Annotated in this window: 101 protein-coding genes, 1 tRNA gene and 5 pseudogenes (1 of these 107 running past the window's edge); 25 read left to right on the top strand and 82 right to left on the bottom strand. The window is 40.8% G+C overall.

From position 1 onward, the window contains the following. The 23 genes from ACVR1G_RS04870 to ACVR1G_RS04760 form a co-directional block, all read right to left on the bottom strand. A protein-coding gene (locus ACVR1G_RS04870) for a DUF4931 domain-containing protein (RefSeq protein WP_447452073.1) crosses the window boundary here: on the bottom strand, positions 1–371 show its 5' portion. The gene continues 388 nt to the left of window position 1, outside the view; only the first 371 of its 759 coding nucleotides appear in the window; its start codon is at positions 369–371; its stop codon lies off the left edge, out of view. Then, positions 368–952, bottom strand: a complete 585-nt coding sequence (locus ACVR1G_RS04865) for a uracil-DNA glycosylase family protein (protein ID WP_447452072.1) — start codon at positions 950–952, stop codon at positions 368–370. The genes ACVR1G_RS04870 and ACVR1G_RS04865 overlap by 4 nt, the downstream gene beginning before the upstream one ends. Before the next feature lie 183 nt (positions 953–1,135). After that, positions 1,136–2,545: a dipeptidase PepV gene (gene pepV / locus ACVR1G_RS04860; RefSeq protein ID WP_447452071.1), complete on the bottom strand. Its 1,410-nt coding sequence runs from the start codon at positions 2,543–2,545 to the stop codon at positions 1,136–1,138. Positions 2,546–2,784: 239 nt separating this feature from the next. Next, complete coding sequence (locus tag ACVR1G_RS04855; RefSeq protein ID WP_447452070.1) at positions 2,785–3,765, bottom strand: YihY/virulence factor BrkB family protein; 981 nt, start codon at positions 3,763–3,765, stop codon at positions 2,785–2,787. A 3-nt stretch (positions 3,766–3,768) separates the two neighbouring features. Further along, positions 3,769–4,629: a methionyl aminopeptidase gene (locus ACVR1G_RS04850; protein WP_447452069.1), complete on the bottom strand. Its 861-nt coding sequence runs from the start codon at positions 4,627–4,629 to the stop codon at positions 3,769–3,771. A 129-nt stretch (positions 4,630–4,758) separates the two neighbouring features. After that, positions 4,759–6,039 carry a CBS-HotDog domain-containing transcription factor SpxR gene (spxR, locus tag ACVR1G_RS04845; protein WP_447452068.1) on the bottom strand — a complete coding sequence of 427 codons (1,281 nt, stop codon included), beginning with the start codon at positions 6,037–6,039 and terminating at the stop codon, positions 4,759–4,761. A 1-nt stretch (position 6,040) separates the two neighbouring features. Next, entirely contained in the window at positions 6,041–6,586 is a 546-nt protein-coding gene (locus ACVR1G_RS04840; RefSeq protein WP_447452067.1) for a GNAT family N-acetyltransferase, read from the bottom strand. Positions 6,587–7,015: 429 nt separating this feature from the next. Beyond that, entirely contained in the window at positions 7,016–9,226 is a 2,211-nt protein-coding gene (gene recJ / locus ACVR1G_RS04835; protein WP_447452066.1) for a single-stranded-DNA-specific exonuclease RecJ, read from the bottom strand. Then, the gene (locus ACVR1G_RS04830) at positions 9,223–9,990 is read right to left on the bottom strand and encodes an SDR family NAD(P)-dependent oxidoreductase (RefSeq protein ID WP_447452065.1); all 768 of its coding nucleotides are present in this window, start codon (positions 9,988–9,990) and stop codon (positions 9,223–9,225) included. Before ACVR1G_RS04830 ends, recJ begins: the two co-directional genes overlap by 4 nt. Positions 9,991–9,992: 2 nt before the next feature. Continuing rightward, complete coding sequence (gene rnz / locus ACVR1G_RS04825; RefSeq protein ID WP_447452064.1) at positions 9,993–10,922, bottom strand: ribonuclease Z; 930 nt, start codon at positions 10,920–10,922, stop codon at positions 9,993–9,995. Between the two features lie 62 nt (positions 10,923–10,984). After that, entirely contained in the window at positions 10,985–11,644 is a 660-nt protein-coding gene (locus tag ACVR1G_RS04820) for a cystathionine beta-lyase (protein ID WP_447452063.1), read from the bottom strand. After that, positions 11,637–12,875 carry a GTPase HflX gene (gene hflX, locus ACVR1G_RS04815; protein WP_447452062.1) on the bottom strand — a complete coding sequence of 413 codons (1,239 nt, stop codon included), beginning with the start codon at positions 12,873–12,875 and terminating at the stop codon, positions 11,637–11,639. The genes ACVR1G_RS04820 and hflX overlap by 8 nt, the downstream gene beginning before the upstream one ends. A 233-nt stretch (positions 12,876–13,108) precedes the next feature. After that, positions 13,109–14,833 carry a septation ring formation regulator EzrA gene (gene ezrA / locus ACVR1G_RS04810; RefSeq protein WP_447452061.1) on the bottom strand — a complete coding sequence of 575 codons (1,725 nt, stop codon included), beginning with the start codon at positions 14,831–14,833 and terminating at the stop codon, positions 13,109–13,111. Positions 14,834–15,148: 315 nt separating this feature from the next. Beyond that, positions 15,149–17,101, bottom strand: coding sequence for a DNA topoisomerase (ATP-hydrolyzing) subunit B (gyrB, locus tag ACVR1G_RS04805; RefSeq protein WP_447452060.1), 1,953 nt, complete (start codon positions 17,099–17,101; stop codon positions 15,149–15,151). Between the two features lies 1 nt (position 17,102). Further along, positions 17,103–17,663, bottom strand: a complete 561-nt coding sequence (locus tag ACVR1G_RS04800) for an HAD-IA family hydrolase (RefSeq protein ID WP_447452059.1) — start codon at positions 17,661–17,663, stop codon at positions 17,103–17,105. A 449-nt stretch (positions 17,664–18,112) separates the two neighbouring features. Beyond that, on the bottom strand, positions 18,113–19,345 hold the full coding sequence (locus ACVR1G_RS04795) for an FtsW/RodA/SpoVE family cell cycle protein (protein ID WP_447452058.1): 1,233 nt from the start codon (positions 19,343–19,345) through the stop codon (positions 18,113–18,115). Between the two features lie 63 nt (positions 19,346–19,408). Beyond that, on the bottom strand, positions 19,409–20,395 hold the full coding sequence (locus ACVR1G_RS04790) for a YeiH family protein (protein WP_447452057.1): 987 nt from the start codon (positions 20,393–20,395) through the stop codon (positions 19,409–19,411). A gap of 114 nt (positions 20,396–20,509) precedes the next feature. Beyond that, positions 20,510–22,204: a dihydroxy-acid dehydratase gene (gene ilvD / locus ACVR1G_RS04785; protein ID WP_447452056.1), complete on the bottom strand. Its 1,695-nt coding sequence runs from the start codon at positions 22,202–22,204 to the stop codon at positions 20,510–20,512. A 26-nt stretch (positions 22,205–22,230) separates the two neighbouring features. Continuing rightward, positions 22,231–22,572 carry a metal-sulfur cluster assembly factor gene (locus ACVR1G_RS04780; RefSeq protein ID WP_447452055.1) on the bottom strand — a complete coding sequence of 114 codons (342 nt, stop codon included), beginning with the start codon at positions 22,570–22,572 and terminating at the stop codon, positions 22,231–22,233. 222 nt (positions 22,573–22,794) lie between these two features. Beyond that, complete coding sequence (gene nrdI / locus ACVR1G_RS04775) at positions 22,795–23,250, bottom strand: class Ib ribonucleoside-diphosphate reductase assembly flavoprotein NrdI (RefSeq protein ID WP_447452054.1); 456 nt, start codon at positions 23,248–23,250, stop codon at positions 22,795–22,797. Between the two features lie 360 nt (positions 23,251–23,610). Next, positions 23,611–23,682, bottom strand: a tRNA-Arg gene (locus tag ACVR1G_RS04770). An 80-nt stretch (positions 23,683–23,762) separates the two neighbouring features. Further along, positions 23,763–24,422: an NAD(P)-dependent oxidoreductase gene (locus ACVR1G_RS04765; protein WP_447452053.1), complete on the bottom strand. Its 660-nt coding sequence runs from the start codon at positions 24,420–24,422 to the stop codon at positions 23,763–23,765. 1 nt (position 24,423) lies between these two features. Continuing rightward, positions 24,424–25,602, bottom strand: a complete 1,179-nt coding sequence (locus ACVR1G_RS04760) for an MFS transporter (protein WP_447452118.1) — start codon at positions 25,600–25,602, stop codon at positions 24,424–24,426. A 160-nt stretch (positions 25,603–25,762) separates the two neighbouring features. Here ACVR1G_RS04760 and ACVR1G_RS04755 point away from each other — a divergent pair, with 160 nt between their 5' ends. Beyond that, positions 25,763–26,113 (top strand): MerR family transcriptional regulator, encoded by a 351-nt coding sequence (locus ACVR1G_RS04755; protein WP_447452052.1) that lies wholly within the window; start codon positions 25,763–25,765, stop codon positions 26,111–26,113. 187 nt (positions 26,114–26,300) lie between these two features. On the opposite strand, the gene rplS is transcribed toward ACVR1G_RS04755, so the two are convergent. From rplS to ACVR1G_RS04715, 8 genes are all read right to left on the bottom strand, one after another. After that, the gene (gene rplS / locus ACVR1G_RS04750; protein WP_447452051.1) at positions 26,301–26,648 is read right to left on the bottom strand and encodes a 50S ribosomal protein L19; all 348 of its coding nucleotides are present in this window, start codon (positions 26,646–26,648) and stop codon (positions 26,301–26,303) included. Between the two features lie 99 nt (positions 26,649–26,747). Next, the gene (locus tag ACVR1G_RS04745; protein WP_447452050.1) at positions 26,748–27,935 is read right to left on the bottom strand and encodes a chloride channel protein; all 1,188 of its coding nucleotides are present in this window, start codon (positions 27,933–27,935) and stop codon (positions 26,748–26,750) included. A gap of 126 nt (positions 27,936–28,061) precedes the next feature. Continuing rightward, entirely contained in the window at positions 28,062–28,346 is a 285-nt protein-coding gene (locus tag ACVR1G_RS04740; RefSeq protein WP_447452049.1) for a chorismate mutase, read from the bottom strand. Between the two features lie 52 nt (positions 28,347–28,398). Further along, positions 28,399–29,085, bottom strand: a complete 687-nt coding sequence (locus ACVR1G_RS04735) for a TVP38/TMEM64 family protein (protein WP_447452048.1) — start codon at positions 29,083–29,085, stop codon at positions 28,399–28,401. 46 nt (positions 29,086–29,131) lie between these two features. Further along, complete coding sequence (gene sufB, locus ACVR1G_RS04730) at positions 29,132–30,517, bottom strand: Fe-S cluster assembly protein SufB (RefSeq protein ID WP_447452047.1); 1,386 nt, start codon at positions 30,515–30,517, stop codon at positions 29,132–29,134. A gap of 407 nt (positions 30,518–30,924) precedes the next feature. Further along, on the bottom strand, positions 30,925–31,368 hold the full coding sequence (locus ACVR1G_RS04725) for a flavodoxin (protein ID WP_447452046.1): 444 nt from the start codon (positions 31,366–31,368) through the stop codon (positions 30,925–30,927). Between the two features lie 64 nt (positions 31,369–31,432). Next, on the bottom strand, positions 31,433–32,452 hold the full coding sequence (gene add / locus ACVR1G_RS04720) for an adenosine deaminase (RefSeq protein WP_447452045.1): 1,020 nt from the start codon (positions 32,450–32,452) through the stop codon (positions 31,433–31,435). Positions 32,453–32,610: 158 nt separating this feature from the next. Then, positions 32,611–32,994: a VOC family protein gene (locus ACVR1G_RS04715; RefSeq protein WP_447452117.1), complete on the bottom strand. Its 384-nt coding sequence runs from the start codon at positions 32,992–32,994 to the stop codon at positions 32,611–32,613. Between the two features lie 312 nt (positions 32,995–33,306). Here ACVR1G_RS04715 and yghU point away from each other — a divergent pair, with 312 nt between their 5' ends. The 3 genes from yghU (at position 33,307) to ACVR1G_RS04700 (ending at position 35,640) form a co-directional block, all read left to right on the top strand. Then, the gene (gene yghU, locus ACVR1G_RS04710; protein WP_447452044.1) at positions 33,307–34,098 is read left to right on the top strand and encodes a glutathione-dependent disulfide-bond oxidoreductase; all 792 of its coding nucleotides are present in this window, start codon (positions 33,307–33,309) and stop codon (positions 34,096–34,098) included. Between the two features lie 428 nt (positions 34,099–34,526). After that, positions 34,527–34,958: a MarR family winged helix-turn-helix transcriptional regulator gene (locus ACVR1G_RS04705; RefSeq protein ID WP_447452043.1), complete on the top strand. Its 432-nt coding sequence runs from the start codon at positions 34,527–34,529 to the stop codon at positions 34,956–34,958. 46 nt (positions 34,959–35,004) lie between these two features. Further along, a complete protein-coding gene (locus ACVR1G_RS04700; RefSeq protein WP_447452042.1) occupies positions 35,005–35,640 on the top strand; it encodes a GNAT family N-acetyltransferase in 636 nt (211 codons plus the stop codon). Between the two features lie 485 nt (positions 35,641–36,125). Here ACVR1G_RS04700 and ACVR1G_RS04695 read toward each other — a convergent pair whose 3' ends face one another. The 7 genes from ACVR1G_RS04695 to ACVR1G_RS04665 all read right to left on the bottom strand — a co-directional run bounded on the left by ACVR1G_RS04695 (position 36,126) and on the right by ACVR1G_RS04665 (position 44,131). After that, the gene (locus tag ACVR1G_RS04695) at positions 36,126–37,646 is read right to left on the bottom strand and encodes a sensor histidine kinase (RefSeq protein WP_447452041.1); all 1,521 of its coding nucleotides are present in this window, start codon (positions 37,644–37,646) and stop codon (positions 36,126–36,128) included. A gap of 100 nt (positions 37,647–37,746) precedes the next feature. Beyond that, positions 37,747–38,451 (bottom strand): response regulator transcription factor, encoded by a 705-nt coding sequence (locus ACVR1G_RS04690; protein ID WP_447452040.1) that lies wholly within the window; start codon positions 38,449–38,451, stop codon positions 37,747–37,749. A 326-nt stretch (positions 38,452–38,777) separates the two neighbouring features. Beyond that, positions 38,778–39,554, bottom strand: coding sequence for a CPBP family intramembrane glutamic endopeptidase (locus ACVR1G_RS04685; RefSeq protein WP_447452039.1), 777 nt, complete (start codon positions 39,552–39,554; stop codon positions 38,778–38,780). 22 nt (positions 39,555–39,576) lie between these two features. Then, positions 39,577–41,370, bottom strand: a complete 1,794-nt coding sequence (locus ACVR1G_RS04680; protein ID WP_447452038.1) for a serine hydrolase domain-containing protein — start codon at positions 41,368–41,370, stop codon at positions 39,577–39,579. A 21-nt stretch (positions 41,371–41,391) separates the two neighbouring features. Further along, positions 41,392–43,188, bottom strand: a complete 1,797-nt coding sequence (locus ACVR1G_RS04675; protein ID WP_447452037.1) for a serine hydrolase — start codon at positions 43,186–43,188, stop codon at positions 41,392–41,394. 12 nt (positions 43,189–43,200) lie between these two features. Further along, positions 43,201–43,386: a hypothetical protein gene (locus ACVR1G_RS04670; RefSeq protein ID WP_447452036.1), complete on the bottom strand. Its 186-nt coding sequence runs from the start codon at positions 43,384–43,386 to the stop codon at positions 43,201–43,203. Continuing rightward, a complete protein-coding gene (locus ACVR1G_RS04665; RefSeq protein WP_447452035.1) occupies positions 43,370–44,131 on the bottom strand; it encodes a CPBP family intramembrane glutamic endopeptidase in 762 nt (253 codons plus the stop codon). The genes ACVR1G_RS04670 and ACVR1G_RS04665 overlap by 17 nt, the downstream gene beginning before the upstream one ends. A gap of 153 nt (positions 44,132–44,284) precedes the next feature. Here ACVR1G_RS04665 and ACVR1G_RS04660 point away from each other — a divergent pair, with 153 nt between their 5' ends. The 5 genes from ACVR1G_RS04660 (at position 44,285) to ACVR1G_RS04640 (ending at position 48,426) form a co-directional block, all read left to right on the top strand. Further along, on the top strand, positions 44,285–45,229 hold the full coding sequence (locus ACVR1G_RS04660) for a DHH family phosphoesterase (protein ID WP_447452034.1): 945 nt from the start codon (positions 44,285–44,287) through the stop codon (positions 45,227–45,229). Further along, positions 45,216–46,148 carry an FAD:protein FMN transferase gene (locus tag ACVR1G_RS04655; RefSeq protein WP_447452033.1) on the top strand — a complete coding sequence of 311 codons (933 nt, stop codon included), beginning with the start codon at positions 45,216–45,218 and terminating at the stop codon, positions 46,146–46,148. Before ACVR1G_RS04660 ends, ACVR1G_RS04655 begins: the two co-directional genes overlap by 14 nt. 69 nt (positions 46,149–46,217) lie before the next feature. Further along, positions 46,218–46,820 (top strand): NADPH-dependent FMN reductase, encoded by a 603-nt coding sequence (locus ACVR1G_RS04650; RefSeq protein WP_447452032.1) that lies wholly within the window; start codon positions 46,218–46,220, stop codon positions 46,818–46,820. 9 nt (positions 46,821–46,829) lie between these two features. Further along, entirely contained in the window at positions 46,830–48,071 is a 1,242-nt protein-coding gene (locus ACVR1G_RS04645; protein WP_447452116.1) for an NAD(P)H-dependent oxidoreductase, read from the top strand. Between the two features lie 112 nt (positions 48,072–48,183). After that, positions 48,184–48,426 carry a type B 50S ribosomal protein L31 gene (locus tag ACVR1G_RS04640; RefSeq protein ID WP_447452031.1) on the top strand — a complete coding sequence of 81 codons (243 nt, stop codon included), beginning with the start codon at positions 48,184–48,186 and terminating at the stop codon, positions 48,424–48,426. A 97-nt stretch (positions 48,427–48,523) separates the two neighbouring features. On the opposite strand, the gene ACVR1G_RS04635 is transcribed toward ACVR1G_RS04640, so the two are convergent. The 9 genes and pseudogenes from ACVR1G_RS04635 to ACVR1G_RS04595 all read right to left on the bottom strand — a co-directional run bounded on the left by ACVR1G_RS04635 (position 48,524) and on the right by ACVR1G_RS04595 (position 59,141). Continuing rightward, positions 48,524–50,050 carry a zinc ABC transporter substrate-binding protein AdcA gene (locus ACVR1G_RS04635; protein WP_447452030.1) on the bottom strand — a complete coding sequence of 509 codons (1,527 nt, stop codon included), beginning with the start codon at positions 50,048–50,050 and terminating at the stop codon, positions 48,524–48,526. 218 nt (positions 50,051–50,268) lie between these two features. After that, positions 50,269–51,180 carry a DNA-binding protein WhiA gene (whiA, locus tag ACVR1G_RS04630; RefSeq protein WP_447452029.1) on the bottom strand — a complete coding sequence of 304 codons (912 nt, stop codon included), beginning with the start codon at positions 51,178–51,180 and terminating at the stop codon, positions 50,269–50,271. Then, positions 51,177–52,154: a YvcK family protein gene (locus tag ACVR1G_RS04625; protein ID WP_447452028.1), complete on the bottom strand. Its 978-nt coding sequence runs from the start codon at positions 52,152–52,154 to the stop codon at positions 51,177–51,179. The genes whiA and ACVR1G_RS04625 overlap by 4 nt, the downstream gene beginning before the upstream one ends. Beyond that, a complete protein-coding gene (gene rapZ / locus ACVR1G_RS04620; RefSeq protein ID WP_447452115.1) occupies positions 52,151–53,038 on the bottom strand; it encodes an RNase adapter RapZ in 888 nt (295 codons plus the stop codon). Before rapZ ends, ACVR1G_RS04625 begins: the two co-directional genes overlap by 4 nt. Continuing rightward, positions 53,022–53,792 carry a DUF1003 domain-containing protein gene (locus ACVR1G_RS04615; protein ID WP_447452027.1) on the bottom strand — a complete coding sequence of 257 codons (771 nt, stop codon included), beginning with the start codon at positions 53,790–53,792 and terminating at the stop codon, positions 53,022–53,024. The genes rapZ and ACVR1G_RS04615 overlap by 17 nt, the downstream gene beginning before the upstream one ends. A 359-nt stretch (positions 53,793–54,151) precedes the next feature. Then, positions 54,152–54,529 carry a RidA family protein gene (locus ACVR1G_RS04610; protein ID WP_447452026.1) on the bottom strand — a complete coding sequence of 126 codons (378 nt, stop codon included), beginning with the start codon at positions 54,527–54,529 and terminating at the stop codon, positions 54,152–54,154. 131 nt (positions 54,530–54,660) lie between these two features. Beyond that, on the bottom strand, positions 54,661–55,761 hold the full coding sequence (locus ACVR1G_RS04605) for an iron-containing alcohol dehydrogenase family protein (RefSeq protein WP_447452025.1): 1,101 nt from the start codon (positions 55,759–55,761) through the stop codon (positions 54,661–54,663). Between the two features lie 248 nt (positions 55,762–56,009). After that, positions 56,010–57,142, bottom strand: a pseudogene (locus ACVR1G_RS04600) (ISAs1 family transposase). A 232-nt stretch (positions 57,143–57,374) separates the two neighbouring features. Beyond that, complete coding sequence (locus tag ACVR1G_RS04595; RefSeq protein WP_447452024.1) at positions 57,375–59,141, bottom strand: DHA2 family efflux MFS transporter permease subunit; 1,767 nt, start codon at positions 59,139–59,141, stop codon at positions 57,375–57,377. A gap of 177 nt (positions 59,142–59,318) precedes the next feature. Between ACVR1G_RS04595 and ACVR1G_RS04590 the strand changes: the two genes are divergently transcribed. Beyond that, a complete protein-coding gene (locus tag ACVR1G_RS04590) occupies positions 59,319–59,858 on the top strand; it encodes a TetR/AcrR family transcriptional regulator (RefSeq protein WP_447452023.1) in 540 nt (179 codons plus the stop codon). A 611-nt stretch (positions 59,859–60,469) separates the two neighbouring features. Here ACVR1G_RS04590 and ACVR1G_RS04585 read toward each other — a convergent pair. Next, the gene (locus tag ACVR1G_RS04585) at positions 60,470–61,012 is read right to left on the bottom strand and encodes a TetR/AcrR family transcriptional regulator (RefSeq protein WP_447452022.1); all 543 of its coding nucleotides are present in this window, start codon (positions 61,010–61,012) and stop codon (positions 60,470–60,472) included. 130 nt (positions 61,013–61,142) lie between these two features. Here ACVR1G_RS04585 and ACVR1G_RS04580 point away from each other — a divergent pair, with 130 nt between their 5' ends. Then, positions 61,143–61,643: an HXXEE domain-containing protein gene (locus tag ACVR1G_RS04580; RefSeq protein ID WP_447452021.1), complete on the top strand. Its 501-nt coding sequence runs from the start codon at positions 61,143–61,145 to the stop codon at positions 61,641–61,643. Positions 61,644–62,464: 821 nt separating this feature from the next. On the opposite strand, the gene ACVR1G_RS04575 is transcribed toward ACVR1G_RS04580, so the two are convergent. Continuing rightward, positions 62,465–63,097 carry a 4'-phosphopantetheinyl transferase family protein gene (locus ACVR1G_RS04575; RefSeq protein WP_447452020.1) on the bottom strand — a complete coding sequence of 211 codons (633 nt, stop codon included), beginning with the start codon at positions 63,095–63,097 and terminating at the stop codon, positions 62,465–62,467. 10 nt (positions 63,098–63,107) lie between these two features. After that, on the bottom strand, positions 63,108–65,828 hold the full coding sequence (locus ACVR1G_RS04570) for a thioesterase domain-containing protein (RefSeq protein WP_447452019.1): 2,721 nt from the start codon (positions 65,826–65,828) through the stop codon (positions 63,108–63,110). Positions 65,829–66,108: 280 nt separating this feature from the next. Between ACVR1G_RS04570 and ACVR1G_RS04565 the strand changes: the two are divergent. Continuing rightward, positions 66,109–67,296 (top strand): annotated as a pseudogene (locus ACVR1G_RS04565) (IS110 family RNA-guided transposase). A 90-nt stretch (positions 67,297–67,386) separates the two neighbouring features. On the opposite strand, the gene ACVR1G_RS04560 reads toward ACVR1G_RS04565, so the two are convergent. The 10 genes from ACVR1G_RS04560 to ACVR1G_RS04515 all read right to left on the bottom strand — a co-directional run bounded on the left by ACVR1G_RS04560 (position 67,387) and on the right by ACVR1G_RS04515 (position 80,568). Beyond that, positions 67,387–70,455 (bottom strand): amino acid adenylation domain-containing protein, encoded by a 3,069-nt coding sequence (locus ACVR1G_RS04560; RefSeq protein WP_447452018.1) that lies wholly within the window; start codon positions 70,453–70,455, stop codon positions 67,387–67,389. A gap of 2 nt (positions 70,456–70,457) precedes the next feature. Beyond that, positions 70,458–70,904 carry a Zn-ribbon domain-containing OB-fold protein gene (locus ACVR1G_RS04555; RefSeq protein WP_447452017.1) on the bottom strand — a complete coding sequence of 149 codons (447 nt, stop codon included), beginning with the start codon at positions 70,902–70,904 and terminating at the stop codon, positions 70,458–70,460. Next, complete coding sequence (locus tag ACVR1G_RS04550) at positions 70,905–72,116, bottom strand: thiolase family protein (protein WP_447452016.1); 1,212 nt, start codon at positions 72,114–72,116, stop codon at positions 70,905–70,907. It abuts the gene before it with no gap. 14 nt (positions 72,117–72,130) lie between these two features. Further along, positions 72,131–73,210: a 3-oxoacyl-ACP synthase gene (locus ACVR1G_RS04545; protein ID WP_447452015.1), complete on the bottom strand. Its 1,080-nt coding sequence runs from the start codon at positions 73,208–73,210 to the stop codon at positions 72,131–72,133. A gap of 511 nt (positions 73,211–73,721) precedes the next feature. Further along, positions 73,722–75,068: an asparagine--tRNA ligase gene (gene asnS / locus ACVR1G_RS04540; RefSeq protein WP_447452014.1), complete on the bottom strand. Its 1,347-nt coding sequence runs from the start codon at positions 75,066–75,068 to the stop codon at positions 73,722–73,724. A gap of 170 nt (positions 75,069–75,238) precedes the next feature. Continuing rightward, on the bottom strand, positions 75,239–76,420 hold the full coding sequence (locus ACVR1G_RS04535) for a pyridoxal phosphate-dependent aminotransferase (protein ID WP_447452013.1): 1,182 nt from the start codon (positions 76,418–76,420) through the stop codon (positions 75,239–75,241). Then, positions 76,417–76,896, bottom strand: coding sequence for a cell wall elongation regulator TseB-like domain-containing protein (locus ACVR1G_RS04530; protein WP_447452114.1), 480 nt, complete (start codon positions 76,894–76,896; stop codon positions 76,417–76,419). The genes ACVR1G_RS04535 and ACVR1G_RS04530 overlap by 4 nt, the downstream gene beginning before the upstream one ends. Positions 76,897–76,934: 38 nt before the next feature. Beyond that, positions 76,935–79,406 (bottom strand): bifunctional DnaQ family exonuclease/ATP-dependent helicase, encoded by a 2,472-nt coding sequence (locus ACVR1G_RS04525; RefSeq protein WP_447452012.1) that lies wholly within the window; start codon positions 79,404–79,406, stop codon positions 76,935–76,937. Between the two features lie 196 nt (positions 79,407–79,602). Further along, entirely contained in the window at positions 79,603–79,725 is a 123-nt protein-coding gene (locus ACVR1G_RS04520) for a rhodanese-like domain-containing protein (RefSeq protein ID WP_447452011.1), read from the bottom strand. A gap of 78 nt (positions 79,726–79,803) precedes the next feature. After that, positions 79,804–80,568 carry a (S)-acetoin forming diacetyl reductase gene (locus ACVR1G_RS04515; protein WP_447452010.1) on the bottom strand — a complete coding sequence of 255 codons (765 nt, stop codon included), beginning with the start codon at positions 80,566–80,568 and terminating at the stop codon, positions 79,804–79,806. 178 nt (positions 80,569–80,746) lie between these two features. Here ACVR1G_RS04515 and ACVR1G_RS04510 point away from each other — a divergent pair, with 178 nt between their 5' ends. Next, positions 80,747–81,577: an alpha/beta hydrolase gene (locus ACVR1G_RS04510; protein WP_447452009.1), complete on the top strand. Its 831-nt coding sequence runs from the start codon at positions 80,747–80,749 to the stop codon at positions 81,575–81,577. 131 nt (positions 81,578–81,708) lie between these two features. On the opposite strand, the gene ACVR1G_RS04505 is transcribed toward ACVR1G_RS04510, so the two are convergent. Further along, entirely contained in the window at positions 81,709–82,461 is a 753-nt protein-coding gene (locus ACVR1G_RS04505) for an esterase family protein (RefSeq protein WP_447452008.1), read from the bottom strand. A 213-nt stretch (positions 82,462–82,674) separates the two neighbouring features. Further along, positions 82,675–83,856 carry an ATP-grasp domain-containing protein gene (locus ACVR1G_RS04500; protein ID WP_447452007.1) on the bottom strand — a complete coding sequence of 394 codons (1,182 nt, stop codon included), beginning with the start codon at positions 83,854–83,856 and terminating at the stop codon, positions 82,675–82,677. 409 nt (positions 83,857–84,265) lie between these two features. Between ACVR1G_RS04500 and ACVR1G_RS04495 the strand changes: the two genes are divergently transcribed. Further along, positions 84,266–84,904: an MBL fold metallo-hydrolase gene (locus ACVR1G_RS04495; protein ID WP_447452006.1), complete on the top strand. Its 639-nt coding sequence runs from the start codon at positions 84,266–84,268 to the stop codon at positions 84,902–84,904. A gap of 142 nt (positions 84,905–85,046) precedes the next feature. On the opposite strand, the gene ACVR1G_RS04490 is transcribed toward ACVR1G_RS04495, so the two are convergent. From ACVR1G_RS04490 to ACVR1G_RS04450, 9 genes and pseudogenes are all read right to left on the bottom strand, one after another. Next, entirely contained in the window at positions 85,047–85,175 is a 129-nt protein-coding gene (locus ACVR1G_RS04490; protein ID WP_447452005.1) for a hypothetical protein, read from the bottom strand. Between the two features lie 248 nt (positions 85,176–85,423). Beyond that, positions 85,424–88,108, bottom strand: coding sequence for a cation-translocating P-type ATPase (locus ACVR1G_RS04485; protein WP_447452004.1), 2,685 nt, complete (start codon positions 88,106–88,108; stop codon positions 85,424–85,426). Between the two features lie 200 nt (positions 88,109–88,308). Beyond that, entirely contained in the window at positions 88,309–89,481 is a 1,173-nt protein-coding gene (locus ACVR1G_RS04480; protein ID WP_447452003.1) for a sialidase family protein, read from the bottom strand. A gap of 16 nt (positions 89,482–89,497) precedes the next feature. Further along, entirely contained in the window at positions 89,498–89,953 is a 456-nt protein-coding gene (locus ACVR1G_RS04475; RefSeq protein ID WP_447452002.1) for a NanQ anomerase/TabA/YiaL family protein, read from the bottom strand. Between the two features lie 15 nt (positions 89,954–89,968). After that, entirely contained in the window at positions 89,969–90,997 is a 1,029-nt protein-coding gene (pdxA, locus tag ACVR1G_RS04470; protein WP_447452001.1) for a 4-hydroxythreonine-4-phosphate dehydrogenase PdxA, read from the bottom strand. A gap of 279 nt (positions 90,998–91,276) precedes the next feature. Beyond that, positions 91,277–91,597 (bottom strand): annotated as a pseudogene (locus tag ACVR1G_RS04465) (dihydrodipicolinate synthase family protein); the annotation flags it as partial. After that, positions 91,582–92,388, bottom strand: a pseudogene (locus ACVR1G_RS04460) (SLC13 family permease); the annotation flags it as partial. The pseudogenes ACVR1G_RS04465 and ACVR1G_RS04460, both read right to left, overlap by 16 nt. Positions 92,389–92,718: 330 nt before the next feature. Further along, entirely contained in the window at positions 92,719–93,003 is a 285-nt protein-coding gene (locus ACVR1G_RS04455; RefSeq protein WP_447452000.1) for a PTS transporter subunit EIIB, read from the bottom strand. Between the two features lie 100 nt (positions 93,004–93,103). Then, positions 93,104–93,499: a YwiB family protein gene (locus ACVR1G_RS04450; RefSeq protein WP_447451999.1), complete on the bottom strand. Its 396-nt coding sequence runs from the start codon at positions 93,497–93,499 to the stop codon at positions 93,104–93,106. 78 nt (positions 93,500–93,577) lie between these two features. Here ACVR1G_RS04450 and ACVR1G_RS04445 point away from each other — a divergent pair, with 78 nt between their 5' ends. The 4 genes from ACVR1G_RS04445 (at position 93,578) to ACVR1G_RS04430 (ending at position 98,399) form a co-directional block, all read left to right on the top strand. Further along, entirely contained in the window at positions 93,578–94,870 is a 1,293-nt protein-coding gene (locus ACVR1G_RS04445) for an HD domain-containing protein (RefSeq protein ID WP_447451998.1), read from the top strand. Positions 94,871–95,146: 276 nt separating this feature from the next. Next, positions 95,147–95,956: a sugar-phosphatase gene (yidA, locus tag ACVR1G_RS04440; RefSeq protein WP_447451997.1), complete on the top strand. Its 810-nt coding sequence runs from the start codon at positions 95,147–95,149 to the stop codon at positions 95,954–95,956. Further along, on the top strand, positions 95,956–97,167 hold the full coding sequence (locus tag ACVR1G_RS04435) for an aminoacyltransferase (RefSeq protein WP_447451996.1): 1,212 nt from the start codon (positions 95,956–95,958) through the stop codon (positions 97,165–97,167). The genes yidA and ACVR1G_RS04435 overlap by 1 nt, the downstream gene beginning before the upstream one ends. Further along, on the top strand, positions 97,167–98,399 hold the full coding sequence (locus ACVR1G_RS04430) for an aminoacyltransferase (protein WP_447451995.1): 1,233 nt from the start codon (positions 97,167–97,169) through the stop codon (positions 98,397–98,399). Before ACVR1G_RS04435 ends, ACVR1G_RS04430 begins: the two co-directional genes overlap by 1 nt. A 70-nt stretch (positions 98,400–98,469) precedes the next feature. Here ACVR1G_RS04430 and tpiA read toward each other — a convergent pair whose 3' ends face one another. Continuing rightward, positions 98,470–99,228, bottom strand: coding sequence for a triose-phosphate isomerase (gene tpiA, locus ACVR1G_RS04425; protein ID WP_447451994.1), 759 nt, complete (start codon positions 99,226–99,228; stop codon positions 98,470–98,472). A 111-nt stretch (positions 99,229–99,339) separates the two neighbouring features. Beyond that, a complete protein-coding gene (locus tag ACVR1G_RS04420; RefSeq protein WP_447451993.1) occupies positions 99,340–100,074 on the bottom strand; it encodes a PHP domain-containing protein in 735 nt (244 codons plus the stop codon). 361 nt (positions 100,075–100,435) lie between these two features. Between ACVR1G_RS04420 and ACVR1G_RS04415 the strand changes: the two genes are divergently transcribed. Further along, positions 100,436–101,188 carry a glucosaminidase domain-containing protein gene (locus tag ACVR1G_RS04415; RefSeq protein ID WP_447451992.1) on the top strand — a complete coding sequence of 251 codons (753 nt, stop codon included), beginning with the start codon at positions 100,436–100,438 and terminating at the stop codon, positions 101,186–101,188. A 268-nt stretch (positions 101,189–101,456) separates the two neighbouring features. Here the strand turns inward: ACVR1G_RS04415 and ACVR1G_RS04410 are convergent, their stop codons facing one another. The 5 genes from ACVR1G_RS04410 to icd form a co-directional block, all read right to left on the bottom strand. Further along, complete coding sequence (locus tag ACVR1G_RS04410; RefSeq protein WP_447451991.1) at positions 101,457–102,887, bottom strand: NADP-dependent glyceraldehyde-3-phosphate dehydrogenase; 1,431 nt, start codon at positions 102,885–102,887, stop codon at positions 101,457–101,459. A 434-nt stretch (positions 102,888–103,321) separates the two neighbouring features. Further along, a complete protein-coding gene (gene tnpA / locus ACVR1G_RS04405) occupies positions 103,322–103,786 on the bottom strand; it encodes an IS200/IS605 family transposase (protein ID WP_447451990.1) in 465 nt (154 codons plus the stop codon). Between the two features lie 199 nt (positions 103,787–103,985). Next, complete coding sequence (gene ptsP, locus ACVR1G_RS04400) at positions 103,986–105,719, bottom strand: phosphoenolpyruvate--protein phosphotransferase (RefSeq protein ID WP_447451989.1); 1,734 nt, start codon at positions 105,717–105,719, stop codon at positions 103,986–103,988. Between the two features lie 4 nt (positions 105,720–105,723). Continuing rightward, entirely contained in the window at positions 105,724–105,987 is a 264-nt protein-coding gene (locus ACVR1G_RS04395; protein WP_447451988.1) for a phosphocarrier protein HPr, read from the bottom strand. 173 nt (positions 105,988–106,160) lie between these two features. Continuing rightward, entirely contained in the window at positions 106,161–107,345 is a 1,185-nt protein-coding gene (gene icd / locus ACVR1G_RS04390; protein WP_447451987.1) for an NADP-dependent isocitrate dehydrogenase, read from the bottom strand. Positions 107,346–108,049: 704 nt separating this feature from the next. Between icd and ACVR1G_RS04385 the strand changes: the two genes are divergently transcribed. The 5 genes from ACVR1G_RS04385 to ACVR1G_RS04365 all read left to right on the top strand — a co-directional run bounded on the left by ACVR1G_RS04385 (position 108,050) and on the right by ACVR1G_RS04365 (position 112,452). Beyond that, entirely contained in the window at positions 108,050–108,274 is a 225-nt protein-coding gene (locus tag ACVR1G_RS04385; protein WP_447451986.1) for a redoxin NrdH, read from the top strand. A gap of 102 nt (positions 108,275–108,376) precedes the next feature. Next, positions 108,377–110,536 (top strand): class 1b ribonucleoside-diphosphate reductase subunit alpha, encoded by a 2,160-nt coding sequence (gene nrdE / locus ACVR1G_RS04380; protein WP_447451985.1) that lies wholly within the window; start codon positions 108,377–108,379, stop codon positions 110,534–110,536. A gap of 114 nt (positions 110,537–110,650) precedes the next feature. Further along, a complete protein-coding gene (gene nrdF, locus ACVR1G_RS04375) occupies positions 110,651–111,610 on the top strand; it encodes a class 1b ribonucleoside-diphosphate reductase subunit beta (RefSeq protein ID WP_447451984.1) in 960 nt (319 codons plus the stop codon). 456 nt (positions 111,611–112,066) lie between these two features. Further along, entirely contained in the window at positions 112,067–112,258 is a 192-nt protein-coding gene (locus ACVR1G_RS04370; RefSeq protein WP_447451983.1) for a Blp family class II bacteriocin, read from the top strand. Positions 112,259–112,269: 11 nt separating this feature from the next. Then, the gene (locus tag ACVR1G_RS04365; protein WP_447451982.1) at positions 112,270–112,452 is read left to right on the top strand and encodes a bacteriocin class II family protein; all 183 of its coding nucleotides are present in this window, start codon (positions 112,270–112,272) and stop codon (positions 112,450–112,452) included. A 128-nt stretch (positions 112,453–112,580) separates the two neighbouring features. On the opposite strand, the pseudogene argD reads toward ACVR1G_RS04365, so the two are convergent. Continuing rightward, positions 112,581–112,715 (bottom strand): annotated as a pseudogene (gene argD, locus ACVR1G_RS04360) (acetylornithine transaminase); the annotation flags it as partial. A 199-nt stretch (positions 112,716–112,914) separates the two neighbouring features. On the opposite strand from argD, the gene ACVR1G_RS04355 reads away from it, so the two are divergent. Beyond that, entirely contained in the window at positions 112,915–113,079 is a 165-nt protein-coding gene (locus ACVR1G_RS04355) for a bacteriocin class II family protein (RefSeq protein WP_447451981.1), read from the top strand. 108 nt (positions 113,080–113,187) lie between these two features. On the opposite strand, the gene ACVR1G_RS04350 is transcribed toward ACVR1G_RS04355, so the two are convergent. From ACVR1G_RS04350 to ACVR1G_RS04340, 3 genes are all read right to left on the bottom strand, one after another. Continuing rightward, positions 113,188–114,327 carry an acetylornithine transaminase gene (locus ACVR1G_RS04350; RefSeq protein ID WP_447451980.1) on the bottom strand — a complete coding sequence of 380 codons (1,140 nt, stop codon included), beginning with the start codon at positions 114,325–114,327 and terminating at the stop codon, positions 113,188–113,190. 1 nt (position 114,328) lies between these two features. Continuing rightward, a complete protein-coding gene (argB, locus tag ACVR1G_RS04345) occupies positions 114,329–115,066 on the bottom strand; it encodes an acetylglutamate kinase (RefSeq protein WP_447451979.1) in 738 nt (245 codons plus the stop codon). Positions 115,067–115,090: 24 nt separating this feature from the next. Then, positions 115,091–115,343 (bottom strand): bifunctional ornithine acetyltransferase/N-acetylglutamate synthase (locus ACVR1G_RS04340; protein WP_447451978.1); only part of this gene is annotated, 253 nt, incomplete at its 5' end.

The following is a 115,343-nucleotide window of genomic DNA, read 5'->3' as shown; positions in this document are numbered from 1 at the left end:
TCAAAACCAATCACCTGCATGTGCGGATGACGCAGGGAACCTCCTGATAGGGGACCAAAATTCTTAAAAAGTGCCACCGTCTTGAAACGCTGGCTGTCTTCCAACTGCTGCCAAGCTTGTAGGGCAAAGGCAAAAAGCTTACGGTTATGCTCCTTGCTGTAAGTCGCAATATCGCCTAAATGCTGGCTAGATTCGATAATTAGGGTTTGGTAGGTGTTCTCCAAGACCGGATACTTATTGTCCAGCCAGATCATATCATCTTCTTGAGCTATAATCTTTTCTAAGCTGTCGATTGCACAAAAGGGACAGCGATCCTGATTGCTGGGTTTGTGTTTAGCAATCCGGGGGTTAAAAATAAGCGGTTGATTCATGAGTCTAAAATTTCTTTCACATGTTTTCGCAAATCTGGCAGGACGTCCTTCTTGAACCAAGGATTTTTAGCCTGCCAGAGATTGTTGCGCGGTGATGGATGGACCAGCGGGAAAAAGTCTGGCAGGAAGTCCTTATAGTTGCGAACATTATCAGTCAGTTTAACGGACGCTTGCTGCTTGAGATAATAATGCTGGGCGTAGTTTCCGATCAAAAGTGTCAGAGAAATATCAGGCAATTCCTGCAAAATCAAGGGATGCCACTTTTGTGCAAATCCTTTTCGCGGCGGCAGATCACCAGACCTTCCCTTGCCAGGATAGTAGAAATCCATTGGGATAACAGCAATCTTATCGGAATTATAAAAGGTATCGCGGTCAATCCCCAGCCAGTCGCGCAGGTTATCACCTGATGGATCGTTCCAGTAGAGGCGGGTATCTTGGGCCCGAATACCCGGAGCTTGGCCCACAATATTGATACGGGCTGTTTTAGGCGCAGTAAAAAGCGGCTCAATTCCTGCCTTGGTATAGGCTGCATTTTGCGGATCAGCCATAATGGCCTCAACAAGTTGTGACATCCTTGACATGTTTCTCATCTCCATTCATTAAGAAACTTGGTTTTATGAGAAAACCAAGCTTTTAAAGTTTTCCATTTTGTAATCCATTATAGGGACTTGGTAAAAAGGCCAGTTAGCCTGATTTTAGCTAAAGGATCTGAAAATATTTGGGCTTTTCCCACTCCCTTAAATCTCAAGGATTATTACTTTCCCCTATTTGATCAGTTCATAGATAGCTTGCGCATAAATTGCGCAGGCGCGGTAGAGATCTTCAACGTCTGCGAATTCATTTGCCTGATGCATGGTATTTTCATAATTTGGGAACATAGCCCCAAAAGCCACACCGCGCTCTAAGAGACGGCCAAAAGTCCCGCCGCCAATAATCTGTTCGTAACCAGTGAGTCCTGTTTGTTCTTCGTAGACATCCAAAAGCGTCTTAACTAAGGGATCTTCCATGGGAACATAATGAGGTGTATGTTCGTGTTCAGAAAGTGTGACTTTATTAGGACCATCTAGCTTTTCCAGCCCTGCTTGAATCCTTTTTGCGTCGGTGCCTTGCGGGTAACGGAAATTGAGTGCGATAATATTATCATCAGAAGCTGCATCGAATGTAAAGACACCTGCATTCATTGATAAGGAGCCCATTTTTTCATCTGTATGGGCTAGACCCAATTTTTCACCCTTAAAGTCCTCGTGAAGAACAGTGGCGCTCACAGCAATAAAGGACTGAGCGGCTCCAGCAAAATCAAATTGATTGAGGAAAATTGCCAGATAAGTAGCTCCATTGAGACCTTCCTCAGGTGTAGAACCGTGAGCAGCCTTGCCAGTAACCTGAATGCGAAATTGATCTCCTTGTGCTTCAACCGAAGCTGAAATCTGCGGATGGTTCTTCAAGAAGGATGCCAGCTTTTCTTGCAAATCAGCTAGACTGATCTGACCTGAAATCAGAGCTGTAGCTGATTCTGGTACCATATTTTCACGAAGGCCGCCTGCAAACTGGTGCAAGATAAAGTCTCCATTATTTTGGCCCGAAAAGTGGAGATATTCCGTGATATTACCCTTTTCACCATTGATAATAGGAAATTCAGCATCTGGCGCAAAACCAAAATCTGGTTTCTCAACCTCCGGATGGGCAAAATAATAAGCCATATCGCCCCAGCCTGATTCTTCATCTGTTCCCAAGACAAAGCGGACTTTTTTAGAGACTGGGAGTCCCAGCTCTTTGATAATCTTAAGAGCATAATAGGCAGCCATAGTTGGTCCCTTGTCATCAGAGGATCCGCGTGCATAGAGTTTACCATCCTTGATAAAGGGCTTATAAGGATCGCCATCCCAGCCCGATCCTGCTGGTACGACATCCAAATGGGCGAAGATTCCCAGAGTTTCCTCCCCTTGGCCGAACTCGAAATCACCGACATAGTTATCAATATTGCGTGTCTTAAAGCCATCACCTTCAGCCATAGCTAGAAAATGCTTGAGAGCTTTCACAGGTCCCGGTCCAAATGGATGTTGCTTGTCAGCCTGACTGTCATCGCGCTCGGAATTAATTTCTAAGAGACTGAACAAATCCGTCATCATATCGTCGCGTCGCTTATCTACTTCTGCTTTAAAATCTACAGTCATATCTTTCTCCTTTGTTTCCCATAGTGCCCCCATTATAGCACAAATGCGATGGCGACTAAAGAGAGTAAAATTCGCAAAGCAAAACGAGGCTGAAAGAGCATTCAACCTCGTTATAACAGCTTAAAACGGCAGCCGTAGTCATCAAAATTCATGACCACAGCTAGGCACATGATGGAAAAAGAGCTGGCAAGTCCCTCTTTCCAATCATCATAACAAATGTACTTTGTCCCATTTATGTCTTATTCTTCATCATCAAATGGATTGGCTGACTTGTCTTCTTTGTACGAACTTCTATCACTATCTTCTTCATGATCGCCAAAGGATTGTAAAAAGGTAAGAACGTCGCCGCGGCGACCCTCCATTTCACCCTGCAGAAGCTCCTGAGCTGTCGCATTGAGGACAGCACCTGTGATTAGAATACGCGCTAAGATCACAAACCAAAACATGATAATAAAGATAATGATGGAACCAAACACCTTGATATCGATCAGATTGTTAAAAGTTCGGGTTACATAGTCTCCTACCAAACCGGTCATGAAGATCATGACAATGGAGCTTAAAATCGTTCCCGGCAAAGTATAACGCAGTTTTTTAATACGGACATTAGGCAGGATAAAATAAAGAGTTATCAGGCCAATAACAATGACGAAAATCATCAAGGGACGGTTAGCGTGCAAAAGCAGGCGCACAATCCCCGCTGGCAAGTCATATTTTTGCCGCAATGACTGATAAACCCCATCTGACAGAGCTGACAGCAAGAGGGCAAAGGTCAAGAGAAAGAAGATAAAGAAGCTAGCAATGATGCCAATCATATGACCAATGACGAAATCTCTGTGTTGACTGACATCGTAAGCCTTATTAAAGGCCTTCTGCAAGGAGGTCAAACTGCGCGACATCGTCCAAAAACCTGTTAAAGTAGCTATTCCAAGGACACTGCTGGAAGGATAGGCAAAGAGATTGCGAATGATTCCCGCAGTAGAACTGTAGATTTCAGCTGGAAGATTCTGGCGCAGGAAGACTAGAAAGTCTGTCAAGTCAATGTCAAAATAAGGGAAAATATTGGCTGCAATCACTACCAAGGGAAAGAGGGTCAGCAGCAGGTAATAGGCCACAGCGATACTGGATAAGTCTATCTCAGCGCTGCGGTAATGCTTGAGATAGACTTGTAGGGGAGGATAGTTGAGCTTATCCACCAGCCTATCCAAGAATTTTTTCTTCATGTCTTAATAGGTTCCTTCTTCTCCCTGACTGGTCAAGATAACAGGACCGTCTTTGGTGATAACAAATTGGTGCTCATATTGACAAGACAGACCACCATCAAGCGTTTTGTGAGCCCAACCGGTCTCTAAATCCGTATCAATTTCCCAAGTACCTGTATTGATCATGGGTTCAATGGTAAGCACCATTCCCTCTTTAAGGCGCAGGCCGCGACCTGCCTTGCCATAATGAGGAACATTAGGTTCTTCATGCATGGTCGGACCAACACCGTGGCCGACCAGATCACGAACAACACCATATCCGCGGCTTTCTGCGTATTCCTGAATAGCAGCACCGATGTCGCCAATACGATTGCCAACAACGGCCTTTTCAATTCCCAAATACATAGCTTCCTTGGTCACTTCCATCAAATCCTTGACCTCCTGTGATACATCACCCACAGCGTAGGCCCAGCAAGAATCAGCTAAACCGCCAGTATAGGGGGCTGTATATTCTTTCATCTCAGCAGTGTTGTCAAAGTCCAATTTAGAAACATCAAGAATTGATTGATCCAAGGGTTCACTCAGTACCATATCCACCTTAAGCAGATCACCTTTTTTTAAGATGTAGTGACGCGGGAAGGCGTGGGCAACTTCATCATTAAGACCGCAGCAGGTCGCATAAGGATAGTCCATTAGTTGTCCGTCCACTCCAATTTGTAAGGGGAGAACATTGGCTTCTTTACAGCGGCGGCGAACATATTCTTCAACCTCCCACATATCTAAGCCTGGTTTAATCAGGTCACGCAGACCAATATGGATGCTGGCAAGAAAGTCACCTGCGCGGTCCATGGCTTCAATTTCACGTGCTGATTTGAGTGTTATCATTTATGTTTTTCTCCTTTTACTAAATATAAAGCTGTTAAACACTCCAAAAGAATTTAGAAAATGGAGTGACGATCCATTAAGAATCGAGCGACATTTATCTAACTCCGCAGGAATGTAGGTGTGTTCGATTTAAGTTACCCTGCTTGAGATAACCGCTTTACAGATAACCTGATCCATGCAACGTACTTCTACATCGACAGTCGCACTGCGACGATTTTTAGCAACGATTCGCGGTTTCAGGTGCAATTGGTCATCGATTTGAACGGCCTGTAAAAAGTATATCATCATTTGCTCAATAAAGATATTTTTTTTGCGATTGAGAGATAAGAGGCGCATGGCTGACTCTTTCAAAATTTCTGTCAGAATACCATTGGTTAGATTGCCGGCATTATCAATCATAGCTGGCTCCACTTTAAAACTGAAGTAACCATTTTCCTGTTTGAGGCTAGCCGTAATCTGATCGCTAAGCGTATGCAGGCCATCATGATTTAGTTCTTCCAAATTTTCCATGACCAGCTTTCGGGTGATGACGCCAAGCAATAGGTTGGCATCATCAACAACCGGCAACATAGCAAAATCTTCCATAATCATCCTCTGGGCAACCGTCGCCAGACTTGTCTCAGGTTTGGTGGTTACCGGCTTGGTCATAACAGAAGAAAGGTTAGCTATAGACTCTTGATTAGCAACATCGCGCATACTAACAACACCCACTACCTGACCAAGATTATTGATAATGGGGTAGCGAACGTGGTTACTCTTTTTGACCAAGCGATGATAATCATTCACAGTGTTGTCAGGATTGAGATAACCATAGTTGGACTTGAGAGTATAAACCTGCGCTACCGTTTTGATATCAGTTTTGATACGAACATTGGATAGGGCACGGTTAATCATGGTCGCTACTGTAAAGGTATCATAAGCTGTTACCATAACGGGGATCCCCTGTTCTTGGGACATGGATAAAACCTTATCCGATACGGCAAAGCCCCCTGTTACCAAAATAGCATTGTGATTTTCTAGAGCCAGCAGTTGAATCTCCTCGCGGTCTCCAACAATCAGAAGTCCCCCTTTAACCAGATAGCGACCAGCATTCTCTCGTGTCATAGCACCGATAGAAAAGCGGCTAAACTCATGCTTAAGGCCTGCATGCCCTGCAACGACTTCTGATTCGGATATTGTTGCAATTTCAGCATAGGTCAGCTTTTCTAAGCGAACTTTAACTTTTTGCTCCACTCGAACAGTGCCGCTGCGGGGACGGGTTTCAACTAAGCCGCGGTTTTCTGCTTCCTTAATAGCACGATAGGCTGTTCCTTCGCTAACTGATAAATAATTGGAAATACTGCGTACACTGACATGTCTGCCAATCGGCAAAGCCTCTAAGTATTCTAAAATTTCTTGGTGCTTGGTCATACTAATTCTCACCTGCCCTTAGCTGAAATTCTAAGTAATCTCGCATCTTGTGACTGTAGCGATCGCTCCCCTTAAAACGCCTAACTAATCTAAACCCGGCCTTCTGCGCTACCCTTTGACTGGCTAGATTTTCCTGATGGGTAATGATGGATAAACTGCGCAATTGACACTCCTGAAAGGCCAAAAAAACAATACTTTGTAAGCTTTCGGTAGCCAATCCCTGTCCCCAGAAATCCTGATTGATAAAATAGCCAATTTCAGCGTGGTGCTTGGTTAGGTTGAGTTTCTCTAAGCGGATGGCTCCAATCATTCTCTTACTGGCCTTATCCTCAATCGCCCAAATGCCCAGCGGCTCCTTCATAAAATAATGGACTAAGATATAATCACTTTCAGCTTGACTAGCTTGCAAGGGAAAGATGAAGGCTAGATTGTCGGGATTATGGGCAATCGTAAAAAAATCTTCGCGGTCTTCAAATCGAAAGGGACGCAGCCAGAGTCGCCTTGTTTCCAACTGAGCATACTGTCCAAGTACTGTCCAAATATCCATGCTATTATAGTACAGTTTTTCTAGAGGCAAGTCAATGGAGGACTAGAAACCTGCTAATAAAGCTGTTTTCGGAGCCAGAAAAATCGGAAGCGAACTCCTGCTACTATTTTTATCGGTGTTCAAAGCTAGTGAATAGGTTACACTAAACTAGACAGAAATGATAAAGCGCTATAATTCTAGTGGGGTTTATCCACTACAGTTGACAAAGAGCCTATAAAAAGGCCCTTCATTTTCCTGATTATTCAGAAAGCGAGGACCTTTTTGGTATTCCAATACTGTTTTAAAAGTTCTATGATTCAAACAGCAATAAGAAGACGTTATACCTCAAAGCTGATCATTTTTCAAAGCAAAACCATAGACAAAGAACATTTAAATGCTATTGGGACTAATACTGGGGCATCAAGAGATATAGCTTCTTAACTGATTCCTTTACCTACTGCTGTCAGACATCAGCCAGTCATAGATTTCCTGCGGTGTTCCCAGCGCCATCAGTTCCTGGTATTTGACCAGAGCTACTAGATCTTGATAGATTTGACTATCAGCAATATCACGTTTTGGGGCGTTTTTATTGACTGTCATAATCCCATCATCAATCGTGACAAAATTTAGCTCATCAAAGATTTGAATCATCTTGACCAATAAAATATCAGGGATTTTCAAGTACCCTGCTAAGTCAGCTAATTTATGGCGGACATCAAATTCCGGAAACTGGTAGATGGTCTTGTAAAGTTTGGCAAACTGTTCTCGAGTTCCATAACCAGTTAGATAGTAAGCACGCTTAATGTGGTTTTTGAAATAAATCGCCTGAAAGGCCTTGCCACTGAAAAGTGCCCTTAGCTGGTGCGGATCTTCTGGCAGGTCAACCACTGCTACAACATCACTGTTACTATTCTCCGTTAGAACCGGCACCTGATCGGGCAGACTGGCTGATTTTGAGCGCACATCAATCAGCTGGATTCCTTCAACTCGGGCATCTACTAGTATAAGCTGAAGGCTGGTATTACCGTTCCAAGTGTTGACCGATAAGGTAACAGCTAGTTCAAGACGGCTGGCCTGGGCAAATTCTTGAGCTCGGTCACCCTGTGAAAAAGCAACAAGGTCAAATTCTGCACCGTCTTGGGCTAATTTAAGTTTAAGATGAGCACCTTGCTGTCCCATAGTTCGACTTTGCAGCACCTTGAAATTCCTTAGCCAAAAAACAGGTTTCTTATTATCCATACCAAAAGGAGCCAGTTGTTCTAAACTTTTAATAGTATCAAAATCTAAGTTGGATAAGTGCAGCTCTTCATCGATTGTCAAATTATTTTTGCTAGACATGTCAATCTGATGGTCAGCGATATAGTCACAGAGGATATGGCTAAGCTTTTCCAAATTTTCTGCTGACAGAGTCATGCCTGCTGCACCTGCATGTCCGCCAAAAGCCTCAAAAATATCTCGGTGATCCGTCAATGCTGCAAAAATATTAACAGCATCAATTGAGCGAGCCGACCCCTTGGCTTTGCCAGCTTCAATGTTAAGAACGATAACCGGTTGGTTGAGGCTCTCCAAGATACGCCCCGCGACAATACCTAAAACACCAGGATGCCAGCCTTCCTTGGCTAAAACTTGAACTGGTTTATCGGGGTCAATCATTGTCATTGCCTCATCGTAAATGGTTTGAACCAAAGCCTTGCGCTCTTCATTTTTCTCCTTAATCATGAGGGCGGTATCATGAGCTTCCTCATCGTCAAAACCGGTCAAAAGCTCAATTGCGGGATTAGGATCATCCAAACGTCCGAGAGCATTGAGCATGGGAGCAATCTTAAAACCAACAGTCTCCTCATTAAGGCTGCTAGAATCAATATCAGCCACATGCATTAATTCCTGTAAACCAATGCGGTCGGTCTGAGCCAAGACTTGCAAGCCATATTTTACTAAAGCCCGATTCTCATCAGTCAGACTAACCATATCAGCAATCGTTCCGATTGCCACTAAATCAAGAAGTTCATTGGGAATACCTTCTAAGAGAGCTGTGGCTAACTTAAAAGCTACACCACAGCCAGCTAAGTCTTTAAAAGGATAATTCCCTTTCGGATGTTCAGGGTGGACAATAGCATAGGCCTCCGGCAATTCATCTGGCAGCGAGTGGTGGTCAGTCACGATGACATCTACCCCCTGATCTTGGGCATAGCCAATAGCCTCGTGTCCAGCCACACCATTATCAACAGTCACGATCAACGAAATTCCTTGCTGTTCAATGAAATATTTGTAGACACTGAGGTTGGGCCCATATCCATCTGTAAAACGATTGGGCAGATAAACCAGATTTTCAGCCCCTATCATCTCCAAGGTTTCCTTCACGATAGAAGCCGATGTCATTCCATCAGCATCATAATCACCATAGACTAGGATGGCTTCATTATCTTCGATAGCTCGGCGAATCCGAGATACAGCTTTTTCCATATCATGGAGCAAATAGGGATCATGTAAATGGGATAGATCAGGGGCTAAAAAGTCATCAAGCTTATCTTGAGTATGGATGCCTCGCTCAAAAAGAATTTTGGCAGCTGTGTCATCTAAACCTTTTTTATGTGCCTGTTCTAAAAAGGACTCGCTGGGAGCCTGTTCGATTATAGTCCAGTCATATTTTGACGAAATCATTTGTAATTGAAAACCTTTCTCGAAAGAAAATCAGCCATTTTAGGAAATAAAGCGTAAAATTTAGCAGAAAGAACCATTGCAAAGGGCATATTGAGTTCGCGCCTATTTTTACCCAGACTTTTGATAATCTTCTTTGCCACTTGTTGAGGCGTCAGGCTGAAGCGCTCTACTGCTTGGAGATAGCCGCCTGATGGATCAGCCCTGTCGAAAAATTTAGTCGATATAGGACCGGGGTTAACCGTTGTTACATAGACATTGTTATCGGCTAATTCCAGACGCAAGGCATTGGAGTAGCCGATAACAGCAAACTTGGTTGCCGCGTAGACACTAGCCTTGATAGTGGCCAGCTTCCCTGCCATACTGGCAATATTGATGATGTGACCGCTCCTTTGCTGAGCCATTTTAGCACCGACCAGACGGGAAAAGTTAATAGTAGCCAGCGTATTGACATCAAAAGTCTCTCGAATGGTCTCAGAGTCAAATTGATCAAAGCTTTTGAACTCTCCGAAGCCTGCATTATTGATAAAAATATCAATACGGCCATATTCCAGATAGAGTTGGTCAACTAGGGCAGCCACCTGACTGTCTGAACGGATATCCAAACCAAAAGTACGAACCTGTGGCTTGCCAGCATAGAGCTGGTCCAGTCTTCCTTTATTGCGTCCTATGGCAATAACGCTATCATCAGAAGGTAAAAGATTGATGATAGCCTCTGCTAGTCCCCCAGAAGCTCCTGTCACAGCGATAATACGACTCTTTCCCATGGTTAGATTTCTACCTCTTCTAAATCCCAAACTACCTTACAATTTTCAAAGATGGTTCGAGCATCTGCTTCTAATTGACGAACATCGCGAGCTAGGAAGCGAGCGCTGATGTGGTTCATTAAAAGACGTTTGGCTGATGCTTCCTTAGCAATATGAGCAGCCTGCATATTAGTAGAGTGTCCGTGATTTCTAGCCAAGCGCTCATCTCCCTTGCCATAGGTCGCTTCATGAACCAAGATATCAGCTCCCAAGCCCAAACGCACACTAGCATGACACTTTCTGGTGTCACCTAAAATGGTTACCACTTTACCCTTACGTGGCGGGGATACGTAGTCCTTGGCGGTGATTGTTCTGCCATCTTCTAATACAATATCTTGACCACTCTTAATTCGGCCAAACAAGGGACCAAAAGGAACACCTACAGCCTTTAAACCGTCTGCATCCAGACTCCCTTCCAGATCTTTTTGGACTACACGATACCCTACACAAAAAATAGTATGATCCAACTTCTCCGCATAGACTGTAAATTTATCCGTTTCTAAAATTTGTCCCAACGACTTGCCATCAAATTCGTGAAAATGAATGCGGTAGGGGAGCCGCGTTCCCGTCGCCTTTATACTAGACAGAACCAAACTCCGAATCCCCACTGGACCGTAAATATCAAGATCAGTCTGTTCTTCACTAGCCTGAAAAGATCGGCTGGCTAAAAAGCCAGGCAATCCGAGAACATGATCTCCATGCAAGTGTGTAATAAAAATCTTTCTAATCTTACGCGGCTTAATATTGGTCTCTAAAATTTGGCGCTGGGTTCCTTCACCGCAATCAAACATCCAGACTTCATCGATTTCATTAAGGAGCTTTAGCACTAGACTTGAGACATTCCTCGCTTTAGCGGGTTGACCTGCACCTGTTCCTAAAAATTGTAGTTCCATACTAAATCCCAATAACCATACTATCGGCTAGCTAAAGCCCCATAGTTCTGGCTCTTTCTAATCTATTCTTGTATATAAATCGTGCATTCTCTTTGCTGAAAGCCGTAGTAAAGCATAGCTTTATCTATCCCTGAAACTAAGTTATCAGCGACATCTAAAACTTCTTGCGCATTGTAACCCGAAACCTTGATAATTCCTCCTTTGAGGCGGAAGGCACTTGTTAAAAGAGCATCCGATGCTAACAAATCCAACTCTTTCTTACCTTCCTCATCAAAGATAAGCGGCCGCATTTTTATTTCATCGCCTTCTCGATAAACCTTATAGTGGGGAAAAATCTGTGCTAATTCCATCAAAAGACCACCAGTTGCACTGATTGGTTGTTCAGAAAATACCTGAGCAGTCTCATTATCTGTTTCATAAACAAAACCGAAAGACTGACCAGACAGATTCAAGCGCACAAAAGGGTGCTGCTCATGTGTAAATGAAGGCTGAGAGGTCAACCAGCCAAAAGCCTTAGCAAGTTCAAAATAGTAATTTGTAGCAGCCTTTGGTCCCTGCTTTTGGTAGAGTTCAGAAAAATAGGCATTGACGACGCTAGGCGGCGGTGTCACTAGCAATTGCTGTTTTTCCGGAGTCAGCTGGGATAAAATTGTTGTCAGGTAAACCTTATCTAAACTCGTAAAACCACCATATTTAAGAGCTAAATCGATCACATCAGTCATAAAATTCTTCCAGCTTCCATTTGTTTTCTTCAGCGATAAAACCTGTAATTGTAGTAGTTTCACCTTCAAACTCATAAGGGTCAAGCAGAGCAACCCTGCTTAATTCATATAGCTTATAAAGTTTGTTCTGACCTATTTTAAGTGAGAATGGCACAAAAAGCTGCTCAACCTCGTCCAAAATTTGTCGACGTAGTATTTGTCGACTATTTTTCTCCTTGAGGGAGAGACGGATATTTGGAAAAGCTGTTGCCACTAGCTGGTCAGTTTGATCCATTTTATTGTAAACAGCCAGCCTTGGAATATCCTGCATCCCCAAATCCTCCAAAATTGATAGAACAACAGCCTCTTGTTCGGCATGATTGGGGTCACTAGCATCAATGACATGCAAGAGCAAATCAGCATGGCGACTCTCCTCCAAGGTTGATTTAAAGGCCGCCACTAACTCTGTTGGTAAATCTTGAATAAAGCCCACAGTATCGGTCAGAGTCACCTGAAAACGGTCCTTAAGATAAATCTGTTTCGTCGTTGCATCCAAAGTCGCAAATAATTCATCGGCTTCATATTGACGATTATCCGTTAGCCTGTTCATCAAGGTGGACTTACCAGCATTAGTATAGCCAATCAAGCCAATCTTGAAAGCCGAAGAATCCAGACGCTTTTCTCGTACGGTTGAGCGAGTTTTTTCCGCCACTTGCAACTGGCGCTCAATGTCAGCAATTTGATGACGGATAGAGCGTCGGTTGAGTTCCAACTGGCTCTCACCCGGACCACGACTGCCAATACCACCAGCCTGTCGACTAAGCATAACACCCTGACCAGTCAAGCGCGGCAGCATATATTTGAGCTGAGCCAAATGGACCTGCAACTTGCCTTCATGACTGCGAGCACGCAAGGCAAAAATATCTAGGATTAACTGCATACGATCGATGACTTTAACACCGAAAGCTGCTTCCAAATTTGAATTTTGTCTAGGGGTTAGACGGTTGTTGACAATGACAGTATTAATCTCGTCAGCCGCAATCATGGCCGCAATTTCAGCCAATTTCCCTGAACCTATAAACAACTTGCTGTCATAACGCTCCCGTTTTTGACAATAAACAGTAATAACCTGAGCACCTGCTGTTTCAGCCAAGCTAGCCAACTCCTGCATGGACATGTCGAAATTTTTTGTTTCATGCAATTCAACACCAAGTAAAATCACACGTTCAGGCCTGTCTGCTGTCTCGAACATAGGTGCTCCTTTCAATTAATTTTCCCTCATTCACGGAATTTTATTATATCACAAAACAGGGTGTTTTTTGCTTAATAGCTCTTAAATTTCATCGCACTTTTTGGGGTTCTTTACCTTGTAAACAACACCTATCAGTACCTATGAAAATAGGGATAATAGGCGGAGAGGACTTTTCTTTCATAGTTGCAAAACAGAGCCGAACACAATGGCTCGACTCTGTTTAACTATCTACTTTAAAAGCGAATAATTTCGCGTGTTCTCTCATAAGATGATACAAAGCGATCGGTTACGCCTGGTTCAACCATTTCCAAGGCATATGAGATTTCTTCAAAAGATGATTTGTAGTCATACTCTTTTTCAAATAGACGCAGAGCAATTTCAAAACTATCTTGGACAGCTGGCTCAAAACTCCGATAACGGTTGGAGTATTGGAGGAGCTGTTCTGTCAAAGTAGCATTTTGCACCACACGGTAGGTTGTTTCAAGCAGGAGATCCATAGAAGAGCCTGCAGATTCGGTCAAACGTGCTACCAAGTTAATATTGATGCGATGTTTATTCAGTTCATCTAAAAGGGTTTCCAAATGCTCACTCGTTGTGAAGAAGATACTGAGGAAATCCTGCGGAATACCTGGTAAATTGCGTTTTTCCATAAAACGCTTAATAACATGAAGCTGGTTGATGTAATCATCAGCTTTGATTCGAGATTCATTTTCGATACGTTCAATACTCTTGAGCTCTCCGCCGAGTTCAATTTGGCCTTCTTCCACTGTCGACAAGGTTTTAAGCGCATCATCAAAGATAACCTTGAGCTCTGAATATGGTTTTTCTTGTGTATCAAAGTTCTCAATCGCTGGAATCGTATCTTGCTCGATGGTCTCTAATTCCTTAGCAAAGTTTTTAACGCTGAGGGTCTCATTATCCTCAATGATATAGAGATGGTTGAGACGCGCCATTTCTTTTTCAAGCTGATCGTTATTGTGCTTAGCATGTTCCAGATATTTAGGCAGAACTTTGCTGTCTTTCATAACCTGTTTGTTGGCATCGATCTCGCGCTCGAAAATAGCGTAGAGACTGTCAATCTTTTCTTGAATTTCGGCATTTTCATCATTAGCTCGATCCAGATCTAAGGTAACTAGGCCATCAGCATTGCTGCTGATTGACTCACGAATATCCTGAAAGCGCCGTTCGATATTGCGTTCTGGGAAATGGTAATGTGCCTCTAACAGCTTGCTGTATCCAGACTCCAAATCGTCCAGCTGATCTGGAAAATCATCTTCTAATTTGGCGACAATCGCTGGAATTTTTTCAGAAATCTGACCGAGAGCAATGGTATGTTCTTCTGCCTTGTCCAAGATTTCAGCTGCCTCGACAGGGTCACCGGTTGAATTGAGTGTAACAAACTGTGAAAATTCTGCTTCGATATTTTTGAGCTGTTTTTCGATCTCGTTCTTGGTGGTCCCGAAATTATCGGCATTATCTTCGATGCTGCTTTTTAGATCTTCGTAAAGATCCAAGGCATGCTTAACACGTGCACTATTTTTATCCTCTTGATCCTGTAGGATTTCTAGCGCTTCCTGAACCGCTGCGATATCTTCTTCAGCTAGATCCAACTGACTTTCGATAGTTCCAATCGAATTTCTGACCTTCAAGAAACGGAAGGAATCATTCTGATTTTCAGCCTCAGTTAGGTTGGCTTCAATATTTTTGACAGTATTAGAGGTAAGATCCGTCCACTTTTGGTTCCATTCACGAAAAGTCGTCTGACTTTGACCAATCAAGTTGAGTTTCTTGACCTTTTCCAACTCTTGAGCTATCGGCTGGTCAAATAACTTTTGCTTACGCTCCTCTAATTGAACCAGTCGCAGGTCGTTTCGTTTTCTTAGAATAACACCGATAAGGTAGCCGACGATGACCACAAGGACAACAGCTACAATCAGTACTACAATTCCGCTCGACATGTTTTCTCCTTTTAGTGTCAAAGGCACAGAGTACCTTCACATTATCACATAGTACGCCCCATTATATCATAGTTCCAAGGACATATCAAAAAAAGTTCTAACTTAATTGAGGGCGGTGCCATCATGTCCGTCTATGCCACTTTCCAGAAATATTCTAGTGGAATTTATCAGTTTGGAAATACCTTACTCTATTTATCTAGATCTGGCATTAGGAAACAGTAGATATGAGCAAACAAGCGACTACAGTCGTGAGAAAGTGATCTGTTATAAAAATCAGGTTCTTTCCCACACTTTTTCACTTGGAATCCCAGATTTTTAAATATCCAAGGTACTATAAACGGCATTTTCTTCGATAAATTCACGGCGAGGCTCAACACGATCTCCCATCAACATATCAAAAATTTTATCTGCTTCTGCTGCATCATCGACTGAGACACGAGCCATCAGGCGGTTATCAGGATCCATGGTTGTCTCCCAAAGCTGGTGGTCATCCATTTCTCCTAGTCCTTTATACCGTTGGACACTTGGTTTAGAGCGCCCCTGTGTGTAACGTTCTAGGGCCTCCTGTAATTTTGTTTCCTGATCAGAACCCGGCTGAATATATTCTTTAACCTCACTTCCGACCTTAACACCGTAGATAGGTGGCTGAGCAATGTAAACATAGCCCGCTTCTAGTACTGGACGCATAAAGCGATAGATTAAGGTTAAGAGCAAGGTCCGGATATGGGCTCCGTCAACATCAGCATCGGTCATGATGACCAGCTTATGATAACGCGACTTGCTGACATCGAACTCAGCACCAAAGCCAGTTCCCATGGCAGTAAAGAGGCTGCGGATTTCATCATTAGCTAAGATTTTGTCCATGCTGGCTTTCTCAACATTAAGAATTTTACCGCGAATAGGCAGAATCGCTTGAAATTCGCGATTGCGACCCGACTTAGCAGAACCACCGGCTGAGTCCCCCTCAACAATAAAGAGCTCATTTTGGCTAGCATTATTAGATGAGCAATCCGCCAGCTTACCTGGCAGGTTAGAAATTTCCAGACCAGACTTCTTGCGTGTCACTTCGCGGGCACGTTTAGCAGCAATCCTAGCTTTGGAAGCTAATATCCCCTTCTCCACGATTTTCTTAGCTACCTGAGGATTTTCTAAGAGGAAACGGGAGAAAGCGTCACTAAAAAGACGATTGGTAATCTTTACTACTTCTGAGTTTCCTAACTTGGTCTTGGTCTGCCCCTCAAACTGAGGGTTAGGATGCTTGACAGAAACGATAGCAGTCAGCCCTTCTCGAACATCCTCACCAGAGAGATTATCATCCTTTTCCTTGAGCAGTTTATTCTGCCTAGCGTAATCATTGATGACACGTGTTAAAGCTGTTCTAAAGCCTTGTTCATGAGTACCGCCTTCATGGGTATGGATATTATTGGCAAAACTAAGAACATTTTCATGATAAGTTCCCGTATACTGCATGGCTACTTCAACGGCTATGCCATTCAGCTCACCATCTGTATAGATAGGATTTTCAAAAAGCACATCCTTATTTTCATTGAGATAGTCAACATAACTGACAATCCCACCTTCATAATGGTAATCCTCTTGCTGTTCTTGACCACTGCGCTTGTCCGTGATTGAAATCTTTAGCCCCTTATTGAGAAAGGCCAGCTCCTGAATTCGCTTAGCTAATTTGTCAAAATCAAACTCGATTGTTTCGGTGAAAATGTCTGGATCCGGTGCAAAGTGGACTGTTGTACCTGTGCGTTCAGTATCACCAATAATCTTCAAATCATCAACAACAACTCCTCGTCTGTACTCTTGGAAGTGAATGTGACCATTCTTATGGACGCGCACTTCCAGAAATGTGGACAGAGCATTAACAACGGAAGAGCCGACACCATGTAGACCACCAGAAACCTTGTAACCGCCGCCGCCAAACTTACCGCCAGCGTGAAGAACCGTAAAGACAGTTTCTACTGCAGGACGACCCGTTTTTTCTTGAATATCAACAGGAATACCACGGCCGTCATCAGTAACAGTGATGGAGTTATCTGCTTCAATAAAGACTTCAATATGGCTGGCAAAACCAGCCAAGGCTTCATCAATTGAGTTGTCAACAATTTCCCAAACCAGATGATGGAGGCCTTCCTTGGAGGTGGATCCAATATACATACCCGGGCGCATTCTTACAGCCTCTAAGCCTTCCAAAACTTGGATTTGGCTAGCATCGTATTCCTGCGCTAATGCATCTTTGTTTTTATTCTCTTCTGTCATTCTACACTACCGTTTCTAATAATGGTTTTGTGCCATCAAATAGCAGGGCGTCAATCCCTGCTGCTTGTGCTGCTTGCCGATCAATCTCCCGATCCCCGATGGCAAGGGCGTTTGTCATATTATATTTTTCTTTGAGATAAAGCATGGATTCCGGATCAGGCTTTCGAGCAAAGCCGCTCTCACTGGTCACCACCTCAGTAAAATACTGGGCAATAGCTGCCTTATCCAAAATATCTAGGACCAGGTGATTTCGATGCGAAATCAAAAAATTTCGACCGCCATCCGCAACAATTTGCGCCAGCAACTCCTCAGCTCCTGCAAATAAAATAGGAGCTGCTAATGCTTTAGCTTCGCGATCCTTGTAACGAGCCAAAAAAGTAGGGTGATTGGGAATAAAGTGAGCGACAGCAGCTTCTGTTGAAACCTTAAGCCTCGCATAGACTTGGTCGTGATCAGCTTCAACACCAAATTCTTTAAGTGTTTGGCAGAAAGCCTGCGTTGAGATTTCATAGTTATCAAGCAGAGTGCCCCCTAAATCCCAAATATAATCATGAAATTTCATAATCTTAATTATAGCATATTTCTCTCGTTTTTGCACCTGATTTGTAGGTATTAAACCCTTGTTTCAAGGGACTTCCCAGCCCATTTTGCTGTCCATGACGACACATTGTTTTGAACCAAAATAAGCCCGCATTTTCTTAGTATTACTTTACCGTGTTTTCTATATATAAGTTACTGAGCCGTTAAATGACTTAAAGAAAATTAGCCTGTAAGGTCTGGGAAAGCTGTTGCAGTTGGAAATTAAATCAACAACAGCTGGTCACAAATATAGGTGCTGGGTTCTTGGCACATAGGATGTTTCTTCTTTTTCCCAGAGAAATTAGACCCTTGTTCAATTGCCAGAAAAGCGGCACACACTTCTACAGATCTTCTATTGGCTGACATCAAGGCTATAAGACAGACTTGTTCACATAAAAACGAACTGGCACTTCCTTGTACCAGTTCGTTTACCTAAATCCAGTATTTATTCCAATTACTACGACTCATGCGTTCATCAATGCGCCTTTCCTTAGTCAATGAATTTTGATAAGACATGGATAGGATCAGACCAACACCGATCAGGTTGGACATGAGTGAGGACCCCCCCTTAGAAATAAAAGGAAGAGGGATACCTGTCAGCGGAAGAACTCCAATAGCTGCACCGACATTCTCAAAAATATGGAAAAGAATCATCATAATAAAACCTGTTGAAATGTAGGTGTAAAATACATTATTTGATTCAATCGTGATACGAATCATCCGGAAAATCAAAATTAAATAGAGCAAGATAACAACAATGCTGCCTATAAATCCGTAATCTTCTGCAATCACCGTAAAAATCATATCCGATTCTCTGACTGGCACAGATAAATCCGCAACATTAAAACCTTTACCAAAGATTCCACCGCTACCGATGGAAATCAGACCCTGTACCTGCTGGTAGGCAATGCCTGATTCGTAAGCAAAGGGATCCAACCAAGCAGCGACACGGTTGATTTTATAGGTATCCATTCCCATATGATAAAGCCACTCTTTTCCCCAGTTACTAGTAAAGACTAAAAGGAAGAGGCCAAAACCTATTGTCGCGACTAAAATTGCCGGTAAGATGATGCGCCAAGAAATACCCGATAAGACAATCAGACCTGCTAAGATGGCTAAGAAGACCATTGCTGTTCCCATGTCCTTTTGCAGTACCAACAGCAGCAAGACCGGTACAGTGACTCCTAAATAAAGGAGTAGGAGCCGACCGTCTTTTTTAAGTGATGGTTCTTCTTCCTTATTTTCATCTTTAAACCAGACAGCCATGCGTGCCAGCATCAAGATATAGGCTATTTTCATAAATTCTGATGGCTGAAACAGACTGACCGAACCAATGCTAACCCAGTTTTTAGCCCCTGTAGAAGCTACTAAGGTAGGACTATAAATAAATAGTGGTAAAACCATTAGAACAAGTCCCACACCGTAAAGATAAGGGGTTAATTTCCATAACCGTTCAACATCAAAAAACATGACAACAAATGCAACGATACAGCCCACTACAACACCAATAACTTGTTGGATCATGACTGATAAAATCGTCTTGGGGTAGTCATGGTAGGTAGCAGTATAGATAGCTACCATTCCGATTAAAATTAAAAGAAATACTGGTAAGATTACCGTGTAGTCAATCCGACTATCCAGCGGCCTTTTTCTTTTTCTTGGCATACACCACACTCCTTAACACAATTAAAAAATATTATAACATGATTTTGTAACGAGGTCATAACTTTAAAAAACAAAATATTGCAGAAAGAGACTGGACAGAGCTACTGCAGCCCATGTTACAGCACCAGTAATCAGGGGTCTAAATCCCGCCTGCTTAAATTGCCGAAAAGAGACCTTGCAGCCGATACCCGCCAGTGCCATAGCCATTAAAAATTGTGACAGAAGTTTGGCCCAAGGAAGAAAATTCTTTGAGATAACTCCAAGGGAAGTCAGCAAGGAAGCCACAAGAAACCATAGGATAAACCATGGGAAAACCTTCGCGAATGAAAAATTTTGCTGATTCTTTTTTGAATGATAGAATTGGACTCCAGCTAAAATTAAGCAGGCAGGGACAATCATCAGTGCCCGTGCTAATTTAACAATCGTTGCAAAATCTCCAGCTTTTTGACTGTAACTATAGCCGGCAGCCACTACTGATGATGTGTCATTAACAGCTGTTCCTGCCCAGAGACCGAAAGCGGTGTCTGTCATCTGCATGAGGTGCCCTAAAATGGGAAAAAGAAAGACAGCTGCAATATTGAAAAGAAAAATTGTCGACATGGATAGAGCAATCTCATCATCCTCAGCTTCCAAAATAGGAGAAGCTGCTGCAATAGCGGAACCGCCACAAATAGCTGTCCCAAACCCTATTAAAACCTCTAAATTGCGCGGCAATCTGAGCCAACGACCGATTAAGTAGGATACTACAAATGAAATTACAATAGTTGTCACCGAAATCCTCAAGGATGAAAAACCTGTCTGAGATACCTCTTGAATGGGCATACTTGCCCCTAAGATAATAATGGCATATTGTAAAATCTTCTTGCCACTATAGGCTACTCCTGCTTGGGCAGACGCTGGAATCCCTATTGTATTGCTGACAATAATGCCTAAAATAATGGCGAAGATGCTGGAACCAATCAAAGGAATATAATTGCCCAGTACCAAAGCTACAAGAGCTATAACAGCCGTCAGAGCAAAACCTGACCAGTAGGTTCCTAATTTCTGCATGATAGCCTCCAAATGTATGATACTACTATGTTACCACTTTTGCAGCTACAAAAAAAGAGGGGAGATAAGAATGGGCTCTCCGCCTCTTTTGACAGCACTATCGTTCGTTTAACTCTAATCCTTATTCCAGAAATCGGTAACAGCACCTTTTGATGCTGAAGAAACAATATGGGCATACTTACCGAGAACTCCGCGTGAGTAAAGCGGCGGAATCGCTGTTTCAGCCTTGCGACGTTCCAATTCTTCTTCGGATACCTTCATCGTAATTTCTTTAGTATCTTGATCGACGATGACAGTATCACCAGTTTTTAGGTAAGCAATAGGACCACCGTCTTGTGCTTCCGGTGCAATGTGACCGACAACTAAACCGTAGGTACCACCAGAGAAGCGACCATCCGTAATCAAGGCAACCTTGTCCCCCTGCCCCTTACCGACAATCATGGATGATAGAGAAAGCATCTCAGGCATACCTGGGCCACCCTTAGGACCAACATAGCGGACAACCACAACATCGCCGTCAACGATATCATCATTCAGAACTGCTTCAATAGCGTCTTCTTCAGAATCAAATACCTTGGCCGGACCTTCGTGGCGACGGACTTTAACTCCAGAAACCTTGGCAACAGCACCTTCCGGCGCTAAATTACCATTGAGAATAATCAGAGGGCCATCTGCACGCTTAGGATTGTCAAGCGGCATGATAACCTTTTGACCAGGTGTTAAATCTGAGAAAGCTGCCAAGTTTTCAGCAACGGTCTTACCAGTACAAGTCATACGATCACCATGTAAGAAACCGTTAGCCAAAAGATATTTCATAACAGCAGGCACACCGCCAACATTATAGAGATCTTGGAAAACATATTGGCCAGATGGTTTCAAATCAGCTAGGTGCGGCACTTTTTCCTGAATGGTATTAAAGTCTTCTAGGGTTAATTCAACATTGGCTGCATGCGCGATAGCAAGCAGGTGAAGGGTTGAGTTAGTCGATCCACCAAGTGCCATCGTTACTGTAATAGCGTCCTCAAAGGCTTCGCGCGTCAGAATATCAGATGGTTTAAGGCCCATTTTCAGCATCTTGACAACCGCACGCCCAGCTTCTTCAATATCAGCCTTCTTTTCAGCTGATTCAGCTGGATGCGACGAAGAACCGGGCAGACTCATTCCCAAAACTTCGATAGCTGTTGCCATAGTGTTAGCCGTATACATACCGCCGCAGCCACCAGGACCGGGGCAGGCATTACATTCAATTTGGCGCACTTCTTCTTCGGTCATATCACCGTGATTCCAGTGACCAACCCCTTCAAAGACAGAAACCAAGTCAATGTCCTTACCGTCCAGACTACCTGGAGCGATAGTACCACCATAGGCAAAGATAGCTGGAATATCCATATTAGCAATGGCAATCATTGACCCAGGCATATTTTTATCACAACCACCAATAGCGACAAAGGCATCTACATTATGACCGCCCATCGCTGCCTCAATAGAATCAGCAATAATATCACGAGAAGTCAAGGAAAAACGCATACCTTGCGTTCCCATAGCAATACCATCGGCTACCGTAATGGTACCAAATTGAACGGGCCAGGCTCCCGCGTCTTTGACACCCTCTTTGGTAATCTTACCAAAATCGTGAAGGTGAATATTACATGGCGTATTTTCTGCCCATGTTGAGATGACACCAACAATGGGCGTTTCAAAATCTCGGTCAGTCATCCCTGTAGCACGCAGCATAGCGCGGTTAGGAGACTTAACCATACTATCGTAGACAGCTGAACGATGACGGAGCTTCTTCATATCTTCTGTCATAAGACTTCCTCTTCTCTAAAATGCCATTATTTAGGACTGATTCCTAGCGCGATACGACCCAAGCGACTAATACGAGTGAGTTTCCAAACAGGCTTCCAGACAACCTCGACGCTGGCTGACTCGATACCATCAATGGTCTTTAAGGTTTCCGCTAAATCAATAGGTAAGGTATCAGCACAGCCACAAGCTACATCGGTAAAAGTCATAACGACCTTACAGTGACCTTTTTCATCTAGATCGATTTCATAAATCAGACCCAGATTATAGATATCCAACTCAATTTCCGGGTCGTAAACTGTTTCCAATTTACTCACCAATTCCTGGCTGATGGCCTCGGCTCGATCGTTAATCTTGATGTCGTCTCTCATTCAGAATCCTCCGATTTATATTTTTAAATTGTAGCACAATTCAGACAATTTGTCCAGACTAAATTTATCGTAAGTAAAACCAGTGAATTGCTAATCACCTATTTTTTATCCCCCGCAGGAAAATTGATACCGTACTTTTCCACCAACTAAGCCAAGGCCATTCAGAAACCAAAAATATTAAGTCTAAAAATCATTTTTACCTACTTTTTAGGATAATGGCGACTAGCTAACTGCACCATAGACCTGCAAAATTTTCTCAGCAATTCGCTCCACATCAGCAGACAGCCCTCTCATCTCATAAGTGTCAAGAACGGGAAAGCCAAACTGGTTGGAGTACTGATAAGCCGTTAAACAGAACTGATTATTAAAGTTACGATTACCACTACCGACAATACCCAAGCAATATTGGGCATTATTTCCCTTAGCGATTAAATGGCGCAGATCAGTTGTTAAGATCTCTTGATCACCATTATCCACACCATTTCCACCTTCGAGATAGGTTGGTAAAAAAGCGATGTAAGGTTCATCGAAATCAGGATAAGATTGACCACTTTTCACCATTTCTTTGACATCCAGTGTCTCAATCGGGATTTGGCTATAGTGGGCTGCAAAATACCCCCTTAATTTATCAACAAAGGCCTTAGTATTGCCGCTCAGGCTAATATATACAAACTTCAAGAAAAAACTCCTTTTATTACAACATCTTGTGTCCAGCTGTTTACTCTTATACAAGATATTGTAGCACTATTGTTTAAATGGGACAAGAAAATAGAAGCGCTCTCTCAGCGCTAGAATGTGAGCGGTCGTTCAAAAATTAGTCAACAGTGGTTGCGCTAACTTAATTCTTCATGATAGGAAGCAGCAACATGCAGAGACTGACAATGCTTAGCAGCTCAGAAGAGGGAGTAATAGCAAGCAGCACTGACTTTCACTACTATATGAGTTTGAGACCCAGTATGAGCCACTTGCACTCATACTGCATAAAATTAAAAAACTGAGTCGTAAGTTCTCAGTTCCTACTATCCTTGCTTTCAAGTATATCCCCTGCCGGAATCGAACCAGCAACTACTCCTTAGGAGGGAGTTGTTATATCCATTTAACTAAGGAGACACATCAGCTTCCTCTATTGTACCCTAGACTAAAAACGAATGCAACCCTAAGAAGCTGATTCAAGCAATTAAAACATGAGGCTATTCCTTTCCTGAAATTAAGTAAACACCCTGCCACTCTTCTATGACAGCATCTACTATCGCCAAGGCAAAATCTGCATAAGAAATAGATTTATTGAGAAAAAATTCTTCTCTTTGTGCTGAAGGATAGAAATCATAACGACCGCTTCTTACTCCTTGAGCAATGTAAACTGGCGGAGGAATCAAATAGGTCCAAGTATGATCAAAAGTTGACTCTTCCAAATAGTCTCTCAGTTTAGCGTGAGCAATTCCTCTAGGTAGAGTTTGTCTTGGAAAATGTTCATCTTCCCAAAAGCGCCGATTATTCGCTAATTTTAGAGATCCAGCACCTCCAACCGTGACCAGATGAGTTTTCTTTGAGGGATTAAGAGCTTGCTGAATCCGTCGATCCAGCTGAATTAAAGCATCTTTTGATATATCTTCTCGTAGGCGAATAGCTTGAACAACAATGTCGCTGTCAATCAAAGCTTTGCGCAGACTGCAGACATCAGCAATATCAATCACTGCTGTCTCTATCGCTGCCTTTAACCTAGGCAGCCGCCCCTTATCTTCCTGCTTTCTTAGGCCAGCAATGAGCTGAATAGACTTGTATTTAGACAATTCTTCTATGACCAAGCTTCCCGTTCTGCCGGTTGCGCCTAATACTAATACCTTCTGCATATTATTGTTCTCCTTTAATCTCCAAAGTAAATGCCATCAGCATACTGAATAACAATATCAGTGCTAAGGTCAAAAAAGTTATTTTTTCCCCTAACAAGGTCAATAGCTGAACTCCTGCAAGCGGTCCAAAACTGGCACCTAAAAACAAAGTGAAGGTATAAAAAGAAACAGCGATTCCAGCTTGCTCCTGCCCAAATTTTCCCACTAAAATAATTAAAACGGGAACAATGATTGAAATTCCGGCTACAAATAAAAGGCTCATTACAATCAACACATTGAGATAGGGATAAAAAGCAACAATAAAAAGAGATAGAAGCGAAGACAGCAAAGACAAGATGAGTACTCGTTTTATATCAAACATTTTGGCCAATTTATCCGCCAAGGGAGCAAACATCATACCGACAATCCCCAAAGCCCTTATCCTGAAAACCATAGTCTTACTCAAATGAAGTATATGAACTGAATAGTTTTCTAAAACGGTGTAAAAAGCTACAAAGACAAACAATAACGTGAGTGCAATCAGATAAAGTTTAGCTAAGTCCTTTTTTCTTAATACCTTCCAATACTGGTGCAAAAGTTGAGAAAAATGAATTCCTTGATTTTGTTTAGAAACGGGCGAAGCATAGGTAAATAAGATAAGAGCCGTTAACAAATAAATCATTCCAAATATATAGAAGACTGCTTGCCAATTCAGTAACTGGCTAATATAAGCACTGACAATTTGGCCTACAATCGCTGAAATCAAAAAGCTAGCACTGACGAGGCCTACGACTGTCCCCTTAAAGCCTTTTGAAAATTTCTCAGAAATATAGATAACAGCAACGGGAGCAAAACTAGATGCAGCTATTCCTTGAATCATCCGTCCCACAATTAACCAAGACAGCTGGTTTCCAAAGGGAATGATAACAGTAACGACTGACAATAAAATCAAGCCTCCAACCATCATTCTTTTTCTGCCAAATTGGTTAGATAAAACTCCAACTAAAAGACAACTAAAAGCATAAGCAAAGGAAAAACTTGTTCCTAACAAGGCTGTTTGTTCTGAACTGGCATGAAACTGCTGATTAAAAACAGACATCAAAGGAATCGTTATATAATTACTGGCGACAACTACAAGACCACACCAAAATAGTAACGTTGCTAAAATCACTTCGTTTCTGTTGACTCGATTTTCTCTCATGTCAATCTCCTTCCTGCAATAAATAAACAATTATTGCATTTAATCTACAATAATTGTAGATTAAATATTTTTGATAGTCAAGAAAAATTGTCCTTTAACTCTCAATATTGTAAAATAGAGCTATCAGAAAAACTTATATAGACTAAAAAGGGCTTGTTTTATGGAGAAAAGAAACGAAGATTACTCAGCATTATTGGATGTGGAACTCTTAAAAAAATTAGTTGTCGGTATCGGTGAAGTTTCTCGAATCACTGGTATTCCTATTCGAAAAATCCGCTATTGGGAGGAAAAAGGAATTATCCAATCTCAGAAGGATAAGGAAGGGACAACCAGACGTTATGATTATATGAACATCAAAAAAATACTTTTAATCCAAGAAATGTTAGAAGAGGGATTTACTTTAGAAGCCTCTGTTAAAAAAGTTGAAAAACGTCTGTTAACTCTGAATGACATGTTCAAAAACTTATCAAATCATTTAGAAGATAAGCCATCAAATTCTGAAGAAAAATAAAAAAACAGCCTAATGGACTGTTCAAAACATGGATAAAACTTATTTTAAAAACTCTGGAATGATAGATAATATTGACTACTCTTAGAATTGTTGATTGCTCAGCATTCTAAGAGTTTTTATCTTGCAAATAAAAAAGTTGAAGAAAATGGTTATTTTCTTCAACCTAGACAGCTCACTGAACTGTTTCTTATTTACGCACTTCTTTGATACGCGCAGCCTTACCTTGCAATGCGCGCAGGTAGTACAATTTAGCACGACGCACTTTACCGTGACGAGTAACCTCGATTTTTTCGACACGCGGTGTGTGAACTGGGAATGTACGTTCGACACCGATACCGCTTGAGATCTTACGGACAGTATACATTTCTGAGATACCTTGACCTTTACGTGAGATAACCACTCCCTCAAAGATCTGAACACGTTCGCGGCTACCTTCGACAACCTTAGCGTGAACACGGACAGTGTCACCTGGACGGAAGTCAGGGATATCAGTACGCAGTTGACTTTCAGTCAAACTTTGGATTAATGGATTCATTTATTTTTCTCCTATCTTACTAATCTTAGGTGCTTGTCCCAGCGGATTAGCCGTATTTTCGTGTGTCCATTGCACACATAGGACTATTTTACACTATGATTAGCGTTTTTGCAAGGCATAAATGCCGTATTTATGGTTGACAAGAAAGGCTAAGGCAGAGACAATAACAAAATAAGGCATATTAGCAAAGCCGAAAACTTCACCACCGATAAACATCGGAGCTAACAGCGTATTGGTTGCAGAACCAAAAACTGCTGCATAACCAAGTCCAGCGACAAAGACCGGTGGTAAGCCAAAAAGACTGGCCAAAACAACTCCCAGACTAGCACCGATAGCAAACAGGGGTGTCACTTCTCCACCTTGAAAACCAGCTGTTAAGGTAAGAAGGGTTAATACAAATTTTAAAAGCCAATCCCATATGTAGATATTTCCGCCATCTAAACTTAGAGAAATGAGATTAGTTCCTAACCCTGCGTAACGCCCCTGCCAGAATAAGAGCAGTAAACCGGTGACTGTTAGGCCTATTAGGGCAATGCGAATGTAGGGATTATTAAAATAAACCGCTGCTTGCCTTTTAGCCCAAGCTAGCCCAGCAGCAAAGGCTGTCCCAACCACACCAAAACAAAGACCCAGCAGGCATAGTTTAAGGATAAGCACAGGCGTTAGATCTAGATCCACTGATAGCGGAGCTGCAAACTTTTCCAACCCCAGAACATGGGAAGTTTGACTAGCGACAAGAGAAGCCAATAGAGCTGGTAGTAAGGCTGCTACTGTTAATTCTCCAATGACTAATACTTCTAAGGCAAAAAAAGTAGCAGCCAATGGTGTTTGAAAGAGACCTGCAAAACCGGCAGCCATGCCTGTCACGAGAAAGATACGAGAGCCGTCTTTGACGGGTAATTGCTTTCCCAACCAGTGAGAAACGGTTGCTCCAATCTGAACAGCTACACCTTCGCGGCCAGCACTGCCGCCAAAAAGGTGGGTCAACCAAGTTGTTAACATAATCAGAGGGACAAGCACTTTAGGAATGTAGTTACCTTTCCCCTGCCCTACTTCAAATATCAGGCTCATTCCTCGGCTACTCTTTCCCCCAAAGCGCTGGTAAAGCCAGACACTCACCAGTCCTGCTAAAGCTAGAAAAGGCAAGGTTGCGAAGTAGTGACTATCGCGAAAATCACTGAGAGTTATCAAGACTCGACCAAACAAAGTATCAATCGCTCCGATAAGCAGGCCAACAGTAATAGCTGCTAGAATGAGAATAAGATTATTTTTTAATGATTTTTGCACTAGTTCCTCCAAACATGACAAATAGAGAATTTATCAGTCGATTCTACAAATTATTGATTAATTACTTTAGATGCTGTAGTAATCCTCTTTTGAATCCTCTTTTAAAACGGTATTTTTTTCTGTCTTTTAGAGAGGATTCTGCTCATCTTCTAAATTGTGATTTTGATAGGCCCGCGATTCCTTCATAATATCTGCAAAAGTCGCAACAACAAAGGGTTCATAGTTTTTATCGGTTACAAGTTCTGACACCTTGGTCAATATAGCATCCTCACGTTCTTTATCGTAAATAGCCTTGCCCGTCTCTTTCTTGAAAGCTGCTACTTGGCTAACCAAGTTCATCCGCTTTTCAATTAAGATAACCAACTCTTGATCAATAACATCAATATTTTGACGAATTAGTTCTAAATCCATGGTACTTCCCCCTTCATTCTTTGAAAATTATAGCAAAAAAAGCCTAGTAAAACTAGGTCTTTTGCTTTATTGTATATTTTCTCACTAATAGGTAAACTATGCCAGCAAGCACAAACAAGAGTAATAACCGCTTGACGTTACCATTGATAATCGCATCACCGCCAAAAGCATAAAGGCAGCTAGTAGGAAAAATTCCTATTGCGACACAAGGCAACCATTTCTTAAGTGGTAGCTGTATCTCCGTTACTAAATAGTTCACTAAGAGTGTCGGAAAAACAGGAATCATATATCCTAAACTGACAGCTACATAGGGATTATCGACTTGCTTTAAAATAGCCATTTTATCAGAAAAGTTTTTCTCGCGCTCTGTGATATTGACGATTTTTAAAACTCTTAAAACAAAGAAATTTCCTAGCGTATTGGCTAGCACATTCATGACCAGAGCAATCCAAGGACCAAAGACAACCCCGTTAAAAACCGCCAGAACACTATTGGAAAGAAAAGGAATAGCTGATCCCAGAGCTGTCAGCAGTATGAGAACACAGAAATTAATGACATTGGCGGTGGACAATTGGCGACCCCAATTAGCAACTTGCTTTTCTACATTGACGTAACTGAGAAGGACATCCCAGTAGCGCAGAAGCAAGAAGCTAAAGTAGATAATCCCAATCAAGAGGCCTACCAGACTCAATATACGACGCAGACTTCGGCTCTTCAACTCTAATTTCTTAAATGCCATACCGTTATTATAGGAGAAATGACCTCATATAGCAAGGCAAAACAGCCTAACCGACTGATCCTTCCATACTCATATTGATCAGAGTATTGAGCTCAACAGCATATTCCATAGGCAATTCCTTGGTAATGGGATCCATAAAACCATTGATAATCATAGCAGTCGCATCTTCCTCACTGATACCGCGACTCATCAAATAATAAAGCTGATCTTCTGAAACTTTGGAGACCTTAGCTTCATGCTCCAGGGAAACATTAGAGTTGTGAATTTCATTGAAAGGAATGGTATCTGAACGTGATTCTTCATCCATCAAGATCGTATCACATTCAATATGGGATTTAGAACCTTGACTGTCAGGAGCAAAACGAACAGTTCCCCGATAGTCCGTTCGACCGCCGTCTTTAGCAACTGATTTAGAGATAAGTGTACTGGAAGTATGAGGAGCGTTATGGTAGACCTTGCAGCCAGCATCCAGATGCTGACCATAATTGGCAAAAGCCATAGACAGTACAGAGGTACGTGCATAAGGACCATTTAAAATAGAGCAAGGATATTTCATATTGACCTTACTACCAAGATTACCGTCAATCCACTCTAAGGTCCCGTTTTCTTCAACTGTTCCACGCTCCGTTACAAGATTATAGACATTATCTGACCAGTTTTGCATAGTGGTATAACGAAAGGTGGCATCCCGCTTAACAATGATCTCTACAGTTGCTGCATGAAGACTGTTAGTGGTGTAATTGGGCGCCGTGCAACCTTCGATATACTGGATGGAAGCACCATCTTCGATAATCATCAGGGAGCGCTCAAATTGACCGGCATTTTCGCTATTGATACGGAAATAAGTTTGAACCGGCATAGGACATTGAACACCCTTAGGAACATAAATAAAGGTTCCCCCAGACCACACTGCTCCGTTTAAAGCCGCAAACTTATGCTCCGATGGGGCGACAACTGCTCCAAAATATTGCTTCACAAGCTCAGGATACTCTTGCAGAGCTGTGTCTGTATCGGTGAAAATTATCCCTAGCTTTTCAAATTCTTCTTTCATGTTGTGATAGACGACTTCAGACTCATACTGGGCTACAGCACCAGACAAATACTGCTTTTCAGCCTCAGGAATTCCTAAACGATCGAAGGTCTCCTTAATCTTATCCGGCACTTCCTCCCAAGTGCGAGAGCGATCCTCGCTGAGTTTCTGATAATAGATGATATCATCAAAATCAATACCAGAAAGATCCGGCCCCCAATCGGGCATGGGCAGACGATTAAAGAGCTCAAGACTTTTAAGACGGTACTCTAACATCCACTCAGGCTCTTTTTTCACTCTGGAGATCTCTCTGACAACTTCTTCTGTTAAACCGCGCCCCGTTGACACAAGAGCAGTAACATCATCGTGAAATCCAAAAGCATAATCTCTATTTTTAGGCATAGGAACCCCCTTACTCAGCTTCTTTTGAAAAATCAACAAACACTAAAAAGTGGCTTTCTGCGCATTTAAACTCTCAAAAGGCAGTCAAGCTTCAACCCTTTCAAGTTAGGCTATACTCTTTATATTTCAAGCCGCTAAACTTTAGTTTTTTATTAACAGCTACTTGCCATTATTATACTCCTATCCTAGAAAAATGTGGTTGGTAAAGCTCAAATCTTTTCTCTCAAGTATTAGTTTTTCTATTGTAGAGCAAGGGATAAGGATATCCGACCAACCACTGCGTCTAACAAATAAAATTGACCAAATAATAAGGCTGAGAACTTTTGTCTCAACCTCAATCTTTGAACAAAAATAAAGGATTTAATCCTCGGGGACACTTCACATCTCCCTCACATATTTCTGTCTGACTAACTCAATTTAGCAGACATTTCTTCAGCAAAGGCTTCTAAGTGTTCAATATCCTCGTCTTCTGCTGCTAAATCTACTTTTACTGAAGCTGCCCCTTTAGTGGCGCCGGTCAGGGCAAACTGCTCTTCAAACTCATCAACTGATTTGCAGAAATAATCGTAGAAGGTGTCACCTGAACCAACCACCCCATAAATCTTACCTGATAGATCAACATCAGCCAAATCTTCGTAAAAATCAACGATTTCATCAGGCAAATCCCCATCGCCATATGTATAGGTTGCTATGATAGCCATATCAGCATCTTCAAAGTCAGCAGCATCCACTGTTGTGCACTCGTCAACGTCAACGGTATGACCAAGATCCTGCAATGTTTCTGCTACAATATCGGCAATCTCTTCGGTATTTCCAGTCATACTAGCATATACTATTTTAGCTAAAGCCATAGTTTCCTCCAAATAATCAGTGGTTCGATTATATCACAATTATCAGATTTTTTATAGAACTTGTTTAGAGATAGGTCGCATAGGCTGTCTCTAGTTTTTCTAAGAGCTGATCTTTTTGTTTAGAATTGGTAAAGGAAGCTTCAATAGCATTGCGGTTAAAGGTCATAAAATCCCTTGGTGTTGTGCCAAAGTAGCGATGAAACAGTTGATATTCCTTAGTTAAATTTGTATCTGATACCGTCCGATTGTCCGTATTGATAGTCAGCTTGGCCCCTGCTTCATACAGCTCCTGATAGGGGTAATCCGCTAGACTAGGTGCAGCTTTAGTCTGCAGATTGCTAGTTAGACAGAATTCGGCTGTTGCTCCAGCTGCAACAAAATCCGCTATAATTTCAGGATGGTGGGCGATAGCTGCGGCATGCCCCATACGTTTGATCCCCAATTTGAGAGTATCTGTAATATGATTGGAACAGTTGCATTCTCCTGCATGGAGTGTCATGGGATATCCCATGGACTGGACATCTTTTATCAAGGAATCAATCTTGGCAGGGGGAAAGCCATGCTCATCCCCAGCAAAATCAAAGCCCACTAACCCTTTAGGTGCTAGAACAGCAATTTCCGATAACAGTTCCTTTGTTATATCTGGATCCGACTGCCGCATACCGCAGACGAGAAGCTTAGCAGCAATACCGAATTCAGTTTCAGCCCTCTGTAACCCCGCTAAAGTAGCTCTGACAGTATCACTAGCACTTAAACCTTCATCCATAGATAGCTCGGGAGCAAAGCGGATTTCAGTATAAATGACATTTTCTCTAGCGGCTTGACTGGCCACATCATAGGCTGCCAGTTCCAAGGCTTCCTTTGTCTGTAAGAGCGGACGAATAAAATCAAAGGTCCTGAGATAATCCATCAAATTCTCGCAGGATTCAGGCGCAGTGACTAATTTCTTCAAATCAGCATCCTCTTGCGGGATGGAAATACGAGCCATCTCGGCCAAACTTCGAATAGCTTCAAGTGACAAGGAGCCGTCTAAATGACAGTGCAATTCTACTTTGGCTAAACGATGAAAATCGAGTGGTTTCACGAGGCTTCTCCTTTAAGGTCAATTTTTACTATACTATCATTCTAATTGCAAATGTCAACCCTTACTGAGATCAAGATGCTGCAGTGTCCTGAACTCAACGATCATATCAGCTAAAACCTGGGCAATACTTTTCTTAAGGTAGATTCTCAGTCTAATAACTAGATAGTCAGTTCTAACTGATTGCCTTCGGGATCTAAGATGACAGCTTCATAATAACCGTCACCCGTCACACGCGGACCATTCTGGAGGTAAAAACCGTGCTCCTGCATCTTATAAGCGAATGTGTCAACAGCTTCTTTTGACCCCAGAGAAAAAGCGAGGTGGGCGAAACCAAAGCTGTCTTTAACTCCCTCAATGATATCTGGGCGGTAGCACAATTCCAATCTAGTGCCATCTGTAACCGTTAAAAAGTAAGATGAAAACCCTGATTCTGGATTATGGTAGAGTGGACTGCTTATTGCTTGAAAATAGGTACAGTAGAAATTCTTCATCACTTCCAAATCTCTTGTCCAAAGACCGATGTGTTCAATTTTCATAGAAATCTCTCCTTCTTGATTGAATTACTACCATAAAGTCTATCTAAAATATTTTCCTTCAACTAGGTCTTTGATACTAAAAAGCAATACTATCCTATGTTAACAACGAGTATTATAAGACATGGGCGGCTTCTCTGCTAGTGTTATAAACAAGCATTAAAAATCTTATCCAATCTATATCATAAACAGTGGCTAGCTCTTTATAAATGTCAAAAAGAACACTAATCACGCAGGATAAACAATGGTCAATTTCTTGAAAAAGCACCGTATTTTTGCTAGGATAACACTACAACTTACAACTATTAAGGAGATAAATTGATGTCGGATTATAAATTACCAGAAATCTGGGAAAATCCAGCTGCTATTGGCGGCCAATGGGGAGCCATCAACCAACCAACAGCTGGTGCCCGCTTTGAACAGAAACTCCCTCGCGGAGAAAACCCTTTCCAACTCTACTCCCTAGGCACTCCTAATGGGATCAAGGCAACGATTATGCTAGAAGAACTCAAAGAATTAGGGATCAGTCAGGCTGGTTATGACCTTTACAAAATTACAATCGGTGAAGGAGAGCAGTTTGGATCGGACTTTGTTGCCATCAACCCTAATTCAAAAATTCCAGCTCTTTTAGATCTTTCAGGTCAACGGCCTGTACGCGTTTTTGAATCCGCCAATATTCTGCTCTACCTCGCAGAAAAGTTTGATCAACTGATCCCCAAAGACCCAGCCGAGCGGAACGAGGTTCTCAATTGGCTCTTCTGGCAGACAGGCGCAGCACCCTTCCTCGGTGGCGGTTTTGGGCACTTCTTCCACTACGCACCTGAAAAGATAGAGTATGCGATCAATCGCTTCGCCATGGAAGCCAAGCGCCAGCTAGATCTTCTCGATAAGGAATTAGCCAAGAAATCTTATATTGCGGGCGACACCTATACCATCGCCGATATTGCTATTTGGTCTTGGTACGGCCGACTTGCTCAGGACAAAATCTGGGACCGTGCAGGAATCTTCCTCAATGTTAAAGAATACAAAAATCTGCAGGCTTGGACTGCAAAGATTGCTGAACGTCCAGCTGTTAAACGCGGTCTGGAAGCAGAGTATAAAGAGATAAAATAATATTAATATTTCAAAGGGAGCTGGGCATTAATTAACCCAGCTCTTAATCTTTTGTACAATATGGTGGCTTCGTCACCACAAAATAATATAAGCAACGGGGCTATGTATAAAAATTTAAACCTATCACAATTCCTATTTATACTAAAAACTAAAGTTTTTGAGTATTAGTGAGAGTTAGTCACTTAAAGTTATTTCAAACCTTGTCAGACAGCAAATATCCAGCATTATAGGCTATCATGACTAAATCTTTTGCAATACGGAAAAAACTACTTTATTCTGCTTCTCTCATATATCCCTTCTGACTTTACAAGGCAAAAACAATCTGATATTATTTCTATTATAGAACTAAATATCGGCAATGATCGATTCGATTTGCTTTTATTTATTCTTTCATTTATTCTTTTATAGAAGTATTAAAAGGAGAGAAAATGAACCAATCTGAATTAGTTAAGGTATTTGAAAGCCTAGATAGAATATATATGAAATTAGAGAAAAGGCGAAAAGAATCACTCACAGAAGCCGCTTACAACCGTTTAACAGTAACTGAGGTCCATACATTATATGCTATCGGGAAAGACGACCTCAAAACTATGAAAGATATTTCCGAACGCCTAGGAATTGCTCCAAATACAGCTACAGTAGCTGTGGATAGACTTGTAGCAAAAAAATTAGTGACCAAACAGGCCAGCCCTGAAGACCGAAGAGTTCAGCTGGTACAAGTGACCCAAGATGCTATAACGATCATGGATAGCATTGACAGTGAGTTATTTAAAGATATCGGGCAACTGCTTTCCCCACTTACCGATATAGAGGCTTTACTTTTTAAAAGCCTCTTGGAAAAAATTGACGATCACCTATAAACGTTTGTGCTAACCATAGCTAAAATAATCGAAAGGAATAACAAAGATGATTCGGAAACCCAACGATAATGAGATGGCAGCTTGTTTAGAACTACTATACATGTCTGCACCTAAGATGTTCCACTACCTTTTTGCACGAAAAGAAGACAATTTTTATAAAACGACACGACAGTTTTATGCAAAACCTGATAATATGTTCGGCAAAGATTATATGCTTGTCAAAAGCGAAAACAACAAGGTTTGCGGCCTACTTCTTTCCTATCCTGTTAAAGACGAAAAACAACTGGTAAAAAACACCGTTACAGATCTGGGCGTTTGGCTAAGCTCTGTTGGGCTGATAGATATGCTCAAAATAGTGCATTCTTCAAGATTAGAGAAATATTTACAGGTATTTAAAGACGATGAATACTATATCTCAAATATTGCTGTATTTGAAACATTCAGAGGTAGAGGTTTGGGACTAGAGCTGCTGAGAGAGGCAGAGAGACTGGCTGTTAGCCAAGGTTACAGCAAACTATCTTTAGCAGTTGAGTTTTACAATAAAAAAGCCAAAAGCATTTATGAACACTTTGGCTTCAAGCAAGTTGCTAAAGTTGAATTTCCTAAAAACTACCACAAATACGACATTGACGGTTTTTATAAAATGGTAAAACCATTAGAAAATCCTACAAAGGGAGAATGAGGTGTAATTGAGCTACTGTTCATCCTTGAGGCGACTGGAAAGTTTTTGAGGCTAAGTCAACCACGAAACCGTAGAGTTACTGGCCTGCTATCAGCTAAGGAGAACTGGTATAAAACATACTGCTTATAGAGCAAATGACGATGAACTTGCGCCACACTCCAAAAGTTAAGGCTCCTTGTCAACGTATAACGAAAGGCTATATTCTAGAAGCTGGGACAAAAGTTCCTGCTTCATTTAATTTATTTCAGATATAGCAGTTTGACGCAGTGGTTGATTGGAGGTCCTTATCCCTTGCCTTGCAAGTGATAGCGGCCATCCTAATCAACTGTGCGGAGGTGGGACCACAAAATCGAAATCGTCATAAAATGACGATTTACCGATTTTTGTCCCACTCTCTTTTTTGATGGTCAGCATCATGAAGAGACGCTTCTTGAAATTGGGGGAACTTCTATAACCAACACCCTGACGCTTGATAGCTTTGAGATTTATAAGGGCAGACTAATGACAAAAACGGTTTTATAGGGCGCTCGAGGCGGTTGTTCCAACCTGATACTGCCACCATGTTCGTCAATAATGCGCTGAACGATAGCCAGACCCAAACCTGATCCTGCCTTGGACGGTCGCGCCTTATCACCTGTCACGAAAGCTTGAAAGAGCTGGTCTGCCTGCTCAGGATTAATACCGACCCCATCATCTGCCACCACTAGGTCGATGTCGCCCCCATGGCTTTCTAATCCCACAAAAAGGGTCGTAGCCTCAGGGCTGTGCCTGAAAAAATTAGCCAAAAGATTATCCAAAACTCGCTCAAACTGCTCACTATCAATATGACAGAAGATTCCTTCCTCACGTGGTAGGCTTAACTTAAGACGGTAACCCTTGAGTTCAAACTCCTGACGGTGCTGATCTAGATAGTTTTGGAGAAAAAGGCAGATATCCAATCGCTCCAATTGCAGAGCAAAATCTGGGTGATCAATCTTGCTGTAATTGTGAAAGGAGTCAATCAAATGAGTCAATTTCCGTGATTTTTGACTGATGGCTTCCAGATACCTGTCCTGTTGCTCAGGCTTGATTAAGCCGTCTCTCATGGCTTCAGAATAGCCCTTGATGACCGTGATAGGCGTTTTGAGGTCATGGGAGATATTAGCCAGCATCTCCTGCTTCTCAGCCTGAAGTCTCTGACTTTCCTCCTCACTGCGTCGCAAGCTATCGGACACCTGATTGAAATCTTCTATAATCTCGACAAACTCTGATGGTCCTTGATAATCCAGCACCTGAGACTGACTCCTATCCGTCAAGTTATTGATGGCCTGGCGCAACCGATTGAGAGGCATTCTAACCTTGCGGTTGAGCCAGATGGCAAATAGCAAAGCGATGAGGACATAAAAAGATAAAATGGCTAAAACACTTAGTAACCTAGCATTATCAGCAAGGAAGGACGGTCCCAAAGACTCCCCTGAATAGTATAAAACTAGTGTTAAGTTTTCCTGTTTATCTGTCGTAAATGAGTATTTTACAACCATCTTCTTCTGACGGAGGAGAGGGCCTAGATGTTGAAAGGAAGTCCCTTTCGGCAAAAAAGAGGAGGATATCACCTTAAAGTCTTGATCGAGTAGGGTCTGGTGGATCACCTCATCATTCTTTGTATTCTCATTAGCCATATGGACCACGACAGAATCAAAGAGAATTCTTACAACCTTTAAACCACTATATTTGAGCAAATAACGTTTCTGCCCCCCATAATCAGTAAAGGGAGTCATTGACCAATTCACAGCAAGGTCACCACCAAGTGGTTCAATCATTCCTAATTCTGCTTTATTCAGTCCAGTCAAATCTGCCTTGGGACTGGCATAAACCAGTTGTCCAGACTGATCCAAAACTGCAAAACGAGCATCTTTGGGGGCTATTTTTTTGAGAGGAAACTGATGGTATTGACCAGTCTTTAAATAGTGTTCATTTTTTTGAAAATCCTCTTGGGTAGGATAACGAACCACTCGAGTATATCTCAAAACAAGTGCCCCTAGCCCTCCAACAAAAAGCAACATGATGACAACCATTAAGGGGAGTAAGAAATAACTCCATAATAAGGAGCGAATCAAACTTTTTGACCTAGTCTTGCTTTTCAAGTTTGTAACCTGCCCCTCTTACTGTTTTGATATAGGCAGGATTTTTAGGATCTGCCTCAATTTTTTCCCGCAGATTGGAGATATGCACCATCATAGTTTGCTCGTCTGCGGTTAAATAGTCGCCGCCTGTCTGATTGTAGAGTTGCTGTCTAGTGAAGATCTGTCCTGGTGCAGCCATCAGCATGTGAAGCACCCTAAATTCTGTCACGGTCAAGTGAACAGGCTGGTCCTCCTTAAAAACAAGCATTTTTTCTGGATCTAAAGAGAGGTTGCCGACCCTTAGCTGCCCATCACGCGCACCGCTAATACCCTTGCTGCCCAAGTCATAATAACGCCTCAGATTAGACTTGACACGGGCGACAATTTCAAGTGGCTCAAAGGGCTTGGTCATGTAGTCGTCAGCTCCGATATCCAGACCTAGGATCTTGTCGCGATTTTCGTTTTTAGCTGACAGGATAATGACTGGAATATTGCTAGTCTGTCGGATACGCTTGAGCACCTCATAGCCAGTTAGTTTGGGCATCATGATATCTAAAATAGCCAAATCCACCGATTCTCTTGAAAAAAGTGTCCAAGCTTCCTCTCCATCCACAGCTTCTATGACCTGATAATGATTGCTTTCCAAATAAAGCCGAATGATTTCAGAGATTTCCCTATCGTCTTCAGCCAGTAAAATCGTATAACCCATAGGTCCCTCCTATTGCCATTATAGCATGAAACTCGCTTTTGAAACCGATAAACAAACCCTCCTTTTCACGATAGATAACCAGACAGTTTGCAAAATCTAGCGGAACTCCTTCATTTACTAACACAGGCTCCTTTAAACTTCCATTCTATAAGTAATCAGCCTGCCTGTCCTTCCAGTGAAAGTAAAGTTTGGCTAGATCCGAGCGGAGGCTAGAAGCGATCGTCAGTATGACGGGGACTAGGCTGGGGGATTGTTTCCAGAAGAGCAAGGAAACTAACAGGAGTAAGCCTGCCAGACAGGTATCAATTGAGCTGGACATCAAATCATTACATTGTCTCGCCACAGGTCTTTTCCTTCTTATCCGTCCGATACCAGAGCCAAACTCCACAACCAGCTACCAAGAGTAGACCAGCCATGTAATACCAGTTACTGGCTTGTGAGTAATCCGAAGTCAACCCCTCAAATACCAAGAAATGTAAGTTAGATACTGTATGGAAAAGGCAACAGGCTATAATGGAGTGTGTGGCCTTGTAGAGCCCTGCATAAGCAAAAGCAATGAGTATGCATCCTAGGAGTTGTATGATAAAGTTGGACAAGCTTCCCCCTCTGTCTATGACCCAGAGTGGCAGATGCCAGATCCCCCAGATAATACCAAGGATCACGGTTGCCAGCGGAAAAGAAAACTTTTTCTCCAGAGCTGGCTGTAAAAAACCTCGCCAACCTGGTTCTTCATTGCCTCCGCCGACAAGAGTAAGCAGGATGGCCATTAAAGGCAAGGAAGGTAAAGCTTCCATAGCTAATCTTCCAGAAACCGCCAGACTGCTCACTACCGTTAAAAGTCCAGAAAATAACAGAAGATAGAGCCAAGTCCCCTTTTTACCGGAAAAGAGCCATTTAGGGATTGTTTTCAGAGAGATTTTGAGAACTATAGTTGCTCCTATGGCAGGACCAAACGGCCATAGCAGTCGTCCTATCTGGGCAAACGGTGAGTTATCAAATAGAAAGATTACCCCCCACCAGCCCCAAGTCCAGCCAAAGGTCCAGACCAGATAAGGCCAGATGAGTTTCGGTTGCGGTTCGATCATTTTGTTGTCTTTAGTCATTAGAGTTTTTCCTTTCATAGTCTTACATGACCCACCACTGGTAAAGGTCAAAGAAATAGATAAACCAGAGGATCGCAAGTGTTGCCAGAATGGTCAGGCTGTAGTGGAGTTTAGCTTTCCAATCCATCTGCCCTTTAGGTCTGAAAATCAGTCTCCAGATGATGAGGCCGATTAGTGCCAGACCGATCAAGGCAAAGCCGACAGCCAGTAAAGGGATACTATTTCCAGCTGCAGAATCCTGAGAGCTCATTATCATGAACAAAGCTCCGAAAGCCAGCCCTGCTAGAGTAACCAGTCCTACCAGTAAATGCTGCCAAAGTTTGGATTGGGCGGGGGTAACTTTTTTCTTCAGCCTGCGAACTAGCCAAGTTATAGCGCTGATAAGGAGTTGGCCGAGGGCATAGATAACAGCTAGACCTCCCGCTATGGCCGTCCCATACATGAGCCAGACTTGTCCCTGAGTAACCTTCATCAAATCAGCTCCCGATAGGCTGATAACTTCCTGGCCGTCTGGAGCCTGAAACACTTTATAATAACGGTTGTTAAATACTTGGTTAAACAACTCTGATTGGCTATTCTGTAGGTCCATCAACTTGAAAATTGACAGAGGTCCCTCTAAAAACGTCCTTGAGGTCAGATAGGTGCCAGAATAGTTATCCTTAGGTCGTTTGGCCAGAGGAGAATCCTTGTATTTCCCAAAGATCAGCTCTGGCATTTTCTGATTATAGACCTGTTCGCCAACCTGATTGGTCATGACCACAAAACCAACCTTGTTTTTCAGATCCAGTATTAAGTTATTACTATAGCCACCAGTCCCTCCATTATGTTCGGTAACAGCGACTGCGTACTGACCAGCCCAAAAACCGTGTTGATTTTCAGGGATATTCGTCTCGGGGGAGACATCACTGGCGCTGAAGAGTTGTTCCCAAGTAGCTTTTTTCTCAAAAATAAGCCCTTCTTCCTGCTTGAGCAAGGCCTGAGCATAGGTCTTAAGATCGCTCAAGGTACTGATAATTGATCCAGCAGGATAGGGATTAGCTAGAAAGAGTTGGGTGCCAATATTTTTGCCTGTGGGATCATAACTTTGATTGAGGCCCCGCTCTTTCTTGACATAGGCATTGTCGGACAGGTCAAGCTTGATGGCCGTATGCTTCATTCCCAGAGGTTCAAAGATCTCCGCCTTGACATAGTCAGCGAAATCCTGACCAGTGACTTCCTGAACGATATAGCCTGCGAGGGCAGTCCCCCAGTTGGAATAGGCTGTAATCGTGCTTGGTTCATAGACCTGTGGTGGTTGGACCTGACTCAGGTAATCCTCAAGAGAGATAATCTGATCGTAACTTGGCGCTAAAAATTTAATACTTGTCTCTTGAAAGCCAGCCTTATGGTTCATGAGATCCAACATGGTGACAGGCTTATCGAACTTGAGATTTTTTAGAAAGCCCTTGGGCAGGTAGGTCCGAATGTCCTCTTTGAGGTCAATCCGTCCAGCCTCGACCTGTTGCATGACACTGATCCAGGTCACGGTCTTGGAAGAAGAACCCCACTCAAAGACGGAACCTTCATCAGCCTTGAGGCCTTTCTCTTTATCCATATAGCCGAAGTGTCCCTCGTAGAGGGTCTCATCAGCGGTGAAAACCGCTGTTTCCATACCGGCTGTGGTGTCTTTGTGCTGGTCCACAAAGGCCTCAATCTTGCTTCCGATGTTGTCATAAGTATTGCCAGATGGCAGTTTTTCGCCGGCCTGAACGGCTGGGGCTATCAGCAGGCCTAGTGCTAATAAGCCTGCTATGATATATTTTTTAACTATTGCCATGAAAACCTCCTTTTCTAGGCCTTACAGGACCCACCATTGGTAAAGGTCGAAGAAATAGATAAACCAGAGAGTCGCAAGGCTGGCGGTTACGGTTAGACCGTAGTGGAGTTTGGCCTTCCAGTCCAGATGGGCCTTGGGCCTGCGAATCAGCCGCCAGATGATGAGGCCGATTAGTGCCAGACCGATCAAGGCAAAGCCTATAGCTAGAAAGGGAATAAAGTCTATTAGAGCAATACTACCCATTGTTATAAATAAGATGGAGAAGATCAGAGCACTCGCTAAAATCAAGCCTGAAAGAAGGTGTTGCCAAGTTTTAGACGGAACAGGCCTACCCTGTTTTTTAACCTTGCGGACAATCCAAGCCGTCAGACTAATAAGGAAGTGCCCCAGCGCATAAATGGCCGCTAAAGCACCAGCAATAGCCGTACCATAGGCAAGCCAAACCTCCCCTTGCGAAACAGCTATATAATCTACAGTGGCAACATTGATGGCTTGCCTGTCATCTGGTAGTTTGCTTGTCTTGTAAAATTTAAATATCCCTGCACCCAAACTATTTTCAAAATGATCAGATTGACCTTTCGTGATACCCATCAGACGGCTGGTAAATGACATGGGACCCTCCCCTGCGCCCAGCGGTCTATAGTAACCAGAAAATGAATCTCTTGCCATCTTGGCATATGGGGAATCCTTGTAGTTACCAAATACCAGCTCTGGCATTCTAAGATTATAAGTCATCTCCGCCACTTGATTGGTCATTACCACCATGCCGATGTCATTCTTCAAATCCAGCTTTAAGGCAGTGGAATAACCTATCGTATTACCGCCATGCTCGGTGACATCGACGGCATACTCCCCCGTCCAAAAACCATGACGATTCCTAGGGATATCACTATTCCCGTAAACATCACTAGCACTAAAGAGCTCATCCCAAGTCGCCTTTTGCTCAAAGAGAACCCCCGCTTCCTGCTTGAGCAGAGCCTGAGCATAGATCTTGAGATCTTTCAGGGTGCCAATAATGCCACCATCAGGATAGCGGTTGGAAATTTCAAGAGCTTCCCCAACTCCCTTTCCTTCAGCATCATAGCTCTGGTTCTTTGCCCGCTCTTTCTTGACATAGGCATTGTCAGAAAGATCCGGCGCGATAGAGGTATGCTTCATACCAAGAGGCTGGAAAATCTTTTGATGGACGTAGTCAGAGAAAGTCCGACCGCTAACATGCTCCACGATATAGGCGGCCAGAGCCGTGCCCCAGTTAGAATAAGACGTCACTGTTCCTGGCTCTTCAATCTGTGGTGGCTGGACCTGACTCAGATAATCCTTGAGAGGTATAATATGCTCATAGTCCTGTGCATGCGCTTTAATAGCTGTGTCCTGAAACCCTCCCTTATGGTTCATAAGGTCCAGCATGGTGACAGGTTTGTCAAACTTGAGGTTTCTGAGAAAGCCCTTGGGCAGATAGGTCCGAATGTCTTCTTTGAGGTCAATCCTACCAGCCTCGACCTGTTGCATAACGCTGATCCAAGTTACCGTTTTAGTTGTAGAGCCCCACTCAAAGACCGACCCTTCATTCGCCTTGAGGCCTTTCTCTTTGTCCATATAGCCAAAGTGTCCCTCGTAGAGGGTCTCGTCAGCGGTGAAAACCGCTGTTTCCATACCAGCAGTGGTGTCCTTGTGCTGGTCCACAAAGGCTTCAATCTTGCTTCCGATGTTGTCATAAGTATTGCCAGATGGTAGTTTTTCGCTGGCCTGAACGGCTGGGCTTGCCAGAAGTCCCAAAGCCAGCAGGCCTGCGGTGAACATTCTTTTTAGAGATGTCATAACATATCCTTTCTATAAATAGTCAGTCTGCCTGTCTTTCCAGTGAAAGTAAAGTTCGGCTAAGCCCAAGAGGAGGAGGCTGGAGCTGGTCATCAGTATGACGGGGACAAGGCTGGGGGATTGTTTCCAAGAGAGGAGCGCACCTACCAGACAGGTACTTATAAGACTGAGCGTCAGGTCATTATTTTGTCTCATCATAGCTCCTCTCCTTACGGTCAGTTTGGTACCAGAGATAGATACTGTAGGTTGCCATAGTAGCCATTCCAAGCAATCTCATGGTGATGTTTTCTCTCTCAAAGTTGAAGATGACACCAACTCCACCGTTCAAAAATCCATGCAGTAGCATACAGTAAAGAACAGATTTGGTCTTCTTATAAAGGCCTGCAAACCAGAAAGAGTAGAGAACCGTATAAAGCACAAAAATTGGGAAGTCTGCTAGATTAGCTAGCATCAGCGGTATATGCCAGCAAGCCCAAATCAAGCCTGTCAAAATAGTAGCTACAGGAAAAGTAAAGCGCGCTTCCAAAGCCGGTTGTAAAATACCGCGCCAACCAGCTTCTTCCCCAATTCCAGTCGTCAAGAAAGTGATTATTAGAAAATTGGTCAGCAAAGCCAGAGGAGTAACTCCCTCATTCACCCGTCCTGATGTAGCCAGAGCACCTACTAGCATGAGAAGCCCCATCATGATAAGTAGATAAAGCCAGCCCCCTTTTTTCCCCAGTGAAAAGAGCATGCGAAACTTATCTTTAAAAGACCCTTGAACCACTATTAAAGTAGCGATAACCGGGCCCCATCCACCAACAATATAGAGAAGCTGCCAGGTCAAATCACCAGCCTTAAGGGCTTTACTGGCAAGCATAAAAGTTTGTAGCCCCCATGCCAGCCATGTTATACCAAAGGTCCAAGCCAGGTAAGGCCAGATGAATTTTGTTTCTTTAAACACTAGAAATTTCCTCCATCCAAATTTTTCTACTTCTTATTTTATCTCCCTATTCTTCAGTCAGTCTTCAGATTTTCTAAAGATTTCTTTATAATCTGAAGAAAACAAATCTATACGTGCTATAATAAGGGTAATCTTATTTAAAAAGGGGTTCTTATGTCTATATACGCACAAATTCTTGCAAAGATTAAAGACTATAATACGATTATTATCCACCGCCACCAGCGGCCTGATCCGGATGCCCTAGGCAGTCAGTTGGGACTAAAAGAATTGATCAAGCATAATTTTCCACAAAAAAGAGTGCTGGCAGCTGGAACCAATGAACCCAGCCTGTCATGGATGGCTTCAATGGACCGAGTGGATAATACCGCTTATCAAGAAGCACTCGTAATTGTTACCGACACAGCTAACCGACCACGAATTGATGACGAACGCTACGGCAGTGGAGATTTTCTCATCAAGATTGATCATCATCCCAATGAAGATGTTTATGGAGATATTGTATACGTAGATACACAGGCCTCTAGCGCCAGTGAGATTATTACAGATTTTGCCCTGAGCGCCGGCTTTGATTTCTCCGATGAAGCTGCCCGTCTCCTTTATGCTGGTATAGTCGGCGATACTGGCCGCTTTCTCTACAGCGCAACAACACCAAAAACACTACGCTTGGCGGCAAAGCTGAGAGAGTATGATTTTGATTTCGCTAGCCTCTCCCGGCAAATGGATAGCTTCTCCTTTAAAATTGCTAAATTGCAAGGCTATATCTTTGAGCATTTGCAAGTGGATGACAATGGCGCTGCACAAGTGACCCTAACTCGTGACATACTCGATAGCTTTCAGGTAACAGAAGCTGAAAGTTCTGCTATTGTTGGTAGTCCTGGAAAAATTGATAGCGTACAGTCTTGGGCTATTTTTGTAGAACAACCTGAGGGACATTATCGTGTCCGCCTGCGCAGCAAAACAGCTGTTATCAACGAAATTGCCAAACGACATGATGGCGGCGGCCACCCACTTGCTAGCGGAGCTAATTCTTACAGCTTGGAAGAAAACGAGCAAATCTATCAGGAAATTAGAGAGGTTCTTGCACATGCTGCTCACTAACCGTCGCGTTAAACTGATGGGAACCAGCATCGATATCAGCATTTATCACGATAATCCTCAGCCTATTTTGGATGAGGCTGGAGAGCTACTCCATCTCTATGACCATCGTTTTTCAGCTAATGACGAAGGCTCCGAACTCATGGCTATCAATCGTGCAGCTGGCATTTGTGCTGTTCAGGTGCACCCTGAGCTCTACGAACTCATCTCTCTTGGTCAAAGGCATAGCTGCGCACCTGACAGCTACCTCAATATAGCTATTGGTCCTCTTGTTCAGACTTGGCGCATTGGCTTCGCAGATGCTAGGCGTCCCAGCCAGACGGAAATTGATGCTGCTCTAGCCCTCATCAATCCGGAAGATATTATACTAGATAAGGCCAAAGAGACGGTCTATCTGGCTAAAAAGGGCATGAAAATAGATTTAGGAGCCCTAGCTAAAGGCTATATTGCCGATCGTATCGTCGACTTTCTTCGCCAGTGCAGTGTCCCAGCTGGACTTATTAATTTGGGAGGCAATGTCTTAACTTTCGGTCCTGCCTTTCACAATCCCGACCAGCTGTGGCATATCGGTATCCAAAACCCGAAACAGCCTCGGGGACACCATGTAGCTGTTCTAGGAGTTCGTGATCAATCCATCGTCACTTCAGGTATTTATGAGCGGACTCTTACAGCTGCAGGTAAGACTTATCATCATATTTTTGACAGCCAAACAGGTTACCCTCTTGATAGTCAAATAGCTAGCTTAACGATTGTTTCTCCAAAATCAGTCGATGGAGAAATCTGGACTAGCCGCCTTTTTGGCCAGAATCCATCAGACATTCTGACAGGGATTGCCCGAGAACAGGACTTAGACGCTCTGATTATTACTACCGATAATAATCTGATTGCTAGTCCTGAAATCAGTAAAATAAAACTATCTTAAAAACGCTTACATAATAAGTGTTTTTTTGCTACAATAAAAATATCATAGTACTAGGGGGGTCTTATTTATATGAAACTAATTGGAATTGTTGGAACAAATTCAAAACAATCGACTAATCGCCAACTTTTGCAATATATCCAAAGACACTTTGCTGATAAGGCTGATATTGAATTAGTTGAAATCAAGGAATTACCTGTCTTCAATAAACCTGCTAACCGCCAACTGCCAGACCTTGTTACAGAATTAGCTGATAAAATCGAAGCTGCTGATGGTGTGATTATTGGCACACCGGAGTATGATCACTCTATCCCTGCCGCTCTAATGAACGCCTTAGCATGGCTATCTTACGGTATTTATCCTATGCTTAACAAACCGGTTATGATCACCGGCGCTTCATTTGGTACCTTAGGATCCTCGCGCGCCCAGCTGCAGCTCCGCCAGATTCTCAATGCACCTGAATTAAAAGCCTCAGTGCTACCTGATGAATTTCTCCTGTCCCATTCTCTGCAAGCTTTCGATTCTGAAGGAAATTTGAATGATATTGAAACTAGCCAAAAGTTAGATGCTATTTTTGATGATTTTCGACTTTTTGTCACTATGGTTGAAAAGATGTCAAATGCTAAAGAACTGCTGAAAAAGGAAGCTGAAAATTTCGACTGGGAACAACTGTAAGGAGGAAGTATAACTATGAAATTTGTTGGAATCGTTGGGTCAAATGCTGAGCAATCATATAACCGCATGCTGTTAGAATATATTCGTCGTCATTTTAAATTTAAATTTGAGATGGAACTCTTAGAAATTAAAGATGTTCCCATGTTCAATCAAGATGACGATCAGTCAGACTCCTTTGCTATTCAGTATCTCTACAATAAAATCATACGGGCTGACGGCGTTATCATTGCAACACCTGAACACAATCACACGACTACACCTGCCCTCAAAAGCACATTAGAATGGCTGTCTTTCAACCTGCATCCATTTGAAAGTAAACCAGTTATGATTGTTGGTGCTTCCTATCACGATCAAGGAACCTCACGCGCCCAAGTGCACCTGCGGAAAATTTTGGAAGCCCCAGGTGTCAATGCTTACACCTTACCTGGCAACGAATTCTTGCTTGGCAAAGCCAAGGAAGCTTTTGACGACGACGGAAATATTATCAATGAAGGAACGGTTAATTTTCTAGAGACCTGTCTCGATAATTTTATCAAGTATGTGGAGGTTGTTTCCAAATTGAAAAAACCAAGACCCATTGAGCCTGAAGACTTGGACGTTACTGGCAATATCGCAACAACTGTCCAAGGTGTCGATCCAGATGATCCAGAGTGGTTAGACAAGGCTGCTAAGCTCACCAATGCTGTTGATGGGGATACTTATGTGAAACTTGATAAGGGGCTCCTGACAGTCAATCAGCTCAACATGTTTCTGAATTCCATGCCATTCGAACTAACTTATGCTGATGATAATAATCAATTTCTTTATTATAACAATGCTCATCAAGACCCTGAAACCATGCTGGCTAAACGGGTGCCTGAACAAGTCGGAAACCGTATGTCCACGGTTCATGATTCCCTGCCACCAGCTCGTATGAAAAATGTTGAGTGGGTTATTGGTACCCTGCGCAACGGTAATCAGGAATATGTTCGTACTATCGTCCCTGGTTCACCTGCTGGTGTTGTCAATACCCATAATTACCAAGCCATGTATTACCCAGACGGTTCCTATGCCGGTATCAACGAAATTGTTTTTAACTTTCAGCCTTGGCTTGATTGGTATCTCGAAACTACTGGACAGCGCTTGGTTGGGGGAAGCGGAGGAGCTATGCCTGCTAGTGCCCATGGCGGAACTGATGCCACATCTGGTGCTTCATCTTCTGGTGGTCATGATGATACTACCGATGCTACTTCAGGGGCTTCATCCCATTAAAATCTATAAGAATTATGGTAAAAGTCTTGCCAAACGCTTGGAACTTTGTTAAACTAGAATAGTTATTAAACTATGGCTTATGGAAGCTATGGCAGAAAGGAAATTTTAAATAATGAAAAAAGATATCCATCCAGAATACCGTCCAGTCGTATTCCTTGATACAACTACCGGTTACAAGTTCCTCAGCGGTTCTACCAAACCATCGAACGAAACTGTAGAGTTTGAAGGTGAAACATACCCTTTGGTACGTGTTGAAATCTCTTCTGACTCACATCCATTCTACACTGGACGTCAAAAGTTCACTCAAGCAGATGGACGTGTCGATCGTTTCAACAAGAAATACGGCCTCAAATAAGATTGAAAACAGCTCCAATGAGCTGTTTTTCTCTATCTAGAACTAGAAAAAGAAAACTGAGCTGGAAATATTTTCAGCTCAGTTTTTTATGTATAGTTTAGGTGTGAACAACAAGATCTTGTGCAATCTCATGTCCTGTCATGTCTTTAGGATAGTAGGTTGGCCAATTATCCATTTCTTTAAGAATGGCTTCTTGGCTACTAGCTCCCCAAAATAGATGGAAATGACTGCTCTTAGTCTTTGATATATTATGATCGCTAAACTGAATGTATTTAAATTCTCCAGCTTTGCTATCGGTTGCTTCAAAGAGATAGCGGACACCACGGTTCCCCTTTTCATAGGTCAATATTTTGTAGCCTGCATACTTATAGGTATACGTATACTTTTTGCCATTTTTCGTAAAGCTTACCTGATTTTTATCCCCTTTTATAAAGATCGCTGTAACACCTGTCTTATATCCCTTGCTATAATAATCCTTATATTCCTTAGCGGTCATATCCTTATTAAGCTTAGCCTTGTAGTCCCAGACTTGGTCCAAGGTTCCATCTGTGAGATAAGGATAGACAGACTGCCAGTTGCCCGACCAGTCGGACAATTTACGATTGGTCACATCAGCATCCTTGAAATAGCCTTTTTGTACAGTTTTTTCAGGTTCCTTAGCCGGCACCTCCTGTCCCTGACCATCTGTTGTTTTACGGAGATTAGTAAGGTTCCTTCGCATGATTGAAATATAATTTTCGCCCCTATCTAGTTCTTTTTGCGTCAGACTTTCAACAGGGTTTAAAACAAGGGTCTGAACACCAGCTTCTTTGGCCAAAGTATCAGAAACAGCTGATGATGCATTTTCTTCAAAATAGACATACTTGATACCGTAATCTTTTACTTGCTGACTCAGTTCAGCTAAATGCTGGGCTGAAGGATCGCTTTCAGCTGAGAATCCATTGATATGGATCTGGCTAAGCCCATAATCTAAGGCTAGATAATTAAAAGCGGCATGCTGGGTAACAAAACTAGTTTGTCGAGCTGGAGAGAGCGCATTACTATACTCTTTATCCAGTTTTTCTAACTTCTTAATATAAGTGGCAGCATTTTTTTTAAAGGTATTAGCCTTATTTGGAAATTTTTTAGATAAACTGTCGCGGATATTCTCTACTAGTTTAATACTACGGTGAGGAGATAACCAGACATGAGGGTCATACTCATGATGATGACCCGCCTCAGATTCTTCATGATCATGCTCGCCTTCGTCTCCAGCTAGTAAAAGCATATCGCCTGTTACCTTAATAAAGGTTGTCTTATCCTTGCCAATTGACTTTTTAATTTTAGGAACCCAGGTTTCCATATTTTCGTTGTCATAAACCAGAGCATCTGCTTCCTGCATGGCGGCCACATCCTTGGTTGAGGGCTCAAAATCATGTGGCTCCGTTCCAGCCTTTATCAAGAGCTTGACTTCACCTTGATCTCCCACTACTTCCTTGGTAAATTCATACATAGGATAAAAGGTGGCTACAACTTTGATCTTCCCATTGGTTCGTTCTTGGGACTTATTGAACCAAATCCCTCCAATGATGGCACAAATAAGCACAAACAAACTTCCAAAAATGATGGTTTGCTTTTTTTTCATTTTGGTTTCCTTTCCTTAACCAGTTAATTAAATTGTTTACTGGTTAAGTATATCATATTTTCCTGTAAGTGCAAGGCATTTTATTAAAAAATTAAAAATAAACCGATAGTCTTTTTTGACTACCGATGTAGAAAATATTTTTATTTGCTTTCCTTGGTATACTTAGCAAGTAATGGAAAAAGAGCGAATCTATATTGAGCCTTACTTAAGCTTATGCACTAAAGTTCATCCGCGATTTTATTAATTTTTCGCAAACGGTGATTGACGCCACTTTTAGTTAGGGGGATTTCTAAATTATCAGCAATTTGTTGGATAGAATACTCTGGGTGATCGACACGAATTTGGGCAACTTGTTGTAATTCTGCTGGTAGGATATCTAAGCCAGCAGTATCCATAATTTTGATAATATTATTGATGGTCTTCATGCTAGCTGTGACCGTTCGGGTAATATTAGCTGTTTCTGCATTAGTCGTGCGGTTGAGATCATTGCGTGCTTCACGCATGACTTTTACTTCTTCGAAAGTAGCCTTAGCAGCCACTGCACCGATGACAAGTAAGAAATCCATGATATCCTCGGCTTTTTGTAGGTAGGTCACCGAACCGTTTTTATGATCAATCACCTTGGCATCTAGCATAAATTTGCGCATCAATTGAGCCAAATCTTCAGCATGATCCTGATAAACAGAAAAAATTTCCAGCTGATACTTTCCCGACTCCGGATCACGAATAGAGCCGCTAGCTAGGAAAGCACCGCGAAGATAGATTCGCCCTGCCTCATCGTTTTCCAGCACACGCTGCTCAATACCAGTTTCAATCCCAAAAAAAGAATCTGCTAGCTGAAGGTCGGAGAGAATTGTTTCGACATCTTGATCTACAAAAACGGTATAAACTCGGTTTTTCTTTAGATTAGTCTTTTGATGGTAGCGAATATCGGGTTGACTGGCGTAGAGACTTTCCAATAAGGAGTAAATATGACGGGCAATCTTTGCATTCTCTGTTAGAATTGACAGCGTCAGTCCCTTGCCTGTCAGTCCCAAACTTCCTGACATCTTAATGATTGCAGATAACTGACTGCGATCAGTATCTCTTAAGGCTAGCACTTCTTCTTTAACTTGAGTCGTAAAACTCATCGTTTTCTCCTTTTTGTCAAGCGCATCAGTTCCTCCACGACTAACTCACCATGGTGGAAGGCTCCGCCATTTTCTAATCGCAGGAAGTTAGAAGAAATGACCCGCTTAACTAATTTTTGCAAACCAACAAAATCATGTTCTACCTGTACCAAATACTCATCAAATTTATTGGTATCCATATAATCTTTTGGCACCGGCTCAACATTGACAAGAACAGTATCAATAACATCAGCACCTAGATGTCGATTGAGCACAGCTACATGATCCGCATCTGTAAAGCGTTCAGTTTCGCCGTACTGGGTCATGATATTGCAGACATAAGCAACTTCAGCCGGAGTTTCAAGAAGCGCCTCCCTAATCTCAGGGATAACAAGGTTGGGCAAAATTGAGGTAAAAAGCGACCCCGGTCCTAGGACAATCATGTCACTGTCCAAAATGGTTTCAACAACCTTACGGCTGGCCCTGGGTTGCTTAGCATTGTAAGTATTAGTCACAAAAACATGATCTATCATACCATCATAGTCCGCAATGCTGGACTCTCCTACAACTTCATGGCCATCTTGAAAGACAGCATGAAGGGTTAAAGCATCCTCACTGGCTGGGTAGATTTTCCCTGTCGTATGGAAGAATTTACTGAGAATTTGCATAGCATGGTAAGTTGAACCCTGCATTTCAGAAATACCTGCAATGATTAAATTACCCAAAGGGTGACCGGAAAGCGCACCATCATCGTCATTAAAACGATACTGGAAAATTTTCTCATAAAATTTAGGCATGTCACTCATAGCGACTAGGACATTGCGCAGATCTCCCGGTGGTGTTAGTTGCATAGCAGAACGTAATTCACCTGAGGAACCGCCATCATCTGCCACTGTTACAATAGCGGTAATATCAACATTTTCATGTCTAAGACTTTTGAGCAGAACAGGAATCCCGGTCCCACCGCCAATAACGGTTATCTTGGGTTTTCTCATGAGCGATTCACCGTTTCCTTGCGCCTATCCTTATCACGATGACTTTCATTAACTGTCCAACCTTTCTTCAACTCTTCAGCTAGTCGATGGGCAAAAGCCACACTGCGATGTTGACCGCCTGTACAACCGATGGCAATCGTCAAAACAGATTTTCCCTCTTTCTGATAGCCCGGTAAAATCGGATTAATAAGGGCCAACAAGTGACGGTAGAAGTTCTCAGATTCATCATGGCTCATCACATAAGAAACCACTTCCTGATCTAAACCAGTATGATTGCGCAGTTCAGGAATATAATAAGGATTCGGTAAGAAACGAACATCAAAGACTAGATCAGCATCAAGGGGTAAACCATATTTAAAACCAAAACTCATGACCTCAATTCGAAAAGGAGCCGCATCATTCTCTGAGGAGAACTGTTCAGCAATTGTTCTACGTAGCTGACGCGGTGTCAACTCTGTCGTGTCCACGACATTTTGACTCATGCTTTTTAAAGGAGCCAAGAGTTCCCTTTCCAGCTTAATCCCATCCATTACCCGGCCAGCGGCTGCAAGGGGATGACTGCGGCGGGTTTCTTTGTAGCGAGCAACCAGCTCGCCATCTGTAGCGTCCAAAAAAAGAATTTTAAACTGGATATTCTGATTTTTATCCAAGTCATCTAAAATTGAATTAAGTTCCTTAAAAAACAGGCGGCTGCGCATGTCAACAACAAGAGCTACCTTGTCATTTTCTTCACTTTGGCTGACAAGCTCCATAAATTTAGGTACTAAAGCCGGAGGCATATTATCAATCGTAAAGTAGCCCATATCTTCAAACGATTGGATAGCAACGGTCTTTCCTGCACCGCTCATGCCAGTTACTATAACAAGATTAATAGGATTCGTCATCATTTTTACTCCTCTCCAGCTGATCTTTCAGCTCATAGCTGGTTGCTTGTAAATCATCTAGCTGCTGAGTTAGGGAAGCTAGCATCTCCGTCTGCAGTTTTTGCACCTCTAGCAAATCAGATTGGTCCTGCTGGACAAGGTGATCCAGCTTAGTGTGTAAAAGACGGATCCCCTCTTCTGATTTCTTATTAACATTAAAGTCGTTCTTAGCTTGCAGGCGGTCATAGTCAGATGCTCGATTCTGACTCATCATAATCAAAGGAGCCTGAATAGCTGCCAAAGTAGATAAGGCCAGATTTAATAAAATAAAGGGGTAGGCATCAAATTGAATACCCAAGGGCTTGTAAATGTTCAGAGCCATCCAAATCCCCATAAAGAGAATAAAACTGATAATAAAGGTCCAGGAACCGCCAAAACGTGCGACATCGTCAGCTATTCTCTGACCGAATGTAACCTTGCGATCCAATACTTCCTGAACATCTAAGGTTTCATAATTTTTATTTTTAGTCACATCGTAGACTGTCTCACGAATGTAATCATTCTTAACCTGTGCCCGCTCGATAGTCTGGTTGAGAAAGAGGAGCCGATAATGCAGCAAATCTTTATTACTGATAAAAGCTGTATCCTCTAAATGTGGATGGTCATGTTTCAATAAATTTTTTAAGCGGTGGTCAATTTCCGATAAAAAGACCCCTTCGGTAGGGCGATAGGGCTGATGATTTAAAGCGTCAAAGATAAGCTCATCTTCTGGCATATAGAGACCTTCTTTCTATTCCATATTATAGCATAAATAACCAAGCAGCCAAAATAGAGGAGGGCTCTTATAAGCAGTAAGACGCTTAAAATGCCCCCAAATAGCAGTAGTCATACTTATACTATACTACTCTTGTCCAGCCTCTTTTTAAAATGGCAAAAAGCTCTGAACAAAGTTAAAATAAACAGTTAACAAAGGGGCCCAAGTCTGGAAGGACAGATTGAGTTATACTTGTACTTCAAAGCCCTCACTTATAAAGCCCCCGAACTTAACGACGGAAACGAGGTTAAAATATTATTCAAACCAAAAAAGAAAAAGAGATCTCACTTTTTGACATCTCAATCTCTTGTTATCTACGCCTACTTTAAGTAAGCAATTACTTCAATTTCAACCTTGACATCTTTAGGCAGACGGGCAACCTCGACGGCTGAACGCGCAGGGAATTCTTCTTTGAAGGCCGTTGCATAAACTTCGTTAAAAGGCACAAAATCATTCATGTCACTTAGGAAGCAAGTGGTCTTAACTACATGGTCAAAATCAGTACCTGCCTCAGCCAAGATGGCTTTAATATTATTAAGTACCTGCTGGGTCTGTTCCCGAATGGTCGTCCCTAAAACTTCTCCTGTCTCTGGTGACAAGGGTACTTGACCAGAAGCAAACAAGAACTCCCCTGCTTGCTTAGCCTGTACATAGGGGCCGATAGCTGCTGGTGCTTTATCAGTATGGAAAGTTTTCATGGTTGTTTTCTCCTTATATTAAGATACAGAAAGGGTTCGCGGATCAAGCAAAATAGGAGCTTCGACCAAGGCGTTTGTGTCTAGAAAGAAGTTATTTTTTTGCATCATCCGCCAAGAGCACAGAGACATTATCAGTTATTGGATAAGTGCTGTCCTAGCTGATTTACCCCACGAATAGCTTGGGCAAATTGTTCTGAATCAAATGGTGTATTTTTATATTCATTGGTGGTAACTGCCACTTCTACAATTTTCGGAATATCATCCTCAGTTAATCCCAATTCTTTCAAGGTTATCGGCAAGCCCAAGCTCCTGTTAAATCTAGCGACACGTTCTAGCTCTTCTTGCTCTTGATAGTAAGCATGCAGAACCAAAACACCATAGGATACGACTACTCCATGTAGGTATTCTCCTGAACGTTTGATTGCCGTAGTCCCATTATAAAAAGCATGGGCATGGCAAGAATTATAATAGAAATCTGGCTGATTAACTAAGTTGGAGGCATAACCAGTTGAAACAACAATATCTAGTGCAATTTCTTCGATTGCTTTAGAAGGTCGGTTATGCTTGACATCTTCCATACCAGCCTCGCCGTAGCGGTAAAAAGCATCTTTAGAGGACAGAGCCACAGCTTGGCCCAAGCTAGCTGTATGGGGAAGATCTACTAGGCCCCTGTTCTTAGCTTCTGCTACAGCATGCTCGACTTCAGGTGCTTTTGAAATACCATCACCGATACCAGCCCAGAAATATTTTTCAGGCGCATTAGCAATCACTCTGGTATTAATAAAGATATGCAAGGGGGAATCAGGATAGCCATAGCGCAAAAGTGAGTGATCATCCTTATAAACTACGGCAATAGCAGTTCCAGCAGAACAGTTAGAACAAATAGTCGGAAAGGTAAAGGTCGGTTTATCCAACTCTTTTGCTACCATCTTGGCTGTATCGAGTGCCTTACCACCACCGAAACCAAAGATAGCATCAGCCTTTTGGACATCCGGAGTCGCCACTAACTTATCAATATTAGTTTGCGTTGAATCCTTGCCGTAAACAAAACTGCCCTTTACCTCAACCTCAGCTGCTTCCAAAATGGCACGAACCTCTGACTCTGTGGCTCCCAAAGCTCTTTTTCCTCCAATGAGGACCACACTTTTGACACCGTAAGGTTTTAGTACCTCAGGAATCTCCTTATAGCAGTCTTCACCATAGCTGTAATTAGCCATTACATTTGTTGTCATTACGCTTCCTCCTAAAATTAGGTGGTCATCGTCTATTTTTGGGCGGTGACAAATATGAACATAAAGGGAGGCTAGCCTGACTGACCAGACACCACTTTATCGCTGTACCATTTATTATAGCAAAGTTTTCAGAAGATTGAAACGAAAGTCCAAATAAAAAACACGTCTTACGCACGAAAACTTTCTCTTCATCTTTTTGTGCCCTCACATCACTTTTGAAAAGATAATTTTTTAAATCAATCATCTGCTTAGCCCCTCTCTCCAAATAATTGGACTAAATAGTCTTCCAAATGAACAGAGATATACCGTTGTTTGCGACGATAGCTGAGAGCTTTTTTAGGAAATGCCATCACTTTGAGAAATATAAACACATTTTTCGAATAAGATTAAGGTTAAAAACTGCTCTTTTATCCAATGTCTGATGATGATCTTCACGATAAACCACGTCCAATAACCAATGCATGCTTTCGACACACCAATGACCTCGGACACTGGTGGCAAATGCGGTGACATCTGGCTTAAAACTAAAGATAAAATAACGAATCTCTTGATTCTGTTGACCATCCTTATCAATGGTGTTACGAGTCATCCCAATACCACATAATTTATGCCATTTGGGATGGTTTTGACACAACCACTTGATATCAGAAGACACCCAATAGTCTCGAACTTCAATCTGTCCTCTAGCTTTTTCAATGGTCTGATAATACTGTCCCTTTTCTTGTAGTTCTTCCAATACGTTGACATCACTAAAATAAAGGGTAATATCGTCATAAAGCGTCTCTTGATTCCTTTTGACGGCTAGGCAATAATCTCCTTTGCCTTTGATAATCTCATCCACAATCTCTGTCTGTGTTCCCATAGCATCTATGGTCACAATGCCTTTACGGATATCAATGGTGCGCAGTAATGGAGGAATGGCAACAATTTCATTACTTTTCTCCTCAACCGCTACCTGACCTAAACTAAGATGATGACCTCCATCATAAGCCGTCACAATATGAACAGGTTTCTGATTTTTACCGCGATTGTCTCGAATGGTTTTACCGTCCACTGAAATAAGTTTATGAACAGCTCCTGAGCTCGTCAATGATTGTTCAAATTGAACGTTAAGCTCTTGTAAACGATCTGGGTTTACAAGACTAACCACACGCTCTAAGGTATCATGAGACGGACAACCATCACTCAAATCAACATAGTCCGCAAACAATGGTTCATTCATTTCAATAAAATCTTCCATCTCTGTCCATGTTTCAATACCAGCCAATTGGCAGCAAAATACCAAGAAGAGAATCGTCGACAAAGGGTAATGAATTTTCCAAGCTTGACGACTATCCAATTCACCTGCGCAATCATCAACAGAAATAATAAAATCAATCATCGTAGTCACCTCATCTATAGTGTACTACTTTGATTGATTTTGTCATTATGAATCTAGTTTTCTGAAAACAAAATTTTCTTCATGCGTTTGGCGTGTAAATAAAAAACCTAAAAGGAACTGCAAACTGACAATCAGCTTAACATTCCCGTAGTGTCAGTAGCCCCAAAGTCAAATTTATAAATACCATTATTTCTAGAACAGATATAATAAAGTTGAGCCATGTTCAACATTATTAATCTTTCTTATCTGTCATATAGGCAAGGGGTAGGCATACTAGAACGATGAGACCACCAATATTGAACACTTGGTCGAATGCTTGACTCAATTCATCATTTTTAGATTTTACAATATTTTTCAGGGAGTCCGTTAACTCTTTCTTTTGTGCCAATAGTTGGATAGCCGTACTCATCTTCTTTTGCCCCATTGACAGGCTGGACAAGCTTGATTTCAACTGTGGAAGTGGAACAGCACCAGCAATTTTTTCAGAACCAGCAACCATCAGCTCATTAGCATCATAAAGCTTACGATAATCACTACCCTTTTTAGGCTTAGGCAATTTACTTTTATCCTGCGCTGCTTGCTTGATTCTTTTAACCATTGTGTTTTGTTTCTTTGATGTATTAGTACTATTTTTAGATGTTTTAAAAGTATTTCTTATTTCTTCACGTGCGACTTTCTTTACTTTTGTTGATAGAACACGATGATCAATTTGATGATAAGCTTCTTCTTTAATATTAGCTTTTGCTGTATTAATATTTCCGTTTAAAATAGTAACAAGCAAAGCTATACCTAAAGCCTGTCCAATATACCTTGAAGCGTTGACAATACCTGAGCCGATCCCTGTTTTGGTAACTGGCAGGTATTTTACTGAGGAAGTAAGCGCCATCGCCATAAAACCAAGTCCAAGGCCAATAATAATATTACAGCAAACGATAATGCCTTTTGAAGTGTTCTGTTCAACAAATCCCAACATAAATAGACCACCAGCTGTAACTACTATTCCAATACCAATTAACAGCTTAGCACTGAGTTTTTGGTAAACTTTTGTTGCCAAGGGCATACCTACTGCTATAGCTAGAGAAGCTGGAACGATGAGATAAGCTGAGTGCAGTGCTGAGTAGTTGCGGACATTTTGTAAAAAATAATTCACTACAAACGAAGGCACGATAATAGCAAAGCCAAAAACCATATAGACAATACTGGAAGCCGTAAATGTTTTTTCTCGAAATAAGGAGAGTTCTATAATTGGTGATTTGACTTTTCTCTCAGTAAGAATAAGAAGAACTAAGCCTACCAAGCTTAGCATGAAACTTGATACGATTACATGAGAAGTCCAACCGTATTCTCGCCCTTCTAACAGACCAAAAATCAACCCTCCTAATGCGACCGTTAAAAAAATTACTCCTAACCAATCAATACTCTTAGTTATACTTGAGTCATATGATTCCTGTGTTCCAATTAAAATAAACATAAAGGCTAAAACAGCTATCGGAACATTAATGCCAAAAATCCAGTGATAACTGGTCCAATTAATGATGATTCCCCCTATAACAGGGCCTCCAGCTGCCGCAATAGCTCCAAAAGCCCCTATAACAGCAGTAATTCGGCTTGTTTTCTCTTTTCCAAACAGTTCAATCCCCATAGGCAAAACAATGGGAGTAAGAATCGCTCCTCCAAGTCCTTGAAAAAAGCGATAAATAATGAGGGGGAGGAGTGAACTTGCAGTCATACAAGCAAATGAAAAGCCTCCAAATACTATAACACCAATGAGCATGACTAACTTTCGACCGTAAATATCCGCTAATTTAGATGCTGTAATAATAAAAGCTGACATAGCTAAAACATAGATTGTAGCAACCCAGCTAGTATCAGTCAGTCCTGTATGTAAATTGTCCATAATATCAGGAAGGGCAATGTTGACAATCGTAGCATCTAGGGCTCCCATAAACATTGCCAGAATAAGGCCGATAAAACCGATGATTTTTCTTATATTCGACATTTAATATGTCCCCTTTCTTAATAAAGAATAAATGTGATAATAAACTACGCAATAAAATATTAGACAGACGTTTCAAATAGGGACGCCGAAATTTATTGATAATTTATAAAAAAAGAATATAATAGTACGTAAAAAATAGCCATAACAAAATTGAACAAGTTGTTAAATTAAGAAAAAATGAGTAAAATAAGACAGACACAAAGTGTAAAACATCTCAAAAACGCCTTAATTGATTTACTATTAGAGAAAGATTACTTCAAAATTTCGATTGGTGAAATTGCAAAACGAGCAAATGTTAGTCGAGGTACCTTTTATCAACATTTTCTGGACAAAGACGATTTGGCCTACACTATTGGTGAAGAAACATTGGAAAGATTCTGGAATATCCTTTCCAAAGGCAACTTGTCCAAAAGGGAAAAAATAGTGGAAACCTTAGAAGAGATTCAATTGGATTTTAAACACTTTAAAGCTATTTCTCAAGCTTCTCACATGGAATTTTCCAAAAAGGTTCAAGAGCTAATAAGAAACCTCATAAGCAATAACCCTGCTTTAAAAAACAATATAAAAGCTCATACAAAAGTTTCTGATGATATTATTATTCAGGTGTTTTGTTCTTCTTTTGAGACCGTAATCTCATCTTGGATAAAAAATGATTTAAAAGAAAAACCTTCGGACGTTGCTGACACTATTATGAAAATTGAAAGGTTATTTTGGTGACAAAAACATATTAATCTTAGTGATGAAGAAGTCTCCGACGGAGGAGAGCTCTTCATTACTTTTTCTTTGTGTTAAAGCAGAAATATCTCGTTAAGTTGTGGATATTTTAATACTAGACATTTCAATAAAAATTGGCAAAATATCTGTTTTAGCGAGAATCTATTCGAAGTCTATGGGATAAATAACATCGTATATTGAAAAAAAGAAAACAAACTCTATAGTTAGAATTTCACAAACACACATATCTTAGGATAGTATCAATTCACAATCTATAAGAAAAATAGGAGAATGAAACAAGCCTGACCCAGATACTTTCCGCTGTGGCAAAAACGCCAGAAATAATCGATTTCTGGCGTTCAGAAGATTTTGAGACTTGGACTCAAAATCTAGATATGAAATTCCAAAGGAAGTTGCTACTGTCCGTGCTACTTAAGGAAAGTAGCATAACACAATAATTCTTTTGATAAAAATCGACTTTTTCTTCAGTCTGAGACAAACTTTGTCTCTTCTCGTGCTTAGCTATAAGTCGCCCACTACAATTGATGATAAGCCTCAAAAGCCATCTATATTAATCTCAACTAAACTATTATATTTATCTGATAGGAACAAGATTATATAAAAATTTTATATGAAGATAAGCTACTCACAATTTTTTGGGACAAATATATTGGCTCCAACCTAAAATTATTTTCCAACCAATACAAAGAAGTGTTCCAAACTCCTCCAATAATCATCAAATCTATAAAAAGTTCATCTTTATTTGAACCATTATGCCACGATAAATCAGAATGTGGTAATACTTTAAGAAATTTTTTTCTTTCTATATCAAGAGCAAATCCTAATAAATTATGTTTCTTTAATAATTTTAAATTATTTTTATTTTTTTTCCAAATTTCAAAATATATAGTCAATAAACTGGAAAAATCCTTTATTTTTTTTTCATCAATAGTTAATAAATAGGTATCTAATAAATCTTCTATAAAAAATTCAACTATAGAATATTTATCCTTAAAATACCTATAAAATGTACTCCTTGATAAATCAGCCTCACAAACTATCTCAGAAATTGTTATCTCATTAAAATTATTATTTTCAAGTTTCTTAAAAAAGATATTAGCAATAGCTTTTTTCGAGGTATAGATCCTATTTTTCATTTCATTATCCTCCTCCTAATGAAACATAATCACTAATTTGTAACATAATTAAATCACTGCTTGCTATGACAAAGAGTAAATTATATAATCTTACCAGACTTAACATATACTAAATAATAAGGAGATAAAAATGACTCTACTGCTTAATTTTTTTATACTACCAATACTTTTCATCTTACATGATTTTGAAGAGTTGATATTTGTACCATTATGGAAAAAGAGTAAAAAGTTTCAGTCCTCAAATCAATTTATAAAATTCTTTGGATATGCTGATAATGGTTCTGCTTTTTCAATAGGGGTTCTGGAAGAATTCGTTTTATTACTTATTATTTCAATAATTTGTCAAATAACTTATAATACAGAATTATATTTAGGTTTTTGCATCGCTTATATCTACCATTTCTTAATTCATCTTAGAATGTGTGTTCAGTATAAAGGATATGTTCCAGGAATATATACTGCTGTTCTTCAAGTTCCAATTATGATCATTATTATTTCCCATTACTGGACAACAGATATTCATTTTACTCTTTACTTAATACCAACAATGTTTTTCTCATACATTAATCTTTATATCATACATAAAATTCTTCCCCTTATACAACATTGGCTGACAAACTTATTCAAATAATTGATAATGGTAAGATTAAATACAGAATTATAGCCAGTTTGTACCAATCTCAAATAGATAAGCCACCTGCTAGCTCAGATCTCTTTATCACATTCTCCCCTTTGAAATAGATCGATACTACTTCTCTTCCTACTTATTCAAAAATATCAGATCTTTTAAGATTTAATATGCTAATCCCCATGATACTAATAAAAAATTCTAGGTTTTAAGCAAAGATAGAAAGATAGTCTGATCCAGACAAGGCTCCAGACCACTCAATCTTCTTCCTAATAACCTGTCAATACAATATCTAACCAATGACATAAAACTGAGAATAGCCATTTCAATGGTTCTTGTTACAACTTTGAGCCTCCAACAATGATACTGTTGAACCCTTTCTATATTGCACCGCAAAAGAGGGTTCAAAATCAGTAACTTTTCTGTGTTAGAGCCTTTTTTAAGACTCTACTAAGTAGACAATAGAAATCATGATCATGAACAGAAGCTGATATCACAACACAACTTAGTTCACAATAAATCCCTATTTATAGGCTTTAAAAGCTGTAAAACCACGTCTTTTTTAAGATTTATAGGCAACAATCACTTGCTCCTTAAAAAATACAAACCTTGTGGTTGCGAGTGGGAAAATGGACAGATATTGGAAAAAACATCCATAATCACGGTACTATCCTGATGGAATGACTGTTATTCTTTGATTAATGAGTCTTGATAAAGGAATGAGATACCAAGCTTTTCGATAAAACCAATAAACAAGCAGATATTTCCATTATTCAACAAGCTGTTGCAAAGGTTCTTAATTATGCTGCTTTGAACTATTAACATTATCTATCACCAAAATAGTATATTCCAAACGACTTTTCCTGACTTGTAAGAGTAATGACATAATCTAATCTACTAATAGTTCTGGAGTTAACTACTTGTTTTTTGTTATTATCTATAATAATATTTGTATTGCTTGAACACTTAATTAGTATGTCTTTCAGATCTTTCTTAAGTCCTACACCTAAAAACTTTAAATAACTTTCTTTAGCTGTCCATATCCTAAAGGGATCAGATAATCGTTCTTCCTGCTGCCAATTTTCGATTATGATTTTGGGAAACTTTCTTTTAGAGTTCTCCACATCAATACCGACACTACTATCCGAAATAGCAACAACAACAAGATTATCAGAATAGCTAATGCTAATAAATTTATTTAACCCAATAATAATTGGTCTACCACAGTGATTTACACTTAAATTAAATTTTAAAGTAGAATTATTTTGTTTCAGATATTCAAAAATCATATATCGGGCAGAAATACTTTGCAAGACACGATTAGTATTTTTTTGAGATAAAATCCTATAATACTCTTTTGGGGTAACTCCACCTTTTATTAAAAGAAAATACAAATTTCTAATTGACTCTTCCAAGGTTAGATTTTCCAATTTTTTATATAAAATAATAGTACTCATATCGTTATAATTATTGCAACCTCTGTAAATGATTTTCAAAAGTAGCAGCTAAACTATTTAAATTACTATCATCGCTCATGCTTGTATAATGATTTCCTGAGACTTGAATCACACATACATTACCCGATGTATAATTCTGCCATTCCTCAGCATCACACCTTTTAATATTCATATCAGTATATACAATATTAGGCATATTCTCTTTTGCTGAAAAGACAATTATATCAGAATTCACCCTTTCCTTGGATTGATTTAATAAAGCAATATAATTAGATTTCCAAATATCAAAAACCCTTTTTATATAATTTATATCCAAACTTTCTGATAAATCCCCGTTATCTTTCATACTATTTACTATGACTTCAATATTTGAATAGTCTTTAATATAGTTTAAACCATATTTGTTATTAGTAGACATAAAATCTAAGACTAAAGGAAATATATGTAAATAGGACTCTTTTAGAGGCTGTTCCCTTGGATAAGCATCTGGTACTAAGCTATCAATCATATAAATTTTCTCAACACTTAAATCTTCTTTTTCTAAAAGTCTAGCCATCTCAACTGCGACATTTCCTCCAAACGAATAACCTCCTAAAAAATACCGTCCCTCTGGTTGTATTTTTCTTATTTGCTGAATATATATTTTAGAAAGTTCTGTAAGTGTTAGTTCGCTATTAATATCTTTAGGAAAAGCAATAGCATAAATATTTAAATAATCTAATTCAATTCGGCTAAATAGTTCTCTAAAACAGAAGACACTTCCTCCTGCAGGATGCACTAAAAACAGATTTTTTGATCCTTCTTTTCCTTTATTCAAACAGTATATATTCGATAGATCAATGCTAGATTTACCAGAGAGTTGGAAATCATTTAAAATATAATCGGTCAATTTCTTTGGAGTTGCATAGTTAAGAAGAACATCTGTCCCTAATTTAATCTTGAATTTTTTATTGATTCTATCTATTAAACCTACAGCAATCAGGGAATCTCCATTTAACTCAAAGAAATCACTTGTCTCTAGAACTTCTTCACCAAGTTCATCTCCCCAAATATTACAAATTTCAGAAATGACATCTGACTCAACTACATCCTCATTTTTCGGCTTCGTAATACTAATTGTCTTTTTCAGTAAAGATTCATTCGGAGTTAATGAATAATTCTGCTCATTAAATGAGTATGTTGGTAGCGAAACAAAATTTCCTCCTTGTACAATACTTAGATTTCTATCGGTAGTTTCATTATTATATAGCTTTCTAACCAACTCTGGAATGTTAGCTGCTTCAAAATTATACTTATTTTCAAAACTTTTTCGACCTTCATTCAAAGTTCGTGTAATATCAATTAATTTAAGTTCAGAGTGATTTTCTAAAAATACCGCTAACTTATTCCTATAACTATCCAAACTAACTTTGCTTTTAGCAGATATCTGGAGGACATAATTTTCTAATTCTTCTTTTTTGCTATTTTCAGTAGATAAACAACTTTCTAAGATCACATGCACATTTGTACCCCCTATGCCAAATGAAGACACACCCACGTAATTTTTCCTATTTTGGGGAAGCTTAATGTTTTCTTGTGTATCTACAAATAATCTAGAGGATTCTAAATTAGCCTGAGGATTTTCTGAAGTGAAGCCAATACTTTTTGGAATAATATTGTTTTTAAGTATCAATGCTCCTTTAATAAGTCCTATAATTCCTGAAGCTGTATCTAAATGACCAATATTAGATTTTACTGAACCTATCCTATGGGGAGTCTGGAAATTATACGCTTTGGATAGCGCTCTAACCTCAATTGGATCTCCAATTTTTGTTCCTGTTCCATGGGTTTCAATATAATCGATGTGTTCGGGATTAATTCCAGAAGAAATAAGCGCATCTTTGATGGCCGCGTACTCTCCACGAACTGATGGAGCAGTATACCCAACTTTATTATTTCCATCATTGTTAATTCCAATACCAGAAATAACAGCATAAATATTATCATTATCTGATAATGCGCGATCGTAAGGTTTTATAACAACTACACCACATCCATCCCCCTTGATCATACCATCAGCATCTTTATCAAAAGCCCTAAGTTGTCCACTTCTAGAAAAAGTTGTTCCCTCCTTGTAGCTATAGCCACTAGCTAATGGAAAAGTAATGCTAACACCACCCACTAAAGCTAAATCACAGGTGTTCAAATCTATATTGCGACAGGCCTCATTTAGCGCAACAAGTGCTGAAGAACAGCCACTTTGTACAGACATAGATGGTCCTGTTAAATTTAGCTTATAAGATACACGAGTAGCATTAAAATCTGTTTCATTCCCGATATAGGTAGAATAGTCAAATCTAATATCTAATCCTTTATTTCTAAAAATATTAGATATTAAATAAGAGCTCTGTGCAGATGAAGCAAATACTCCGATTCTATCCTTACTATTTACATGCGAAGCATCTTCTAAAGCTTCATAACAACATTTTAAAAATATACGTTGTTGAGGATCTGTCAATCTTGCCTCAGCCGCAGTCATTTTAAAAAGATCTATATCGAGACCATAAACATTATCTATCGTTGAAGTTACTGGAATAAAATGTTCATCTTGAGAATAAGGACTTTCCTCTACTTCTGTACTACTTAATTTTCGAAATGACGACTTTCCCATTAATAAATTATCAAAAAATTGAGCCGGAGTATTAGCATCTGGGAAACGTCCTGCTATTCCAATAATTGCGTATTTTCTCATTATTATAATCCTTTCCTTTCACTCAAGGCACAACACTGAATGAAAAGGTGCTGTGTCCTTTGTTTTGATCTATAATTAAAGTAAGAAGATCTATCACTACTACAAATTACGGGGAGAGAGTAAGTGAGTAGTTCAGATATTTATGGGTGTGATTCATCCCATCAAGCACAACTAACTGTGACTCTAAGCATGGACTTGAATAAGCCGTTCGTGTAAGGGATGAGTAGTCAAGGGAGTAAAGGGATAGTTACTTCTCAAATTTGATGAAGGGAGATCCCTCATGTTAAAAATCGTTTATCTCAATTGTTATGGCATTGATATGCATAAAACCTTTATCGTAGCGGTTATTACCATCACCGACAATTAGAGAATCACTAGCTACCATCGTAAACAACTTTCCTACCTTTACGAATGGACTTCTTCAGCTCCTTGATTGATTGGAATACTACTTCTGCTTTGATGTCTGTATAGAATCCACTAGGAAACACTGGATTCCTGTCTTCAATATCCTCGGAGACTCCTACAACATCTGCTTGGCTCATCCCAAGTATGCTAAAGCGATTCGTGAGAAGAAGACCGACAAAAAAGATGCTCAATGGATTACCGACCTCTTCAAATATGATTTCGTTGTTTCTAGCTTTATCCCACCTCTGAAAATCCGCCAACCTCGTTACTTCTCTCGCTATCGCATAAAGCTGATTAACTTTAGGTTAGCGAAAAAATCGTTACTAAAATTGTCTCACTTGGTCCAACTTCCAAATGACAAGGGTCGTTTTCGATGTCTTGGGAAAGAGTGCTCAAGCTATTATTAAAAGTATCCTTGACAATCCAGAGGAGAAAACAAACATTGAGCAGCTGGTTCACAAGAGAATAAAGAATAAAGTCCACGACTTGGAAATCGATATAGAGGGCGATTTGACACCTGAGCAAGCTGAGTCATCAGAGTCATCAAGGCCCACTACGATGCCTTAGCCATCTGTAAAAAAGACTTAGACCAGATGATTTAGGAACTGGGATAAGACTACCAAAATCAGGTTAAACCGTCTTTGGTTTCAAGGAAGAATTATCTACACTAAGAATCATCTCTGAAATTGGAGCAGATATGATGGCCTCTGAAACTGCTGGAAAACTCTGTTCTTAGGCAGGATTAGTTCCTGCAAACAATGAAAGTGCTAGAAAGAATACTCTACTCGCATTTCTAAATGCGGAAGATGCTTCAAAACATTCCTCGTTCAAATCGCTAACGCTGTCGTCGAGTCAGAGAAGCACCCCAAGTTTAGAAACAAATATCTCAAACTCAAGAGATGCATCGAAAAGCTATTATCGCTATCTATCAAAGACTACTGGGGGCTATTATCAAGTCCTCTTAAAATAAGAAAACTATAATCTTGTTTTTCAAGGGCTTACTGAACTAAGAAATTCAGATAAAATGATGTCTGTTCAAGATGCCATTCATTTTGCACGATAGCACGGATTCAACGTATACTAATTTTCAAAAATCAGGTGGTAAGATCTCTTTTTAGTATGCTCTAAATTAGGATAAACAATCAATTAACTATTATTTTTGTAAACTTGCCTCCAGTATATTTTCAATAAATTTTGATACTTCACTTGGAGTGACATAATCAAATAAATCAATCATTGTTATATCATTCTCTGAAAGTTCAAACTCTTTTAAAATCTTATAATATATTTCTGTAATTAAAACTGATGTTCCTCCAACTTCAAAAAAATTATCGTCTTTATTTACTTTAGTGCCTAATACATTACTCCATATGTATATAACTCTTGATAAGATTGTCGCTTCAATATTATCAAGAGTTTGAATATCTTGTTTTCCTAGTCCTTTGTTTACTTTTATTTTGGGTAGCTTAGAGGCATCTATTTTCCCATTCGTATTAAGAGGAAACTCTTCAACTTCAATAAAAAATGAAGGGATCATATAATCTGGTAATTTTGATTTTACTTCTCTTCTTATAATATCAGCCGTGACTTTCCCATATGAAGTTAATTTATAGTAGGCAATGAGCCTCCTATCCCCAGTGTCAAAATCTTGAGACATGACATAGGACTCTTCGCAATAAAAATAACTATTAATTGCACTTTCAATCTCTCCCAATTCTATTCTGTGGCCACTAATTTGTACCTGTTTATCAATTCTACTAATATATTGGATATCACCATTTGATAGTAATTTAACTAAATCACCTGTTCGGAATGTGTTATTTCTTCGATCAAACACTTCCTTGGTTTTTGCCTCATTTTTATAGTATCCTTTCGATACAGCTGGTCCAGAAATAACTAGTTCTCCTTCAAAGCCTGGTAATACCATTTTGTTGTTTTTATTTTTAACGAAAACTAAGGTATTATTAATTGATTTTCCGATATTATTTCTCTTTTTATTGTTTACATCGTACTGTGAAATTTGATGAGCAGTAGAAATAATAGTTGTTTCTGTTAGACCATAAAGGTTAAATACTTTTGGTTTATTATAACCATACTTATCAAACCACATCGCTAAATCTGAGAATTTAATATCCTCTCCACCAATAAAGATATATTCTAGAGATTCAATAAAACTATCTAGAGAAGTGTCAACTTTTTGTAAAGATAAGAAAGCTGATGGGGTTTGTGTTAAAATATTAATGTTATTCTCAATTAAAAAATTACGAAAACGATCAGGAAACTTTCTTATACTCATAGGGACAATATTTAATATCCCTCCTGAGGTGATAGGTGCAATAATTTCAAAAATAGAGTAATCAAAACCATATGAATGAAATAAAATCCAGTTTTTTTCAAGAGGGCTTTTTAAATTGTTTTTGCAAGTATCCATTAGAGTAAATAGTGAACTATGCTTTACTTCAACTCCTTTTGGTATACCTGTTGAACCTGATGTGAAAATAATATAAGCAACTTCATTAATAGATTTTTCCACTCTATTATCGTAATTCTCTACATCTTTTAAGAAATCTTCGATATTTAGATTTATCCGTTCATTAAAGATAGAACTATTGTAATCAGTTAAAACTAGGACATCATCTAATTGATCTAATATGGCACTTTTTCTCTGATCAGGCATACTTTTATCTAAAGGTATATAAATTTTCCCAGACTTGAATATACCCAAAATAATAGCAATTAAGCGATGATCAGATTCTACTGACACTACTATTTTTTCAAAGTTAAAGTTTTTTAATTTATTTGATATCTGTGTTGATAAAATATCTAAATTATTATATGTAATGGCATTGTCCATATATTTAACGGCAAAGGAATCAGGATGTATAATACACTCGTTATGAAACAAATCTAGTACAGATTTATTAACAGCTGGTAGAGCGACTCCTGTCTTATTGTTTTCTAATTCAATTAACTCATTATGTAGTCGGTCTCCCATTTCGGAAATATTAGTAATTTTTTTTGACAAAGAATCCATATTCAAAAGAACATTTTCAAAATATTTTCCAATATAATATGGACTGTATTGACCACTAGTTTGAATATGTACGATAACATCATCATTACGATTTTCAAACTCCATTGCTAACGGAAACATGGGGCTCGTTTGATCAATAATAATATTTTCGCAATCAATATTATTAAAGTTAAAATTAATTTCATACTTATAGAGAGTAACTGAGTTATTCATAAATTTATAATTTTCTCTCTTTGAAACTAATTCTTTCAGATGGTATTGCAAATCAAAGAATTGAAATCTTAAAAGATTATGTAAATTTGAACTCACATCATCTAATAGTTCATAAAGCGTTTCCGATTCTTCTAAATTAATAATCAATGGGAGATTATTGACAAAACAACCATGAGCATGCCTTTCATAGGAACGCCTATTGGCAAGTGGAATTCCGATTGTTACAATCTGTTGGGAGGTTATACTAGAGAGTAAAATGACGTATGACGTAAGTAGTACTTCAAATTCTGTCTTCTTAGATAATCTCATTAATCTCTCAATAATATCTCTAGAAATGATGATATCAATATTTTTTCTGCTAGTAGAGTTATCTATTTCCAAAGAAGACTGCTCTAATGATTTTATCAGAGATAATTTTGAAGCAAAATAATCTTTAGCTCGTTGCTCTCGCTTTTCATTAACTTTTTTGATAGAAGTAGAACTCTCTTCTTCGAGAGGGATAAACTCATTATTATAACCCTTACTAATTTCATTTATCAATTCATAAGCACTATAGATATCACAAATTAAATGACTTATATTAAGAAAGAGATAATATTCATCTGAAGAATCATATGTATTGATAAAAATAATCGCCTGTTGCAATGGCCAAATATTATTATTAAATGGGGTATTTGCAAATAATTTAACCTGTTTCATAACAGTATTACCAAATTCTCGATTAGTAGAACAGGCCAATTCAATAATTTTAGGTTTAAATTTAGTACTACCATCATATACTAACTTTCCATCTTTCAAGTAGGAGTGGTATACTTTATGATTATTGAAGGCATTCATTATTGAAGAATATAATCTATTAACCTTTACTAGACCAGTGAGTTTCCATAAGTAAGGCAAGTTATAAGAAGCATTATCTGGTTTCATTTGCTGATTTAAAATAATTGACTGCTGTAGACTTGATAATTGTTTACTCATCCTTATCCTTCTTTCAATTTGAATTTATAACCATACTTCCAACTAGTATTTGCTGATCGAGATTGTTTTCTAATCACCGATATGACTTGACGACCTATTAGACTATTAATATTATCAATTTCTGGACATTCTATTACTTCCCCTAAAATATCTATTCCTTCTTCTAACTCAATTATCGATAGGTATCTAGGACTTAATTCTCTGTAGCCGATTATAGCAACCTGTGAGATCGAATTTGCTTCAATATTTTTTATTTTTCCTTTACCTGAAAACTTGTAAGTACTTAGTTCTCTGCAAAAACAACATGGACAAACAAATCGTCTTGGATAAAATAATTTATGGCAATTTAAGCATTCACTTCCTTCCAATCTAGTTAGTCCGCCTTGTTCCCTCCAGTCTTTAAGAGAGGACTCTATAGTAGGATTTGCGAGCTGTTCATTAGAAAACATTTAGACCTCCTCATTCTTTAATACTACAGCAGCAGTTGTAGCATATGCGCCACCTATTACAGTAGATAATCCGTACTTTCTCTTCTTTATTTGGAATCCAGAAGCTCTACCTTGTAGTTGTTTCACAATTTCAATAATTTGATATAAGCTGGCACCTCCACCTGCATGTCCCCGAGCAATATTACCTCCATCTGTATTTATCGCTATTGCACTATCAATCGTTCCTCCTCCGTTACATATATACTCGACCGCTTCACCTTTTGAACAAATACCAGCTGCTTCAATAGAAATAAATCCATTGAGCCCTTGATCATATAATTCCAAAATATTTAAATCTTTTACACTAATTTTAGCTTCTGAATATGCTCTATTTATGGCTATTTCTAAAGGAACCCCATTAAATAGCCCCAGATCACTATTTAGGAAATTATGGGGAAATAATGCTTTACTATACCTGTGTGGTATATAATGTGAAGTATTCGTATATCCTCTGCCAGCCACGATAATTTTTTCTTTATTATCACTACTATTTCTACTCTCATTTTCTGTTGCCGATAATATAATCGCACTTGCTCCCTCCCCAGCATTCATAGCATTACCAAAAAAGGGTTGCGTCTCAAGCTCTTTTAAAGTAGGGATATCTTTTCCAAAGTTTGAGGAAACTTCATTTGCAGCTCCATATTTTCTCATTAATATTGAGAACTTTAATAAAGATTCCCTTAGTTTTTGGGGACTAATTTTATATTTACTTATATACTCTTGTTGAAATAAGAAAGAATCAATATGAGAAAATCCCAAATTATAATCATATAAACTATCTGTTGACATTAACATGTAATTTTCAAAGGGCAGTATATCTGTCATTTTATCAAATCCTGCCACCAAAACATGTTTATAGCGCCCACTCTCAATCATTTCACAGCCTTGTAAAAAAGCCATATGCGCACTCGCACAGTTTCCGATATTAATATAAGCTTCTAAAGGAGCTAAACCCAATGCATCGACCAATGTGGGAACAATTCCTCCGTGTCCAATTTCCCCCTCTCCTGCATAAGAAAAACTGGCACCATCAATTAAATTAGGAGAAATATCAGCGTCATCCAATGCTTTGTAGACCGCGTCTACTAGTAATTCTTTAAATGATTTATCAATATGCGGCAACCCAGGAGCATTTGTACATCCAACTCCACTTACTTGAATTTGTATACTCATTATCAATCTCCTTACTAAATAAATGTACCTAATGATATCTCTGGCTGGCTATATTTAAATTCATATTTCATTGCCTCAGAGTAACTAATCTCTCTATAACTTTTTAATGTATCTATTATCCTATTTTTAAAATTAACTTTCCTATTTACTCTAAAAATAATTGTTGTGGATCCTGAACTATGACCATAACCACACATTAAAATAGTGTCTCCTACTTTTGCATTTTCAAGAGCTAATAGCATAGCAATTATAGGAGAAGCTGATCCTAAATAGCCTATATCTTTTAAAACTTCTTGGTTTATAGAATTATCAAATTTAAAAAAATTAGAAATTTCAGTATATGTCTGCCCTATATTTTCTTGAAAAGCAAAATAATTTATATCATTTGCTTTTAACGAAGCATCATTCAAAGCATTACCTATAGATTCTATACTTCTTTTAATCTCACCTTCTTTGACTACAGAGTGATTTAGATTAGCAAGAACACGTAAGTATCTACTGTCTTCTGTTCTCCCTTGTTCAGGAAAGGAATCATTCGAATTCCCTATTCCAATAATTTCAGCCAGTACTTCCTCTCCTTTACCTAATATAATGCTTGATGCTCCCGAACCAATATAGGGTTCCCTTAATTCACTTGGAAATATATTTTTGCTTAATGTATCAGAGCCAAATACTAAACTATTATTACTTAAACCCGATTTAACTAGAGAATATCCCAAGGCTAAAGAAGCCATCCCAGAATTTTCAGATGCCCTTATATCACATCCAAAATAATCATGTTTACTTAATAAAAATGACATGAGTTGATTAGCATTACTTTTGAAGATATCTGGTGTAGTACAACTGCCAAGTAAAATACTGTCTATTTTTTCAATATTTTCTTTAAAATTAGAAATAGCAATCTGACCAGCTTCCATAGCTAGGGTAAGTGTATCTTCATCAGAAGATACCACTGTACGGCGTTCTATACCAATCTTGTTTTTTATATAATCCACACTATTATTTTTCCAAGTTCCTATCACTTCTTCCACAGGAAGTCTAAAATATGGGATAGATACCCCGTAAGATTTTATTCCAATACGATTGTTCGACATAAACTCCTCCAAAATTAGTTATTCAATTACAGTAACTTATACTACTAATTTTTTGAAAAAAAACTATTACATTTTTAGCTAATGTGTACAAATAAAGAAAAAGTAATTTATTTGTAACATTAATAAAAGAGACTAAGATACCCGAGGTGCTAGTTATATATAAAATATCTTAAACTAGAGACAGGAATAATTTGTTCTAACATTAATTGTAGTCCAGATGCTGCTTTGACGAGTGTGTGTTCAATTCCAAACAGACTACAGAGTTCTGAAGATCAAGTTTCAAGAATTCTTCGTATAGTCAGTAACGGCCGCTTATTATGTCCAGATGCTCCTAGCATGTTTTGACACCAAGGTGTCCATAAGTGATAACCTCCTTATTTCACCACCTTTTGAGAGTGCTACTAAAATAACTAGAATTTATAATATAAGTGTAATAAAAAAACCTCTAAAATTAGAGTTTAGAACTCTAACTTTAGAGGGAGAATAATTGATAGCAGTAAGCATAATAACCTTAAGGTTTAATGCGGTGCAACATACGTGGGAAGGGGATGGCTTCACGAATGTGCTTAGTACCTGCGACGAAAGTTACCATGCGTTCTAAGCCAAGTCCAAACCCACAGTGAGGGACTGACCCGTATTTACGAAGGTCAAGATAGAAGTCGTAATCTTCTGGATTAAGTCCTTCTTCTTCAATCTTGGCCATAAGTTTATCGTAATCTGTTTCACGCTCGGACCCGCCAATGATTTCACCATAACCTTCTGGTGCTAGGAGGTCCGCACAGAGCACGCGCTCTGGATTGTCAGGAACCGGCTTCATGTAGAAAGCTTTGAAACTTGCTGGATAATTGACAACAAAGGTCGGGACTCCAAAGTAATTTGAAATCCATGTTTCATGCGGAGAACCAAAGTCATCACCATGCTCAAGATGGTCGTAATCCACTCCTTCATCATTTTCATGAGCCTGAAGTAAGTCGATAGCATCATCGTAAGACACGCGCTTGAATGGCTCAGTGACATAGCGTTTAAGAGCTTCAACATCACGATCCAAGATTTCAAGCGCTTGTGGTGCGCGTTCCAAGACGCCCTGGATCAAAGCTTTGACATAAGCTTCCTGCAAATCAAGTGATTCATCATGACTCAAGAAGGGATATTCTGCGTCCATCATCCAGAATTCCGTCAAATGGCGACGCGTTTTAGACTTTTCAGCACGGAAAACGGGACCAAAATCATACACACGGCCAAGGGCCATAGCACCCGCTTCAAGATAGAGCTGACCTGACTGACTCAAGAAAGCAGGGGAACCAAAGTAATCCGTCTCAAAAAGTTCAGTAGTATTTTCGGCAGCATTTCCTGAAAGAATAGGGCTGTCAAATTTGATAAAGCCATTCTTATCAAAGAATTCTGTTGAGGCCATCAGGATGGCATTACGAATTTGCATAATCGCCATTTGTTTACGCGAGCGCAGCCAAAGATGGCGGTTATCCATCAAAAAGTCTGTCCCGTGTTCCTTTGGTGTGATTGGATAATCATTTGATTCACCGATAATCTCAACATCGGTGATATCCAGTTCATAGCCAAATTTTGAACGTTCATCTTCTTTAACGATACCGGTCACATAGACAGACGTTTCCTGATTAAGATGACGAATGGTGTTAAATTTTTCCGTTCCTTCTTCTTCACCATATTTTTCGATGAAGTTAGGTTTGAAGGCAACCCCTTGGAAGAAGGCAGAGCCGTCGCGCAATTGAAGGAAGGCAATTTTCCCCTTTCCAGACTTATTGGCAACCCAGCTACCAATGGTAACTTCTTCACCCACATAGTCTTTTACTTGACTGATCGTAACACGTTTTGTTGACATGTAATTCTTTTCCCTTTTCTAATTTATTCGTTTTTCTAGCAAACAGCCTAAATTATATCCGTCAGGATTATTAAAAAGGCTACTTTGCGGTCCGGATAGTAGCACTCACAGATACTAGAACCCCATATTCTAAACTCTCACTTTCAAGCTTACCTGCTGACAGCTACCAATTATTTCTCCATAAATGCCTTGATGCGTTGAACGGCCTCTTTGAGGGTATCCAAATCGGTAGCGTAGCTGAGTCGAACATTCTCAGGAGCTCCAAAGCCAGCTCCAGTCACTAAAGCAACACCCGTCTCCTCCAAGATAGCCGTGGTAAACTCGGTCACATCCGTAAAGCCCTTGAGCTTCATGGCTTCCTTGACATTTGGAAAGAAGTAGAAAGCACCTTGTGGTTTTACCGTCTTGAAGCCTGGGATTTCTTCCAAAAGAGGGTAGATCGTATTTAACCTCTCTTCAAAGGCCTGACGCATGATTTCAACGCTGGTTTGATCGCCAGCGAAAGCTTCAATAGCAGCATACTGGGCTACTGTTGTTAAATTAGAAGTAGTTTGGCCAATAATCTTGCTCATAGCTGCAATAATATCAGCCTGTCCAACCGCAAATCCAACACGCCATCCCGTCATGGCATAAGATTTAGCAACTCCATTAATAACGATGGTTTGCTGACGGATAGTATCTGATAAGGTTGAAATCGGTGTGAATTCTGCACCATTATAGACCAAGCGGCCATAAATATCATCCGATAGAATTAGAATATCATGCGCTACAGCCCAATCACCAATTGTCCGCAATTCTTCTGCGGTGTAAATCATTCCTGTAGGATTGGATGGAGAATTCAGCAGGAAAACCTTGGTTTTATCAGTTCTAGCAGCTTCTAGCTGTTCGACAGTTACCTTAAAGTTGTTTTCTTCCTTCGTTTGTACAAAGACGGGAAGTCCTTGCGCTGCTTCGATTTGATCGGCATAAGACACCCAGTAAGGTGCTGGAATAATGACCTCATCCCCAGGATTGATAACTGCCATAAAGAAAGCATATAGAATATATTTAGCTCCAGTTCCTGCGACAATCTGATTGCGCTCAACGGAATAACCATAAAAACGTTTCATATAGCTGTTGATGGCATCTTTTAACTCCGGAAGACCGGAGGCCAGCGTATAAAAGGAAGCTCGGCCGCTTTTAATTGCCTCAATAGCGGCATTCTGAATGTTTTTTGGTGTAGTGAAATCAGGTTCTCCCAAGGTCAGGCTCAGGATATTTTTTCCTTGCGCCTGCAGTTCTTTAGCCTTAGCGCCAGCTGCTTGGGTCACGCTTTCTTTCATTTCTAATACTCGCTTTGATAAATAGGTCATAGTCCCTCCTTCTTGACCAGATCACCTGTTTCAAAATTTACTAAATAGTAAGCACCGTCGGCTCGAACTTCCCAGATAGGAACCCCTTCTGCCATACCAAAAGTGGTTTTCTGGATCTTACGGGCACCTTCTTTTTTAGCAGTATCTTGGGCTTGCTCAGCCTTAATGCCTTGATCAGCTCTGTAGACATAAACCTGTCCCTGATGCTTCTTATTGATGGTTACCATAATGGTCTCACCATCTTGGTTCTTGCCAAAAACAGTGTAAAAAACTTCCCTGCCATTGTACTGGTTAAAATCTGAAACCGAAGCGAAGTCCGCATATTCTTTAGCCGTTTGAATCGCCTGACTTCTAGCATCTTGATTGGGCTTTAGAGCTGCCTTAAAGAAAAAGAAGATACCGACCGCTACTAAAACCAGCAGTCCTAAAACACCAAACAAATAACGCCAAAAATGCTTAATTTTCAGCCTTTTCATGCCACCATCCCTTTTATACATTGATAGTCCTTATTATATCAAATATTTCTGAAAAATTGCGCCATTTCTGCCAATATTTCCTGAAAATTTTGCTCTTTTAAGGGTAACTGCTGCATCAAAGCATCAGCGATAAGAGAACCGTAGTGCTTCGTTTTAATTCGACTATCTAAAATGAGGACAGCTGAACGCTGAGACTGCCTGCGCTTACTGCGGCCGATAGCCTGCTTGAGCCGCAAGATAGTCACCGGTAGGCTGTAATCATAAAAAGGATGACGGCCGTTTAAGGTCAACTGGCGATTAAGTTTTTTTGTAAAGGGGTCTTGTGGATTATCAAAAGGTAAGCGGGTAATGACCTCAATCAGTTGATCTTGATTGGCAAAATCAACTCCTTCCCAGAAAGAGCCTGTGCCCAGCAAAACGTGACTCTCCCCCTTATCGAAACGGCGCTTAATATTAGCAGCTAAGCCATTCTTATATTGGCAGAGATGGGGAAGATGTTTATTATCAAGAATTTCTGATACATCAAACATGGCTTTTTTAGCATTGAAAAGTACTAATATGGGCTGTCCAAGCTGTTTTAGGTCGGTGATTCTATCAGCCAATAGCTGAGCATAATCTTGGGCAGACAGGCTGGGAATATCGGGCATGGTCGTGTCTAGCCAGATAGCTTGATTGTCCTCCTGCTTATAGGAAATGCGAGCAAAGTCAAACTTTTCATATCCCAGCAAATTAGGTAGAGAAACCCGCCGACTAATATCCAATGTAGCCGATACAAAATAGGTTTTTAGGGTCTGAGGCAAAAGATCCCTGAAGTTCACAAAATCAAGACGAGCACTATTGAGCAGGGTCTGACGGTGCTCTTGCGACCAATCTTGGCTGAGCCAAAAATCCGAAAAATCCGATGCGAAAGCACTTTTGAGTTCTGCTAGCTCAGCTGCTTCGATTTCCGCTAGATCCTGTCTAATTTTTTCAACCTGATGCTTGGCAACAGCTGTACGGTGATTTTGATAAAATTGAATATTTAAATTAGACAGCTCAAACTGCAAACTTTCTAAAAGCCGCTGCTGGACATGAGGATGAGGATGCTCCAGAAGGGTATGCAATTTTTTCATCACAGTATTGAGATTGACCTGCCTACGGGAAAACTGCTCCAAATTCAAGAATAGTTTTTGCGCTTCGTCGATCACTAGAATCTTGTCTTTAACAAAATCCTTGTCATCTTCAACACGAGTTAGAAAATAAGCATGGTTTGTAATAATAACATGTGAGGTCTGAGCCCTCTTATACGAACGCAGCCAAAAATCAACATCCCAAAAAGGAGATTTTTTACTAAGTTTACCGTCGTGCTGAATGCGATCAAAATAGGCTTCAAAACGCTGCTTCTGTTTGATTTCGTCTAAATCCCCAGTATGGGTTTGCGTCAACCAAACCAAAAGCTGCATTTTATAGCGGTTAACTAGCCGATTGGTGTCTGCCTTGGCTAGACTCCGATCAAAATTATCTAGCTTAATGTAATTTTGCGGACTTTTCAAGCTATGAATATTGATGTGAAAGATGTGCGCCAGCTGCCTACCTTCCTGCGACATGATTTGGTCCTGTAAAATTTTTGTCGGTACAGTCACAATCAGTTTTTCCTCAGTGCTTTTAGCTAAGAGGGGCAGCAAATAGCCATAAGTCTTTCCGATACCTGCCTGAGCTTGAATAAATAAAGGACCTTCTTGTTCAAAATGCTGACTAATCTTATCAGCAAAGGCGAGCTGCTCTTTTCTCTCTTCTAAATCCAACAGCGCCAAGTTGGTCGCAAAGTCAGTAGAAAGACGCCTTTCCTTCAGAAAGGGAGATTCTCTGCGTATGACCAAATTTTGAACTTCAACAAAGTCCTTTGATAAATAGGCAGACATTCTTGAGAAAACATCATCAATGGCTAAACGTGTTTCAAAAAGTAAGTGATCAGCGAAATCTAAGATACGCTCAACAGTTAAACGCGGTAAACCAGCAATTTTCTCTTGGGTGGCTAAAAACAACTGTGCCGTTGCATAGGCATCTGCCAGAGCAGTATGAGCATGTTCCAGAGTTAGATTCAAATGATCGGCCAAGTCTATCAACCGATAGCGCTCTAGGGTAGGATAAAAAACTTGAGTCAACTCGACTGTGTCCACCCGAGGAGTTCGTAATTCATAGCCTTCTAAAAAAAGCTGCTCTGCCAACAGGTTGGCATCGAATTTAACATTGTGGGCGACAAAGATACAATCCTGAATTAACTCGTAAATATCCCCTGCCACTTGCGAAAAATCTGGTGCCTGAGACAACTGCTGGTCAGTAATTCCCGTTAACTCTACAATATGCTCATTCAAAGGTTCGTGCGGATTGACATCCGTTTCATAGGTCTGGACAATTTGGCCCTGATCAATAATGACAATACCAACCTGAATAATCTGGGCAGCTGCGGAAGCGCTAGTCGCTTCTAAATCAACAACTGCATATTTTCGTCCCTTATTCGTTTGTGTCATAACCCTTTCATTATAGCACGAATAAACTGGAGACAAAAGTCATAGTTTAAAACAGTGAAAGGTGCTGCCTCTTAGATAAGGAACTATCAGTTAAAAACTAGTGCCCAAATAAAAAAGCCCGGACCGTTTAGATATGACAAACTGGGCTTTCAAAATGCCAATCGAACTGAAAGGTTGATCAGTGACGACAACTTCACTACCTTCTTAATCTGTCCACTGGTCGTAGCTGACTTCCAGCAATATGACTGTGCTCGTACTCTTCTGCGTTTCTCACATCAACCAGAAGAGCACCTTGGGCTAACTTTTCAAAAATATTCAAAGTAATTCCTCACTTCTTACTCTTTTTCCTTATTATATAAAAAAGAGACTGGTAATCCCAGTCTCTTGAACTAATCAATTAGTGGAACTGCATACCGCCATCAACAATAATGGTCTGACCTGTAACATAGTCAGAATCTGGACCTGCGAGAAAGGCTACGGCATTAGCTACATCTTCTGGTTCAGATAGACGCTTGAGAGTAATATCCTTGGCAAAGGTCTGCATACCCCACTCGTCATCTTTACCAGCATTTTTACCAACTTCATGGGCAATATCGTACATCATCGGTGTTTTTACGATGCCTGGTGCATAAGCATTGACTGTAATACCATCATCAGCCAAGTCACGCGCCAAGGTTTGGGTAATCCCACGTACCGCAAATTTTGTTCCGCCATAAATCGTTAGATTAGGGTTACCAACAACACCTGCTTGTGAGGTCGCATTAATAATTTTACCACCGTGACCAAGTGTTTTGAAGACTTTTTGAGCTGCTTGACTGCCCCAGATAACACCTCCAACGTTGATTGCGAAGGTCCGCTCGAATTGCTCTGGTGTGATAGTATCCAGAGGCGTTGTCGGAGCAACACCCGCATTGTTGACAACGACATTCAGATCACCAAAATGCTCAACAACCTTATCAAAGGCTGCTGCCACTTGATCCTGCTTAGATACATCTGCGACAACAGCAAGTGCCGTGTCAGGTGACAATTGCTCAACAGCCGCTTGAGCAGTTTCTTCATTATAGTCAAGGATAGCAATTTTAAATCCATCTTGGTGCAAGCGCTTAGCGATGGCAAAACCAATACCTTGACCAGCTCCGGTAACAATAGCAACTTTAGACATAAAACAACCTCCAAAAATTTTATGGGTTTATTATATCTTTTTCTATCTTTATTGACAAGAAAAGGCTTACAATTTTAAGAATTTTTAACATTTTATTTATGATTTAAAAAATTTTAATCTTTTTTAGATGATGCTGTTTTATGCTATAATAAGAACAGTTATGAGACAGAGGAAAACAATGAAGCGAACGAAACTCAACAATTACTATCTGGAAATGGAAGAACATTACCTGCATGTCCCTTACTATGATGAAGAGCGCCGTATTCGAGTGCTTCTTCCCAAAGATTATGCCAAGGAAGACTGGGCCAGCTACCCTGTACTCTACATGCATGACGGCCAAAATATTTTTTACAGCAAGGAATCCTTCTCCGGTTACTCCTGGAAAATCATCCCCACCATCAAAAATCACAAGGAATTACCCAAGGTCATTGTTGTGGGAATTGACAATGCTGAGGGCAACCGTCTGAACGAATACGCACCATGGATGACAGATGTCGGTACCACGCCTGAAACCGCCAGTGTCGGCGGGGATGGAATGGCTTACGGAGACTGGCTAGTCAATACTGTTAAACCTTTTATCGATAAAACCTATCGTACCAAATCAGACCCTGAGCATACTTTGTTAGCTGGCTCATCCATGGGCGGTATTATTACTGCTTATATGGGAGCAGCCTATCCGAACGTTTTTGGTGGTTTGGGAGTCTTCTCACTGGCTTCTTGGTTCAGCGAACGTGATTTTTTGCGTTACTGCAATAGTCACCCACTGAAAAAGGATACCAAGGTCTATATTCAGGTGGGCACCAAGGAAGGCGATGAGGTTGATGAACAGTTTGCTCCAAATATGAATCAAGCCTATATCGACTGCAGCCTCCACTACTATCAGTCTCTGCTTAAATCAGGAACGCCTATGGAGCAGATTCAATTGCGAGTGATGGCCAATGAAATCCACCACGAGAAATACTGGGCAGACCATTTCCTTGAATTTTTACAGTTTACCTTGAAAGAGTAAATTGAGATATCTAAAAATTGAGACATCATCATTTAGTCCCAATTTTTTATTTATCCATCATAAAAGCAAGCAGATTTTCCCCTTTCGGGTACCAGTTCTGCTTGCTTTTTATGTTTTCTAGTAATGTTGACTTAAATCCGTCCTTCGGCCTCTAGACGAGCCAAGAAATAAGGAATCTGCTGACGCCACCACTCCCAGTCATGGGCGACATCATTGCCCCAGTAATCAAACCAAGCTGGGATTGATTTGGCCGCAAAAGCTTCTTCCAAGCGTCTAGTATCCGCAATATGAGGACCTTCCCAGGCTCCCCGACCGACAGCGACTACAAAAGCATTTTGCCGATAGCGATCCAAGAACCAGCTATCTTCCTGATTCCAAAGGTAATCAATAGGCGAATTGTAGTAAACCGCCGGATCACCATGATATTCACCCGTGAAGAAACGGGCATCATAAACACCTGATTGAGCAATGGCGACATCAAACAGATCCGGATGACGCAGGGCAAAATTGATGGTATGAAAGGCTCCCATAGAACAGCCAGTTGCTATCATGCCCCCTTGCCAGTTGGACTCATAACGGATCAGGGGAACCAACTCATTGACAATATAACGGTCGTAGGCCTCATGAGCCAAGGCCATATCATGACCTGATTTCCCTGGGGCTAACCAAGATTCCTTGTCCAAGGAATCAGGGGTATAAAATTTTACCAAACCACGATTGATAAAATCCTGACAAGCCTCAATCATGCCAAAATCAGCATACTCATTCTGACTGCCACCAGATGATGGAAAAACCACCACAGGCTTACCGGCATGACCATAAACATTAAAATACATCTCGCGGCCGAGCTCCCCCGACCACTGACTTCTTCTTTCAAAGTGCATATACTAAGTTACCAAATACGACCACAGAAGCTCTAGGCAATTAAACTTGGAATATCGTCTAGTTTACAACTACTACTCCCATCTAATTGCCAGCCCCACAGGACGAAATCTTCCTTTCAAATAATAATGACAACAAGTATACAGCGAGGACAGGCCTATTCACTGCTGCTGTCTGTTATGACTTGCGCTTTTTATACTGATTTTTCAACCCACTTAAGATTCTTTGGCTTGGGCATAGGAGACCAAATCGCGCAACTCGTCCATCGTCTCAGTTCTAGCCAGAATGCCGACTTCCCCCATAATCTGGGCGAAGATACCTGGAACTGACTGGGTCAAGATAATCTGTTCACCAAAGTGCTGATGGATATCTTCTAAACTATGAACATAATGGCGATTAGCCTTGCGTGAAATATAGACAACATTATAACGATGCTGAATATCAGCTGTAAACTGATTGTCTCTAACAACCTTGGCATACTGATCAAAGATATCAAAATCATCAGCGTAATTCCACATATCGATTGTCAAACCACCTGGCGGACGGCAGTTAATTTCCAAGGCCATGAGATCCTTGGTTTTTTTAACACGGAAAAACTCAAAGTGGAAAAAACGCTCCTTGACATTGAAGGCTTGAACGCATTTTTTACCAAGCTCAATTAATTCAGGTGAAAATTCTCTGGGAACATAGTAGAACATATCACTATCGTGGTCCAAGGTCTCAAGGACGGCCTCCTTATATTCTAGACCAGAGTAGAAGACGATATTGCCATCGTGATCAGTCAAGCCATCAAAAGTGACGATGTCCCCATCGATAAATTCTTCCATAATGTACTCGACACCAGCTGTCTTATACCCAAAGAACTCTTCTAATTCCTGATCGGACTTGATCTTATAAGTGTCAGAGGCACCGACACCAGAGTTGGGTTTAATAATGACAGGAAAGCCTAATTTTTGGGCGAGCTGACGTGCCTGATCATCAGTATGGAAGACATCGCCCTGAGCTACCCTAATACCAGACTTACGGAAAATTTCTTTCATTTGGCGTTTGGTTTTAATGGCCAGCATATCCTCAGTTTTATAGCCGAAAACATTAAAATCCGTCCGCAGCTTGGCATCTAACTCCAACCAATATTCGTTGTGAGATTCAATGCGGTCAATCCGTCCGTATTTATGGGCAAAATAGGCTACTGCACGGTAAACCTGATCATAGTCTTCCATATTATCCACACGGTAATATTCCGTCAGAGAGGCTTTCAAGCCATCGGACAAGTCATCATAAGGGGTATCCGCAATCCCTAAAGTATTGAATCCATTAGCCTGCAAACGATGGGCAAAGGGTTCAAAATTTGTAGGAAAATGAGGAGAGATCATTACAAAATTCAGTTTTCTATCCATAGCTAATCCTCTTTTTATTTTTACCCCTCTAGTCTATCACATTTCTGGGTATAATTCTATGGAGATGACAAAATTTTCTGATTATTTACTCGCCCTCTCACCCCCAGTAACGAAAACAATCTTAAGTAATTTTATTTACTAGCGTTTGCGGTAACCTCATGCCTTGGGCACAGTGGGAAATAATGAATTTGGGCTTAAAACCAGACGTAAACAGCTACTTATTAGAGTTCTAAGCTTTAGAGTAGTGAGGCTATTTGGAGCTATGACTAATAACTGCCACCCCTCTTTTCCACCTTCAGGCAGCTAACCTTATTTTTATAGCTTGCCTTTTCGTTTAGATTGAGACTTAATCTATCAGGGGTTTTGCCTTTTAATTTCAAAAAGAGGAGCAATTTGTTAAACTAAGGGTATGGAAATTTATAAAGTACTTAATGATGTTGCGCTTGAAAATACCTATATTCTGGAAAATGAACAGGCGGTTCTAGTAATTGACCCCGGTAGTAACAGCCAGGCGATTATCACAAAATTGGCCAGTATCGCTAAACCAGTGAGTGCTATTCTCCTGACCCATGCCCACTACGACCATATTATGAGCGTAGATATCGTACGCGACCACTTTCAGGAGCCACCAGTCTATATTTCTGAAGAGGAGGCCGACTGGCTAGGTAGTCCTATAGACAATCTCTCGGGTCTGCCACGACACAGCGATATGGAAGATGTTACAGCCAAACCAGCTGATCGGTTCTTTCAATTCGACCATTCCTACGATTTAGGTGGTTTTAACTTCTCGGTTGTCCCGACACCCGGCCACTCTCGGGGCAGCGTCTCACTAATCTTCAAGACTGATGAGGTTGTTTTTTCGGGCGACGCCCTTTTCTGCGAAAGCATTGGTCGGACTGATCTTCCGACTGGCAATCGCCGGCAGCTCCTTGACGCCATCCGCAAAGAACTCTTTACGCTGCCTAACCACTACCAAGTTTATCCCGGCCACGGCTTTGATACCACTATCGGCCATGAAAAAACCTTCAATCCATTTTTTAGGGACTAAATTATTAGATAAAACAAAGTGGTTTAAGGTAATCTTACAAAATTGAAGTTTAACCCTGCCAAAAACGAATGAATCCGGTGGCCTATTGGCCTTCCGGCTCATTCGTTTTTTAATTTCTCCTAGTCTCTCTGTCCTTGGTACATTAAGATTTCCTTTCTTGAATATAGTCAATCAAATCCAAGGGCAAATCATAGCGTAAAAAGGGTGTAATCAGATAAATTCCATTAAAATACTCTAAAGCGCGGTCAATTAATTTCTTGCTTTCTGCCATGGCAACCGCTTGGCAGGCTGCCTTATCATCCTTAGGACTGACTACCGTTCGTTAAGGGAGTATGCTGCCTCCCCAATTTCTAGGTGGCGCCCTAAAGTAGGGCTTTTCTCAAGACAGTTCAGCCTATTAAGATGTCAACCTGACTTGACTTTCTTTGCTAGATATTAAAAATTTCAGTTGGGGCATTAAAAAACACCCCCAAACTTTAGCTCTAAGAAGCTGCCATAGTCATGGGGTGTTTCTAAACATTATATAGCTTTCTTATCTTGCCCTGTCATACGCTGAACTGCTTTAACAATTTCAACGATAACAATCATTAACAGACTGCCAGTCACTACAGCCAACCACTGAGTTAAGCTGAGGTGGGAAACGTGGAAAAGTTTATTGAATCCTGGTACAACGATGGTTACCATCAGCAATAAGAAGGCTACTGGGATAGCCCAGTTGAACGTCTTATTCCTAAATGGTCCAACTGTAAAGAGAGATTGGTAGACAGACTTAACGTTAAAGGCATGGACAAGCTGGATTAAGCCAAGAGTAGCAAATGCCATAGTAAGCGCATCTGCATGAATATCATGATTGCTTGTATGCTCTGGGAAAATAAGGGCCCAGGCATAAACACCGAGAACGAGGAGGGTTTGTAGGAAACCCTGATAGAGAATGGCTCCCATCACACCACCATCAAAGAAGTTTGATTGTCGGCCGCGCGGTTTATGGGTCATGACACCAGGCTCAGCAGGCTCAACACCAAGAGCGATAGCTGGTAGAGTATCTGTTACCAAGTTAATCCAGAGAAGATGAACCGGCTGCAATACATCCCAGCCAAAGAGGGTGGCAAAGAAGATCGTAAAGACTTCAGCCATGTTGGCAGAGAGCAGATATTGGATAGACTTCTGAATATTGGAGAAGACCTTACGTCCTTCTTCAACTGCAACGATAATAGTCGCGAAGTTGTCATCGGCCAGTACCATATCTGATGCTCCTTTGGACACTTCTGTACCTGTAATTCCCATACCGATACCGATATCTGCTGTTTTGAGAGAAGGAGCATCATTAACACCGTCACCCGTCATCGCAACGACTTTACCTTCGTTTTGCCAAGCTTTGACAATACGCACTTTATGCTCTGGCGATACACGTGCATAGACAGAATACTGTTTGAAGACTTTTTGGAATTCTTCATCAGACAATTCATCCAACTCAGCGCCAGTAAAGACATGGTCCTCGTGGTCATTTTCATTGATAATTCCGAGTCGTTTGGCAATGGCTTCAGCCGTATCCTGATGATCACCCGTAATCATAATTGGACGGATACCAGCTTCTTTGGCGACTGCTACTGCTTGTGCTGCTTCTGGACGCTCAGGGTCAATCATGCCGACCAAGCCTGAGAAAACAAGGTCAGCCTCTACTATCTCTGTCTCAAGTGTTGGCACTTCAGATACATACTTGTAGGCCATCATAAGAACACGCAGAGCTTGTTTTGCAAGTTCTTTATTAGTTGTTAAGATAGCCTCCTTATCTGCATCGGTAATTGGGCGAACAGTACCGTTTTCTTCAATTTGCGTGACACGCTTGAGCAACTGGTCTGGTGCCCCCTTAACGGCCACAAAATAACGGCCATCCTCCTGCTTATGAATAGTTGACATGAGCTTGCGCTCTGAGTCAAATGGTAATTCTGCGACACGCGGCTCTGCATTTAAGACGTCGCGAACATCAAAATTGTGATCAAAACCAAACTGCACAAGGGCGGTTTCTGTCGGATCGCCAATAAGTTTGCCGGCTGGATCAACCTTGGTATCATTAGCAAAGTTCATAATACGCAAAGTATTGTTGTCTGCTGCAATATCTGCTGCTGAACTTTGAAGCTGGCCGTTAGTGTAAAGCTTTTCAACGGTCATCTGATTCATGGTCAGAGTACCCGTTTTATCTGAGGCAATGATCTCAGTGGAACCCAATGTTTCAACGGCTGGCAGCTTACGCACAATTGAGTTGCGTTTAGCTAGAGTTGTTGTCCCTAGGGACAAAACAATGGTAACGATAGCTGGCAGTCCTTCTGGAATTGCTGCTACTGCTAAGGCTACTGCTGTCATCAAGCTATTGAGCGGCGGTTCTTTTCTAAAGAAGACATCAACGATAAAAGTGATAATAGCAATGACGACAATAAGATAGGTAAGGGCTTTGGACAGCTGTGTGAGACTTTGCTTGAGCGGTGTCTCTGTTTCATCAGCATTTGCCAGCATATCGGCGATTTTCCCAACTTCCGTATACATACCAGTATTTGTGACAACACCCAAACCGCGGCCGTAGGTTACATTAGAGTTCTGATAGGCCATATTGAGACGATCACCAATACCAGCATCCTCTGCAACATCTGCTTCTAGGTCTTTATCAACAGGGACAGATTCCCCTGTCAAGGCCGCCTCCTCAATTTTTAGTGAGGCTGCTTCCAGAAGACGCATATCCGCAGGGACAACGTCACCCGCTTCTAAAAGCACAATATCCCCTGGAACCAGTTCCTTAGAATCAATTTCAACGATATGACCATCACGACGGACACGCGCCAAAGGACTGGACATATCTTTGAGGGCTTCAATAGCGGCTTCCGCTTGACCTTCTTGATAAACACCAAAAGCAGCGTTGAGGATAACAACAGCTAAAATGATCAAGGCGTCAGTCAAGCCGTGCATACCTTCAGTAATAACAGACAGAGCTGCTGCAATCAAGAGGATAATAATCATTAAATCCTTGAACTGATCAAGGAATTTGGCCAAAAGGCCTCGTTTTTCACCTTCGTCAAGTTCATTACGACCATACTCAGACAAGCGCTGCTGCGCCTGACTATTAGACAGTCCCTCTTTGGAACTGTCTAGTTCTTTTAAAACATCATCGCTTGTCTGGACATGGTAGGGGGCTTTTAATTGTTCTTTTGCCAATTTTTTCACTCCTTTTGGTCTCTCTCATAATAATCAATAATATAAAAGAGACCTGTTTTTTAAAACAAGTCTCGCCGTTTAAGTCTGTGCCGGAAATTTCTTTCGTAATGACGACACTGACACGATTCTAACCAACCAACCTGTTCCTTAGAATCGTCTGCTACTCCCTTGATATGTTAATCATTATAGCAAAACTTTAACTACTTCTCAATACCTTGACCCGAAGTCGGATTATAGATACCATCTGTTTCTCTTTTTTCTCCAAATAGATCGGCAACTGAAAACCGCACATATTTGATACAGAGCCTATTTTTGTAGGCGTAGACCAAATGAAGCAGGCCATCCCTAGTTTGGTAAAGCGTCGGATATTCATACTGAGCATTATTGGTCTTGTTTTCTTCCCCAATAAACCCTTCGGCTGCTTCAAAGACACGGCCGATAGGCCAAGTTTTACCAAGGTCTTCTGACACAGAGACAGCTACTGGATTGCGAAGACCCGGCCAAGCAACCTTACCGAATTCCGGATGACGGGTAGCATTAACATTGTAAGCCAGAGCAATCTCACCCGACTGGAGCTTAATAGCGCTGATACTGGCATTATTGTTAGGCAGAACAGTCCTTTGTGGTACACTCCATGTATCACCAAAATCGTAAGACTCACTGATATAAATATTATCTGCAAAACGGCTGCGCATGAAAGCCACTAAATGTCCTGCCTCAACCTCAATCAGATTAGCATGCACCCGGCCATTGCTTTCAGGCATGCGGACACGCTTCCATGTTTGACCAGCATCATCAGACACTCGAAATTCTGTAGGGTCATTGGTCAAGCCTTCAGCTGAATCTTCACACAGCCAGGTTGCAAAAATCCAACGGCCATTGCTCAAAATCTGAATGGCTTGACGCGAGAAGGTTCCTTCTTCTGGGAAAAGAACCTCTGGCTCTTCCCATGTCTGACCTTCGTCGCTTGATTTTTGAACCATGATCACAGAGGTAAACTGCATGTTATCTTTACCTTCCTGGCGGCTGAGCTGAGACGTGTAGATTAGCCAAATTTGACCATCTGGAGCACGGAAAAAGGCAGGGTTTTGCTCACTTCGGTCTTTACCCTTGGAAACAATTGTAGCTTCAGACCAAATCTGGCTGTTGGGATTAAGTTTTGAAACAGCAATGGAAATGTCACCGCTGCCTTCAAATGAACCTGCAAACCAAGCACATAATAGTCCACCGTCTTGGGTTTCAATCAGAGCTGGCGCATGGGCCGTTGCCTTACCTCCTCTTGGAATTAAACCAAAGTCAACATTTAGAAATTCATCTCGATAAACTACACCGTTGGGTTCAGAAACTCGTACACTTGGTAATGTTAGCTCCATACCGTTGCCTCCAATCTTAATTCGTATCTATTTCTAGCTTAATGACAGCTTTTGTGAATGTTAACGGCTCCTCCATATGAAAAACAGCCTTATGCCCATCCCATGGGAAGCAAACATAAGCCATACCTGAACTTATTTTCATGTAGTGCTGCGTCTCACCACTATATTTAGCAACATCTTTTTCATCATTATAGGGAATGGCAACAGACAAATTTGATAAGTCTTCTAGAGCCGCATATTCAGCACCAGCTAATATAATTTGAACATCAATGTATTTTTTATGAGATTCAAACTGTGCCTGCACTAAGGGCTTTGTACTCCCCTTTTGAAAGAAAACAACCCCACCATCAAAGGGATAACGAACACCAGTTTCCCAGCTATCTTTATAGGTCTCCATCGCTTCTAGAGCTGGGGTTAGGTGAGGCAAAACAGCAGCATATTTTTCCAAACGCTCCATACGATCGATAATCATGACAGTCTCCTTTTTCTATGAATTTTCTGCTAGACGGATAGCGTAATCAATTGCATTTTCTAGGCTGATCTCACTGGCACTCCAACTACCTGCTTGGTCAAAAGCCGTTCCATGATCTACAGAAGCGCGAATAATAGGCAAACCAAGCGTGATATTTACCCCTTGAACAGCCTGCCAGTTGCCTTTTTCTTGGTCGTAGACAAAACCAAGAAGTTTCAAAGGAATATGTCCTTGGTCATGATACATGGCAACAACAATATCGTACATACCGCCATTAGCTTTGGAGAAAAGAGTATCGGCAGGTAGACTGCCTTCTACATTAATCCCTTCAGCTTTAGCTGCTTCGACAGCCGGATTAATCTGCTCTATTTCTTCACGACCAAAAAGTCCATTTTCTCCACAGTGAGGATTCAGTCCAGCTACTGCTACTCTAGGATTTTGTAGGCCGAGATTTCTACATGCCTGATCGGCAATTCGGATAACATCTAAGACACGTTCTTTGGTTGCACGGTCACAAGCTTCGCGCAGCGACACATGTGTTGATACATGAACGACACGAAGGTTGCCATCTGCTAGCATCATGGTATACTTGTCCGTTCCTGTTAAATCGGCGTAGATTTCGGTATGACCAGCATAGTGATGTCCAGCTGCATTCATCGCTTCCTTATTGAGCGGATTGGTAACAGTTGCATCGATTTCCTTAGCCAAGGCTAACTCAATGACCTTTTTTACATATTGAAAAGCAGCATCTCCTCCAGCAGTTGAAACTTCCCCAACCTTAAATGTAGTTATATCAATAAGGCCTAAATCAATCATATCAAGGGTACCATACTCATATCGGCCATCTGCTGGATGCTTAATACTATTGATTGTCAAAGTCACTTCTGGATGTTTTTCTAGGTAATAGTCAACAAGCGAGCGATCCCCGATAAGCAAGGGATGACAGCGCTCATATAGTTCAGGTTTGTTAAAAGCCTTAATAGAGATCTCAGGACCAATGCCTGCAGGATCTCCCATCGTAATACCAATGATTTTTTTCATCATATTTCTCCTATACATAAACTACTAAGTAAGTGCTCCAAGGAATTTAAAAAACAGAATGACGATTCACTAAGGAAGCTATGGAGGGCTAAAAGAAATTTAGGGAATCTGACCAAGGATTAAGCACCAAATTTCAGTAGCTTCTTCCTGACTGCTGAACCCCATAGGAGCGCAGGCGTGTTTAGTTATTAAGGGACACAGCCCATAAAAAGCGACAGCAACCATGATGTTCACTGTCTAGATAAGCCGCGTGAAATAAATTCAATTTCTTAGAATGTTCAGTTACCTCATCCCTTTTTCTTGATTATCAGCAAGGACCTGACGAAGGGCTAAAAGACCTGACTCCGACAGCTGATTGAAGGGGGCACGGCACTTCCCGACAGGGTAGCCTAGTTCTGCAACCGCGTATTTAACGATAGTATTGGGGTTGCCAAATTTAAAACAATTGCGGAAAGAACGGATAGAATCTTGATAGCGCCGAGCCTCTTCAAGATGACCTGCAACAAACTGCTCATAAATCTGTGCCATGGTATAAGGATAAACGTTTGAACAGCCAGCAATTCCTCCTCTACCTCCAGCCATCAGTGTCCAAAGAATAAGAGAAAGGCACCTGCTAAACTAGGAATAATATAGGCAGCTTCGCCCAAATAATTTAACATCATCATGCCGACAACACTAATAATGAAGGCAATAATAGTGGCTCGCTCTTTCCACGTTGGCAGCTCTGTTTGCTGCTGCTCCTGACTCTCAACGGCATTTTTAGCAGTATCTGTTACAGAATGATCTGGTAGGAAACGATAACCAAACACAGACCATATTAAAAAGCCAATAGAGAGAAAGAAATTGGCAAGTGCGAATCGTCCCATTGATAAAGTTTCATTGTACCCCGCAGCTTGTAGAACACTTACTGTAACACCATATGTCAAGGCCACGTTAAATGGAAGCAAGGGATGATTTGTAGCAAATCCCAAAGGCATCATTAATTTAGAAGTTGGTAATTTCTTATTATAAGGAATTGTTGAAACTAGCGAAAGAATCAAAACATAATAACCAGTTGCTCCTGTTCCCATTAAACTAGCTCCTAGCATGACAACTATAAGTAGCAGGATATAGCTCTTGTAGCCACCCTTACTAACTAAGCTAAGAATTGTCGTTTGGACACGTCCGATTAAATTGGTTTTCATTAAACCGGCCATCACAACCATGAAACCAGCAATCATGATGACAGTTGAGTTAATAAAACCAGCAAAAGCCTCCTGAACCGTAGATAAACCTGTTAAAACTAAAAGTAAACAGGCAAAAACTGGAGGAGCTCCAAAAGCGAATTTGTCAGACATGATCATGATGATCATCAAGGCTAAAATGCCCAGAGCAAGAATCATTTGTATTGTCATTTTTACACCTCCGATAACACGTTTTGTGTAAGCGTTTTACAAATTCTATGGTAATACCTTTTTGAATTTTCGTTAAGCAGAGAAAAAGTTTAAATGTTTTCTTTTGAAACAAGTTTAAATTATCTCATCTGGCACAACCTAATGCTTGTTCCAAATTTTAACAAATTTAGGGCTAGACCGTATCTCACCAAAAGGGACTTATAAAAAATTAATGACTTAGCAAATAATTGAATACTGCTCTTGAATTTTAGCAATTAAAGTAACTAAAAAGGCCAAGATTATTCCTTAGCCTTTTATCTGTTTTGTATAGAGTTTGCAGGTAACTTGGTTCTAATTATTCCAAGCATCCTGTGTATCTACCTGTCCGACACCCTTGATACCAGTGGAAACAAGACTATCATAAACTTCTTTAACATTAGACATAACAAGCTGATACTGCCCGTTCGTATAAAGGGCCATAGCAACCCCATCTAGTTGCTTAAGCATGTCGGCATTAGCTTTATTAACTCTTTTTAAACGTAACCGTAAACGTGTTGTACAGTATCGTACATCTTTAATATTGTCTTTACCACCAACATTTTTTATAATATCGTCTGCTAGCTGGCTGTTATTCAAAATTATCAACTCCTTACTATTTTTACTCTATTGTATCACCATTACTGAAATTTGAAAGCTCTTAATCCTTAAAATATTATTTCAGTGCAATAGTAATATCCTATTGCCGCCAAAAAATTTTCAAGTGGTAGCTTGCAAGGATACCCTTAGTCTCTGGGGCAGAGGACTTTAGTAGGTAATTAATCTGAATAGTTTGCTGTTCTCTATCAACTGTGAACTTACCAGTCTCTATTTGAAAATACTGCATTCCAACAGGGGTAGGAAAAACGGCGGTTGAGGGTAGAGAAGGTGTAAAACGCATAACTGTTTTTGGAGCTGAAAAACGGGTCATGGTTAATTCATCATCATTAAATTTGATAACAACTTTTTCACCGTCACTATTGTGATAAATCAGGTAATCATAATTCCCTTTTTGTTTCCACTCACAGTTGTGGCTCTCGTTGATAATTTCTGTCTCTCCCTCCATGCTGATGGTGTTATGAATGTAGATTTGCATAGTTTTTTCTCCTGTCTTTTTGCTCTAATATTCTATCAATTTCAGCCTAATTTCGCAATTTTTGCTATACTAAAACTTATGAAGGAAAAAATTTTTCGTGATCCTGTTCACAATTATATATCTGTTACAGATCCTCTTGTTTATGATCTTATTAATACTAGTGAATTTCAACGTCTGCGCCGTATTAAGCAGCTAGCTACAACTAGTTATACCTTTCACGGTGCTGAGCACAGCCGTTTCTCACATTGCTTGGGCGTTTATCATATCGCAAACCGCCTTGTGAGTTATTTTGAGCAGCGCTATCCTGAGGACTGGAACAAAGAAGACAGTCAGTTGACCATGGTTGCAGCCCTCCTCCATGATTTGGGGCACGGTGCCTATTCTCATACTTTTGAGCGCCTCTTTGGTACAGACCACGAGGCTATCACCCAAAATATTATCACCAATCCTGCTACTCAGGTCAATGCTGCCTTGCGCCGAATATCTCCCGATTTTCCTGATAAGGTTGCTAGCGTAATCAACCATACCTATCCTAATAAACAGGTGGAACAGCTCATTTCCAGCCAACTTGATTGCGATCGTATGGATTACCTGCTGCGCGATGCTTATTATACCGGAGCGAGCTATGGTCAATTCGACCTCACCCGCATTCTCAGCGTTATCCGTCCCTTTGGTAACGGGATTGCCTTCACAATCAACGGGACACATGCCATTGAGGACTATTTAGTTAGCCGTTACCAAATGTATATGCAGGTCTACTTTCACCCTGCCAGTCGGGCAATGGAGGTCTTACTTCAAAATCTGCTGAAACGCGCTAAGGAACTCTATCCTCAACAGCGCTCCTACTTCATTCAGACCTCTCCTTGCTTGATTCCTTTTTTTGAAAACAATTACAATTTGCAGGATTATTTGCACTTAGATGACGGTGTGATGAATACCTACTTTCAAGCCTGGATGCAGGCAGACGATGCTATTCTAGCTGACTTGGCCAATCGTTTTATCAACCGCAAGCTCTTTAAATCCTTGATTTTAACTAAAGATAGCCAAACAGACTTGCGAGATTTAAAAAAATTAGTGGCCGCTATAGGCTATGATCCAGAGTATTATACGGCAGAGCACAAAAATTTTGATCTTCCTTACGACATTTATCGACCTGAGAAAGAAAGCCCTCGAACACAGATTGAACTGCTGCAAAAGGATGACAACCTCAAGGAACTCAGCCAAGAATCAGCCCTTGTCAAGTCATTGACAGGGACTATCCACGGTGATTACCGCTTCTATTTTCCTGCTGAAATGCTGGAGACAGATGATCTCTTTCAAGACGAAAAAAAACAATTTCTCAGCTATTCCAAAAATGATTATCTGCTGTAGAGCACTCAACCGAAGTATCCCTATAATGATGTTAGACCACTAGAAAATTCGTGCTAAGTGCTTACCTATAGAGTTCTGTTATCTATTTTCAGAGCTTTTAGCGTCTCATGCTATTACTGCCTGTCATGACAAATGGCAGGATTTTTAGTAATATAGTAGAGGTGTTTTGCTTTTTTAGAAAGGCTGTTATTTTATGCTCAAAGAGAATTACCGAGATCCTGTTAATTTTCAGAGAGTATTAGCTATACTTTTATAATTGATAATTAAGGAGATGCTATGGCAATTAAACTCGTGGCTGTTGATATTGATGGCACCTTGGTTAACAGCGAACGTCAGATTACTGCTGATGTCTTTGATGCTATCCAAGAGGCCAAGGCTGCTGGGGTCAAAGTGGTTATTACAACTGGCCGTCCTATCATTGGTGTCCAAAGTCTTTTAAACGAACTCCATTTAAATGAACCTGACAACTATGTCATTACCTTCAATGGCGGACTGGTTCAAGATACAGCAACCGGTCAGGATTTGCTTTCAGATAGTTTAGCCTATGAGGACTATCTGGATATTGAGGTCTTAGCGAATAAATTGGGGATCCACTCGCATGCTATCACTAAAGATGGTATCTATACCAGCAATCGTGATATTGGAAAATATACTGTCCATGAATCTACCCTAGTCAGCATGCCTATTTTCTACCGTACACCTGAAGAAGTCACTGATAAAGACTTCGTTAAAGCTATGTATATTGATGAACCTGAACTATTGGATGCTGCTATCGCCAAGATTCCTGAAGATTTTTATCAGCGTTTCACAATCGTGAAGTCCCGACCTTTCTATCTGGAAATTCTCAATAAGACTGCCAGCAAGGGGGAAGCTGTTAAACACCTAGCGCAGCATCTGGGGTATAGTCTAGATGAGACCATGGCCATCGGTGATGAGGAAAATGACCGAGCTATGCTGGAAGTTGTCGGGCACCCCGTTGTGATGGCCAACGGCAATCCTGAATTGAAAAAAATTGCCAAACATATTACCAAATCAAATGATGAATCCGGCGTTGCTTACGCCCTTAGAAAGTGGGTCTTAAATTAATGTTTACCTATAAAGTTGGTATCTCAGCACAAGAACACGATGATTTTGCTAAAGCAAGCAATCAGACCAACCTACTCCAAAGCAGTGCTTGGGCACAGGTCAAGGATAATTGGAGCAATGAGCGCATTGGTTTTTACAAAGATGAGGTCCAAATTGCATCTGCTTCTATCCTGATTAAGCGCCTGCCTCTAGGTTTTACCATGCTCTATATTCCGCGCGGACCAATCATGGATTATACGGATCAAGACCTTGTTAATTTTGTTATCCAATCTTTGAAAAAGTATGGGAAATCAAAACGTGCCCTTTTTATTAAGTTTGATCCAGCCTTGCTGTTAAAAGCATATAAGATCGGGGAAGAGATTGAAGAAAACCCTGATACTCTGGCTATCTTAGATAAACTTCAAAAAGCTGGGGCACAGTGGACTGGACGAACAAGTGAAATCGCAGAGAGCATTCAGCCTCGTTTTCAAGCCAACGTTTACACTCAAGAAGATATGGCAGCAACCTTCCCCAAACATACTAAACGGTTAATGAAAGATGCCAATAATCGTGGGGTTGTAACAAGTCGCGGCAGTATTGATGATGTTCAAGCATTTGCTGATGTTGTTGCACTGACAGAAAATCGCAAGGGAGTTGCCCTCCGGAACTATGATTATTTTAAAAAGATGATGTCCATCTATGGTGATGATGCCTATCTGCACTTGGCTAAGGTTAATCTGTCCAAGCGTTTAGCTGAGTACAAAGAGCAGCTGGAGCAGATTGAAAAAGATTTATCAGAAACGGCTGACCATCAAAAGAAGCGACTGACCAAATTGACTCAGCAACAAAACTCAGTAAAAAAATATATTGCGGAATTTGAAGACTTTGTCAATAAATACGATGATGACCTTATTATCGCTGGAATTTTATCTGTTCGTTTCGGTAATGTTATGGAAATGCTCTACGCCGGGATGAACGACGAATTCAAGAAATTTTATCCACAGTATTCCCTTTATCCTAAAGTTTTTGAAGATGCCTATACTGATGGTATCACCTGGGCCAATATGGGCGGTGTCGAAGGAACATTGGATGACGGTTTGACTAAATTCAAATCTAATTTTAATCCAACCATCGAAGAATTTATCGGTGAGTTTAATATCCCTGTCAGCCTTCTCTATAAACCAGCCATGTTTGCTTACAATAAACGGAAACAAGCAAGGAGCAACCACTAATGACGTTTGAAATTTTGAGTCAAGAAGTTTTTGAACAATTCAGCCAAGAAGTTTCCTACAAATCCTTCATGCAATCCGTTGAAATGGCAGACCTCTTTCGCAGACGCGGTTATAGTATCAGCTATGTAGGGCTTAAAGCTGATGGGAAGCTGCAAGTGGCTGCCCTGCTTTTCACTATCCCTATGACTGGTGGCCTCCACATGGAAATTAATTCCGGCCCCTTTTCAACAGATACTAGGTATCTCAGTGATTTTTATCAAGCTTTGCAGGACTATGCTAAGAACCAGGGGGTTCTAGAGCTTATTGTGAAACCCTATGATACCTACCAAACTTTTGACAGTGATGGTAAGCCCAGTGATCAAGAGCGCCCTGAGCTGATTAAAACTTTAACCGATTTAGGCTTTCAGCACGATGGCCTTCAGACTGGCTATCCGGGCGGTGAACCTGACTGGCATTATGTCAAGGATATGACTGCTCTTACTGCAGATAATCTGCTAAAATCCTTCAGCAAGAAGGGACGTCCGCTAGTTAAAAAGTCTAAGACTTTTGGGACCAAATTGCGTAAGCTCCAGCGCGAGGAATTATCAATCTTCAAAGAGATTACGTCCACAACATCAGATCGTCGTGATTATACCGACAAACCCCTAGACTACTATCAGGATTTCTATGATAGCTGGGGGGACAAGGCTGAATTTATGGTGGCTAGTATCAACTTCCAAGACTACCTAGGACACTTGCAGGACGATCAGGATAAACTGGGACAAAAGATTTCTAAATTGCAAGCTGACTTAGAAAAAAATCCAAACTCAGAAAAAAAACAAAATCAGCTTCGGGAATTCTCCAGTCAGTATGAAACCTTTGAGGTTCGTAAAAGCGAAGCTAGACAGCTGATTGAACAATATGGCCAAGATGACGTCATCTTGGCAGGCAGCCTTTTTGTCTATACGAAACAAGAAGCTATCTATCTTTTTAGCGGTTCTTATACAGAATTTAACAAATTCTATGCACCTGCCCTCCTGCAGGAATATGTCATGTTAGAAGCCTTAAAACGTGGCATCCCAACCTACAATTTCTTAGGTATTCAGGGGATTTTTGATAATAGCGATGGTGTCTTGAAGTTTAAACAGAATTTCAACGGCTATATCGTCCGTAAAACGGGAACCTTTCGCTACTATCCAAATCCATTAAAATATAAAGTTCTAAATACTATTAAAAAAATTTTAGGACGATGATAATAAAGCGAAGCAACAAAAAAAGCGACTCTGGGTAGAGTTGCTTTTTATAGTGTTTTATTACAGACACCTATTTTACGAAGTCAAGAAGGGCAAGGAAACTATCGGCTTGCAGTGAAGCACCACCAACAAGGGCACCGTCAACATTTTCTTTAGCCATATATTCCGCAATATTTTCAGGTTTTACAGAACCACCGTACTGGATACGAACGGCTTGTGCCACTTCTGTACCGTAGAGTTTTTCAACTGTTGAACGAACAACACCACAGATTTCATCAGCAATGTTGGCATCAGCTGATTTACCAGTACCAATAGCCCAGATTGGCTCATAAGCGATAACCAAGCTAGACACTTGTTCAGCGCTCAAACCTTTAAGATCTGCAGTAATTTGTCCTTCAATCCATTCAGCCGTTTTTCCTGCTTCGTAAGTTTCAAGAGACTCACCACAGCAAAGGATAGGAGTCATATTGTGGTCGAAAATAGCATGAGCTTTTTTGTTGATTTCTTCGTCTGTTTCATGGAAGTAATCGCGGCGTTCTGAGTGACCAATGATAACATATTCAACACCGAGAGCTGCAAGCGCTGCTGGGCTTGTTTCACCAGTGAAAGCACCAAAGTCTTCCCAGTAGCAGTTTTGGGCAGCTACTTGCAATTCAGTATCTTTAACGCCTTTTTTCATGCCTTCAAGAAAGAGGGCAGGAGAGCCCACAACAGTATCAACGAGTTGGTTTGAAGGAATATTGTTTTTCACAGCATCAATAAATTCACGAGCTTCTGCAGCAGTCTTATTCATCTTCCAGTTTCCGGCGATAATTGGTTTACGTGACATTTCACATACCTCTTCTATTAAAATTATTTACCACTTCATTCTAACATAATTCCCAAGTCATTGAAAGATTTTGCCAGAATTTTCTCGAAAATCCAAGCGGTGATTGTAGGCTCAAATGAGCTGGGTTTCATCAACACCAAACTCTTTCATAAGTGCTTGCATTTTATCGAAATTCAAACGGAAATGATCCAATTTATGGGCATCTGAGCCAAGGGAGTAGCGCTGACAGCCTAATGATTTGACTAGAGATAGAGCATAGCGGTAAAGATGTTCATGATGATAGAGATACATAGATTTGCTGTTCAACTCAAAAGCTAGGTGGCTATCTATCATTTTTTGGAAGATTCGAAGCAGCTGCTCTTGATACAGCTGAAGCTCTGCCACTGACATCTCAAACAAGCGAAAACCATAGTCAAAATGAGCCAATACATCGGCATCAATTCGACCGATAGCATATTCCAGTCTATCTAGGTATTCTTGGGTCACTTCATATTTATCTCTATCTGCTATCTCATCATCTAAATAATCATTGCGGCCATTGTGGTGAACTGAAAGCAGCTTTAAATCGTAGTTCTTATCAGACAAAAATTCTAAAATGTCTGCTTCACGCGGCTGGTAATAACCAATTTCAATGCCCCTTTTTATACGGTTGCCAAATTTTTTGTTCAAATCTGCAATTTCTTTTGTGTAAACTTTATAATCTGGAATATCATCCTGCCTAGTATAGGGATTTGAGAGATCGTAGTGCTCAGTTGTTACAATCTCCCCCTTAAATTGACTCAGGTAATCTTCAAATCGGGCATCGGAATCGTAAGAAAAATAAGTATGTAAATGATTATCGCGCATAAACTGCTCCTTAATACTGAATAAGGGTAAACTTTCGTTGCTATTGTCACTTTTTAGTGCTAGGCAGGATCTTTCCTAGGCTACTAGGCACCGTGGCAGACTCAATTTACAAGATAGCTAGAAAGACTAAGGTTTTGAAAGCCAGTACCGTTTATCTGCAGACAAAATGCCCCATCAAAAGCCAGTAGGCTAGCTCTATCTCTAATTCGGGTGAAGTTAATACCAGAAGATCAGTTATTCCTAAACTTTTAGTACAATGCTAGGTTTTCTATTATTCTACCATATTTTGGTTTTTCCAACAGAAATCCCTTTATCTATGCTATACTAATCAGTACGGAATTCTCAGCAAAGGAGGTGAACCATGGCAAAACGTAAAGGCAAAAAGTATGGCTGGCGAAAATTCTTTTCCATCAAGAAACAGAATCGCAAATCCTTCGTCTTGACAATGCTATTGACAGCAGCTATCGTCTTGTTTGGCTCCTACATCCTGCTGACCCGCTTCAGTCAAAATACCAGCCAGCCTCCCAAACCGCGTGATAGCCAGGATCTTGCTGTGCTATATTTTGTCAATCAGATTGGCGAAGATGCCAGAAATATTGCCCAAGACCACGATCTCTACGCTTCTGTTATGATTGCCCAAGCCATCTTAGAAAGCAACCATGGAACGTCTAAACTTGGTTCTGAGCCCAATTATAACCTCTTTGGTATCAAGGGAGATTATAAAGGCGACTCTGCGACTTTTCAGACCTGGGAGGATGATGGCAAGGGCAACGCTTATAAGATCGATGCACAGTTCAGAAAATATCCCTCTTATACTCAATCCTTAGAAGATTATGCTGATCTGCTCAGCCAAAATCTCTACGCTGATACTCATAAATCGAATACTCGAGACTTTCAGGAGGCTACCCAGACCTTGACTGGTCTTTATGCGACTGATACTAGCTATAATACCAAACTCAATCATATCATTACTCTTTACCACTTAACAGATTACGATCAGCCTGTCAGTTTTTATAAGCCTGGACTAACTTACAATGTTTACCGACAGAGTTATACAAGTGCTGGGACCTTACGGCAGGATAACAGCTGGGCTAAAGCTCAACTTGAAGGATAAAGCTAGTCAGGGAAGTTTCGTTACTTTCAATAGTAATTTTTCGTATATGCCTATTATCAAAAAAGCAATCGTCAGAGGATAACGGTTGCTTTTTTCAAGTGAAAGCATCAACGAAGCTAAACTTTTCTCCATATTATAGGTTATAAGCAAATGACCCTTGATTCCTGTAGTGGGGAAGATAAAGTCTCCATCAGTTATTACAGAGCCTTTTTGGGTATGGAAAAAGGAGCTAGGAAATTGAACCCTTACGCTCCTCTTCTTCTATTTTTTAATCAGCAATGTCAAACACGATTGATTTAACGTTGGTCATAGCTTCAATAGAGTATTTAACACCTTGAACACCAGCACCTGACTTTTTAGCTCCCAAGAATGGGAAATTATCTGTACCGCGCTGGGTCTTATTATTGATATGGACTGTACCAACTTCCAGCTGCTCAGCAATCTTAACAGCTAATGGGAAGTCTTTAGTAAAGACTGAACTTTGTAAACCGTACTCAGACTTGTTGGCAATTTCAAGTGCTTCATCAACAGAATTAACACGGATAATTGGCAAAACAGGTCCAAATGGCTCTTCCCAAGCCAGACGCATGTCTGTTGTTACCTTATCAAAGACGGTTGGATAAATGATATTGCCATCTCGCTTGATAGGAGTAGCCGCATGTGCTCCCTTGTCAGCAGCTTCTTGGATCAGGCCTTCAACATAATCAGCTGATTTTGTGTCAATTAATGGCGTAATATCAGCGTTGTCTTCTGGTATACCGACAGACAGTTTTTCAACTTTCTCAGTAACCAGTTGAACTAACTGATCTGCTACACTATCCATGACGAGCACACGCTTGACAGCTGTACAGCGTTGTCCGGAATAACCGAAAGCACCGTCAACAATATTTTTAGCTGTTAATTCAAGGTCAGCATCTTCCAGTACGATAGCTGCATCTTTACCGCCAAGTTCCAACATAATTGGTCGCATACCAGCTAACTTCCCGATATTTTCTCCAACTGGTGTTGAACCAGTAAAGTTGATGAAATCAACTGCTTCATGTTCAACAATATAATCACCAATAACGGAACCGCGACCAGTAATTGTATTGAAGACACCTGCAGGAATGCCAGCCTCAGCAAAGGCTTCTGCCAAAAGTAAGCCAGAGATAGAACCTTGCGTCGGTGGTTTAAAGGCTACTACGTTTCCTGAAATCAAGGCCGGTGCAATTTTGGAACCTGCTAGATTTACAGGGTAGTTAAACGGCGAAATAGCCAAAACAAGACCGACAGGTTCGCGGCGGACCATAGCAACTTTCTTCTTGTTGGCAGCATCAAAGCTACCACCTTCCAAGACTTCACCTTCTGCTCGAATACCTTCTTCAGCAGCATAGTGAACAATTTCAGCTGTGCGTGTTACTTCTCCAATAGCAGATTTCAGGCCTTTAGCAATCTCTTTTGAAAGAACTGCACCTAGCTTTTCAGCATCGCGCTCCAAGATATCAGCTGCCTTGTGCAGGTAAGCTGCACGCTCTACATAGGAAAGGGCACGCCATGCTGGCAGAGCCGCCTTGGCTACCTCGTAAACGTGATCTACTTCTGCTTGACTCATAGCTGGAACAGAGCCCAGTTCTTCACCAGTTGCCGGTTCATAGATTTTAATCTCTTGGTCAGATAAGACCCACTCACCGTTGACGTAGTTTTTGTATTGTGTCGTCATCTAGTTCTCCTTTTAGCGTTGATAGACCTATTCTATCACTTTTTAGCTATTTTTCCAATATCTGCTACCAAGAATAATCAGAATATTTTGAACTAAATTAAATGTTGATTAGACTCTTAGTGTCTAATTGAATTGACTAAAAAGAGAGTGGGGCTCCCCCAAGATAGAATCGCCAGTCAACAGTGGTTCATTGGTACTAAAGCACCTAATGAACTGAGCAGGGGGAGGACTTCTTGGCCTAGCCAACAAGTCTTACCCCCAACCACTGCGTTAATCTAGTAAATCTAGAATAATCATAACCACCCGTCAAACGGGTGGTTTGAACACGGGCTATAAGCCCACATCACCAGCCAGCGCCTAAAGACGCTGGCTTTCACGTTGTTCAAGCCTCACTGCTCTTGACTCGTCACAAACCTCTCAAAGAGGTGTTGGTATTACTTGCCATTATCCCTAAAGGGATCTTCATATTCTTTCACACTCAGTTTATCAAGTGCGATATCATGCTTTTCCTGTTCTTGAATATATTTTTTTATTGTGGCTTCATTAAGTCCGACTGTACTCACGTAATAACCCTCTGCCCAAAAATGGCGATTTCCAAACTTATATTTGAGATTGGCGTGTTTGTCAAACATCATGAGAGCACTTTTGCCTTTCAAATAGCCCATGAAACTAGATACGCTAATTCGCGGAGGAATACTGACCAACATATGAACATGGTCTGGCATGAGATGTCCTTCGATGATTTCTACACCTTTGTAGCGACATAAACGGTGGAATATCTCGCCTAGACTGCTTCGATATTGATTATAGATGATTCTTCGTCTATACTTAGGGGTGAACACAATGTGATATTTACACATCCACTTTGTGTGTGATAAACTATGTGCCTTTTGTGCCATACTTTCCTCCTTTCGCTTTACAGTGGGCTTGAACACCTCTATTGTAGCGCGTTGGGAGTTTTTTTGGTATAACCTTCGTTGCGCACCCGCATAGCGGGTGGTTTATTTGTCTCGCACCTTACGGAGCGAGACGGACTAAAAGTCACATAATAAAAGAGTCTGGACTTCTGTCACAGACTCATCTAACTTCAACAGTCTATTAGTCAAAGTTGATATATTCTTTTTCAAGTTCAAGAACTTCTTCCATAGTAGCACATTCTGTCAAAGCACGGTTAGCGTACTCTGCCATCTTAGCGGTATCCAATTTCTTCATCAGGCTACGTGTACGAAGAACTGATGTTGCGGACATGGAGAATTCATCAAGCCCCATACCGACCAGCAATGGAACTGCTGTCTGGTCGCCGGCCATTTCGCCACACATACCAGCCCATTTACCTTCTGCGTGAGCCGCCTTGATAACATTATTGATCAAGCGAAGGATTGATGGGTTATAGGGTTGGTAGAGGTATGATACTTGTTCGTTCATACGGTCTGCAGCCATAGTGTATTGGATAAGGTCGTTGGTACCAATTGAGAAGAAGTCCACTTCTTTAGCAAATTGGTCAGCCAACATTGCTGCTGCAGGGATTTCAATCATGATACCTACCTGAATATTGTCGGCTACGGCAATACCTTCAGCCTTGAGGTTAGCTTTTTCCTCTTCAAAAACGGCCTTAGCAGCACGAAATTCTTTAAGAAGGGCAACCATTGGGAACATAATCCGCAATTGACCATGAACTGAGGCACGAAGAAGGGCACGAATTTGTGTACGGAACATAGCATCGCCAGTCTCAGAAATCGAGATACGCAAAGCACGGAAACCAAGGAAAGGGTTCATTTCTTTTGGAAGATCGAAGTAAGGCAGTTCCTTATCGCCACCGATATCCATAGTACGAACCACAACTGGCTTACCATTCATACCTTCCAGTACAGCCTTGTAGGCTTCATATTGTTCATCTTCAGTTGGGAAGTCTTGAGAATCCATATACAAGAATTCTGTACGGTAGAGACCAACAGCTTCAGCACCATTATCGTTGACACCTTCAACATCTTTAGGTGTACCGATATTGGCTGCTAATTCAAAATGCTTGCCATCAGCAGTCACTGTCTCAGCATCTTTCAGGAGAGCCCATTCAGCCTTTTGCTTGGCGTAAGCTTCACCAGCCGCCTTAAACTCAGCCACTTGTTCGTCAGTAGGATTAATGATTACCTGACCAGTGATACCATTAACTGCTATGAGGTCACCATTTTTAACGGTGTCCGTCACATTATTGGTACCAAGTACAGCTGCAATTTCCAGCGTACGTGCCATAATGGCAGAGTGGCTGGTACGTCCACCAATATTAGTCACAAAGGCTTTAACAAACTTCTTATCCAGTTGTGCTGTGTCTGACGGAGTCAAATCGTGAGCAATGACGATTGATTCCTCGTTAATCGACGCTGGATCGGGCAATTTTTTACCAAGGAGATTTGCTAGTACACGCTTGGTTACGTCGCGAATATCCGCTGCACGCTCCTGCATGTAAGGGTTATCCTCCATACCTTCAAAGATAGTGATGAACATATCTGTCACTTCTGTCAAGGCAGCTTCGGCATTCACCTCTTTAGCGCGAATCGTCTCTTTAATTTGCCCAACCATTTCTGGATCAGCAAGAACCATCAAGTGCGCATCAAATACGGCTGCGGCTTCCTCTCCTAGGCTATCTACTGCTTTCTCACGGATAAGAGAAAGCTCGTCTTGCGCCGCTGCTAGAGCTGCGTCTAGACGAGCCTCCTCTGCATTTGTATCTGTAACGGATACAGTCTCAAATGATAAGTCCGGTTGAACTAGTAGATATGCCTTAGCAACAGCAACACCATCTGATGCTGCAATTCCTTTAAGCATTTCTGTCATAGTTTTAAGCCAATCCTTCTTTTGTCATTGTTTCATCGATAGCTACGATAGCATCATCTGCATCTGAACCTTCTGCTGTGATTGTTACATCAGCACCTTGACCAACACCAAGGCTCATAACACCCATAATTGATTTAAGGTTTACTGATTTACCTTTGTAGTCCAAAGTGATATCTGAGGCAAATTTACTAGCTGTTTGCACAAGCAAAGTGGCTGGACGTGCGTGGATACCTGTTTCTGCAACAATGTGGAAATCTTTAGAAGCCATAAGGATTCTCCTTTTTTCTAATGTAAATATTTTTTGGATTATCGCATGATAACCCTTACAAAATAGGATTATATCATACCGTTTGCTTATTTTCAAGGTATAAAGTTATTTACGAAAATTTTTTGAAACCCTTTTCTTAGATATATTTTCTAATTTTCAACCAGAAAATATTGCTATTCTTTCTGCAGTTCTTCTAATAAGGCAGCAATAAATTGGGGCGTCATTAGACTAGGCCGATTGCCTGCCAGATCTCTCGTAAAACAGCCTTTTGAAAATACTGCCTCAATTGCATTTTCAATTAAAGCAGCGGCTTCACTCCAGCCGATATAAGCCAACATCATTGCTCCCGACAGCAAAATTGAACAGGGATTGGCGAGACCACGCCCCGCAATATCAGGAGCGGTTCCGTGTGTTGCTTCAAAAACAGCGTGTCCTGTCTGGTAATTGATATTAGCACCCGGCGATATGCCTATACCACCGACTTGGGCAGCTAAAGCATCACTAGCGTAGTCTCCATTGAGATTAGTCAAGGCAACGACTTCAAAACGCTCAGGATTAAGGAGAATCTGCTGAAAAAAATTATCAGCAATAATATCGTCAATAACTAATTGTCCACTGGCTAATTCAGCTGAAAATTCACGCTGGGCTAGTCCATAGCCCCATTTTCTGAAGCCACCCTCTGTATATTTTTGGATATTGCCTTTATGCACTAGGGTGACTCGCTGTAAGTTATTAGCCAAGGCATATGTAATAGCCGAACGAATTAAACGCTCACTCCCCTGAATAGAAATTGGTTTAACACCGATGCTGGTTGTTTCAGGAAAACGAATTTGATCAACCGCCATCTTAAATTGAAGGAAATCCAAAACCTTTTTGACCTGGCTGCTGCCAGCTTCCCATTCAATCCCAGCATAAAGATCTTCTGTATTTTCGCGAAAGATAGTCATAGCGACTTTTTCAGGATGTTTCAGTGGACTTTCAATTCCTTTGAAATGACGAATGGGCCGAACGCAGGCGTAAAGATCCAATTTCTGACGAAGGGCAACATTCAAAGACCGTATTCCTTGGCCAATCGGTGTCTCTAAAGGACCTTTGATGGCGATCAAATGTTCCTTAATCATCTGTAAAGTTTCCATTGGCAACCAATGTCCTGTTTTTTCAAAAGCTTTTTTACCAGCTAGAGCTTGCTGCCAATCGAGCTTTCTTCGTCCCTTATAAGCCTGAGCAATCGCTGTATCAAAAATAGTCTGAGCGCCGTGCCAGATATCCCGACCTATGCCATCACCCTCAATATAAACGATGGTAGGATTGTCTGTAACCTGCAGTTTGTTATTTTTCAACGTAATTTTATCTGCCATATTATCACCTCTTGATCTGAGCTTATTCTAACGAATTCGTTTTAGATAGTCTAGATACATTGAAGGTAGTTTTTCAGGGTTACTGCTCTTGGACAAGAGCATAACACAACTATTACCTGTCCTTAGAATAGGATAAACTGTTGAAGAAGAAAAATCCACAGTACAAATCATGGCTCTTGATTTGTACATGGGTTCCTAATTTGTATTAAATCTATGGTATATGTTACTAGATTAGATTTAGTGCACAAAATATTTAGTTTACACACCAAGTATCGAAAAAAATTTATTATTTCAGCATGCCTCCAAAGAACTATAAAAGATTTATTGGCACAGCATCAAAACACCATGAAAGTAAGTCGGCTGAATCTCCTGCATTTTAATACTTCAAGTAAATTGGATATCGAACCGCCAAGAAGATTTTATCCATTGACAGTAGATGCGTCTGTCCCATTCATTTTTCAATCCAAAATACCGTCGGTTATCTAATATATAGTAGATAGTAGTTCCGATTTTCTTGGTAGTTTTCTAATGAATCCTTGCTATCACTGGATTTCTCGGCATATTTTAAGAAGAAAAGTTTACCACAAGATGTTGGGGGTGGTTTTTTGACTGGCACAAAATATTGTGGTTTTTGAGCAAAATTGCTTGCTTTTTCTTTCTAATTTGGGTATCCTTATTAGGTACTAATTTATAGGAGAGATACGATGTCACAGATTACTTTGTTTTCTAAAAACAACTGCATGCAATGCAAGATGACCAAGAAGTTCTTGGAGCAAAATGGTGCTGATTTTGAAGAGATTAACATCGATGAGCAGCCAGAGAAAATTGATTATGTTAAGAGTTTAGGTTTTACGGCCGCTCCAGTTATCGAGGCTGGTGATGTAACTTTCTCAGGTTTTCAACCTACTAAGCTAAAAGAAATTATTTAGTTTCACGTATAAGGACAAGGCTGACCAAGCAGTTCAAAACTGCTTGGCAGTTTAAATTTAACAACTCTACATTATAATTATTATAGATAAAAGGAAATACCTATGAGTCTTAAAGATTTAGGCGAAGTTTCCTACTTCCGCCTCAACAATGAAATTAACCGTCCTGTCAATGGTCAAATTCCTCTTAATAAGGATAAAGAAGCCCTGCAGGCTTTCTTCAGGGAGAATGTTGTGCCTAATTCTATGGCCTTTGATTCTATTACGGACAAAATAAATTACTTAATTGCTAATGATTACATCGAAGCTGATTTTATCAGGAAGTACTCAGCTGATTTTATCGAAGGGCTAGCACAGGAGCTGCAAGCAGCAGACTTTCATTTTCAATCTTTCATGGCCGCTTATAAGTTCTACCAGCAGTATGCTTTAAAGACTAATGATGGCCAGTATTATCTCGAAAGCATTGAGGACCGCGTTCTCTTTAACGCTCTCTACTTTGCAAATGGAGATGAACAGTTGGCCAGCGATTTGGCAAGGGAGATGATTCATCAGCGCTATCAACCAGCAACACCATCCTTTCTAAATGCTGGACGCAGCCGCCGGGGGGAATTAGTCTCATGTTTCTTAATTCAGGTAACCGACGATATGAATGCTATCGGTCGTTCCATCAATTCAGCTCTTCAGCTATCACGTATCGGAGGCGGTGTTGGGATTTCGCTCAGCAACTTGCGCGAAGCTGGAGCCCCAATCAAAGGCTACGCAGGGGCAGCTTCTGGTGTTGTGCCCGTGATGAAGCTCTTTGAAGACAGTTTCTCTTATTCTAACCAGCTGGGACAACGTCAGGGAGCCGGGGCAGTTTATCTGGATGTCTTCCACCCTGATATCCTTTCTTTCTTATCAACTAAAAAGGAAAATGCGGATGAAAAGGTTCGGGTTAAGACCCTGTCATTGGGGATTACTGTTCCTGATAAATTCTATGAATTGGCCCGCAAAAATGAGGAGATGTACCTCTTTAGTCCATACTCTATAGAAAAAGAGTACGGTGTCCCGTTCAACTATATTAATATTACCGAAAAATATGATGAGTTAGTGGCTAATCCTAAGATTGCCAAAACAAAAATCTCTGCTCGTGAGTTAGAAACCGAAATTTCTAAGTTGCAGCAAGAATCAGGCTATCCCTATATCATCAATGTCGATGCTGCCAATCGATCAAATCCTATAGATGGTCGCATCATTATGTCTAACTTGTGTTCAGAGGTTCTGCAAGTTCAAAAGCCTAGCTTGATTAATGATGCACAAGAATTTGTACAGATGGGAACCGATATTTCATGTAACCTTGGTTCTACCAATGTAGTGAACATGATGGCATCTCCGGATTTTGGCCGTTCTATTAAGGCTATGACCCGCGCACTTACTTTTGTGACAGATTCCTCAAATATTGAAGCTGTCCCAACGATTAAGGCCGGTAATGAGCAAGCTCATACCTTTGGTTTGGGGGCAATGGGGCTCCACTCCTTCCTCGCTCGTAACCACATTGAGTACGGCAGTCCTGAATCGATTGAGTTTACTGACATCTATTTCATGCTGATGAACTACTGGACCTTGGTTGAATCCAACAATATTGCCCGTGAACGCAGTGAGTCTTTCGTCGGTTTTGAAAAATCTAAATACGCTGATGGCACTTACTTTGACAAATATGTGACCGGTGAGTTTGTGCCTAAATCTGAGCGTGTTAAGAAACTCTTTGAAGGACACTTTATCCCGCAAGCTGAGGACTGGGAAGCTCTCCGTCAAGCCGTAATGAAAGATGGACTCTATCATCAGAATCGTCTGGCTGTTGCACCAAATGGTTCTATCTCTTACATTAACGATGTCTCTGCTTCCATTCACCCTATCACCCAACGGATTGAAGAGCGGCAAGAAAAGAAAATTGGTAAGATCTACTATCCAGCCAGCGGTTTGTCGACAGATACCATTCCTTACTACACATCTGCTTATGATATGGATATGCGCAAAGTCATTGATATCTATGCAGCTGCTACCGAGCATGTTGACCAAGGTTTGTCACTAACACTCTTTATGCGCAGTGAAATTCCTGAAGGGCTGTACGAATGGAAAAAAGAAAGCAAGCAGACCACTCGCGACCTATCCATCCTTCGTAACTATGCCTTCAATAAAGGTGTTAAGTCAATCTACTATGTCCGCACCTTCACAGATGATGGAGATGAAGTCGGCGCTAATCAGTGCGAAAGCTGTGTGATCTAACTGAACAGGCAAACTTGGTGCTAAAGCTCCTATTCTGATACGGCAAGCACTAGGGCGACTTGCCTCGTACTCTTGAATAATATTATCCCCTCTTATCTTAATTTGGAGAAACTCATGACAACCTATTATAAAGCCATTAACTGGAACGAAATTGAAGATTTAATTGATAAGTCAACTTGGGAGAAACTAACCGAGCAATTCTGGCTGGATACGCGTATCCCTTTGTCAAATGATTTGGATGACTGGCGCAAGCTACCTGATGAGGAAAAGGATTTAGTCGGCAAGGTTTTCGGTGGCCTAACCCTTTTAGACACTATGCAGTCTGAAACTGGGGTTGAGGCTATTCGTAAGGATGTCCGAACTCCCCACGAGGAGGCCGTCCTTAATAACATCCAATTCATGGAATCTGTTCATGCCAAATCCTACTCATCCATCTTTTCAACCCTGAATACCAAGTCGGAAATTGAAGAGATTTTCGAGTGGACCAACAACAATGAATACCTTCAAAAGAAGGCAAAAATTATTAATGAGATCTACCTCAATGGGAATGCTCTTCAAAAGAAGGTTGCTTCAACTTTCCTAGAGACCTTTCTCTTCTACTCTGGTTTCTTTACCCCCCTCTACTACCTCGGCAACAATAAGCTGTCCAACGTAGCAGAAATCATCAAGCTGATTATCCGTGATGAATCTGTCCATGGAACCTACATTGGCTATAAATTCCAGCTGGGTTTCAATGAATTATCCGAAGAAGAGCAAACTAATTTCCGCGACTGGATGTATGATCTGCTCTATCAGCTCTATGAAAACGAGGAGCTTTATACTAAAACCCTTTACGATGGTGTCGGCTGGACCGAAGAAGTCATGACCTTCCTTCGTTACAATGCCAATAAAGCTCTGATGAATCTGGGGCAGGATCCACTCTTCCCAGATACGGCTGACGATGTTAATCCAATTGTCATGAATGGTATTTCAACTGGTACTAGTAACCATGACTTTTTCTCACAGGTCGGAAACGGCTATCTTCTTGGTACTGTAGAAGCTATGCAAGACGACGATTACAATTATGGTTTATAAGTTCTGCTGTGAGAACTTTTGAAACTTATGATCACTTCCTTCGGTAGTGTTGAGGGGTGGAAAATGGAAAAATTAGTATTACCTATCTTTAATTAGCTTGGGATAAACCAAAACTGTCTGGATCAATGGTACAGGCAGTTTTTTGATTCCAAATATATGAAAATGCCATAATGATTTCATGTTAGATTAGTCTTGGCTGGCAGAGCTACTTTACTATCCAGCTCAGGGATGGGCGGCTCGAGTATGAGCTAATTTAAGTGCTGCTATCAATTTTTCTCATTTAGTTTCATTTGAAAGAATTTTTGTGTTAAAGTTGATAGAAGATTTCTTCCTTGACGAAACCATTGTTTTTCCCTAACATCAAGCTTTTTGGGGTTTACAAGCTGGCTAAAAAATTTTATGCTAACCTTGTCAGACAAAAAGTCTGAAGAAATAAAAAGAAAAGGAGTTGATCTTATGACAACTAAAGCTTTTGAACAATTTGACGTAATGGATACTCAGGCTCTGGCTGCTGTTGAAGGCGGGAGCTATTGGGACGATCTTTCTGATTTAGCTGCTATTATGGGTGATATTGGTTATATTGCTGCAAATGTTGCTGCAAGAAGAGAGGCAAGAGAAGTTGGTGTTATTATCTCCGGAATAGTATAGGAGTTGATCTTATGACAACACAAGCTTTTGAACAATTTGATGTGATGGATACTCAGGCATTGGCAGCTGTTGAAGGCGGGGACGATTACGATGCTGTAGGTGCTGGTGCTGGCGCTTTGATTGGTGCTAGTATTGGCTATCTCTTGCAAACTTACACTTATACTGATACTGCCCCCGTTGTTAATTTCTGGTAGTAAAGTCCTATCGCGCTAGCACTAAAGGACTGTCGGCTGATTTAAGCTAAACTTTTACATTTATATTGAAAAAGCGTTTGGAACAGGGGTTCCAAGCGTTTTTCGCTTTTATACTAGGCAGCAGCAAATTAAAACTTTGCCGTCCTCTGGTAAATTTCCCTAGTCTTGTTCAAGGTCAAAGGTGGCAAAAACCTGATGACATTGGTTCCCGCTGTCAGGACGATCAATCCTCTGTCTCGGGCTGCCTTAACCAGCTGTTTTAGTCCCTATTATAACCATAGATCTCTGTTAATTTAATTTATGAGATTTTTTAACTTTAAATATCCCCAAGTTTTCTTCTTTGACACAAGGATTATTTTTCCCTAACATTGGACTATCAGGGATTCACAGACTGCTAAAAAAATTCTAAACTAACCTTGTTAAATAAAAGGTCTAGCAAAAAGAAGAAAGGAAATTGCTCGCATGACACCACAAGTTTTTGAACAATTTGATGTGATGGATACTCAGGCTCTGGCAGCTGTTGAAGGCGGGGACGGAAATGGTTTTGGCTCTTTGCATGAGGCTATAGATTATTACTATATAGCCCCACCTCCGATCAATCCTTGGGTACTTGATATGTTTATGTAACTGCTTTCCCTAGCTTTATATTAAAAAAGCGTTTGGAACCTCTTGTTCCAAGCGCTTTTATACTAGGCAGCAGCAAATTAAAAACTTGCTGGCCTCTGGTAAGTTTCGCTAACCTTGCTCGGTAAAAATATCTGCCAGAATGGTAACCCCTTGGTCTATCTCAGCCTTGCTCAGGGTCAGCGGCGGCAAAAGCCTGATGACATTGGTGCCTGCTGTCAGGACGATAAGCCCTCTGTCTCGAGCTGCCTTAACCAGCTGGCCTAGATCTGCCGTCGTTTCGATACCGATCATGTAACCAAGTCCACGAATTTGAGTGACTTTAGGATTATCAGCTAAGGCTTTTTTCAATTGGTCTTGGAGATAATTACCATTTTCCCAAGCTTGATCCAAAAAGCCTGATGAGGTCATCATATCAAGAACAGCTGAACTCGCTGCCATAGCCAATTTATTACCGCCAAAGGTTGATCCGTGACTGCCGTAGGAAAAGGCAGGGGCGAGAGCACTTTTGCCTAGCATGGCACCTGCTGGTAGGCCATTAGCCAGCCCCTTAGCTAGAGTCACAATATCGGGAACAATACCATAATGTTCAAAGGCATAGAGTTTACCAGTCCGTCCCATGCCTGTCTGTACCTCATCCACAATCAAAAAGATACCGGCTTTGTGGCAGAGGGCCGCCAGATCTGTGATAAAATCTTCATCAGCTGGAAGAACGCCTGATTCCCCCTGAACCAATTCCAGCATAACAGCAGCAGTTTGATCGCTGACTAGTTTTTTAACAGAAGCAAGATTATTGAACTCAGCATAATGGAAATGGGGAACCGCATCACCGAATCCTTCTTTGATCTTATCCTGACCAGTAGCTGACATGGAGCCAAAGGTACGGCCATGGAAGGAATTTTTAAAGGCGATGATTTCCTGTTTGCCACTGGCTTTGCGCGCTATTTTAATAGCAGCCTCGTTGGCCTCTGCCCCGCTATTACAAAAAAATGCAAGGTAATCGTAGTCTCCGATGAGCTTTTGGGCAACAGCTTCTTGCAGACTGTTTTGGTAAAGATTGGGAGTATGCCAAATAGCGTTAACTTGCTTCTCTAGTGCTGCCTGAACCTGAGGATGAAATCCCAGATTGGTCACACCAATGCCCGTTGAAAAATCAAGATAGCGTTTGCCTTGGGAATCAATCAGATTATTCCCTTGAGCTTGCACAAATTCAATATCGGCTCGTTTATAGTTTGAAAATAGAGCTGTCATTCTAACTCTCCTTAATGATAGTACCTTTTGTAAGATTATCGCCAATCATGACTTGGGCGACACCTGCAGCTACTGTTTTAGCAGCACTCTGAACCTTGGGGATCATACCGCCAGTGATAACGTTATGAGCAACTTTCTCTTGAATATCATTAGTTAGTAGAGTATCAAGCAGTTGTCCTTCTTCTTTTATCCCTGGGACATCGGTCAGCAAAATTAGCTTTTCAGCTTGTAGTGCAATGGCGATACTGGTCGCTAAATAATCTGCATTGATATTCAAAGAACTGCCATCCAGTTGGTAGCCAAGTGAGGGAACTAGCGGAATAGCACCCGTCGCTAGAACCCCCTCTAAAATATGAACATGCACCTTGGTCACTTGGCCAACATAGCCATACTTACTCTTATCCAGAAAATCTGCTTCTACTAATTGGGGCAAGTGGTCAACTATCTGTTTGACCATAAGTCCGGACTGAGTGAGGCTGTCTGCTAGGTGTTTTCCGACATAATCTATTAATCCGGCTTCTACTAAAGGCATAGCTCGAGCTGGTGTTACCCTCAGGCCATCGACTGTTTCAATCGGTATCTGCGCCTGCTCCATTAACTGGGAAATCATATAACCGCCGCCGTGGACAATAACTAGAGATTTGTCAGCTCTGATCCACTCTTGTACCTGTTTAATAAAAGCTTCATCTAAACGTTGGCTAGCCTGGCCGCCAATTTTTACCACAATCGTATTTGACATGTGTTCATCCTTTTTCTGCTTTGTCTACGTTCTATAGAGGGCATTAATTTTGACATAGTCATAAGACAGGTCACATCCCCAGGCTCGGCCGCTGGCTGATCCTGCATGCATATCAACAGTAATATGGATAGTATCCTGCTGCATAACTTCGTCCATCTCTTCGCTGTCAAAAGAAAGGGGGGAAGAAGCCAGCATTACTGGAATTGTATCTAAGTAGATATCTACCTGATTAACTGGTACATCAACTCCTGCATAGCCGATAGCGGCTAAAATACGG

It is taken from the genome of Streptococcus dentasini (assembly GCF_053206945.1).
This window is presented reverse-complemented; position numbering and strand designations above follow the sequence as displayed.

Coding starts and splice junctions, on each gene's coding strand:
- ACVR1G_RS04365 (WP_447451982.1), top strand. CDS start 112,270: ATGACAACACAAGCTTTTGAACAATTTGATGTGATGGATACTCAGGCA.
- ptsP (WP_447451989.1), bottom strand. CDS start 105,719: ATGACAGAAATGCTTAAAGGAATTGCAGCATCAGATGGTGTTGCTGTT.
- pdxA (WP_447452001.1), bottom strand. CDS start 90,997: ATGATGAAAAAAATCATTGGTATTACGATGGGAGATCCTGCAGGCATT.
- ACVR1G_RS04495 (WP_447452006.1), top strand. CDS start 84,266: ATGGAAATTTATAAAGTACTTAATGATGTTGCGCTTGAAAATACCTAT.
- ACVR1G_RS04755 (WP_447452052.1), top strand. CDS start 25,763: ATGGAGAAAAGAAACGAAGATTACTCAGCATTATTGGATGTGGAACTC.
- ACVR1G_RS04530 (WP_447452114.1), bottom strand. CDS start 76,896: ATGAAAAGGCTGAAAATTAAGCATTTTTGGCGTTATTTGTTTGGTGTT.
- ACVR1G_RS04355 (WP_447451981.1), top strand. CDS start 112,915: ATGACACCACAAGTTTTTGAACAATTTGATGTGATGGATACTCAGGCT.
- ACVR1G_RS04615 (WP_447452027.1), bottom strand. CDS start 53,792: ATGCCAGAAGATGAGCTTATCTTTGACGCTTTAAATCATCAGCCCTAT.
- ACVR1G_RS04865 (WP_447452072.1), bottom strand. CDS start 952: ATGTCAAGGATGTCACAACTTGTTGAGGCCATTATGGCTGATCCGCAA.
- ACVR1G_RS04475 (WP_447452002.1), bottom strand. CDS start 89,953: ATGATTATCGATCGTATGGAGCGTTTGGAAAAATATGCTGCTGTTTTG.
- sufB (WP_447452047.1), bottom strand. CDS start 30,517: ATGCCTAAAAATAGAGATTATGCTTTTGGATTTCACGATGATGTTACT.
- rplS (WP_447452051.1), bottom strand. CDS start 26,648: ATGAATCCATTAATCCAAAGTTTGACTGAAAGTCAACTGCGTACTGAT.
- ACVR1G_RS04635 (WP_447452030.1), bottom strand. CDS start 50,050: ATGAAAAAAAAGCAAACCATCATTTTTGGAAGTTTGTTTGTGCTTATT.
- ACVR1G_RS04575 (WP_447452020.1), bottom strand. CDS start 63,097: ATGAGTACTATTATTTTATATAAAAAATTGGAAAATCTAACCTTGGAA.
- ACVR1G_RS04820 (WP_447452063.1), bottom strand. CDS start 11,644: ATGACTGATGTGATCGATTTAGCTCTTAAATATGGTGGTTTTACGAGT.
- ACVR1G_RS04790 (WP_447452057.1), bottom strand. CDS start 20,395: ATGCAGAAATTAGGAACCTACTGGTCAGGTTTTGCTCTGACGGCTGTT.
- ACVR1G_RS04535 (WP_447452013.1), bottom strand. CDS start 76,420: ATGACCTATTTATCAAAGCGAGTATTAGAAATGAAAGAAAGCGTGACC.
- ACVR1G_RS04505 (WP_447452008.1), bottom strand. CDS start 82,461: ATGCACTTTGAAAGAAGAAGTCAGTGGTCGGGGGAGCTCGGCCGCGAG.
- ezrA (WP_447452061.1), bottom strand. CDS start 14,833: ATGTCGAGCGGAATTGTAGTACTGATTGTAGCTGTTGTCCTTGTGGTC.
- yghU (WP_447452044.1), top strand. CDS start 33,307: ATGTCGGATTATAAATTACCAGAAATCTGGGAAAATCCAGCTGCTATT.
- ACVR1G_RS04430 (WP_447451995.1), top strand. CDS start 97,167: ATGACGTTTGAAATTTTGAGTCAAGAAGTTTTTGAACAATTCAGCCAA.
- ACVR1G_RS04550 (WP_447452016.1), bottom strand. CDS start 72,116: ATGAGTATACAAATTCAAGTAAGTGGAGTTGGATGTACAAATGCTCCT.
- ACVR1G_RS04660 (WP_447452034.1), top strand. CDS start 44,285: ATGTCTATATACGCACAAATTCTTGCAAAGATTAAAGACTATAATACG.
- ACVR1G_RS04690 (WP_447452040.1), bottom strand. CDS start 38,451: ATGGGTTATACGATTTTACTGGCTGAAGACGATAGGGAAATCTCTGAA.
- rnz (WP_447452064.1), bottom strand. CDS start 10,922: ATGGAACTACAATTTTTAGGAACAGGTGCAGGTCAACCCGCTAAAGCG.
- ACVR1G_RS04570 (WP_447452019.1), bottom strand. CDS start 65,828: ATGAGAAAATACGCAATTATTGGAATAGCAGGACGTTTCCCAGATGCT.
- ACVR1G_RS04500 (WP_447452007.1), bottom strand. CDS start 83,856: ATGGATAGAAAACTGAATTTTGTAATGATCTCTCCTCATTTTCCTACA.
- icd (WP_447451987.1), bottom strand. CDS start 107,345: ATGGCAGATAAAATTACGTTGAAAAATAACAAACTGCAGGTTACAGAC.
- ACVR1G_RS04515 (WP_447452010.1), bottom strand. CDS start 80,568: ATGTCTAAAGTTGCTATTGTTACCGGAGCTGGTCAAGGTATTGGTTTT.
- ACVR1G_RS04595 (WP_447452024.1), bottom strand. CDS start 59,141: ATGTCGAATATAAGAAAAATCATCGGTTTTATCGGCCTTATTCTGGCA.
- gyrB (WP_447452060.1), bottom strand. CDS start 17,101: ATGACAGAAGAGAATAAAAACAAAGATGCATTAGCGCAGGAATACGAT.
- ACVR1G_RS04370 (WP_447451983.1), top strand. CDS start 112,067: ATGACAACTAAAGCTTTTGAACAATTTGACGTAATGGATACTCAGGCT.
- ACVR1G_RS04705 (WP_447452043.1), top strand. CDS start 34,527: ATGAACCAATCTGAATTAGTTAAGGTATTTGAAAGCCTAGATAGAATA.
- hflX (WP_447452062.1), bottom strand. CDS start 12,875: ATGTTCGAGACAGCAGACAGGCCTGAACGTGTGATTTTACTTGGTGTT.
- ACVR1G_RS04735 (WP_447452048.1), bottom strand. CDS start 29,085: ATGGCATTTAAGAAATTAGAGTTGAAGAGCCGAAGTCTGCGTCGTATA.
- yidA (WP_447451997.1), top strand. CDS start 95,147: ATGGCAATTAAACTCGTGGCTGTTGATATTGATGGCACCTTGGTTAAC.
- ACVR1G_RS04700 (WP_447452042.1), top strand. CDS start 35,005: ATGATTCGGAAACCCAACGATAATGAGATGGCAGCTTGTTTAGAACTA.
- ACVR1G_RS04545 (WP_447452015.1), bottom strand. CDS start 73,210: ATGTCGAACAATCGTATTGGAATAAAATCTTACGGGGTATCTATCCCA.
- pepV (WP_447452071.1), bottom strand. CDS start 2,545: ATGACTGTAGATTTTAAAGCAGAAGTAGATAAGCGACGCGACGATATG.
- ACVR1G_RS04725 (WP_447452046.1), bottom strand. CDS start 31,368: ATGGCTTTAGCTAAAATAGTATATGCTAGTATGACTGGAAATACCGAA.
- ACVR1G_RS04655 (WP_447452033.1), top strand. CDS start 45,216: ATGCTGCTCACTAACCGTCGCGTTAAACTGATGGGAACCAGCATCGAT.
- nrdF (WP_447451984.1), top strand. CDS start 110,651: ATGACAACCTATTATAAAGCCATTAACTGGAACGAAATTGAAGATTTA.
- ACVR1G_RS04795 (WP_447452058.1), bottom strand. CDS start 19,345: ATGCCAAGAAAAAGAAAAAGGCCGCTGGATAGTCGGATTGACTACACG.
- ACVR1G_RS04625 (WP_447452028.1), bottom strand. CDS start 52,154: ATGAGAAAACCCAAGATAACCGTTATTGGCGGTGGGACCGGGATTCCT.
- ACVR1G_RS04450 (WP_447451999.1), bottom strand. CDS start 93,499: ATGCAAATCTACATTCATAACACCATCAGCATGGAGGGAGAGACAGAA.
- ACVR1G_RS04840 (WP_447452067.1), bottom strand. CDS start 6,586: ATGGATATTTGGACAGTACTTGGACAGTATGCTCAGTTGGAAACAAGG.
- tpiA (WP_447451994.1), bottom strand. CDS start 99,228: ATGTCACGTAAACCAATTATCGCCGGAAACTGGAAGATGAATAAGACT.
- ACVR1G_RS04590 (WP_447452023.1), top strand. CDS start 59,319: ATGAGTAAAATAAGACAGACACAAAGTGTAAAACATCTCAAAAACGCC.
- ACVR1G_RS04650 (WP_447452032.1), top strand. CDS start 46,218: ATGAAACTAATTGGAATTGTTGGAACAAATTCAAAACAATCGACTAAT.
- ACVR1G_RS04410 (WP_447451991.1), bottom strand. CDS start 102,887: ATGACGACACAATACAAAAACTACGTCAACGGTGAGTGGGTCTTATCT.
- ACVR1G_RS04760 (WP_447452118.1), bottom strand. CDS start 25,602: ATGAGAGAAAATCGAGTCAACAGAAACGAAGTGATTTTAGCAACGTTA.
- ilvD (WP_447452056.1), bottom strand. CDS start 22,204: ATGACAGAAGATATGAAGAAGCTCCGTCATCGTTCAGCTGTCTACGAT.
- ACVR1G_RS04670 (WP_447452036.1), bottom strand. CDS start 43,386: ATGATGAGACAAAATAATGACCTGACGCTCAGTCTTATAAGTACCTGT.
- spxR (WP_447452068.1), bottom strand. CDS start 6,039: ATGACCAAGCACCAAGAAATTTTAGAATACTTAGAGGCTTTGCCGATT.
- ACVR1G_RS04490 (WP_447452005.1), bottom strand. CDS start 85,175: ATGGCAGAAAGCAAGAAATTAATTGACCGCGCTTTAGAGTATTTTAAT.
- nrdE (WP_447451985.1), top strand. CDS start 108,377: ATGAGTCTTAAAGATTTAGGCGAAGTTTCCTACTTCCGCCTCAACAAT.
- ACVR1G_RS04585 (WP_447452022.1), bottom strand. CDS start 61,012: ATGAAAAATAGGATCTATACCTCGAAAAAAGCTATTGCTAATATCTTT.
- ACVR1G_RS04580 (WP_447452021.1), top strand. CDS start 61,143: ATGACTCTACTGCTTAATTTTTTTATACTACCAATACTTTTCATCTTA.
- ACVR1G_RS04640 (WP_447452031.1), top strand. CDS start 48,184: ATGAAAAAAGATATCCATCCAGAATACCGTCCAGTCGTATTCCTTGAT.
- ACVR1G_RS04765 (WP_447452053.1), bottom strand. CDS start 24,422: ATGCAGAAGGTATTAGTATTAGGCGCAACCGGCAGAACGGGAAGCTTG.
- whiA (WP_447452029.1), bottom strand. CDS start 51,180: ATGAGTTTTACGACTCAAGTTAAAGAAGAAGTGCTAGCCTTAAGAGAT.
- ACVR1G_RS04675 (WP_447452037.1), bottom strand. CDS start 43,188: ATGACATCTCTAAAAAGAATGTTCACCGCAGGCCTGCTGGCTTTGGGA.
- ACVR1G_RS04800 (WP_447452059.1), bottom strand. CDS start 17,663: ATGAAATTTCATGATTATATTTGGGATTTAGGGGGCACTCTGCTTGAT.
- ACVR1G_RS04780 (WP_447452055.1), bottom strand. CDS start 22,572: ATGAGAGACGACATCAAGATTAACGATCGAGCCGAGGCCATCAGCCAG.
- rapZ (WP_447452115.1), bottom strand. CDS start 53,038: ATGACGAATCCTATTAATCTTGTTATAGTAACTGGCATGAGCGGTGCA.
- ACVR1G_RS04555 (WP_447452017.1), bottom strand. CDS start 70,904: ATGTTTTCTAATGAACAGCTCGCAAATCCTACTATAGAGTCCTCTCTT.
- argB (WP_447451979.1), bottom strand. CDS start 115,066: ATGTCAAATACGATTGTGGTAAAAATTGGCGGCCAGGCTAGCCAACGT.
- ACVR1G_RS04420 (WP_447451993.1), bottom strand. CDS start 100,074: ATGCGCGATAATCATTTACATACTTATTTTTCTTACGATTCCGATGCC.
- tnpA (WP_447451990.1), bottom strand. CDS start 103,786: ATGGCACAAAAGGCACATAGTTTATCACACACAAAGTGGATGTGTAAA.
- ACVR1G_RS04830 (WP_447452065.1), bottom strand. CDS start 9,990: ATGGGAAAGAGTCGTATTATCGCTGTGACAGGAGCTTCTGGGGGACTA.
- ACVR1G_RS04610 (WP_447452026.1), bottom strand. CDS start 54,529: ATGAAAACTTTCCATACTGATAAAGCACCAGCAGCTATCGGCCCCTAT.
- ACVR1G_RS04605 (WP_447452025.1), bottom strand. CDS start 55,761: ATGACAACAAATGTAATGGCTAATTACAGCTATGGTGAAGACTGCTAT.
- ACVR1G_RS04850 (WP_447452069.1), bottom strand. CDS start 4,629: ATGATAACACTCAAATCAGCACGTGAAATTGAAGCCATGGACCGCGCA.
- recJ (WP_447452066.1), bottom strand. CDS start 9,226: ATGATTTCGTCAAAATATGACTGGACTATAATCGAACAGGCTCCCAGC.
- ACVR1G_RS04415 (WP_447451992.1), top strand. CDS start 100,436: ATGGCAAAACGTAAAGGCAAAAAGTATGGCTGGCGAAAATTCTTTTCC.
- ACVR1G_RS04560 (WP_447452018.1), bottom strand. CDS start 70,455: ATGAGTAAACAATTATCAAGTCTACAGCAGTCAATTATTTTAAATCAG.
- ACVR1G_RS04685 (WP_447452039.1), bottom strand. CDS start 39,554: ATGACTAAAGACAACAAAATGATCGAACCGCAACCGAAACTCATCTGG.
- asnS (WP_447452014.1), bottom strand. CDS start 75,068: ATGTCAACAAAACGTGTTACGATCAGTCAAGTAAAAGACTATGTGGGT.
- ACVR1G_RS04435 (WP_447451996.1), top strand. CDS start 95,956: ATGTTTACCTATAAAGTTGGTATCTCAGCACAAGAACACGATGATTTT.
- ACVR1G_RS04740 (WP_447452049.1), bottom strand. CDS start 28,346: ATGGATTTAGAACTAATTCGTCAAAATATTGATGTTATTGATCAAGAG.
- ACVR1G_RS04350 (WP_447451980.1), bottom strand. CDS start 114,327: ATGACAGCTCTATTTTCAAACTATAAACGAGCCGATATTGAATTTGTG.
- ACVR1G_RS04510 (WP_447452009.1), top strand. CDS start 80,747: ATGAAGCGAACGAAACTCAACAATTACTATCTGGAAATGGAAGAACAT.
- ACVR1G_RS04395 (WP_447451988.1), bottom strand. CDS start 105,987: ATGGCTTCTAAAGATTTCCACATTGTTGCAGAAACAGGTATCCACGCA.
- ACVR1G_RS04480 (WP_447452003.1), bottom strand. CDS start 89,481: ATGGAGCTAACATTACCAAGTGTACGAGTTTCTGAACCCAACGGTGTA.
- ACVR1G_RS04445 (WP_447451998.1), top strand. CDS start 93,578: ATGAAGGAAAAAATTTTTCGTGATCCTGTTCACAATTATATATCTGTT.
- ACVR1G_RS04525 (WP_447452012.1), bottom strand. CDS start 79,406: ATGACACAAACGAATAAGGGACGAAAATATGCAGTTGTTGATTTAGAA.
- ACVR1G_RS04680 (WP_447452038.1), bottom strand. CDS start 41,370: ATGGCAATAGTTAAAAAATATATCATAGCAGGCTTATTAGCACTAGGC.
- ACVR1G_RS04385 (WP_447451986.1), top strand. CDS start 108,050: ATGTCACAGATTACTTTGTTTTCTAAAAACAACTGCATGCAATGCAAG.
- ACVR1G_RS04855 (WP_447452070.1), bottom strand. CDS start 3,765: ATGAAGAAAAAATTCTTGGATAGGCTGGTGGATAAGCTCAACTATCCT.